We start from the raw sequence: 95,223 nt of genomic DNA, 5'->3' as shown, positions 1-95,223 counted from the left end.
ATCGCAGCCTGTTGATCTTCGCCTTTCGCCTGAGCCAGCAGAATATCACTGCCTGCCCCGCCATGAGGGCGCACAACAACCCAGCGCTTGCCACCCCCTTGGTCTTCATCCTGGATCAGTTCAAAACCCAGTTGATCCACGTAGAACGCAATACCTGCATCGTAAGAGGGAACAACAATTGCAATCAGGCCAAGGGATTGAATGGCGCGCATTGGGAAACCTTTCAGGAAAAGAGGCGCGCGAAGAAAACCGCGCTCATGGTCAGGCCGATCAAAATAATCACTGCGCGCATCAGTGCAACCGGCAAAATCTTTGCGATGCGTGCCCCGGCAAAACCGCCCGCAATTGCAGACACCCCCATGATCAGGGCGGCGGGCCAGCTGACAATACCCGCAATCGCAAATGTCGCGACTGAGATCGCAGAAATCACAAAGCTTAATGCGTTTTTCAGCCCATTCATGGCATTCAAATTGTCCCATCCCCAAAGCGCGAACAGCGCCAGCAGAACAATCCCAAGGCCTCCGTTAAAGTAGCCACCATAAAGCGATACAGTGAAAATCCCGGGCAGGCCCCACGCCGTCAGTTGCCATCCGGATCCCGCTAGAAAAGCTGAAATCTGCTTCTGGAATGCAAAAGCCAGGGTTGCGGCGAACAGAAGGAATGGCACCAACATCGAAAACACATCGTTTGACGACACAAGCAACAACAGACCGCCAGCCAGCCCCCCCACGAGGGATGCGATCGTCGCCCGGATTAACTTGGCACGCGGCAGGGCACGAATATCATCGCCAAAGCCCAGCGCGGCAGACAAATACCCCGGAAACACCGCAACGGCGCTGGTGGCATTGGCTGCCACGGGCGGAATGCCCGCAAACACCAATGCGGGAAACGTCAGAAACGTTCCGCCCCCGGCAATCGCGTTCATAACACCGGCCCCAAATCCCGCCAGGATGAATAGTAAAACCTCGCCCATTTCTGCATTCCCCTTTGCAAAGGCAGAAAGCACGTCTGTCGTGATATTGTCCACCCCGCGTGGACGTGCAACACTGTGCCTATGGAGAACGAAATCATCGACACCCCCACCGCGGAACTGACAACCGAAGTCCAGGGCTTTCTGGTTCAGCTACAGGTATTTATCGAAGGCCTGCTGCGCCCCTATCAACTGTGGCAAGTGGCAATTGCTGTTGGGATTTTCGCGACAGCCTGGTTGATCAACATGCTGGTTGGTCCTCGCATCCATGAATGGATGAGAGGCCTGGAAGGACGACCAAAATGGCAGTTGCGCTGGCTGTTGATCCTGCATCGCCGCATCCATCTGATCCTGTATATTCTAATGATTTGGATCGTAATCTGGTTCATGCGCGAGGTTCTGAATACTTTTCCTTCGCGCACTTATCTGCTGTCAATTATCGGCACAATCAGCGCGTCCTGGTTCGCCATCGCTCTTGCTGTTCAACTGATCCGCAACCAAACCCTGCGGCGCACTATTCGCATTTCCGGCTGGATCTGGGTCACGCTCTATTACTTTGGCTTTCTTGAAGCAACCAATGGCGTATTGGATAAAGCCGCCATTGAGTTCGGTGATTTCCGCCTCTCTCTGCTGGCTATTTTAAAGGCCGTTATTGTCACCGGGGTGCTGTTTTTCGGCGCACGCCTGATTTCCGGCACAACATCCAACCGCATCCGAGAAAACAAAGACATCTCGCCATCCATGCAGGTGCTGGCCGTGAAATTCATTCAGATGGTGCTGTATGGATCCGCATTTTTCATCGGACTAAAAGCAGTCGGATTTGATCTGACAGGTCTTGCGGTTTTGTCAGGTGCCATTGGTGTGGGTCTTGGCTTTGGTTTGCAAAAAGTCGTGTCGAACCTTGTGTCAGGCATCATCATTTTGTTGGATAAATCCATCAAGCCTGGCGATGTGATTTCTCTGGGCGACACCTTTGGCTGGATCGACAGCTTGGGTGCGCGCTATGTTTCCGTCGTCACCCGTGACGGGCGCGAATATCTGATCCCAAACGAAGATCTGATCACCGGTCAGGTGGTCAACTGGTCCCATTCCAACGATCTTGTGCGCCTCGATATTTTCTTTGGCACGTCTTATGGCTGCGATCCCCATGAAGTGCGCCGCATTGCCATTTCTGCCGCATCCTCTGTCGGGCGCGTGCTTTCGGCGAAGGCTCCGGTCTGTCACATCGTGGGCTTTGGCGACAGTTCAGTCGATTACATACTGCGGTTCTGGATCACCGATCCAACCGGCGGCCTGACCAATATTCGCGGCAATGTTTACCTGGCACTTTGGGATGCGTTTAAGGAAAACGGCATTGAACTGCCCTTCCCACAGCGCGAAGTGCGTATTCTGAAAGATGACATCAATGAGCACCCCCCGGTTATTGACTGACTATGACGCCTGCGATCTTGCAGAGATGCTGCAAAATCGTGACATCTCTGTACGCCAGGTGCTAGAAGCCTGCCTTGCCCGCATTGATGCAGTTAACCCATCCGTGAATGCCATCGTGTCGCTGCGCCCACGTGAAGATCTGCTGGCCGAGGCTGATAAAATGGACGCCTCAGGCCCAGCTCCAAATCAGCCTCTCTGGGGTTTGCCGATTGCGGTAAAGGATCTGGAAAACACAAAAGATCTACTTTCGACAAGTGGTTCGCCTTTGTTTGCTGATAACACCCCAGAAGATGACAGCCTGATGGTGTCACGCCTGCGCGCAGCGGGTGTTCTGATCATCGGCAAAACCAATGTGCCGGAATTTGGGTTGGGCAGTCACAGCTATAATCCGATCTTTGGTGTTACCCGTAATGCATACAATCAAAGCCGCAGCGCCGGGGGATCCAGTGGCGGTGCAGCCGTTGCCCTAGCCACCGGTATGCTGCCCATTGCGGATGGATCCGATATGATGGGAAGTCTGCGCAATCCGGCCGGCTGGAATAATGTCTATGGCTTTCGCCCCACCGCAGGCCTTGTGGCCAAAGATGCCGAAGGTGACGCCTGGTCGCAAAGCCTATCAACCAATGGCCCAATGGCCCGCAGCCCACGCGATATGGATCTAATGTTGCGCGTCATCGGGCAACCCGATCACCGTCAACCACTGGGGCAGCCCGCGTATAAAGGTTATGAAGACGTTAACCCCAAAAACATCTCTATTGGCTGGATCAGAGACTGGTCCGGGTATTATCCAATGGAAAAAGATGTGCTAAAAACCTGCGAAAACGCACTGGATATATTTCGCGATCTTGGCTGTACTATCATGGAATATACGCCAACAATCGCGCCTGAATCGCTTTGGGATGCTTGGAACATCCTGCGCAGCCACAGCGTCGCCTGCGCATCGGCGCCTCTCTGGCAAGATCCAGCGAAACGCGCCCTTCTGAAGGACGCCCACATCTGGGAAATTGAACAAGGTCTGTCTTACAGCGCGCGTGATATTCACCATGCGGGCATCATCCGGTCAGACTGGTTCCGAGAAGTCGCGGATCTTAACCTCACCACCCTTGCCCTGCCCAGCGCCCAGATGTTCCCATTTGATGCGGATATCTCATGGCCTAAAACCGTTGCCGGACAGGCAATGGATACTTATCACCGCTGGATGGAAATTGTGATTCCGGCCTCGCTGATCGGCCTGCCCGCCGTTTCTGTCCCTGCCGGGTTTTCCCCGCACAATCTACCTATGGGCCTACAGCTGATCGGCAAAGCCGGACAGGATGCACAGCTAATGGGGCTGGCACAGACATACCACGAAGCCACCCGATTTCCACAAAATCACCCGCCCCAGATCTGATAAAAACAACACACTTATGCGGATTGAGCTTTCACGCAGGCGGTGTTACGCTTAAGGGGAGCCCTGCGCCGGGCTTTTGCGGCGCGTTTTTCAGGAGGGAAGACCCTGTCTCAATCTAAAAGTGCGGCCGATAACGTAGTCGCGAATGACGCCACTGCTCAGCCGAAATCACTGCCCGAGGCAAACGCACCTTCAAGCGAAGTTCTGCTTGAGCGCATTCTTACCTCTCTTGACGAAGACAAAGCCGAAGACATCGTACAAATCGATCTGGCCGGTAAATCTGCGATCGCGGATTACATGGTTGTGTGTTCCGGCCGTTCCGCGCGTCAGGTAACCGCGCTTGCTGAAAAGCTTGCGGATCGCCTGAAGCAAGAATTTGGCCGTCTGTCACGCACCGAAGGCAAAGGATCTGGCGACTGGGTTTTGGTCGATACCGGCGATGTGATCGTGCATGTGTTCCGCCCAGAAGTTCGCGAATTCTATCAACTGGAAAAAATGTGGATGGATCCGACAGCTGGTCCCGACACCCCAGCCTGATCCATGCGCGTTCAGATTTCTGCCATTGGCCGGATGCGCCCCGGGCCGGAACGTGATCTTTTTGATGATTACAAAACCCGCTTTGATCGCACCGGTCGTGCCCATGGCCTTGGCCCGCTGACAGTCAGCGAAGCCGAGGACAAAAAGGGCGGCGGCATGGGGGCCGAAGCGGTTCTGTTAGAACGTGCCATTCCCAAAGGTGCCGTGATCTGCACCATGGATGAACGTGGGAAACTGTTGTCATCCCCTGATTTTGCGAACAAGCTTGCCAGTTGGCGCGACCAGGGCGCACAGGATCTATGTTTTGTCATTGGCGGTGCCGATGGCATTGATCCTGCTCTGCGTGCAAAGGCAGATTTTTCTATCAGCCTTGGTAAAATGGTCTGGCCTCATATGCTGGCCCGCGTGATGCTGTCTGAACAACTGTACCGCGCCGCATCAATTCTGGCCGGAAGTCCCTATCACCGCGTGTGAGTTGGTTGCATGCAGGTGCCACAGGCAATAGATATTGCATGAATAATACAGGAATATCTCATGTCCACTCCGAAACCTGTCGTCCTTTGTATTCTTGATGGCTGGGGGCTTTCCTCTGACACGTCTTCAAATGCGCCAGCACTTGCCCGTACACCGAATTTCGACCGGATGATGTCTGAATGTCCAAATGCAAAATTGCTGACACATGGCAATGATGCGGGGTTGCCAACGGGACAGATGGGCAATTCCGAAGTCGGACACACCAATATCGGCGCGGGTCGGGTTGTGGCGATGGACCTGGGTCAGATCGATCTTGCGATTGAAGATGGATCTTTCTTTGACAATGAAGCCCTGCAAGCTTTCATCACAAAACTGAAACAAACCGGCGGCACCGCGCATCTGATGGGTTTGGTATCTGATGGCGGGGTGCACGGGCATATCGATCACCTAAAAGCCGCAATCAAGGCCGTCACCGATGCGGGCGTGCCCGTGGCCTTTCATGCGGTAACCGACGGGCGTGACGTCGCGCCGAAATCCGCCCTAGGCTATATGGCGGATCTGTGTGGCAGCCTGCCAGAGGGGGCAAAAATTGCCACTGTCACCGGGCGCTATTACGCGATGGATCGCGACAATCGCTGGGAACGGGTTGCGGCCGCATATAATGCCATGATCCACGGCGAAGGTGACACCGCCGCAGACAGCGGATCCGTGATCTGTAAATCATATCAAGACGGTGTGACGGATGAATTTTTCCCAGCAACAGTCCTGAATGGGTATGAAGGCGCCAAAAGTGGTGACGGCTTTTTCTGTCTGAATTTCCGGTCAGATCGGGCACGTGAAATTCTGCGTGCCATCGGTGAACCCGCATTTGACGCCTTTGATACAGGCGCGCGCCCTGCTTTTGCGGCCCTTCTGGGGATGGTGGAATATTCGGATGGCCATAACACCTATATGACCACAGCTTTTCCAAAACGCGCCATCGTCAATACGTTGGGTGAATGGGTGTCTAAACAAGGGAAAACTCAGTTTCGACTGGCTGAAACCGAAAAATATCCCCATGTGACATTCTTTCTGAATGGCGGCGTGGAAACCCCATATGAAGGAGAAGACCGGTATATGCCCTCTTCTCCGAAAGTGGCGACCTATGATCTGAAACCCGAAATGAGTGCCGCAGAAGTGACAGAACATTTCGTTGGTGCAGTACACAAGGGATATGATCTGATTGTCACGAATTTCGCCAACCCCGATATGGTTGGACACACTGGCGATCTACATGCGGCAATCCAAGCCTGTGAAGCCGTAGATCAGGGACTTGGTCAGGTCATGCAAGCGCTGAAGGACACCGGTGGCATGATGATTGTAACCGCAGATCATGGCAATTGCGAAATGATGATCGACCCCAAAACAGGTGGGCCACATACCGCACATACGACAAACCCCGTGCCGGTCGTGCTGTTTAATGGCCCCCAAGGTGCAAAGCTGCGTGATGGCCGGCTGGCGGATCTTGCGCCCAGCCTGTTGTCGCTGATGCAGTTGGAAACGCCCGAAGAAATGACCGGCCAGAGCCTGATTTTCTGATGCGATTGGCTGGCCTCATATGCGCGGCTTTCTTGATTTCCCCAGCAGACCTGTTCGCGCAGTCTGATCCCGGCATCACAGCGCAGCGCGCGGCCCTGCAGCTTGATGCGGCGTCTACGTCTCTGGTTCAGGCGGAAAATGCATCTGATCGCGTATCCGCGCTGACCCAGACCGTCAACGCATATGAAGAAGGTCTGATTGCCCTGCGTCAGGGCATGCGGCAAGTGGCTATTCGCGAAACCGCCCTGCGCCAAATTTTTGATACCCGCAGCGCCGAGATTTCGCGTCTTCTGGCAGCGTTACAGACAATGGAACGCAGTCCAGCACCTCTTTTGATGCTGCATCCCTCTGGCCCTGGTGGCACAGCACGATCTTCCATGATGTTGGCAGAAGTCACCCCTGCCCTACAGGCAGAGGCCGAAGCCCTGCGCGCCCAACTGGAAGAACTTGCCCAATTGCAATCTATCCAAGCCGGCGCGGCAGAGGAATTGCGCGAAGGTCTTGCCGGCGCCCAGACCGCCCGTGCCCGCCTGTCCGAAGCACGGGCTGATCGCACTGATCTGCCCCTGCGTTTCAGCGCTGATCCCGTGATGATGCAAGTGCTTCTGAACAGCAGCGAAACGTTACGCGCTTTTGCCGAAGGTCTGTATCAACTGCCCGAAGGCCGCAACAGTGCCCGGGGATATGGCAATTTCGATGATCTTCTTGGTGCCCTGTCCCTGCCCGTAAACGCCACCATTCTGCGACGTTTTGATGAACCCGACGCAGCCGGTATTGAACGGCCAGGCATGGTGCTGGCGACATTGTCCGACGCCCTGGTCACTAGCCCCTTTGCAGCCACCATCCGTTACGCCGGCCCCCTGCTTGACTACGGGAATGTGATCATACTTGAACCGGATAACCAGTATCTGATGGTTCTGGCCGGGCTGGGAACCCTGTATAGTGAGGCAGGTGAAATTGTTCAGGCGGGAACTGCGCTTGGATTAATGCCAGGAACCCACGATTTCGGCGCTGTTTCGCCATTCTCAACAGATGGGACTGGCGCAGGCCGCAGTGAAACGCTTTATATAGAACTGAGACAGGGTGAAAACCCGACGGATCCATCGCCTTGGTTCAACGCCACCGGTGGAAATTAACACAGAAGTCCTCTGGTCCGTGTATACCGGGCTGGTGCAACACAGGATGAGATGATGAAAAAGTTTTTTTTGGCCGCGGCCGCTGGCACGTTTGCCGGGATTATTGCGACCACACAGATCACAGGGCCGCTTTTAGCCCAGGAAGCTGAACAACAAAGCAGCGTTTATCAACAGCTGGATCTGTTTGGTGACATCTTTGAACGCATCCGCAGCCAATATGTCGAAGATGTAGACGAAGCCGAACTGATCGAAGCCGCGATCAACGGCATGCTGACATCTCTTGATCCTCATTCAAGCTTTCTGCCGCCGGATGATTTCACCGACATGCGTGAACAGACACGCGGTGAATTCGGCGGTCTGGGCATTGAAGTCACCCAGGAAGAAGGGTTTGTAAAAGTTGTCTCGCCTATGGATGGCACCCCTGCGGATGTCGCGGGCATGGAAGCCGGCGATTTCATCACCCATGTGGATGGTGAAAGCCTGTTGGGCCTGACCCTGAATGAAGCTGTTGAACTGATGCGTGGCCCTGTGGGTTCCGAAATCATCATCACCGTTGTACGCGAAGGCGCTGACGAACCTTTTGATGTGTCCATCATCCGCGACACCATCAAACTGACCGCTGTTCGCACCCGCACCGAAGGCAGCACCGTTGTTTTGCGCGTCACCACTTTCAACGACCAGACGTTTGATAATCTGGCCAGTGGCCTTGCTGAATCTGTTGAAGAACTGGGCGGCATGGAAAACGTGAACGGCTTTGTTCTTGATCTGCGCAACAACCCAGGTGGCCTTCTGAACCAGGCGATTGCGGTCTCTGATGCCTTTCTCAACGCTGGGGAAATCGTGTCCACCCGTGGTCGCAGCCCGGAAGATGGCGAACGCTGGAATGCGCGTGACGGGGATCTGACCGAAGGGCTACCAATTGTTGTACTGATCAACGGTGGTTCTGCATCTGCGTCTGAAATTGTGGCCGGTGCGCTGCAAGATCATCGTCGCGCAATCGTTGTGGGCACCCGCAGCTTTGGTAAAGGATCTGTTCAGACCATCATGCCGCTGCGTGGCGACGGTGCGATGCGTCTGACGACAGCGCGCTATTACACGCCATCTGGCCGTTCCATTCAGGCCCTGGGCGTGTCACCAGATATCGTTGTAGAACAACCACGTCGTGATCCCGAGACCTCCGAATCTGAGGAAGAAACACAGGGATTCTCACGAACAGAAGCGGACCTGCGTGGCAGTCTCGACAATGATTCCATCACGGAAGATGAGCGCCGTTTGCTGGAAGAAGAACGCGCCAAAGTCGAAGAAGCGGCACAGCTGCGCGAAGACGATTTCCAGCTTGCCTATGCCATCGACCTGTTAACGGGCCTGCGCGCACTTGGCGGCACTGAATAAAACACTTACGGGCGGGGTTTTCCCCGCCCGCTTACAACAGGATCTACCATGACACCCGAAGAAATCACTGCCCTGCCATACCGTAACAATGCTGGTGTCGTCCTTGTAAACAAAGACGGTTTGATCTTTGCGGGCAAACGCATTGATAACCCCGGTAACGCTTGGCAGATGCCCCAGGGGGGCGTGGACAAAGGCGAAGATGTCGGCGAAGCGGCCTTGCGTGAACTGGAAGAAGAAACCGGCGTGTCGCGTGATCTGGTCACCGTCGAAGCTGAAACCGCAGACTGGCTGACCTATGATCTGCCCCATGATCTGGTGCCCAATATCTGGAAGGGTAAATACCGCGGTCAGAAACAACGCTGGTATGTCATGCGCTTTCACGGGCAAGATTCGGACATCGACATTGAAAAAGACCATCCGGAATTTTCTGAATGGCAGTGGATGACGCCATCCGATCTGATCAACAGCATCGTCCCTTTCAAGCGTGATATTTATGTCGCGATTTTCGGCGAATTTGACACACATCTGCGCGGATAGTCGCTGGAATTCCTCCGGTCATTTCGCAACATAGACCTGCCCCATCAGTTCCCTATTCTGGCCCAGTATCCTCCGGAGTCCAGAAAGTTGCCTTACCGATTTCTTCTGTCATGTGTCGTAACGGGTTCACTTATGTGTGCGCTTCCTGCGATGGCGTCTGATTGCCCCCCATCATCCGGGATGGAGCAATTTCTGACAGCAGACCGAATTTCAGAATTCACAGTCGTGTCGGGCGATCTGCATATCAGTTCACAATATCGCATTCCCCAGACCCGTTTCGGACGCTTTATCTGGTACAATTTTCGCCGTGAACGCGTGCGTTTGCAGACATGGCAAGGCCATCTGACCGGCAATGTCATGACAGCTGACGGACAGATGCAACCGTTTGATCAGGCGATCTCTTTTAACTTGATTTGTGATGATCACGGCAGCTGCGACACGGATCTCGAAGTGCGCCGCAAACATGTATCTGGCCAGATCATGTTTCTTCAGCGTGGTGAAAACGGCAGGTTCGAAGTCAACATAAGCACCTGCGCTGTGCCCACCTATGCTGCCAGCAACGACGCTGTATCACGTGTTCAACAATGCCTAAGCGCAGGCGGCTGCTGAACACGCCCTGCAGGGTTTCGCCCCGGAAGACCAGGACAAAACACCTACAATCAATGTTGTCAGCGATTGCGCAAGCGACGCAGTACGTCTTGTGACGCAAAGCCGTCCGGTGTCACGCCGATCGACGCCTGATAAGCCCGGATCGCCGCAATGGTGTTTGGCCCAATAATGCCGTCAGTTCCGTCTGTGTCAAAACCCGCACGGGTCAGACGGCGCTGCAACTGTTGTTTCTGACGGAAAGACAGCGGTTCATATCCACGCGGCCAAGTGGCCTGAATAGCAGGGCCGCCCGCCAGACGATCCGCCAGATGCCCAACACCAATCACATAGGCATCCGCTGCATTATAGCGTTCAATCACATGGAAATTGTCAAAGATCATGAATGCCGCCCCCTGCGCACCACCTGGCAACAGGATTGAAGCACGCCCATGGTTTGGCACGGTCTGCCCACGGGTATCACGCACCCCCAAGGCCGCCCATTGCTGCGGACTTTTCTTAACCCGTTCACTGGTTTGCGTATAATCAAATCCTTGTGGCAGGACGACTTCGACACCCCATGGCTGCCCAAATGTCCAGCCGTGACGCGCCAGATAAGACGCGGTCGAGGCCAGCGCATCCGTCGGATCGTCAGACCAAATATCGCGTTTACCGTCCCCGGTGAAGTCCTGGGCATATTCCAGATAAGACGTCGGGATAAACTGCGTATGCCCCATGGCACCAGCCCAGCTTCCGGTCATATCACGTGGGCGCACATCGCCGTTTTGCAGGATCTTCAAAGCCGCAATCAACTGCGCCTCAAAGAAACGTCCCCGACGCCCATCAAAAGACAAAGTCGCCAGTGCGGAAATCAACGGCGTACTGCCCCGCGTCGCACCATAGGCACTTTCCAACCCCCAGACAGCGGCGACAATTTCTTTCTCAACGCGGTAATGGGCCTCTACCCGATCCAATACGCGGGAATTCTGGCGCAAGGCGCGCTGGCCATTGCGAATACGTGGTTCAGACACCGCGCCATCTAGGTATTCCCAAATCTGCTTGGTAAATTCCGCTTGATTGCGGTCCCGCGCGATCACGTCATCCAGATAGCGCACATTGCGAAATGCCGCATCAAATGTGCGTTGGGAAATACCGGCGGCACGCGCCCGGCTTTCAAAATTACGGATCCAGCGATCCAGCCCGTTTGCGCTCACCTCGATTGGGGTCACTTCCTGGCTCATACTGTCTCCGCCTGCCGTCACATCTGTTGTCACACCACTCACGCCCGAGGCAAATGCCCCCTGCGCGGCCAGCGTTATACCTGCTACAAAACTTAAAATACGCACGTTGTTCACCTGATTACTGCCCTATTTTTTTCTGACAGATTAACCAGGACCAGAAGAAAGGGAAAGCGCCCGGCGATTCGGACACTGTTTCAGGCTATTTCTTGCGTTTCCGGATCACTTTCCGCGCAGTTTTACGGGCGGGGCTGGTGCCCGGTGTTTTTCGGCTTTTGGTCTTTGGTTTTTTACCCGACCGTTTTGACGAAAAGCTGCGGCTGCCCCGGCCACCGCGCCCCCGCGGCAGTTCTTTACCATTCACAGCCAACAGTTCGACCATCAGACCACCAGTCACGGGAACGGCTTCTGCCAGACGCACAGTCACGGGCAGACCGATACTCAGACGGAAACCGCTGTCTTCGCCAGTCAGGCTTTGATCATCCGCATCAAACCGGAAATATTCACGCCCCAGCGATGACACAGGCACAAGCCCATCGGCACCCGTTTCATTCAGACGCACAAAGGCACCGAACCGGGCAATGCCGGAAATCTTGCCTTCCAGCTCATTGCCTACACGTTCCGACAAAAACGCCGCAAGATAGCGGTCCGTCGTGTCACGTTCCGCCGTCATGGACCGGCGTTCCGTTTCGGAAATCTGTGTACCTGTCTCGCGGATCTGTTGTTCATCCTGTGGCGACAAGCCGTCAAATTTATCTGCGGCCCCCTCCCACTGATGGGCGGAAATCAATGCGCGATGCACAATCAGATCTGCGTAACGACGAATGGGGGATGTGAAATGCGCATAGGATCGCAGGGCCAGACCAAAATGCCCGAAATGATCCGGCGCATAAAAGGCCTGCGTCATACTACGCAGGGTCGACATGTTGATCAGTTCGGCATGATCTGTGTCACGCGCCTGATTAAGAAGGCGGTTGAGATGCGCCGTTTTCAGCACCTGCCCTTTTGCCAGCGTCAGACCTGACGCAACCGCAGTTTCACGTAAGCTTTCCAGTTTTTCCGGGCTCGGTTCTTCATGTACGCGCAAAAGTAGGGGTTGCTTGCGTGCGATCAGCTCTTCCGCAGCGGCGACATTTGCCAGCACCATAAATTCTTCGATCAGCTTATGGGCATCCAAACGTTCAGAAAACGCAACAGATTGCACCTTGCCGTCATCCCCCAGAACGATCTTACGTTCTGGCAGATCCAATTCCAACGGTTGTCGATCTTCACGTGCAATCAATGTCGCGCGCCACGCCGCATAAAGAGGCTCTAACACAGGGGAAAGAAGCGGTTCACACTTCTCGTTCACGATGCCATCCATCGCGGCCTGCACTTCTTGATAGTTCAACGACGCATGAGAATTCATCAGCCCCCGGGTGAAGCGATGGGAAATTTTCTGTCCCTTGGCGTCGATCTGCATCCGAACCGCAATACAGGCGCGATCCACCCCTTCGTGCAGGGAACATAAATCACCAGACAGGCGATCCGGCAACATCGGCACAACGCGATCCGGGAAATAGGTGGAATTCCCACGTTTGCGCGCCTCGTGATCCAGTTCAGATCCTGGCGTCACATAATGGGCCACATCGGCAATCGCGACCCAGACGATAAAGCCGCCGGGGTTTTTCGGATCATCATCCGCATGGGCAAAACAGGCGTCATCATGATCGCGCGCATCATGTGGGTCGATCGTCACCAGCGGCATGTCACGCAGATCTTCGCGCCCATCCAGTGGCGCGGGTTTTGCACTGTCAGCCTCAGAAACAACCTCATCCGGGAAAGCATCCGGGATGCCATGCTGATGGATCGCAATCAGGGATACGGCTTTGGGTGCTGTCGGATCACCAAGGCGATCAACGATACGCGCAGACGGCAGACCCATACGAGATTTCGGCCCCGCGCGTTCTGCTTCGACCAACTCGCCATCGCGAGCATCGCCGGTGGCACCAGCTGCAATTTTCCATTCCTTATCCGACCCTTTTTCAACCGGCAATAATCGCCCGCCTTCATGGGTTTTTCGGAATATGCCAAGGATTCGCTGTGGATTAGACCCTATTTGGCGAATTAACACACCGTTATAGGCATGGTCTTCATCCGCGACTTCCTGCAGACGCACAAGAATGGTCACACCTTTCGCCAGTGCTGGTGCGCCGGCTTTTTCCAACATCAGAACACGTGGTGCGGCCCCTTCGCCTTGCCACTCCACGGGATAAGCAAATAGATCCCCGTCACTATCAGGGCCCGCGACTTTCAGCACCGCAACAGGCGGCAGTTTGTCCGGGTTGCGATAGGTCTTTTTACGCTTTTGCAAATGACCTTCCGCTTCAAGTTCCTTCAGGATCCGTTTTAGATCAATTCGGGCCGCGCCTTTGATGCCAAAGGCACGCGAAATATCACGTTTGGAAGTCTGGGTCGGGTTGTCGGAAATCCAAGCAAGGATTTCCTCTTTGGAAGGTATACGCATTGTCATGCGCTTGCCCTATCACGCCTGCGTTGAATTGGCGAGAGCACGCAGATCCGCGACCGTGTCCACATCACGCAACATGGAAACCTGCGCAATCCGATGATCCGGCAAGGTTTGTATCGTGTCAGCCAAGGCATGTTCTGTAGACCAGCGCACACCGTCAAACAGACGGGGCGGCACCGGGCGCGTGCGTTTCAGGCCGATCAGCCAATACCCACCGTCATCGGCTGGACCAAACACCGCATCATGATCACCCAGCGCTTTGAAAGCCTCGGAAATACGCGCCCGATTGATGCCAGGAATATCCGCCCCAATCACACAGACAGGGCCTAGGGGAATGGTTCGAAATTGTCGCCCCATCCGGTCACCAAGATCGCCGCCGCCCTGAGAAACACGCGGCACATCAACGGGCCAGACGCGGCTTTGAAGGCCTTCATGATCCGGCGTGACCGCCAAGATCAGATCCCAACGCGGATCACGTAATCGGCGGATAAGGGCGGCTGATTGATGACGAAACCACCAAGCGGATCGTGTCAGCCCAATATCGCGCCCCAACCGAGTTTTCACACGCCCCGGATGCGGTTCTTTCAACATCACGACAAGGCGCGGACGCCAGGGTTTCACAGCATCAGTTCCATATCACGATGATCAATTCCCGCGTCATCATATACCGGGCCAAACGCGGTGAAACCAAGGCCTTCATAAAACGGAATTGCATGGCACTGAGACCCTAATACAGCCTTTTTGGCACTTTCCAGGGTTCGCAGGTGATCAACACAGGCTTTAATCAACGCAGCCCCAACACCGGCGCCGCGCCCGTCTGCCAGCACACAAACACGACCAATTTTACCTGCATCTGCCTTCAATAGAATACGTGCGCAGCCTATCGGAATCCCGTCTTTTTCCGCCAAAAAGTGCAACGCTTCGCCGTCTTTGCCGTCAACTTCTTCCGCCTCAGGCACCGCCTGTTCCTCAATGAACACTTTGCGGCGCAATTGGTGGCAGGTGGCGATATCGCCGGTTAGGCTGACAATCAGACTCATGCGAAATAATCCTTCAGAATGCGGGAATAGATGCCTTTCAGTTGGGTGATCTGTTCGACTTCAACCCTTTCATCGACTTGATGCATGGTTTTGCCCACCAGGCCAAATTCCACCACCGGGCAATGGGCGCGCATGAACCGCGCATCAGACGTGCCGCCAGACGTGGACAACACCGGATCTATACCCGTTTCATCTTTCACGGATTTCGCGACCAGATCAGACAACGCCCCTGGAGGCGTTATAAAAGATTCGCCCGTGACTTTGGTCGTCAATTCCAGTGTCACACCTGTGTCGGCTTCAACCACGGCTTTTTCACGTTCCAGCCAGGCGATGATCGCCCCTGATGTCTGCACGTCGGAAAAACGAATATCAATCGCGCAACGGCAATGCGCCGGGATCACGTTGCTGGCGTCATTGCCGGTTTCAATCGCAGTGACCACCAATGTCGTCGGATCAAAATGATCACTGCCCGCATCCAGCTGATGCGACGACAAGCGATCCACCAGACGCGCCATCGCTGGCAGCGGGTTCAACGCTCGGTGCGGATAAGCGGAATGGCCCTGTTTTCCACGGGCGGTGAAATGTGCCTTCAGCGAACCGCGCCGTCCGATTTTAATCATTTCACCCATCTTCTCTGGGCAAGTGGGTTCCCCCACCAGACAATCTGTCATGATCTCACTGTTGTCGCCCATCCATTTTAGGATTTCGGTCGTACCATGCAGCGCCGGCCCTTCTTCGTCGCCCGTGATGGTGATCACAACGGCGCCGTCGGGGGGCGTATCCTGCACAAAATCAATCGCTGCCGCTACAAAAGCCGCCACTCCGGATTTCATATCCGTCGCACCACGTCCCTGCATAATGCCGTCGACAACTTCACCGCTGAAGGGATCAAAGCTCCAGGCGTCTGCATCCCCCACCGGTACAACGTCCGTGTGGCCATTAAACCCAAAGGACCGATTCGCGCCTTTCGCGCCCCAACGGGCGAAAAGATTGCTGGTCTCTTCCACATCAATACGCGTGCATTCAAAGCCTGCCTCTGTCAGCATCTCTTCCAGCAGCACAAGCGCGCCGCCTTCTATAGGTGTGACTGAAGGGCATTTGATCAGATCACCAGTCAGTTTCACGGGATCAATGGGCAGAGGGGACATTGCAGTTTCCTTAATGCGCAGGTTTATCGTCAAAAAACGGGGTCATCTGGGCGACAACCACCGAATTTTCATCCAATGCACGTTGCATCAGTTCACGTTCTTCTTCGCTAATCTCATGCCCCAATTCGATGCGTTCTTCCAACGTGCCATAACCCGTTACATCTAGGGGAGCCATATCTGCTTGCTTCAAGATCGCCACGGTTTCACGCACGGCTTCGGCTTCATCGACACCAGACGCGTAACACATCAGCGCTGCACCGGATGCTTCATCAGGCAGGCCATCGCCGTCTTTGCGCCCCACTTCAACCAGCAAAGTATACGCCTGCTGAGGCTTCTTTTCTTTCTTGATCTTATCGCTCATCGTCTGCCCTTTGCGCATTGCGGGTGTCTCAATTTTTCTATGCCGAATTTCATTCATAATATCCAGTAAAACCGCATGAATACCTTTTGCAATTCTCTGGTGAGAAATGTTAACTGCATCTACCATTTTCAAAGGAATGAGCATGCAGACTCATCGTTTGTCAGGGCTGTTCTCCTGGCTGCTTTTCTTACGGAAACTGGTACTTAGTGTTTTGTTATGTGTAAGTTTTCCGGCAATCGCCCAGGAACAGCCTCTTTCTGCTGACAACAGCGGGGTGCTGCGTTTCGCAACTGTGGAACGCCCACCATTTGCGATGGATATCGCAAATGACCCCCGTGGGTTTTCCATAGACCTGATGCGTGACATCGCATCTGAAATGGACCTCCGCGTTGAATTCCTGCCCTATGACAGTTTCCGCGAAATGTTCGAGGCTGTGACCCGAGGCGAAATTGATGGCGCGATTGCCAATATTTCGATCACCTCGGCGCGGGAAGAGATCATGGATTTCTCTCAGCCAATTATCGCATCCGGCCTGCAGATCATGTTGCATGACGAAAAAACAGGCAGCCCAGTGCTGGAAGCAATTTTCAATCTCGACATTCTGTTTGCAATCCTTGCCGCCTTTGGTCTTCTTGCCCTGGGCGGGCTTGTCATGTGGTGCCTCGAACGCAAAAGCCAACCCTACTTCGACCGCCCCATGACAGAAGCCTTCTTTCCGTCTTTCTGGTGGGCACTAAATCTTGTCGTAAATGGCGGATTTGAAGAGCGCGTACCACAATCACGCCCAGGCCGTGTGTTTGCTGTGCTTCTCGTGGTTTCGTCCCTGTTTATCGTATCGGTCTTTGTCGCCCAGATCACTGCGGCCATTACTCTGGGGGCCATCACTGAAGAAATCAATTCTCTGTCCGACATCGAAGAACGCCGCGTTGCGACCACCGAAGGATCAACCGCGTCTGCTTTTCTTGCGAAACGGGAAATTCAGCATCTGACAACAAAGGATTACACGTCACTGATCACCGGATTTGAAAACCGTGAATTTGATGCCGTTTTCTTTGATCAGCCAATGCTGTCCTGGTATGTGCGCAACCAACCTCCTGGCACGGTGCGCCTGCTGGATCGCGTGTTCCATCCGGAAAACTATGGGATCGCCTTGTCCGAAAACAGCCCATTACGTGAATCCGTAAACCGGGCTTTGCTAAACCTGCGTGAAAACGGGCGATATGACACGATCTATACCAAATGGTTTGGCGTCCGCTAACAAAAACGCCGGACCAATTAACGGCCCGGCGCATTCTAATCAGTGTCTAATCTGCGGTTTAGTCACGCAAAAGTTCGTTGATAGACGTCTTGGAACGTGTCCGTGCATCCACGCGCTTCACGATCACCGCACAATATAGGTTCACGCCGTTTTTGGACGGCATGGAACCGGCCACAACCACGGAACCGGACGGTACTTCGCCATACATGACTTCGCCGGTTTCTCGATCAACGATCTTGGTGGACTGGCCGATAAACACGCCCATGCCCAAAACAGACCCTTCACGCACGATGCAGCCTTCAACAACTTCGGAACGCGCGCCAATAAAGCAGTTATCCTCAATAATGGTCGGGCCAGCTTGCATGGGTTCAAGAACGCCACCGATGCCAACGCCACCGGACAGGTGAACATTTTTGCCGATCTGCGCGCAAGACCCAACAGTTGCCCAAGTGTCAACCATGGAGCCTTCGCCAACATAGGCGCCGATGTTCACGAAAGATGGCATCAAAACAGCGCCAGGGGCGACAAAGGCAGATTTACGCACAACGCAGTTCGGAACAGCGCGGAAACCGGCCTCTTTCCATTCCGCATCACCCCAGCCTTTGAATTTGCTGTCAACTTTATCCCACCAACCAGCGCCTTGTGGGCCACCTTCGTGCTGTTCCATATCTTTGATACGGAACCCCAGCAGCACGGCTTTCTTCGCCCATTGGTTCACATGCCAGTTGCCGTCTTCACGGGGTTCAGCCACGCGCAGTTTGCCACTGTCCAGCGCGTTCAGCGTGTCTTCAATCGCATCGCGCATTTCACCAGTGGTGGCAGAATTGATAGTATCGCGTGCGTCCCACGCGGCCTCGATGGCGGTTTCAAGCTGGGCATTAGACATGGTTTCAGGCTCCCGGAAGATACAAAGTTGGCGCTTCTTACCCGAAGATACCCCCTGCGTCATCCTCAGTTTGCGACGCCAGCGAAAACAGGCGCGTCGCAATGTGTTGAAAACAGGTGACTGGTATTCAGTCTGATCTGCCTGTAGCTGTTGAATGAACCTATTTTACGTAAGGAAACGCGATTTATGAGTGATAAGACTCCAAAGCACCCGATGCGCTTTGCCCGTCAGGATGTGGAAAAAGCAAAAGAGATCCCCGACACACCACAGACACGTGCACCCGCTTATCGTCTGGCCTTTTCTGATGAAGATTTCATGTGTCAGCCCGCCCTGCGTCCGGTGCGTCTGCAACTGGAACTTCTGAAAACCGAAATGGCCATGGAAGAACACGGGATTGAAAGCACAATCGTGATGTTTGGTGGTGCCCGTATTCCTGAGCCTGCGAAAAAAGACACAGCCCGCACACAGACCCTTGCCGATCTGTCCGCGTTTTATGACGAAGCCCGCGAATTCGCCCGCCTGATGACCCTGCGCAGCATGGAAAGCAACGGGCGTGAAGATGTGGTTGTCACCGGTGGCGGCCCTGGCGTGATGGAAGCGGGCAACCGTGGTGCCGTTGATGCGGGTGGCGCATCCATCGGTCTGAACATCGTGCTGCCCCACGAACAGGCACCAAATGAATATGTGACGCCTGAGCTATGCTTTAACTTCCACTATTTCGCGATCCGCAAGATGCATTTCCTGATGCGCGCCAAAGCGGTCTGCGTGTTCCCCGGTGGCTTTGGCACGCTCGATGAGATGTTCGAAGCTCTGACCCTGATCCAGACCGGCCGTATGGATCGTGTGCCGTTCCTGCTGTTTGGTAAGGAGTTCTGGGAAAAGATCATCAACTGGGACGCCCTGTCAGACGCCGGCACAATTGCTGCGGAAGACTTGGACCTGTTCCAGTTCGTTGACAGCGCACAGGAAGCAATTGATGCAATTGACGCTTGGGGCGAAAACCACGCCCGTGATGCGCTGCCTGGTCGTTAAGCCCAGCCGTCGCAGCGGTCCCAGACCTCGCCGTTTGTGACATGAAACCGGCCATAGCCGCCCGCCGATGTCAGGCAGGCATGGCCGGGCAGAATACGGACCTGGCTGCCGATGGGCAGCCGGGCGAAATCATCGGCACTGTTCACATGCACCGTGCCATGTTCCTGATGCACGCCATCAATCCGCAGGTTCAGTGGTTCAAGCGTCTCCGGATCACACAGCAGCCCATACCCCGCATCCGGCATGTGATTTTGCGCACCGATATCTTTTGACATCGCCAGTGCGCCCGCATCCACCGTCAGCACACCAGCCTTACGGTTATGGCCAACAACCGTCGCCAGCACCGTGATCGCCAGATCATCTAGGCTGCACATATTGCGCCCCACCTGGCACAGATCCCAGACCATATAGATCCCGGCGCGCACCTCGGTGATGCCTTCAAGGCTATTGGCATGCAGCACTGTCGGCGTGGACCCTATCGAAACAACCTCAACCTTGATCCCAGCCGCCCGGACCCGTTCGGCGGCACGCACAGCGGCGTGCACCTCCCCTTCAGCGATCTGCTGCACGCGGGCAATCTGATCGGTGGAATAGGAATGGCCCGCGTGGCTCATGATGCCTTTAAAGCTTGGCCCCAAAACCCGCGCGATTTCGATGATCGCACCATCATCACAATCAATCCCACCACGATGTTCGCCACAGTCTACCTCGACCAGAACCGGACAAGACAACCCGCGATCCACAATTGCCTGGGCCATTTCGATGGAATCAACAGACAGAACAATTGTCTTGCCCGTTTCAGCCTGAATGCGTTCTACACGGGCAAATTTATTGGGCGTAATGCCAACCGCATAAAGAATGTCATCAAACCCGGCGCGGGCGAAATATTCGGCTTCCTGCAGCGTTGAAACGGTGACCGCACCCATCCGGCCACCAGTGGCGATCTTTGCCACTTCGGCAGATTTTGCAGTCTTCAGATGCGGGCGCAAAGTCACCCCCATATCCGCGCAACGTGCGATCATTTTCGCGGCATTAGATTTCAACCTGTCGACATCAAGGATCAGTGCAGGTGTCTCTAATACGGCGAAATTCATGGTTTACCCCTTCAGGCCGGTTTCCGCCGCGATCTGTTTGCGGCTTTTGCGGGCGCGTTCTGTTTCTGACTTCAGCTGACCACAGGCCGCCATAATATCTTCCCCACGCGGTTTACGCACGGGCGAAGCATAACCCGCCTGATAGATGATCTCAGAGAACGCGCGAATGCGATTGTTTGATGACCGCTCATAAGGCGAACCGGGCCATTCGTTAAACGGGATCAGGTTCACTTTTGCAGGGATGCCTTTGATCAGTTCCACCAGACGATGCGCATCTTCATCCGTATCATTCACGCCCTTCAGCATGACATATTCAAAGGTAATGCGTTCAGAGTTCGACGCTTTGGGATAACTGCGCAGCGCCTCAACCAGTTTTTCCAGCGGCCAACGTTTGTTGATCGGCACCAGAACATCACGGACTTCATCTGTCGTCGCGTGGAAGGAAATCGCAAGCAGGCAACCGATTTCTTCGGCAGTCCGGGCCATTTCGGGCACAACGCCGGATGTGGACAGGGTAATGCGGCGGCGCGACAGGGAAATCCCTTCGGGATCCATCGCGATCTTCATCGCGTCACGTACGTTTTCAAAGTTATACAGCGGTTCGCCCATGCCCATCAGAACGATATTGGACAGTTTGCGTTTTGCTTCATCATTTGGGTTACGGCCAGGTTCGGGCCATTCATCCAGATCATCACGCGCCACCATCACCTGACCGATGATTTCACCGGCTGACAGGTTGCGCACCAATTTTTGCGTGCCCGTATGACAGAAGGTACAGGTCAGCGTGCAGCCGACTTGCGAAGAAATACACAGCGTGCCGCGGTCCGTTTCGGGGATATAGACGATCTCTACTTCATGCCCACCCGCGATGCGCACTAGATATTTGCGTGTGCCATCTTCCGACACCTGACGTGTGATCACTTCGGGCACGCGAACTTCGAACTTTTCAGCCAGCATCGCACGAAACGGCTTGGCAAGGTTTGTCATCTCATCAAAAGACCGCACGCCCTTTTGATAGATCCATTGCCAGATCTGGCCAGTGCGCATCTTCGCCTGCTTTTCAGGTGTGCCCGCTTCGATCAGGGCTTCACGCATGGCGGCACGTGTCAGCCCGACCAGATTGATCAGGGCAGAAGGGGCCTCTTTACGGGGCACAGTCAGCATATCAGGCGTAACGGGTGCGGCAGGTTTTTGGTCAGACATCACGGGCTCCGATGAAACAAGGGTGCCTCATAACGCAAAAAAGGGGCAATGGAAAGTTGCCCCTTTGCATTCGAATTTTCAAAAGGATCAGCCGCCGCAGCGCGTTTCGGCCTCTTCCACAGCAGCCGTAAAGCCCAGCAGGGAAAATGTATCTTTGGTCACTGTTCCACGCCCGGACCGACCGGTCAGCAATGCTGTTGCACCACGTTTCATCGCTGTCACGATCTTGGCGTCATCACCAGGGCTGGCAGCCCAGGCATTTTCGCCGGATGTAAACAGTTCATACGTGTTCTCACCGATGGCGATCTGCACGGTGGATCCGCTTGCAAATGGATAACCGCCCGCAAAAGAAACCTGACCAGCCACACTGGAAGCGGGGTTCCAGGTCACGAACATCTGAATGCGTCCACGGCGCACGGCCTTTGGGCGTCCATCGGAATCAGTATTCACTGTATCTTCCGGCCCTGACACAGCCCAGCACTGGGTGGGGTCATCATCGATGAAGACGCTCCAGGCGGTTTGTACCGCGACGCGGTTTTCAGTTGTTTCCTGTGCCCACACGCCTGATGCGGTCAGCATGGCAAGGCAAATTGCACCAATAGATTTGCGAGAGAAAAGTGATTTCATGTCGTTACAGCCTCCAGCTGCGTTGCCTCTGGTGATGTCAGCGGACCCTTATTCCTGATCCTGCACATCATATTTACCCGATAGCTTTACACTAATCAAAAAATGCAGTTGTTTGAAACCCCAATTCCCGTCCATCCTGGCGAAAACCTGCGCAGCATTACCCGGAGAAACCCCATGACAGCACCCGCAACACTGACCGAGATCTGGCGTGGCGACATTCTTGAATCAATTCATACCGGACATGTGGTGATCTCAGATCACAAGGGACAGATCCTGGAAAGCTGGGGCAACCCCGATCATATTACTTATCCACGGTCATCCTGCAAAATGATCCAGGCGTTGCCACTGGTGGAAAGTGGTGCGGCTGATGCCTATGGCCTGACGCCCGAACATCTGGCCTTGGCTTGTGCATCCCATCAAGGGGCATTCATCCACACAGATCGTGTTGGCAAATGGCTGTCGGCCTTGGATCTGGGGGAAAGTGACCTGCGCTGCGGTCCACAGGAACCGAACGATCTTCCCGCCCGCAATGCCCTGATCAAGACCGATGATTCGCCCTGCCAATTTCACAACAACTGTTCCGGCAAACATTCCGGGTTTCTGACCTGGAACAAACATATGGGCCACGGCGCAGATTATCATGATCCGACCCACCCGCTGCAGATTGCCATTAAAGAAGCTTTTGAAGACACCACCGGCGAAACGTCTCCGGGTTATGGCATCGATGGCTGTTCTGCCCCAAATTACGCAACTTCTGTTGCTGGCCTGGCCCGCGCAATGGGGTTCTTTGCCGGCGCGTCCGAAAATGGATCCGCCCGTGAAAAAGCCGCCGTGCGACTGCGTCAGGCTATGGCGCTACACCCGGATCTGGTCGCGGGCGAAACCCGCGCCTGTACCGAACTGATGCGCGCAACGGATGGCAAAGTATCGATCAAGACCGGTGCGGACGGTGTGTTCATCGCAATTATCCCAGAAAAGAAAATCGGCGTAGCGCTGAAAATCTCTGACGGTGCGACCCGTGCATCCGAATGCACCGTCGCCGCAATTTTGGTGAAGCTGGGCGTGTTAGACCCGAACCACCCCGCCACAAAGAAACGTCTAAACGCCCCGATCCTGAACTGGAACAAGGTGAATTGCGGAACAATAAAAGCTGCAGATTCCCTGAAATAGGGTCTGTTATTTAACAAATTCTGACTTCTGATAGCCTTGGATATACAACAGGGCTGTCAGATCACCGTGATTGATGCGCACATCACATTCGGCCTGCACAGACGGTTTCGCATGGGCTGCAACACCAGTGCCCGCCAGATGCAGCATCCCAAGATCATTCGCACCATCACCAACAGCAATCACATCCTGCGGCGTCAGACCCAGGCGCGTGGTGATTTCATTGACGGCAGTGATCTTTGCTTCGCGGCCCAGAATTGGCATTCCGACTTGGCCGGTCAATGCGCCGCCGGTATGTAACAACGTGTTCGCACGGTTCTCATCAAAACCTAGTTTGTCCGATACAGCCGCTGTGAAATCCGTAAACCCACCAGACACAAGCGCAGCATAGCCGCCATTGGCCTTCATCGTTTGCACAAGCGCGCGGCCACCGGGCACAAGCGTAATTCGACTGGCTAAAACAGTGTCTATTACAGTGCTTTTCAGCCCCTTCAACAGCGCGACACGTTCTTGCAGAGCATCCTCAAAATCAATCTCGCCATTCATGGCGCGCGCCGTGATTTCCACCACCTGATCGCCAATCCCTGCCTCTGCCGCCAGTTCGTCAATGCATTCTTGGGCGATCATCGTACTGTCCATATCAGCCACCAACACGACTTTTTTGCGCCCTTCCGTGGCCTGAACCACCAGATCAACCGCGATATTCTGTAGGTCTTGCCAAACATCCCAGCGATTATCCGGCATGGCAGGAATATCAAATTCCGCAGCTTCCCCTGCGGACAGCCAACGCAGCTCGGATCCGCCCCAGGCACTTTGGACAGAGTTCGCCAGAACAGGTTCCAGCATTCCGGGTTTCGCGATCATTGTGGCTGTGAACATAGGGCACCTGTCGTGTTTGAATTATGTTTGGCCGCATAACGACAATTTTTTGCTTGCGCCAGAAAAAAACGCTGCTATGCCCAAAGGTGGGACACCCTTCCCCAACGAAGGGCTTATATCTGGAAGGATATCATGACTGATATTGCACACCCGGCCACGCGGCCGGCCAATCCGCGTTTTTCATCTGGCCCTTGTGCCAAACCCCCTACATGGAATCTTGATGTATTGCGTGACGCGCCACTGGGCCGTTCGCATCGCGCAGCCGTTGGCAAAGCCAAGCTGAAAGCCGCGATCGAAGAGACGCGCGAACTGCTGAACATCCCTGCAGATTACAAGATCGGCATTGTGCCTGCATCCGACACGGGCGCTGTCGAAATGGCCCTGTGGAACCTTCTGGGCGCACGTCCGGTTGAAATGTTGGCTTGGGAAAGCTTTGGTTCAGGCTGGATCACCGATGTTGTGAAACAGCTGAAGATCGACGCAACTGTCAAAACCGCCGACTATGGTCAGATCGTTGATCTGGCGTCCGTTGATTTCAACAATGACGTTGTTTTCACTTGGAACGGCACCACATCTGGCGTGCGCGTGCCAAATGGCGACTGGATCGCAGATGACCGCTCAGGTCTGACCATCTGTGATGCAACAAGCGCTGCATTCGCGATGGAACTGCCCTGGGATAAGTTGGATGTGACGACCTATTCTTGGCAGAAAGTTCTGGGCGGCGAAGCGGCACATGGCATGATCATCCTATCGCCTCGTGCGGTCGAACGCCTTGAAACCTATGCGCCAGCTTGGCCCCTCCCGAAAATTTTCCGCCTGACAAAAGCGGGGAAACTGATCGACGGGATCTTTACCGGTGCAACCATCAACACGCCATCTATGTTGTGTGTTGAGGACTATCTGTTCGCGCTTTCATGGGCGCGTTCCGTTGGTGGACTGAAAGGCTTGATCGCCCGTGCGGACACGAATTCAGCTGCAATAGACTCTTTTTGCGCAGCAAATGACTGGATCGAAAACCTGGCGGAAGATGCAGCAACGCAGTCCAACACATCGGTTTGCCTAAAGTTCACAGACGCACGCATCACCGACGGTGCCACCTTCGCAAAAGCTGTTGCAAAACGTCTTGAAGCCGAAGGTGTCGCCTTTGATATGGGCGCTTATCGTGATGCCCCCGCCGGTCTGCGGATCTGGTGTGGTGCCACGGTTGAAACCAGCGATATCGAGGCCCTTCTTCCCTGGATCAAATGGGCCTTTGAAGCCGAGATCGCGCCTCTCTGAAGCATGTCTGAGCGCGCCTTTATCCGGCGCCTCCTCCCTTATATTCTCATAAAGGACCAACACCATGGCCCCTAAAGTACTCGTCTCTGATAAACTTTCCGAAACCGCCGTGCAGATTTTCCGTGATCGTGGCATCGACGTTGATTTCATGCCTGACCTTGGCAAAGACAAGGACAAGCTTGCTGAACTTATTGGTAAATATGATGGCCTTGCGATCCGTTCCGCAACCAAAGTCACGCCAACCATCCTTGCTGCGGCTGAAAACCTCAAGGTTGTAGCCCGCGCTGGCATCGGCACCGATAACGTCGATAAAGATGCCGCATCGAAAAAAGGTGTGATCGTCATGAACACGCCTTTTGGCAACATGATCACCACAGCCGAACATGCGATTGCAATGATGTTCGCGGTTGCGCGCCAGATCCCAGAGGCGTCCGCCAGCACCCATGCCGGCAAATGGGAGAAATCCAAATTCATGGGGGTTGAGCTGACCGGCAAGACCCTTGGCGTCATCGGCGCGGGCAATATTGGTGGCATCGTATGTGACCGTGCGCGCGGATTGAAAATGAAAGTGGTGGCTTATGATCCCTTCCTTGGTGAAGAAAAAGCCAAACACATGGGCGTTGAAAAGGTCGAGTTGGATGAACTGCTGAAACGCGCTGATTTCATCACGCTTCACGTGCCGTTGACGGATCAGACCCGCAATGTTCTGTCCCGTGAAAATCTCGAAAAAACAAAAAAAGGCGTGCGCATCATCAACTGTGCCCGAGGCGGTTTGATTGACGAGACAGCCCTGGCCGAGATGTTGCAGTCTGGTCATGTGGCTGGTGCTGCTTTGGATGTCTTTGCGGAAGAACCTGCCAAAGAAAACGTGCTGTTCAATCTGCCAAACGTCGTCTGCACCCCGCATCTTGGCGCGGCCACATCTGAAGCACAAGAAAACGTCGCCCTGCAGGTCGCCGAACAAATGTCCGATTACTTGCTCACCGGAGCTGTGACCAACGCGCTGAACATGCCATCCGTCACTGCGGAAGAAGCCAAAGTCATGGGGCCGTGGTTGCAACTGTCTGGTCACCTTGGTGCTTTTGTTGGTCAGATGACCGATGAGCCGGTGAAAGCGATCAACATTCTGTACGACGGCAACGTCGCCGAGATGAATCTTGAAGCCCTGAACTGTGGCGTCATCGCGGGCATCATGAAGCGTGCCAACCCTGATGTGAATATGGTATCAGCGCCCGTGGTCGCAAAAGAACGCGGCATTCAAATTTCCACCACCAATCAGGCAAAATCCGGCGCCTTTGACGGCTATATCAAGGTAACGGTCGTGACCGATAAGCGTGAACGGTCCGTTGCAGGCACCGTGTTTAGTGATGGAAAACCGCGGTTTATCCAGATCAAAGGCATTCAGGTTGATGCCGAGATCGGGCGTCACATGCTGTACACCACCAATGAAGATGTTCCTGGTATCATCGGTACATTGGGCCAAACCATGGGGGAAAACGGCGTGAACATCGCGAACTTTACCCTTGGTCGTTCAGCAGTTGGCGGCGAGGCGATTGCATTGCTTTATATCGATCATAAGGTGGATGACGCCGTGATTGATAATCTCAACAAAACCGGCATGTTCCAAAGCATCAAACCGCTGGAATTTGACGTCGTATAAGGATTGGTCATGCGCCACTACGCGATTGGGGATGTGCACGGGCACCTCGACAAACTGCAATCAGCCATGGCGTTGATTGCAGCAGATCGTGCCCATATGGATGACCCCAAAGCACCGGTGGTGCAGATCGGCGACCTTGTTGATCGCGGTCCCGATTCTAAGGGCGTGATCGAATTTATGATTGAAGGCGTGATCCGGGGCGAACCCTGGGTCACGCTCCTTGGCAACCATGACCGCCAGATGTTGTGGTGGCTGGAAAATCCAAACCGGCACGATCCAAATATGAAACCGGATTATCACTGGCTACATGACAGGATCGGCGGGCGGGCAACACTTGCGTCTTATGGTGTAGATACCACGGTCCCGGTTTCTGAAATGCTGACCCAGGCCCGCGATGTAATCCCGGATGACCACATTGATTTCCTGAACGCGATGCCAAACTATTACCGCCATGGGGATGTGTTTTTCGCCCACGCCGGCGTCAGACCCGGCATTGCCCTTGATCAACAGATTGAAGATGACTTGATCTGGATCCGTGGTGATTTTCACAATGCTACAGACGATCATGGCGCGTTGGTCGTTCACGGGCATACGCCTGTTGATGCGGCAACCCACTATGGCAACCGGATCAACATCGATTCAGGTGCCGGTTGGGGAAATGACCTATCTACGATTGTAATCGAAGGGCGGGATGCCTGGCTGTTGACGGATTCTGGGCGTGTTGCCATACCACCGATGTGATTGCAGGTGCAAAATCGGAAAAACTTCGCCGATTTACAATTGGCATAAAGTATTCACGAATTATTGAGTGAACATTTCCAATTTTCAGAGTAACAAACTGAAACACCTTGCGCCCCACCGGTGCAATGTATACAATCGCATACAGCAAGCCTGACCGGCCCGCCAGAGACGATTCTGAGACCGGTATCGGGCTATTCCTGTTAATAACAGCGCCGGAAACATCATGAGCCTCTATACCGACTATCTGAGTGAGATCGAGACCCGTAAAACCCAAGGTCTGCATCCGAAACCAATCGAAGATGACGCGCTTGTCGCTGAGATGATCGAACAGATCAAAGACAGCGGCAATGAACACCGCGAAACGTCCTTGAACTTCTTCATCTATAACACCCTGCCAGGCACGACATCTGCTGCGGGTGTAAAAGCGGCGTTTCTGAAAGACATCATCCTGGGGGCCGTTGAGGTATCTGAGATCTCTGCCGAATTCGCGTTTGAACTGCTGTCCCACATGAAGGGCGGGCCTTCTGTGGCTGTTCTGCTGGACCTGGCCCTGGGTGATGATGCGGCGATCGCGGCGCAGGCGGCTGAGGTTCTGAAAACTCAGGTCTTCCTGTATGAAGCCGACACAGATCGTCTGGAAGAGGCTTACAAGGCTGGCAACATTGTCGCGAAAGAACTGCTGGAAAGCTACGCCAAGGCGGAATTCTTTACCAAGCTTCCAGAGCTGGAAGAAGAGATCAAAGTTGTGACCTATATCGCTGGTATTGGCGATATTTCCACTGACCTTCTGTCCCCCGGTGCCGAAGCACATTCCCGCGCCGACCGTGAACTTCATGGTCAATGCATGTGTTCCCCGGAACAGCAGAAAGAAATCCAAGCCCTGCAAGCCGCACACCCAGATGCACGCGTTATGCTGATTGCGGAAAAAGGCACCATGGGTGTGGGGTCCTCCCGCATGTCCGGCGTGAACAACGTGGCGCTCTGGACTGGTAAGAAGGCCAGCCCTTATGTGCCGTTCATCAACATCGCCCCTGTTGTTGCGGGCACCAACGGTATTTCCCCGATCTTCCTGACCACGGTTGGCGTGACCGGCGGTATCGGCATTGACCTTGATAACTGGGTGAAAAAGCTGGATGCAGACGGCAATGTTGTTGAGGATGAAGACGGCGAAGCGGTTCTGGAGCAAACCTATTCCGTTGAAACCGGCAAGGTTCTGACCATCAACACCAAAACCAAGACCCTGCAAGATGCAGATGGCACCGTTCTGAAAGACGTGTCCGCTGCTTTCACCCCGCAAAAGATGGAATTCATGAAAGCCGGCGGTTCTTACGCCGTGGTCTTTGGCAAAAAGCTGCAGACATTTGCGGCTGGCGCCCTTGGCCAGGAGCTGAAGTCTGCTTACGCACCATCCAAGGAAATCTCTGTCGAAGGTCAGGGCCTGACCGCGGTTGAGAAAATCTTTAACCGCAACGCGCTTGGCACCACGCCGGGCAAGACCCTGCACGCCGGCTCTGACGTGCGTGTGAAGGTGAATGTTGTCGGTTCCCAGGACACCACCGGCCCGATGACCGCGCAGGAACTGGAAGCCATGGCGGCAACCGTGATTTCCCCATCTGTTGACATTGGTTATCAGTCCGGCTGTCACACAGCATCTGTCTGGGACAAAAAAGCCCAGGACAACATTCCTAAACTTATGAAATTCATGAATGATTTCGGCCTGATCACCGCACGTGATCCAAAGGGCGAATATCATGCGATGACCGATGTTATCCATAAGGTTCTGAACGATATCACCATTGATGACCGCGCGATCATTGTGGGCGGCGACAGCCACACACGTATGTCCAAAGGCGTGGCTTTTGGCGCTGACTCAGGCACTGTTGCGCTGGCGCTGGCGACTGGCGAAGCTGCAATGCCGATCCCGGAATCTGTGAAAGTGACCTTCAAGGGCAAAATGGCCGATCACATGGATTTCCGTGATGTTGTGCATGCGACCCAGGCACAGATGCTGGATCAGCATGATGACAACGTCTTCCAGGGCCGCATCATTGAGGTTCACATCGGCACGCTTCTGGCGGATCAGGCCTTTACCTTCACCGACTGGACCGCAGAGATGAAAGCGAAAGCTTCTGTCTGTATCTCCAACGATGAAACGCTGATCGGCTCTCTAGAACTGGCAAAATCCCGCATTCAGATCATGATCGACAAAGGTATGGACAATGAGAAAGCTGTTCTTGCCAACCTGAACAAGCTGGCCGATGCGCGGATTGCGGAACTTAAATCCGGTGAAGTGCCCGCGCTGGTCCCGGATAAGGACGCAAAATATTTCGCAGAGGTTGTGGTTGATCTGGACCAGATCGTTGAACCTATGATCGCGGATCCTGACGTCAACAACGATGATGTGTCCAAGCGCTACACCCATGACACCATCCGCCCTGTGTCCTATTACGGTGGCGAAAAGAAGGTGGACCTGGGCTTTATTGGATCCTGCATGGTGCATAAAGGCGATATGAAAATCGTCGCGCAGATGCTGCGCAATATCGAAAAGCAGAACGGTACAGTTGAATTCAACGCGCCGCTTGTGGTGGCAGCCCCGACCTACAACATCATTGATGAGCTGAAGGAAGAAGGCGACTGGGATATTCTGCAGAAATATTCCGGCTTTGAATTTGATGACATGTTCCCAAAGGCCCAGGCCCGTACGGAATATGAAAACATCATGTATCTGGAACGTCCTGGCTGTAGCCTTTGCATGGGCAACCAGGAAAAAGCCGCCAAGGGTGACACGGTTCTGGCCACATCCACACGCCTGTTCCAGGGCCGCGTTGTTGCTGATACGGCTGACAAAAAGGGTGAATCCCTGCTGGCATCCACCCCTGTTGTCGTCCTGGCTGCAGTTCTAGGTCGCACACCAACCCTGGCAGAATACAAAGCTGCCGTGGAAGGCATCAATCTGACGAAGTTCGCACCACCGCTGCAAAAGCCGCTGGACGCGAAATCAGTTCACTTTTGATAAAAACAAACCCGGCCGCAGTTCACTCTGCGGCCGGGCCTTTCTTCAGGACGTCCTGAAACACGCATTTTCCACTGAAATCGTCCCTAGTCGTTGCGGATCATGCCCGTCAACGCACCCGCTGCCAAAGCAGTGATCACCCAGCCGGCCAGTTTTGCAAACCAGCGGATCCACCAACCGTGCCAACCCCAAGGGCTGCGCGATGTGGATGGGGCCCAAGCGCTCTCCTGACCCAGATTAATAATCGGCACCATCAAATCCGCGGCATAGGCGAAGGGATGGAATGTCTCATAATCTTGTCCGGCCTGTCCAGGGGCCGACCAGAAAGCCGCCGGATTATCCGCATGTGTTTCCGTCGCAGACACCCAGCCCGCAGACACCAACAAGGGCGCTGCATCAGGTGCCATATCGCCTGCATCCCAAGTTTTTCCAAAATACCAGCCCAAGAACAGGATCAGCAGGGTCGAGATAAACAAAGCCCGTGCCGGACGATAACCGTACCCGACTGTAAACCTCAAAACAGGCTCTGTTGCGACTGAAATCGCATATTTAAGCCATGACCCGCTGCCGTGCATTAACCTTCTGTTTTCCGCCCGCAGCAGTCGTTCTTTATGCATTAAGACCGTCTTTGCATCACTGCGATGACCAAGGGTCGACAGGATAGACGCCAGGTGTTCATAGGGTTGCGCAGAAAATGGCATGTCCTCTGGGCGTCGCGCCAGCCAGTCAAGCCGCGCATAAACTGATGTATCCGTGTGCCGCGAGAAATCCGAATATATGAAACCATCCAGACGCAATGGATACGACGCCCCCGGCCCCGCCGGTTCATCCCGCAGACGTGCCACCTGCGCCCCTGCAAGGTTCACAATACCGGAACTGATCTGATTGTCAGAAAGATAGAGGATCCCATGCACATGGGCACGCGCCAGCGACAGTGCGATGGCTGCCCCATGTTCTTCGGTTGCGCCAAAGACTGCATTACTTGTCTCATCCATGCGTGAAATTGACGTACGGGTAATAAATACATCATGGGTGACCCGGGCCGAAGACAGGAAAATTGCACCGTCGCAAAACAGGGCGGAATCAGTGTCTGAATAAGGGTAATTGCCCAAATATAGCGATCCGTCCACACGTAACCCTGGGGCAAAAATTGCATCTTGCCCCTGGCTTTCGATCCGAAGGCCGCAAAATTGCAGATCCCCTTCGATCCGCGCACCGGCAAGGGCGACCTCCCCCTCGACACGACTGTCCCCCCGCAAATAAAGCGACCCCGAAAACCGGGTGTTATCAGCCGAAATACCCGTCAAATGACACGCCGAGAAATGCACACCACGCAACTGCGCATTCACAAGGTTTAGATCATCTGAGAAATGGCAGCTGGAAAAGGTCAGATCAAAAGGCAGTGACGCCCCCTGCAAATCCAGCGCGCCCTTAACCCAGGCCCCGCGCAGACGGATTCCTTTGGCGTCCACCCTTGTGTCTGGATCTAATAGAACGGCGCGCAAAAACTCTGCCCGGATCAGGCAATCTTCCTCACTTTTTTCAGGTAATTCACCGCCCGCAAAAACCGTGCGTTCGGGATAGGAAAGCCCATCCAACAGGCGGGTTTCCGCAGGGGAGATCGGTTGAAATGTCTCAAAACTCATGGGCAGAGAATTACATCTCTGCCCATGAAGGTAAAGGAAATCTCGAAATAGGCAAATGCCGCTATTTAGAGCCTGTTTTTGCCAGTTCAATCGCCTCTGACAACACCTGATTTTCGCCAATGTGATTGGCAAGTACCAGGATCAGGCGCGCGTTCAGCGCCTGAGATTCAGCATCGTCCAAGCCATCATGGGCTTCGATCAATTGTGCATAAAACCCATCATAATCGGCGATATTGGCTTTGGTGTTCAGCATGTCTTATGCTCCTTTCGCGCGTTGGATCGCTGCAGAAATATCAGTGGCTGACGGTGCTGCCCAACGCGCCGCAATATGTTGATCCGGGCGGAACAAGACGGTCACCCCACCTGCATCCCCCATGTATCGTTCTTTTAGTTCCGGTGACGGGTTCGCGATATGGATCTGCTTCACGCCTTCGGGCACTTCAGGTGCCGCAAAACCTGCCGTCATCACGGCGAACTCTCCGCCAATTCGATCCAACAACCAACCCGCATCAGTCGGCGCATCCGCCGCAGAAGATCCCGGACGCGTCCGGGCGGGGAAAGACCCTGTTTCAGGGGAATTCAGTGGCGATTGGTCATGGATCGCCGGAACAGACAGTCGTCCAGAATTCACCAGAGGGCGGGCAAATTCATTGTTTTGCGCCAGATCCAACACTGCATCCCGAAAAATACGGGACATCCCCGATTTGGGTGTAATGAAATCGGTGGACCGACTGGAATTCAGAATGTTTTCATCCGCAGCTTCGACCCGTTCATCGTTGTAGGTATCAAGCAGGCTGTCCGGCGCGTCGCCGTTGATTACAGCGGCAAGCTTCCAACATAGATTATCCGTATCCTGCAGGCCAGAGTTCGCGCCACGCGCGCCAAACGGGCTAACTTGATGCGCGGCATCCCCCGCGAACAACACCCGGCCATGACGGAACCGATCCATACGGCGACACTGGAAGGTGTAAACTGACACCCATTCCAGCTGGAATTTCGTATCCTTGCCAAGCATCGCTTCAAGGCGCGGGATAACATTCGCCGGTCGCATTTCTTCTTCGCGGTCGATATCCCAGCCTAGCTGTAAATCAATACGCCAGACGTCATCCGGTTGCTTGTGCAGAAGCGCGGACTGACCTTTGTTAAAGGGGGGATCAAACCAAAACCAGCGTTCGGTTGGAAAGTCTGCCTCCATGATCACATCCGCGATCAAAAAATTGTCTTCAAACACCCGCCCACCAAAATCACACCCCAGCATTCGACGTGTCGGGGAACCAGCGCCATCGCAGGGGATCAGCCAATCTGCCTCAAGGTTATAGGGGCCTTCAACAGTGTCTATTTCAAGGGAAACATGGGTTTCATGCGTTCCGATGGCAGACACTTTATTGCCACCGCGCAATTCAATATCCGCGCCTTCGGCCTGTAATGCACGCACCCGATCAACCAGATATTCTTCAAGGTAATATTGTTGCAAGTTAATGAAAGCCGGGCGTTTGTGACCGGTTTCAGGCAGCAGATCAAACGCATAAGTTTCGTCTTCGCCGTTAAAGACCCGGCCTTTATTCCAAGTCACACCCTTTTTAACCAAACGATCGCCAATGCCCAGCCGATCGGAGATTTCCAACATGCGTTTGGAAAAACAGATAGCGCGGGATCCGTGAGAGACTTTGTCATTCTCATCCACCACAACCACGGGAATGCCATGCTGTGCCAGATCAATCGCGGCAGCAAGGCCAACAGGGCCAGCGCCAATAACAACAACCTTATGACGGACAGGCGTGATCGCATCCTGATCCGGGCTGCGTTCATATGGGTACAGTGGTTTCTCAAATATCTTTGTCATGTCTCTCTCCGGCGTGTCTTTTCGTTGCCTTGCAGGCGCCCATCAAATGAAACGCATCCGCAAGGCAACGAAGAGTGGCTTAGCTTTGCAGATCTGCCCACATGTCCAGATCGCGTTGCGCGGTCCAAATGCGAGGGGTGTCAATGCCGCGGGCTTCGTCAAATGCGCGGGCCACGTTAAAGGGCAAGCAGTGTTCATAAATCGCGTATTCTGCAAATTTAGGGTCACATTCGGCGCGCACCGCATCCCATGCTTCCTTTAGGGAACCACCACGCGCAGCAACTTTTGCAGCCGGGCGATAGGTGCTTTCCACAAAATCACGGGTGTTCTCGATCGCGGCTTCGACCATCTCACGACCGACCAGCGCATCTCCGCGACCAGGGGCAATACAGACCGGATCAAACGACGCAATGTTATCAAGTGTGTCGCCCCAATCGGCAAAGTGACCGTCACCACAATAACAAGCGGAATGGTATTCAACGATGTCACCCGTGAACATCACCTCAGCATCCGGCACCCAAACAACGGCGTCGCCAGCGGTATGTGCGCGGCCAAGCTGCATGATATCAACGCGGCGCTTGCCAAGATAAACGGTCATCATGCCGTCAAAAGTGGTGGTCGGCCAGGTCAGCCCAGGGATGCTTTCATGCCCCTGAAACAGACGTGGGAAACGTTGAAATTCGCTGTCCCAATCTTCCTGACCACGTTCAACAACCATGGAACGCGCATCTTCAGACATGATGATTTGTGGCGCGTTAAATTCAGACGCGCCCAACACGCGCACAGCGTGATAATGGGTTAGAACAAGATGTGAAATCGGCTTGTCAGTGATCTTGCGAACCTCTTCGATCACCTTACTTGCCAGACGTGGAGTTGCCTGTGCTTCGATGATCATGACGCTTTCATCACCGATGATAACGCCTGAATTAGGGTCTCCTTCGGCGGTAAACGCATAAAGCCCGTCACCGATTTCAGTGAAGCTGATGTTCTTGTCTTCCATGTCCCCTTGGGATGCGAATGCTTTTGCCATGGTATGGATTTCCTTATTTTACAACCGTTCGGTCATGTGATTGATTGACGCCATGATACAGAAAAAACATATTCCCCTGCTTCTCACCGCCCTTGTTGTTCTGGCCACCGCCGCCATCCTTTTGTGGATGGGGCGAGAGCCGATTTGTAAATGTGGCTCCGTTAAACTTTGGTGGGGTAAAACCTTCAGTTCTGAAGGATCCCAGCACCTGACCGACTGGTACACGCCCAGCCATCTGATCCACGGCTTTATCTTCTTTGGTTTCTTGTGGCTTGTCGCCCGCCGTATGCCCCTTGGCTGGCGTCTGCTGATTGCCACCCTGATTGAGGCCGCTTGGGAGATTTCCGAAAACACCACCGCCGTGATTGAACATTATCGCACGGTCACGATTTCGCTCGATTATTTCGGGGACAGTGTTGTCAATTCCATGGCGGATATTGGCGCGATGATCCTTGGGTTTTGGTTGGCAAAACGTCTGCCGATCTGGGCAAGCCTGCTGATCGTGATCGGATTCGAGGTTTTCACCATGTTCATGATCCGCGACGGTTTGGCGCTGAACGTGATGATGCTGACATATCCGCTTGAGGTCGTGAAAGACTGGCAGGCGGCGATTGCGCCGATCCAATAAGGTCATTTCGCCACCTCAAACGCAATAAATTCAAGCCGATTGCCAAAGGGATCTTCCGTAAAGAAACGGTCCCGCCCGGCAATCGGCGCATCTGATTTAATGACGTGGCCAGCAGCTTTGATCTTGGCCTCAACCGACGCAAGATCATCCACCACAAAACAAGGGTGTGCCTTTTTTGCAGCGCAAAACGCATCCTCCACGCCAAGGTGGATTTCCGTTCCGTCCAGTTGGAACCAGCACCCACCACGCCCCTGAAGGGACGCGGGTTTTTCGATCTCCACAAGACCCAACACACCATGCCAGAAGGCACGCGCACGGGCCTCTTCACCTTTCGGCATGGCAAGCTGGATATGGTCAATGCGAAGCTTCATGTGGGTCTATTCCTGCGGAAAACCTTTGATCGCAGGCAAGATTTTGCCTTCACAATCACCGAAACCGATCTGATAGCCATTGCCTTTGGCGGCCCCTTTCAGGGTCAGCGTGTCACCATCTTCGATGAATGTACGCGTCTCGCCGGTATCAAGCGTAAAGGGTTCACGACCGGCCCAGGACAGTTCCATCAAGGATCCGTATTCCGATTTATTTGGACCGGAAATCGTGCCGGATCCCAACAGATCCCCGCCATTCATCGGCACGCCACCAACGGCGTGGTGACACAGCTGCTGGGCTGCGGAATAATACATGCGGCTGTAGTTGGTCTGCGCCACGGTGGTCGCTTTGTCGGCACCTTCAGGCTGCATCGTGACCTCAAGCGCGATATCAAACAGGCCCGGTTTGCTTTCTTTCAGGTAAGGCAAAAGTTCCTTATCGCGGGCGGGCGTTTCCGTACGAAAAGGTTCTAACGCGGCGGAAGTCACAATCCAAGGGCTGATGGATGTGCCAAAAGCCTTGCCCTGAAATGGGCCAAGCGGCTGGTATTCCCAGCCCTGAATGTCACGCGCGGACCAATCGTTCAGCAAGACATAGCCAAAGATCATATCATCGGCCTGATCAACGGTGATCGGTTGGCCCATCTCGGAAGATGTACCAACAATCGCGCCCATCTCAAGTTCGATATCAAGACGTTTACATGGACCAAAAGACGGCATTTCCGCATCTGGCGCTTTGCTTTGACCCAGCGGGCGGTGAATATCGGTGCCGGACACCACAACGGACGACGCGCGGCCATTATATCCGATTGGAATATGCAGCCAGTTCGCAGGTAAATCAGGGGAGCCTCGCAGGATCGCACCCATGTTTTGCGCGTGTTGTTTACCCGCGTAGAAATCCGTGTATTCGGACACGACAAACGGCAGGTGCATTTCTGCATCAGAAATCGCCACAAAGGCACGGGCGCGCATGTCGGCGTCATCGCGCAGAACAGTATCGCCATCTGCAGATAGGATGTCGATCAGGCGGGCGCGCAGGGCGTCCCAGGTCTCGCGACCGGCCTCCATGACTTCGTTCCAAAAGGGCAGATCCAGCATCGCGTCGCCATCTTCATCAAGGGCAATCACGCCTTCTTCTTCCAGATAGGCCACATCAAGGATCATATCCCCAATGGCAACGCCGCAACGCGGGTCTTCGTCGCCAGTGGTAAACACGCCATACGGCAGGTTGTTCAGGGGAAAGGGACAATCAGCAGAATTGGCGCTTTCAACCCAAGATTTCATCAGTTCGGACATTCGCGTTTCCTTAGTAAGTTCTTAACCCGCGTCGGGCTGGTTTTCAGGGCGCGCCGCATCAAAGGCGGGCAGTGCCAAGCAGGCCTGTTCAATCTCTAGCAGACGCGCAAAGGGTTTCATATCGGTGCCCCAGCGATGGGCGTTATAAAGTTGCGCCACAAGACAGACGTCAGCAAGGCTAGGAACATCAGAAAAGGCATATTTAGTGTCTGTTTTGATCATGGATTGAAAGGCGGTGAAGCCTTCTGTCATCCAATGATTCATCCAGGTCACGACCTCGTCTTGACTGCGCCCCAGCGCCTTTAACTGCCCGCCAACACGCAGGTTATTCACCGGGTGAACATCCAAGGCGATGGCGTGCGCAGCCGCTTGCATCTTTGCGCGTTCAATCGGATCAGCGGGCAGCAAGACTGGTTCTGGATACACACGTTCAAGGTAGTCCAAAATCGCCAAGGATTGCGTTAGAACCGTACCATCATCCAACACCAGCGCAGGCACGCCCTTACCGGGATTGATCGCCTGATAATCTTGCGCGCGCTGTTCGCCCTTCACCAGGTCCACCGGCAGGGTTTCAAACGCGACACCTTTCATGTGCAACGCAATGCGCACACGAAAGGAGGTGGTCGAACGCCAATAACTGTAAAGCTTCATCACGTTTATTTTTTCCCAGGCGTGCCGTCGAATTTCTTCTCGATCTCGTCCCAGCAGCTCATGTAATCGTCCTGCAAAGGTGCCTCATTCGCGGCAAAGGCAGTGATATGCTGCGGGAAGCGGGTTTCGAACATGAACGACATAGTATTGTCGAGTTTTTCTGGCCCAAGCTCTGTGTTAGAGGCTTTTTCAAACGCATCATTGTCCGGGCCATGTGGGATCATCATGTTGTGAAGCGACACGCCACCCGGGATGAACCCCTGTGGTTTGGCATCATATTGACCGTAAATATTGCCCATCAATTCGGACATGATGTTCTTGTGGTACCAAGGCGGACGGAAGGTGTCTTCCATGACCATCCAACGTTCGCGGAACAGCACGAAATCAATGTTCGCGGTGCCTGGCTGCCCGGATGGCGCGGTCAAAACGGTAAAGATCGACGGATCGGGGTGATCAAATAGGATGGAACCCACGGGGCAGTATGTTTTCAGGTCATATTTCACAGGCGCATAGTTGCCATGCCAAGCCACAACATCCAGAGGGGATTGATTGATATGGGTTTTATGGAACTGACCACACCATTTGATGGTCACGGTAGACGGCACTTCGCGATCTTCCCAAGCGGCCACAGGTGATTTGAAATCACGACGGTTCGCCATGCAATTCGCCCCAATCGGGCCACGACCTGGCAGTTCAAATTTCTGCCCGTAGTTTTCACAAACAAAACCACGTGCAGGACCTTCAACCACCTCAACACGGTACAAAAGCCCACGCGGGATGATCGCGATTTCCTGTGGGGCCACGTCCAGAATGCCCAGTTCGGTGTAAAACCGCAGAACACCGTCTTGCGGCACGACCAAGATCTCAGAATCAGCCGAGAAGAAGTAATCATCTTCCATGGTTTCGGTCGCCAGATACACATGTGTCGCCATGCCAACTTGGGTGTTCACATCCCCCGCCGTGGTCATGGTGCGCATGCCTGTTACGAAGGTCAGTTTTTCATCAGAATGCGGCACAGGATCCCAACGGTACTGACCAAGCGAGATCACATCAGGATCCACATTTGGCGCGGACTTCCAATATGGCATGTCGATTTTTTCGTACCGCGCAGAATGCTTTACGGATGGTCGAATGCGATAACACCAGGTACGCTCGTTCTGGTGGCTGGGGGCGGTAAAGGCCGTGCCCGTCAACTGTTCACCATAGAGACCATAGTTACATTTCTGCGGGCTGTTCATACCTTGCGGCAATGCATCTGGCAGGGCCTCGGTTTCGAAATCATTGCCGAATCCAGGCATGTAACCTTCATGTGCGCCAGGCAGAGAAGGGGCAATATTCATACGGGTTTGCTGTGTCATCAGGGCCTCCCAACCACAGAATGCATTAATTGACTTGCCTCCTTCATATCGTTGCAAATGCAACGAAGTCAATATGAACCGACCACACGGTCGAAAATATGTGTTTTCAGGACAAGCCCAACGCCGATCTTACATCAGGCAACTGACTGCGACTGACCGGTAGCTCACGCCCGTCTGACAGACAGGCAACGTGCCCTGTTCCCTGGCGATGCAAACGTTGAATATGGGCCACGGCTGCCCAATGAGATCGGTGCAAACGCACACCAGGCAAGCTTTCCAATTTTTCCGCAGCATCCGACAGACGGCCATGGATCAGATCACTGCCCTGTGTCGTTGTCACATCAAGATAGTGATCCTGGATCGAGATCGAGATCACATCATTGCCGAGATCCGGCTTCAGTTGGTTTAGAAACTGCCTAATCCGCGCCTGATCGGGGGACACAATTACGGGGGGATCCATCTGTTCAGGTGGCACAGACACGGGTGTATGCACCATCGCGAAAGGCCGGAGATCAACCAAAGCAATCGCCGTGCTGATGACACATAGTTTGAAATACAACCGATGTATTGGCACATGCAGCAATGTGTCATGCCCCAGAAAGATCACACCCAGCGAAGACATTATCAACGTGCCAGGAACCGCACCAACGATTACCCAGATCAGCATGCGCATATACCAAGGCTGCTTCCAGATGAACGACACACGCAACGAAAACAGCGCCAGCAGGTTCATAACCAGACCCACACCAATCACCGCAGCAGCCCAATAGGCAAACCTTGGCAGCAAAGACAAGGATTCATAAGTTCCGAAAGGACCAGTTGTCGCCAACACAACAACAGAAAGCCCGGTCACAATAAGTTTGTGATCCCAGTTGATATTAAAGTCGGCAATCGAAAGGTTCCTAGACACAGCCCACCTGCTTTAGAATGTTATTCGCGTAAAATATCGCGTTACTCACGTAACACAACTCACACATTCAGCCAGGTTGCGATACTGCACTTTTAAGGGGAGAGCCGCCTTTCGGGGCAATACTTTTCATCAGCAAGACCTTTTTCTCAGCTCTCCCTGGTTTTCCTCTTTATTGGTTTTCGACCTGTTAGCTGTTATACTTGCCCTGAGATGCGGGGATATTCACCCACATCTGAAGAAGAGCAAAGAAAATAACAAGAATGTCTGAACCCATACCTCACTTTATCTTAGAAGACTTCCTGCCCTACCAGCTTGCTGTTGCATCAACCCGTGTTTCACGCCGGTTCGAAAAGGAATATCGCGAACGCTTTGGCCTGACGGTGCCGGACTGGCGTGTTCTGGCCCATCTCAGCGCATCTGGCACGGTGTCTGTGCGTGAAATTCACCAGCGTGTCGATATGGATAAATCGAAAATAAGCCGCGCCGCCAGCCGTCTGGAAGATCGCGGATTGATCCACAAACGCGCCCACCCTACAGATCGCCGCCTGCTGGAACTGACCTTGACCGATCAGGGGCGTAATATTGTGGCGCAAATCACCCCACTTGCGAATGCTTACCAAGCTGAACTGATGGCCGAACTGGGCGACAATGCACAGCAAATGAAACAACAGCTGGCCCTGCTGGCAAAACGATCATTGTAAGCACCGCCGCAGCGTTCCAAAGCACGTGACGAAGCGTAATACTTTTCACCTCGCCATCAGACCCTAGACAGGGGGCAACCACTTTCGGAGGATCCCCCAATGACAGATATCGTAATTCTTGACGGCGCACGTACAGCAATCGGCACATTTGGTGGCAGCCTTGCCGCACTGACCCCTACTGACCTTGGCACACATGTGGCCAAAGCTGCACTGGAACGTTCGGGCGTTGATGGCGCGCAAATCGGTCATGTGGTGTATGGCAATGTGATCAACACAGAACCCAAAGACATGTATCTGGCGCGCGTCTCGGCCATGGGGGCCGGCGTACCTGACAGTGTGCCCGCGATGAATGTGAACCGTTTGTGCGGATCAGGCGCACAGGCAATTGTATCTGCATATCAGTCCTTGATTCTAGGTGATGCCGAATTTGCCCTGGCCGGTGGTGCCGAAAGCATGTCGCGCGCCCCTTACATTATGCCGGCCGCCCGCTTTGGTCAGAAAATGGGGGATGTGACGTCTCTTGATATGATGCTTGGCACGCTGAACTGCCCCTTTGGCAGCGGTCATATGGGCATTACTGCAGAAAATGTTGCGGGGGAACACGACGTCACCCGTCTGGACATGGATACATTCGCCCTGTCCAGCCAGTCCCGCGCCCAGGCCGCAATCGAAGCAGGCCATTTCACCAGCCAGATCGCCCCAATTGATGTACGCGTAAAACGTGACATGGTGCCATTTGACACGGATGAACACCCGAAAGCCACATCAGCTGACGCCCTCGCAGGTCTGCGCCCAGCCTTCAAGAAAGACGGCATGGTGACTGCGGGCAATGCGTCCGGCATCAATGACGGTGCAGCAGCGATGGTTCTGGCAACGGCAGATGCTGCCGAACGCGCGGGCCTTAAACCAAAGGCGCGTATTCTTGGCTATGCCCACGCGGGGGTGCGCCCAGAAGTGATGGGCATTGGCCCAGTGCCCGCCGTTCAAAAACTGTTTGAAAAAACGGGTCTGACGGGTTCTGATTTTGACGTGATCGAAAGCAACGAAGCCTTCGCAGCCCAAGCGATTGCCGTGAACAAAGAACTGGGCCTTGATCCGGCAAAGGTAAACCCAAATGGCGGCGCAATTGCACTTGGCCACCCCGTCGGGGCAACCGGGGCGATCATCACCATCAAAGCGATGTACGAACTGGAACGTATCAACGGAAAACGCGCGCTGATCACCATGTGCATCGGCGGCGGTCAGGGCATCGCACTGGCGATTGAACGCCTGTAAATGGGCACTTCCCCAAACACCCATCTTGGGCGGTTGGGGCATGTTTTACAGAAAAATATGCGTTAATCCGGCATGTTTCAGTGTCGGATTAACAGCTTATTCACCCTGATCTGAGAGTTTGACCCGAATATCTGTCATTCCAGGAGACACAGGGTGAGCCTGTCAGAAAAGCTTGCACATGAACGCCGCGGTCGCCTTGCCGCCGAGCGTCTGCTTGAACTCAAGCAGGTAGAACTTTTTGACGCCAACAAACGCCTGGGGCAACACGCCCTGCAACTGTCCGATCAGATCATCGAAAAACGCGAAGAAGCCGAACATCTGCGCGAAGAGGCAGAACATCTAAAGGGTGAAAATCATCAGGTGCGATCAGACCTAGACACCGCTGAACAGCGCCTTTGGAATTCGATCCAAACCCTGCAGGATGGTTTCGCAGTGTTTGACAGCGCGCAAAGATTGATTACGGCGAATGACAATTTCATCCAGCTTTTTGACGGGCTGGAAGAAGCGCAGCCAGGCGCAAGTTACAGCCGTCTTGTGGAACTTCTGGCGGAAGAAGGCGCTATTGATATTGGCCAAAAGCACCCTTCAGAATGGCAGGCTGAAATGCTTGAACGCTGGCTTTTGTCCAGTCCACCCGACATTATCGTTAAATTGTGGAACCAGCGGTTTATCAAGGTCATTGACCGTCGCGCTGCGAATGGCGACACGGTAACCTTGGCCCATGATATCACCGCCACGATCCGATATGAACAGGAATTGAAAGAAGCCCGCGACAAATCCGAAGCCGCCAATCGGGCCAAATCATCTTTCCTTGCCAACATGAGCCATGAATTACGCACCCCTATGAATGGCGTCGTTGGTATGGCGGATCTGTTGCAGGAAGGCGAACTGGATGACGAACAACAGCTTTATGTGGATACAATTAAAAGCTCTGGCGAGGCCCTGATCGTTATCATCAATGATGTATTGGACTATTCCAAAGTCGAAGCCGGAAAGCTGCAACTTCACCCGGAACCCTTTGATCTATTCCAGACATTGGATGAAATCTGCACCCTTCTGCGCCCAACGGCAACCGACAAGGGCCTGAAATTGTCTCTGCAATGGGAAGATGATCTGCCACGACAATTCATCGCAGACCCCGGGCGCATCCGTCAGGTGATGATCAATCTTCTTGGCAATGCCATTAAGTTCACATTGGAAGGGCAGGTGATACTGCGGGTCGCAGGCGTTGAAACCGCGGATTCAGAACGTATGTTGCTGCGGATTGAAATCGAAGACACAGGCATCGGCATTCCACCTGACCAGCTTGACCATATTTTTGGTGAATTTAATCAGGCAGAAGACGAACACAGCCGAAGCTTTGATGGCACGGGTCTTGGTCTGGCCATCACCCGGGAACTGGTCCAGCTGATGGGCGGCGATGTCTGGGTTGATTCCATTGTCGGTAAAGGGTCATGTTTTGGTCTGAAACTTCCCCTGCCCTTTCTGCCCCCCGAACTCAGTAATAACAAAATTATCGCGGGCCTGCATAAAACAGAAGAATGTGCCCCTGGCAGTGACACTGCAATCCCCCCCGATCCCTTGCCATCATCCATCGAAAATACACCGGAACAGGTCGATCCTTTACCGGATGCAGAGCCCAAAATTGAAAACCCCACACCTGAACCCACCGTGCAATTGCCCCGAAAAATGCGCGTACTTGCGGCGGAAGACAATAAAACCAACCGACTGGTGTTCAGTAAAATGGTGAAAACTCTGAATATTGATCTGAAATTCGCTGAAAACGGGCTGGAAGCCGTGGCGTTTTGGCAAGATTTCAAGCCTGATCTGATGTTCATGGATATTTCCATGCCAAAGATGGACGGCAAACAGGCCACCGCAGAAATCCGACGTCTGGAAAACGAAACGGGGCAATCCCCTGTGCCAATCGTTGCCGTGACAGCCCACGCAATGGACGGCGATTCAGATTCCATCTTCGCCGCCGGTGTGACACACTATCTGACAAAACCCTTAAAAAAAGCCCTTATCATTGAACAGATACAGGACGCCGTCCCGGAAAACTGCGCATCTCTCGAAGAGGATGAAGCCCGTTAACCGATACTGATTTCAGCCAGAAATGCGGTCCCGAAACGGTCTGTCCGCAATTCATCCATGCCCGGAATACTTGCAAGCGCCGCGATGCTTCCTGGGCGACGCTCGGCGATCTGGCGCAGGGTGCTTTGGCTGCAGGAAACCGGTTTATCGATCCCATCTTCGCCGCGCTGCAGATCCAGATGTACCTGCGCCAACCGATCAAACAATTCACCAGAAGGTTTTCCCGCCATTGAACGGCGCACCGGGTGCATATCTGCAGGCTTTTCCCCGGCGATAACTTCTAAAAAGGCCGCGCCATAGCTTTCCAGTTTTTTCGCCCCTACGCCCGACACCTGCGCCATTTGATCCAGATTGGCCGGGCGTGTTTCTGCCATTTCAATCAGGGTTTTATCATTGAAAATGATATAGGCAGGCACATTCGCGGTTTCTGCCAAGGCACGGCGCTTAGCTTTCAATGCGGACAACAGTGGCGCGTCATCTTCACTGACCAGTGTTTTGACGGCCGGCCTACGGGAAGTCGATTTACGGATACTGTCTTTGCGCAATTCGATCGTGGTTTCGTCACGCAACAATGGACGTGCGGCTTCGGTCATGCGCAGCGCACCAAAACGTTCACGGTCAGGGCGCACCAGATCATGCCCCATCATCTGACGGAAAATCCCCTGCCATTGTTGGCGCGTGTATTCCTGCCCCACGCCAAATGTCGGCAATTTTTCATGTCCGTGATGTTCAATTTTATCCGTGGTTTTACCCAGCAGGATCTCGATCAGATGCCCGGATCCAAAATATTCACCAGTGCGCAAAATTGCAGATAACGCTTTGCGCACAGCGGTGGTGCCGTCAAAGGTTTCCGGAGGGGTTTGACACAAATCGCAGTTTCCGCAGGGTTCCGCATCTTCACCGAAATATCCCAACAGCTTTACCCGCCGACACGCCAGTGATTCCGCCAGCCCCAGCAACGCATTTAGACGCCCGTGATCTGCCATGCGCCGTTCAGCGGGGGCAAGACCTTCGTCAATCTGGGTGCGGCGAAAACGAATGTCATCAGATCCGTAAAGCGTCAGAGTTTCCGCCGGCGCACCGTCCCGCCCGCCACGCCCGATTTCCTGATAATATGCTTCGATAGATTTGGGCAGATCCGCATGGGCAACCCAACGCACATCAGGCTTATCCACGCCCATGCCAAAGGCCACAGTCGCCGCCACCACCAGACCATCTTCGCGCTGGAACCGATTTTCGACCAATCGACGGTCATCCGCTTCCATACCACCATGATAGTGACAAGCGACATGTCCCGCATCATTCAGGGCCTTCGCCAGGCTTTCAGTTTTGGCCCGTGTGCCGCAATACACAATGCCCGATTGCCCTTTGCGCGCCGCAGCAAATTCAAGGATCTGATTGCGCGGCTGATTTTTCGCACGAAAGGCCAAATGCAGATTGGGTCGGTCAAACCCATGCAAAAACGTTTTCGGGGCCTCGCCATCAAACAGACGCGTGACAATTTCAGCCCGGGTTTCTTCATCCGCCGTTGCCGTGAAGGCGGCCAAAGGTACGCCCAATTGTTTCCGCAGCTCGCCGATACGCAGATAATCCGGGCGAAAATCATGCCCCCACTGACTGACACAATGGGCTTCGTCCACCGCGATCATGGTGCAGTTCGAACGTTGCAGCATATTTTGCGTGGCACCTGACGCCAGGCGTTCCGGTGCAAGATACAATAGCTTTAAACGCCCATCACGCAGCGCATCAAACACGGCATCCGTTTCTTCGTCCGTATTCTGAGATGTCAGCGCACCCGCTTCAACCCCGGCTTCACGCAGAGCGCGCACCTGATCCCGCATCAAAGCAATCAGGGGGGAAATAACAACTGTTACGCCATCACGAAACAAGGCAGGCAGTTGAAAACACAACGATTTCCCGCCACCCGTTGGCATGATAGCCAAAGTATTTTCACCACTATAGACGGCCTCGGCCACCTCGGCCTGACCGGGGCGGAAATCCGAAAACCCGAAAACAGAAGAAAGATTATCGCGAAGTGCCTGCATTGCCTGTGGATTTATCCGTGTTTTGAACGGTTATCACACAGGCAGGATTCAGCAGCAAGCACCCTAGCCCAGACCGAATAGGGCCGGAAGAATGATGCTGCGCAATGCGATCAATCCGACAAACGCGACAAGAGGCGCCAGATCAAGCGGGCGCGTATCAGGCAACACCTGACGGATCGGGGCATAGACAGGTTCCAGCAGACGGTTCAAACCCGTCCACAACTGCCAAACCAGAGGTTGTTGTGTGTTCAGTACCTGAAAGCTGATCAGCCAGCTCATGATAATATGCGCAATCATGATCATATAGGCGACACCAAGGATCAGCTGCAGCAGTTGATAAATTACCATTTTGTCCGGCTCCTGTATTTTGTTCCCTACGCAGTTATGCAATCTGCGGACATCACGCAAGGTTATGCTGGTCTTTTCCGCATTTGACGTTAACGACACAGAAAAATTCACAAGGGGCACATTATGTATCCGATATTCCGCATGGCCAAAGAAATCGCGATAAACTGGCGCGCCAAGCCTCTTGGTTTCTTTGAAACGCATGTATCCCACCATGTCTGCTGGCCCTGGGATCTGGATTTCTGGCTTGAATTGAACAACGGCCGCACCCTGACCATGTTTGATCTCGGACGTGTGCCCCACTCTATGCGCATTGGCATCATTGGCCTTGTGCGTAAAAAGGGCTGGGGCATGGCCGTTGCGGGTGTGTCTGTGCGCTATCGCAAGCGGGTGCGCGCGTTTCACAAAGTTGAAATGCGTACGCGTCTGATCGGTTGGGACGATCGTTTCGTCTATATGGAACAAAGCCTGTGGCGGAAAGAACACTGCACCGGTCATATGTTGCTGCGTGCCGCTGTCACAGATAAATCCGGCATCGTCGCCCCACACCGTGTGCCCGAAGCCATGGGAATTACATTGGAAAGTCCGGCATTGCCGGATTGGGCGCAGGCCTGGATCGATGCAGATGCCCAGCGCCCCTGGCCTCCGGAACCAAATCCTTACGACGGCTAAGCTGCATTGAACCTTGCCTGATGTCTACATTCCCTGTCATACCGTCTGAAACAGGTATTAAAGGGGCATGGTTTGGCCGAGATTTCATTGCGCAAAAAAGTATGGGGCTGGTTCTTTTTTGACTGGGCCAGTCAACCCTACAACACCCTGCTTCTGACCTTCATTTTCGGCCCCTACATCAAATCTGTCGTGGGCGATGGCGCCGAAGCCCAGGCGCTCTGGGGTTGGTATGTAGGTATGGCCGGTCTGATTATCGCGCTGACGGCCCCAATCCTAGGCGCTATTGCGGATAATGCAGGCAATCGCGTGCGCTGGATCTGGTTGTTTTCCATGATGTATGTCGTCGGATCAGCTGGATTATGGATGGCGACACCTGAAAACATGAACATAACCCTTGTGATGATTTTCTTTGTGGTCGGCCTGATCGGGATGGAGTTTGCAACGATCTTTACAAATTCCATGCTGCCAGATCTTGGACCACGCGAAGAAGTCGGACGCATTTCAGGCAACGGTTGGGCCTTTGGTTATATTGGCGGTCTTGTCACCCTTGTCATTATGCTTTTGTGTTTCGCAGAACAGGGCAATGGCAAAACTCTGATCGGGATTGACCCTTTGTTTGGATTTGATGCCAGTCAACGCGAAGGCACACGATTTGTGGGTCCGCTGACATCCATTTGGTTCATTCTAGGTATGATCCCGTTTTTCTTGTGGGTGCGCGATCCGAAACAGTCCACTGTGTCTGTGTTTAAAGTCACCGATGCGATCAAATCCTTGGGCCAGACCCTGTCACACCTGCCCGCCCAGCGCAGCCTGATGGCCTATCTTGTATCATCTATGTTCTACCGTGATGCGTTGAACGGTATCTTCACCTTCGGCGGCCTTTACGCGGCTGGTGTCCTTGAATGGAGCGTCGTTGACACGGGCATCTTCGGAATTCTCGCTATTATCACAGGGGCCATTTTCGCATGGATCGGTGGACGTGCCGACGCAAAATTCGGACCTAAACCCGTGATAACCATCTGTGTTTTGACCCTGACCGTCGTTGCCGTCCTTGTGGTGTTTGTGAATCGCGAAGCAGTCTTTGGCATTCCTGTCGGCCCCGATTCCAGCTTGCCCGATGTCGCCTTCTATATTCTCGGCGGCACCATTGGCGCGGCAGGTGGCGCACTGCAATCTGCCAGCCGAACCATGATGGTGCGTCAGGCCAACCCAGATCGTATGACCGAAGCATTTGGTCTTTATGCTCTGGCAGGCAAAGCGACATCTTTCCTGGCTCCTTTCTTGATTTTCTTTGTCACTTCCGCCACGGGCAGCCAGGTCTTGGGCATTACTCCGCTTATTGCGCTTTTCCTGATTGGTCTGATCTTGTTGAAATGGGTTAAACCTGATGGTGAGCAGTATTCGTAACGAGGCTATTTTATGAAACATCTTATTGTTTCCGCATTTCTGGTGCTTGGCACCAGCCTGTCCGGAACCACCGCCACACAGGCCCAGAACACGCCGGCCAAACAGCTATTTGGTGCCCATGATGATGCGTCATCTCAGCGGGCAAGATCCCATGGATCTTACGCCAAAGGCTGCCTTGCCGGTGGGGAACAACTGGCTGAAACTGGTCCGACATGGCAGGCGATGCGTCTGTCCCGCAACCGCAACTGGGCCCATCCGCGCACCGTTGACTTTGTACAACGACTGTCCCGCGAAGCCCGCCGAATTGGTTGGAACGGTTTGTATATCGGTGACATGTCACAACCCCGTGGCGGCCCCATGTTATCCGGTCACCGGTCACATCAGATTGGCCTGGACATCGATGTCTGGATGCGCCCGGCAATGAACCTGAACCTTTCACGCAATCGCCGTGAAAACATCAGCTCGATTTCCATGCGCCGCGCAGGTGGCGCCTTTGTGAATGACAACTGGACACCGGAACACCACGCCATCATGCGTGCCGCAGCCCAGGATCCTGAAGTTGCCCGCATCTTTGTGTTTCCGGGCGCGAAAGTTCAAATGTGCAACGATGAAACCGGTGATCGTGCTTGGCTGCGTAAGATCCGGCCTTGGTATGGGCATCATTATCATTTCCATGTGCGCCTGCGCTGTCAGCGCGGATCACGCAATTGCGAAGATCAGGCCCCGCCGCCCGCCGGTGATGGCTGCGCCGATGCACAACGTTGGGTGAATGACATTCTTGATCCGCCGCCCCCACAGCCACGCGATCCAAACGCCCCAGCCCCACAGCCACGGCGCGAACTGACACTGACAGATCTGCCCCGACAATGTGCTGGCGTTTTAGAAGCACGCTAATCCTTGCTCTGCTGTCCCCCGCTGCGATGGTGGGGGATCAGCTACCGCCTGCACAGGCTGTTTTCCTGGACAACTATACCGTCGGCAATCATATTCCGGGCTTTGGCGGCTTGTCAGGCCTTGAGATCAGTGAAAACGGCAACAGTTTCTTTGCCCTAAGCGATCGTTCCATTTTGTTTGAAGGGCAGTTTGCCCGACAGAATGAGCACATCACCGATGTTATGGTCCGCGCGCCAATCCCGCTTTTACAGGAAGGCGGTACAGCATTTCATGGAAAGTCGGGTGACAGCGAAGGGCTTGCCCTGACAAACGATGGGCGAATTGTCATTTCGTTTGAAGGTATCCCCCGCCTGTCTGCCCTCCCACACCCCCGGTTGCCAAGCGCTGGGTTAAATCGGTTTGAACGCCCTGACGATTTTCAGAAGATGCCTGAAAACGCCGCATTGGAAGCCCTTGCCGTAGATAGCGCCGGAACATTTTATACCCTGCCCGAAGACACACGTGACGGCAGTGATTTTCCCGTCTGGCGTTTTCGCGATAACATATGGGATCAACCCTTTCTAATCCCGCGCGTCGGGGACTATCTACCTGTGGGCGCTGATTTTTCTTCTGATGGTGATCTATATCTTCTGGAACGTCGCCTGGCACTTACCGGGTTTGCCAGCCGCATCCGCCGTTTCCGCATCTCTGGCAATATGATATCTGACGGCGAAATCATTCTGGAAACTGCCCCCGGCCAACACGACAATCTGGAAGGCATCGCCCTCTGGCGAGACGATCAAGGGCACATCCGCATCACCATGGTGTCAGACAACAATTACTTTATCCTCCAGCGCACTGAATTTGTGGAATACATGATCCCTTGATTTATCTGCGAACCTCATGTTAAAGCGCGCCGTCCCGTATGAGATGGGGCCGAGTTCTCCGCTACCTTGATAAAACGGGATCAAATCATGACACGTCTTATTCCTGGCATCATTGCCATGGCCGCCATTGTGGTTGCCTCTAACATCCTGGTTCAGTTCCTGCTGCTTGACGGCCTGCTGACATGGGGTGCTTTCACCTATCCTTTCGCTTTCCTCGTCACTGACCTGATGAACCGCATCTATGGGGCCCCTGCTGCCCGCAAAGTCGTTCTGGTGGGTTTCATCACCGGGGTGATCTGTTCCCTGATTGGCAGCCAGATCATGTTGCAGGGTGATGGTTTCGAATTTGCCGCCGTGCCGTTGCGCGTTGCCGTTGCATCTGGCGTTGCGTTCTTCTGCGCACAGATGTTGGATGTTGCGATCTTTGATCGCCTGCGCGAAGGCAGCTGGTGGCGTGCGCCGCTGGCGTCAACCTTCATCGGATCCATCGTAGACACAGCGCTGTTTTTCACCATCGCGTTTTCTGCGTCCGTCACCTTCTTTGGTGAAAATGCCGATGCTGCGATCAACTGGGCCTGGGGTCCTGCGCCCTTCCTGATAAGCGGCCCTGAAGCGCCTCTCTGGGTGACTCTCGCGGTGGCTGACTGGCTGGTAAAGGTTACGATTGCGTTAATCGCACTGGTCCCATTCCGTCTTTTCATCACAAAACTTTCACCAAATGCTGCGTAAAAAGTTTTGACAAACACAAAATATGTGCCAACCTGATGGTGTGAATAACAACCAGAAAGGAGGTGCCAATGATTATTGGGAAACAGGAGCAGCTGGTGAAGGTTACGAGTGGGGGCATATTCTGCAGGCAAACCTGACGAATATAAACCTGGCTCCGGGCCTGACGGCCCTGCTTGCCACCTCCAATTCTCGAGAAGAGCCTCTGCGATATCCGCAGAGGCTCTTTCATTTCGCGGGCCTGCAACGTAGTTTGAACAAATGCGAATTACCGACGACATAACCCTTGCGGACTGGGAACTTTCAGAAAGCTTCACCCGGTCATCCGGCCCAGGCGGGCAGAACGTGAATAAAGTCTCTACGGCAGTTGAATTGCGCTTTGAAGCAGCGCGCAGTCCTAACCTGTCAGACCCAGTCAAGAACCGGCTGAAACGGCTGGCCGGCCGCCGCTGGACATTAGAAGGCGCCTTAATCCTGCGCGTGGAAGACACCCGCAGTCAGGCCCGCAACCGGGAAATCGCACGGGAACGGCTGACTGAGCTGATCAGACAAGCAACGATACGCCCAAAACGGCGCATCGCAACAAAACCCACGCTGGGATCAAAACGCCGCCGAATGGACGCGAAAACACGCCGGGGGTCCGTCAAGAACCTGCGCGGAAAGGTAAACCCAGATGACTGAGACACTAAACATCGCGCTAGAAAACAGCTATGCGGATGATCTCTCTGGATTTTCCGTGTCCTGGAACGGTGATATGGTTCCAGCCCCAGAAATTGTACTGTTCAACACAGATCTGGCTGAAAATCTTGGGCTAGAAACCCTGAACAGCCCCGCAGGTGCACAGATCCTAACCGGGGCGCAAGCGCTTCCCATGTCAAAACCTGTGGCGATGGCCTATGCCGGGCATCAGTTCGGGAACTTTTCGCCCAAACTTGGGGACGGGCGCGCCCTGTTGTTGGGGGAAATCGTAACAGATCAACAACGGTTCGATTTGCACCTAAAGGGATCTGGGAAAACACCGTTTTCCCGGGGCGGCGACGGAAAAGCCGTGATCGGCCCGGTCTTGCGTGAATATATTATGGGCGAGGCCATGCATGCTTTGGGCATTCCCACCACCCGCGCACTGGCAGCCTGCACCACAGGCGAACAGATCATGCGACAGCATGGGCGGGAACCTGGCGCAGTTCTGGCACGCATTGCCTCCAGCCATATCCGCGTCGGCAGTTTTCAGTTTTTCGCGGCGCGTCAAGAAACCGATCAGGTCAGACAGCTTGCCGATTATGCCATCGCCCGACATGATCCTGACCTAGCAGATCAGGACGATAAATACCTGCAGTTTCTGATCCGGGTGTCAGAACGTCAGGCAAAACTTCTGGCGCAATGGATGTCTGTTGGTTTCGTACATGGCGTTATGAACACCGACAATATGACGATTTCCGGGGAAACAATCGATTACGGTCCCTGCGCCTTTATGGATCGTTACGATCCGCAGACCCTGTTCAGTTCCATCGATCACGCGGGGCGATACGCCTATGGCCGCCAACCGGTTATGGCACAATGGAACCTTGCCCGTTTCGCCGAAAGCCTTTTGGATCTGATCGCCCCTGGTGCCCCCGATACGGCGGTTCAACTGGCGGGGGATGTCGTGAATAACTTCATGCCAATGCATCTGAAGATTTGGGAAAACTTGATGCGTGCCAAATGTGGTCTGACGGCCCCCGATCCGTCAGACAAATCGTTGCTGTCCGGATTGTTTCAGCTTCTGGATGGCGCCAATGTGGATTACACAAGCTTTTTCCGGGCTTTACCTAATCAGAAAACAGTTATCTCACTGTTCACAGATCCTGGCCCAATTACGCAATGGCACGCGAAATGGCAGGCCCGCATTCAGACCGAAGAACGGCCTGAAACCCAGATATTTGCAGACATGGATGCGATAAATCCACTCTATATTCCGCGCAATCACATGGTCGAAGCCGCGCTAAAACAGGCGACTGAAACCGGCGATACGACACAGGTTGAACGGTTGATCAGCGTACTATCGACCCCATTCACAGAACAGGCCGGTGCCGCAGAATACAGCCGCCCAGCAGATCAAAGCGCCGCGCCATACAAAACTTTCTGTGGCACTTGATGGTTTCAAAACACCGCAAAACCCAACTATTATTTCCCAATACGCAATTTTAGTGTTAATATTTACCTATTGATTAAAGTTTCTGGACACCGGGGCATGCATTGGGGATGCGCAGAAAATATTTCCATGGGCGACACAGGCACGTTCTGGCCCTCATCACGGCTTTTAACCTATTTCCGGGACTAACCCTGGCGGATCAAGTGTTTAGATTGCGGCCCCCGAAGGCCTGTCGCCGACAGAGTACGCAATCGAAGTTGGCACGTCTGATGTCACGTCATTCACCACATTAAAAAACGGCGTGCTCGAAATCTCTCTGGGTGGATCCTTCGCGCCGGGCAGCTACATTGTCACAATCTATCGAAAAATCGGTGCCCGTTATGATGTCGCGGAACTTCATGACATCACCCTGGACGACACCGGTGAAAACCCGGTCACGATTACAGCAGATGCCACACATGAGGCGGGTCTGCGCAACGTAAACGGACAGGAAGAATCCTGGGCCAGCAGCAGCGGGCAACTCGATTTTGGCAACGAGGACGAAACCTTAACAGGATACATCGGATATCTGGGCAGTTCGCGTGTATTTGATCGCGTAAACGGGCGCAGCGTCAACCTGACAGAATACGCTCTGAGCTTTCACAAGGCCCTGGGAAACACCCACGCCACAGGCACAATCGGACATCAATCCCTAGGCTGGGATCCTTTGCTGGTGGGCAGCGAATCCCGGCGCGGTGCATCATTGTCCTTTACAAATGACACTGCCGGATACGAAATTTCGGCGTTTGGCCTGCGTACTGAGGACGCACAGGGGTTTGAAAATATCACAGGCCTGTCTGACAATCAGGACCGTATGGGAGGCCTGCGTTTTGCATTTACGACCCCGGATAAGAACCTGACAATCTCTGCCCAGATCTATGACGGTAAGGGAACTGCCTTTGGCGGGATAGATACCGGGGCTGGACGTGGATTTTCACTTGGGCTTGAAGGCCATTCTTCAAACAAACGTTTACGATATGGAATATTTGGTGCCCAAAGCGATTGGGATGAAGATGAGTCAGGGGCGCTGTTCGAAGAAAAACGCGGCAGAGCCATTCACGCATACGCCGATTACGATATTTGGACAGAAGACACAGGTGCAGGGACGCTAACCGCCGGAATATTATACGAAGCCATCGACACAAATTATTTCAGCCTTGCCAATCAGGGGGCCGTTCCTGGTGAAAAATCTTTGCAGATAACAGCCGATTATTACAATGAACGGCTGTCCCTGAATTTCAGCGCGGCAACATATGAAACCAACTATCGCGGCTCAGAACGTCTTGCGACCGACCGGATCAACAGCCTGTCTCTCAGCGGCAGTTGGCAGCTTGCTCCAGGTGAACTCTTCACCGGCAAAAGCCTAAACTTCGGTGTTTCAACAGATTGGCAGAAACGCCTTTCAACACCCCCCGCCATTTTCGCACCACACCAGGATTTCAACAGCGTCAGCGCCAATATCGGGTTAAGCCTGAACAATGACATCAGTACTGCAGATATCAGTTATAGCTTTACCCAACTGGACGACAAAAGCGCATTAAATGAAGATGAAACAATTCACCTTCTGTCGCTTGGGTATTCACGGGAAGTCAGCGATGTGTTCAGCCTGTCCGGCAACTTCAACTATAGCAAAAACCAGTCCCCGTTCGGGGATTTTGACAGCAATGGCACACAGATCATCGCTGAATGGGCCCCCCGCGACAGTGAATGGGATCTGCGCCTAGATATGGGCCTGACACGCACCAATGATCCTGCAGATGATGACGGGCATTATGTCGAAATATCGGCTATTCGGCCCATAGGTAAAACCTCAGAACTGGAATTTTTCGGGATCTGGCGCAAAGGGTCAGAAGCATATGAAAGCGGAAATTTTCATGACACGGTTATTGGCGTCACCTTGCGCGCCTTTACCGGTGCCTTGCAATAGAGAGCTGACATGACACATTTATTTTCCTGGCACATCACACATTCCCTGGCCTCTCTTCGCAATGCGATGCTGACCGTGGCTCTGGCCATTCTACTCATATGTGGTGTCGGATCCTCTGCCCAGGCGCAGCTTTTCATCACCAATCTGACAGCCCAACCGAATAGCGCATCCGTGAACCCGACCGGCGCAACATCCATCGCCATTCGCTGGCGCATCGAAGTGTTCAGCACCACGCCGGGCAGCGGGGTTCTAACATCGCCCTTCGGGACAATCATACCGGGAGGCACCCTAGGCGGCGTGGTCAACAGATCCTTCAGCCACAGCGGCAGCGGGGCAGAAACCTTCACGGTCATGGAAAACCTGATGGTGAACCGAAGTGTTGCAGCACAAATTGCAGGCGCCGGAAACGGCTTTTTTTCCCGCGAATTTCAAGTTGCCGGTGCTTTTCCGGGCTCTCCCTTGCCTGCAACGGTAACCTTGACGCCTTCGCCCAGCGGACAGCTGAGCTTTCACAATATTGCGCTGCGCTTTGACACAGGCGGCCAGTTTGCACGCGTCGATGGCAGTGCCGCACTAAGTGCCCACCTAGACGTCGCAACAAACGGGCGCGGCATTTTTCGGGGACATTGGGAAATTTCAGGCCCTGGATCCGCCGGGGGCAGCTTTCGCCGCCTACCAGGCAGCCAAGTGGTCAAGATGCTAAGTGGCGCAGGCCGCACGCATTTCGAAAGCCCGGCACTTCCCACGGCACGGGCGGGAATATATCGGGTGCGCTTCCTTCAAAACGGGGTTTCTTCTGACGACGTGCAGACAATCACCTATTCTGTTGGCCCGGATCGCAGGCGCAATCACACATTGCAATTGTTAACGCCTTCGGTGAACGCCGGGGTCGACAGCACCACAGTTTTCCGTTGGGAAAACATCACAAATGCAACACGTTACCGGGTTGAGTTTTATACAAATGGCACGACCGACTTCACGTCACACCGCCAGATCGCAGCCCACGACAGCCCATCACCCACAGCGCAATTGCGCAGTTTCACCCTATCGCGGCTGCCTGGACATGGGCAGATCTGGTGGCGAGTGGTCGCCTTTGATGGTGATGGAAATGCAATTTCTGCGTCGCCTGGGCGCCGGTTGCAATAGGTCACGATTCGTCCTGCAGCCACCGCCCTTTTCGAATGACACCCAATTCTTCCAACTGCCGCCAACCCGTATATCTATGGGAATACTGCGCATCCCACAGCGTTGGGCCCTGAGTGATTGCATCATAGTAATCATCGTATCGGTCGCTGTATGTAAAATGTTCCTGACGTTGTTTTTCTTCCGATGATTTGGCAATCACCGTATCCGTAAATTTCGTATGCAGCAGCGCACCTGTTGGCAGGTCATTACGCAGATCAAAGCCACCATTCAGGTAACGCGGTAATGCAAGATGCGTTGAACTGACATAGGCATCCCCACGAGACCAGCGGATCAACGGCGTTTTGTTAAGGTGCGGCGCATGCTCAGGGGTATCGCTGAAAAATGCGCGCATCCGCGGGCCGCCTTGAATGGACATACTTCTGTATTTTGGCTTCCATTCCCAAGCATAATCTTCGGCCGAAAACCACGGCAAGGTCTCGATCGGGTTCTCTGTTCTGGCCTGTTCGCCGATCGCACCCTCAGGATGCATATCCAGCATAATCGCCGCAAAAAACCGTGTGTCATGACGATCAAGCCAGGCTGTTAGATCCCGCAAAGAACGCTGATCACATCCGGGATAGACCAGAAGTTCATCAGCATCCACGGTCAGACACCAGTGGCCGGTTGCAAATTTCATCTGTAAATATGTCAGCCAGTCCACCCCAAACCGCGAGGCTTTATAGCTATGATCTGTTGACCAAAGCGACACATCTTTCTGTGTTTTCAGAAGCTCAGCAGAACCATCATCACTGCCGTTGTCCACAAACAGAAAATGCGAAATACCAAGGCACCGATAATGATCCAGAAAATGAGGCAGGCGTTCGATTTCATTTCTGACAGTCGACACCGCAAGAATGTCATCGGAACGGATCTGACCAGTACGATCCTGAATTATCTGCAATTCATTGCGTTTGCGCCAAGCCCGCAACAACAGCCGCCGACGGCGCAAGCGCAGCTTATATGCGTATGCCAGATCCCTAATGAAAGAAAACTGGCCATATGTGGTTGGATGGTTCAATAATCACGCCTGCTGATGGTGCAGCAAGGTTATCTTTTCACCGCCTTGTAGGAAACCCAAAATCAGCGGTCGTAATGGCCGTTTTGGTGCCAGCGCCAGGCATCTCGGATCATTTCGGACAGATTCGAACGCTGGGGCTTCCAACCCAGTTCAGCAATTGCACGCTGACTGCCTGAAACCAGCTTTGTACAATCCCCCGGGCGACGATCCCCCGTAGTGAACGGCACCGTCTGATTTGTCACCGACTGGCTATGATCGATAACTTCGCGCACGGAATAGCCAGACCCCGTACCCAGATTAAAGGCACGGCTGCCCTTACCATCTTCCAGCCATTTCAGCCCCAGAACATGAGCATCAACCAAATCCATCACATGTACGTAATCGCGAATACAAGTTCCATCAGGCGTGTCATAATCCGTGCCAAACACGGTCAGCGCATCTCGTTTTCCGCTGATTGCGTCCAGCATCAATGGAATAAGATGTGTTTCAGGCTGATGGAATTCCCCCACCTCACCTTCAGGGTCAGCACCGGCAACATTGAAGTAACGGAAAATGACGCTGTTCATGCCATGGCTTTGGCCAAAATTCGCAAGAATATCTTCGATCGCGCGCTTTGAGGCACCATAGGCATTGATCGGATGCTGCGCACAATCTTCATTCAGAACAACATTGTCCTGATCGCCATATGTCGCGCAGGTGGATGAAAACACGAAGTTCTTACACCCATATTTCGCAGCTGTTTCAATCAGGTTAAGTGATCCCAATACATTATTTTGCCAGTATTTCCCCGGCTCATGCATGCTTTCCCCCACCTGGCTAAGCGCTGCAAAATGCATCACGCCAATAGGGTTATATTCCTCAAATGCGGCGGCCACACTGGCGGCATCACAAAGATCACCTTCAAACAACGGCCCGTATTTCACGGCGTCCCGCCATCCGGTAACAAAATTATCAAATGTAACAGGCTGATAGCCCGCATTTTTCAACACTTTACAGGCGTGGGAACCAATATAGCCTGCCCCCCCGGTTACCAAAATGTTCTGCACGTTTATGTCCTGTTACTGCGCTGCCTGACGCAGCATCGTCATTTCATTCAGGAATTCAGAAAACTCATCCTGAAGGTCCGGCCGTGACAAGCCAAATGCAACGGTCGCTTGCAAAAAGCCGGCTTTAGATCCGCAATCAAAACGCTGACCGCGGAAACGGTAACCGAACACATCGTGACCGTTTTGAATTTCTTGAGCAATTGCATCGGTCAGCTGGATTTCACCGCCAGCGCCACGTTTAATATTGCTCAGGTTCTGAAGCACACGTGGTGCCAGAATATAGCGACCAATGACAGCCAGATTAGATGGCGCATCTTCTGCAGCAGGCTTTTCAACCATGCCCTTTACAGACACTTTTTCACCGTGATCTTCTTTAATATCAAGAACACCGTAAGATGATGTTTTATCCTGCGGCACTTCCATGGCTGCAACCATAGAACCACCTGTTTCTTCATAGGCTTCAATCATTTGCTGAAGACATGGCTTTTCAGCAGCAATCACATCGTCCGGCAGAATAACCGCAAAGGGTTCATTGGCGATCAGGCGACGCGCACACCATACAGCATGCCCAAGGCCCAATGCCTGATGCTGTCGGATATAGGCGATAGCACCGCTTTCCATGTTCGTCGATTTCAGCGCATCCAGCAGGTCATTCTTGCCCTTCTGGCGCAGAGACGCCTCAAGCTCGGGCGCGTGATCAAAATAGTCTTCCAGAGCACTTTTGCCCCGGGATGTCACAAAAATGAATTCTTTGATGCCGGCAGCACGCGCCTCATCAATCGCATATTGGATCAGAGGTCGATCAACCAGAGTCATAATTTCTTTAGGAATGGCTTTGGTCGCAGGAAGAAATCGGGTTCCCAGACCGGCAACGGGAAAGACAGCTTTGGTAACTTTACGCCGCATTGGGCTTAACTCCTGAACAAAATACGCGATTGCAGCTCTTTTTCATAACGAATATTCCTGTTTCGCTGCACAGACAACCCGTCTGTACCGATTTTGGATTTACCGTGTATACGCGACAAAAGTGAAACAAATCCTTATTGCTTCACGGAATTATGAACGGCCTCAGAAAAGTCGCAATTGAAGCTCTTTATCAACCAGCGCCTTCATTTTTCAAAACTGACTCAATTAATTGTAAATCTTCAGGATTATTCAGTTCCCAAAAGTGCTTGCCGCGTGCGTCAACTTCAACGCAGGTCACTTTTTCGCCGTTTTCTATAAAGCGTAACTGCTCCAGCCCTTCGGTTTTTTCCAGTACACCTTCGGGCCAAGATAGATATTTTTGCAACGCTTTCGGACGAAATGCATAAACGCCAACGTGGTGAAACACGGGTGCCGTGGCGTCAATCCCAGCGTCACCTCCGTATGGTAGCACCTCTTTTGAGAAATAGATTGCGTGGCCTTGATTTGTCATCAGCGCCGTTGTTCCACCAACGCGGCCCTGCGTGCGGTCATGACGAAATGCGGCAAGCGCGTCTTCGGATGTGCGCAACACAGGTGTTGCCATCAGATCTTTCGGCTTTGCCTGCAATGCTGCAATCAGATCTTCGACGAACCAAGGTGGGGTCAGTGGGGCATCGCCCTGAAAGTTCACCACGATATCATAATCATTGGCCTTATCGCCCAAGGCAGCCAAAGCAGACGCTGTGCGTTCTGTACCGTTGCGATTGCTTTCCGGTGTCATGACCACTTCTGCACCAAATGCTTCAGCGGCAGCAGAAATGCGTTCATCATCCGTTGCCACGACAACCCGATCCACACCCTTTACAGATGAGGCAGCTTCCCAACTCCGCTGGATCAGGGTTTTCTTCGTACCATCGGCCCCTTCTATCTCAACAAGAGGCTTACCTGGATAACGCGTGGATGCATAGCGAGCGGGAATAACAACGAGGACAGGCATTTATGGTTTCTCCAGCTTCACACCGGGGGCCGTGGCGATAAAGAATGGGTTTGCATAGCCTTCTTTGCCATAGATCAGTGGCGTATGATCATCAAAACGCACAACCAGCCCACCAGCACCGGTTACAACAGCATGGCCCGCAGCTGTATCCCATTCCATGGTCCGGCCCACGCGTGGGTAAAGATCGGCTTCGCCCGTCGCAACAAGGCAGAACTTCAATGAAGATCCCGCACTCTTGCTGTCAGCGACTTGATATTTGCCAATATAATCTTCTGTTGCCTGATCTCTGTGCGATTTAGAGGCAACAATCAACAGGGCAGAATTGTCTGGTTCCGACACCGAAATAGGCTGTGTCTCTCCAGCGGCATCCAGATCGAAATCACCTTTTTCCTCCACACTCTGACCGTCAGCCGTAGTGTAAAAGAGACGCCCCTTTGCAGGTGCATAAACAACACCGCGGGTTGGCACCCCATCTTCAACCAACGCAATATTGACGGTGAAATCACCGCGACGGTGAATGAATTCTTTGGTGCCATCCAGCGGATCAACAATCAGAAATGTCTTTCCCTGAAGCGTGTGACTGTCCGCCTGTTCTTCGGTCACCAGCATCACATCCGGGAACGCCGCGCGCAGCCCTGCGGAAATCAATGCATCCGCAGCTTCGTCGGCAACAGTCACCGGGCTTTCATCTGATTTCAGCTTCACGTCAAAATCGGGGCCGTTGTAGATTTCCATGATGCGCGCGCCGCCTTCCAGCGCCAAACGGCGGATGACGGGGATCAGTTCTTCATAATTCATCAGGGATACTCTCCTGCGGGGCCGTGGCCAGCCTATTGCGGTCATAATCGTAAAAGATTTTGTTCCTTATGGGCAGAAGTCACCAAAACAGCAAGTTTCCGCTGGAAAATTCATAGTAACTTTTCCGAACAGATGGCAGATTTGCAAAGCAATCCACCGCCTCACCCGCTTCTGCTGGAGATTATGCCTGGCTTCCTATATGGGTAGAACGACAAAAGACGGGGCAAACTGTGAACGAACATGTGAATATCCTGGTGATCGGGGCCGGATCAATTGGCAAACGCCACCACAATAACATTCTGGAACTAGGCGGAAAAAGCCAGATTATGTCCTGGCGCGACGGTGGATTGGATCGCGCAACCGAACTGATCAAAAGCGGCACTTTCAACGGTGCAGTCATCGCAACCGCGACCGACATCCGCCTGGAACTGGTTCAGCTATGCGCCACATATGATTTGCCGATGTATATCGAAAAACCTGTCGCCTTTGATCCGGATGAGCTGGCCAAAATCTATGCCATTCCAAAGGCATTGCAGGAACGATCCATCATCGGTTTCATGATGCGTTACCACCCTGCCTTGCAGGCCCTCGCACAACAGGATCTGTCCCAAACCTATGGGTTTAATCTGGAAATCGGCCATGATGTGAACCAATGGCGCGAAAACTGGGTGTTTTCAGAAAGCTACGCTGCCCGCCCCAATGGTGGTGGTGTATTGCTGGATCTCTGCCATGAAATCGACATGGCGCATTGCCTGTTTCCGCAGGCCCTGAACGTGGATGTCGCAAGCTTGGGCCATGACGATTATCCAAATGTTGATTTCGCCTCACGCATTACACTGCACGGTGAAAACTGCCCTTCTGGCACCGTCACAATGGATTATCTCTCCCCCGTCAGCACCCGCAAAATTGCGCTGCGTGGCATGGATGCGTTGCATGATTTCAACCTTGGTGCGCAAGACTATCGTATTTCCCGCGCGGGGGGCATTGAAACCCTTGATCTGCCACTGGAACGCAATGAAATGTTCCACGGGATCATGCGCGACTTCCTAGCGTTGGTGCAGGGCAAGGCCCCATCCGACAACCCGCTTCTGCCACGTATGGACAAGGTCTATGACAGTTGCGATCTGATCGCGCGCGCCTGGCAAGCACGAAAATTCCACAATAAAATCACAGGATTTGTCTCATGATCATTGGCCATATTGGCGCGCGTAAGGGCAGCAAAGGCGTGCCCGGTAAAAACTTCCGCGATCTCTGCGGCAAGCCCCTGATGGATTGGTCCTTGGATCAGCTGTTTGAAAGCCACCGTGTGGATGCAGTTGTTTTTTCCACCGATTGCCCGGACATGTACGCCCATGCGGTGAAGAAGGGTGCGCTGGAAATTGGCCTGCGCCCCGCCCATCTGGCCAATGACACCGCTGGGAAGTGGAATGTTTGGCAGCACGCCCTAGAAGAAGCCGAAAAGATAACCGGCACCGCAAGCGCATTTCTTGATCTGGATTGTACATCGCCCCTGCGCATTGCCGAAGACATCGACAAGGCGTTGGATCTGTTTTTCGCGGAAAAGCCAGACATGGTCATGTCCTGTTGTGATGCACGTAAGAACCCCTATTTCAACCTTGTTGAGCCGGATGAAAGTGGTGCTTTGCATGTGTCAAAGCCCCTGCCCGGCGGCGTCGTTGCCCGCCAACAGGCCCCCATCGTCTATGAACATGCGGCGTCAACCTATGTGGTTGATCCCGCCTATTTGAAACGCGCCGAGGCCCTATTTGAGGGCCGGGTGATCCCCTATGTTATGCCCGCTTCGCGGTGCCTTGATATCGACGAAGAGTTTGATTTTCGTCTTGTGAAACTTCTGATGCAGGAGCAGCTTAATGGATAAGCAACTGAGTGATAAAACAATTTTTCTGACCGGTGCCGGTGGCGTGTTGGGCAGCACATATATTCGTCGCATGTTGGCGGGCGGTGCCACAATCGTCGCAAGCGACCTGCCCGGCCACCGCGCCGATGCGCTGAAGGAAGAACACGGGGACAATCCCGCGTTCAATTTCTTTGAACTGGATGTGTCCAGCGAGGAACAAGTCACCGAAATCTTCAAGCAGGTACAAGGCGCGGGCCTGAATCCGAATGTGGTTCTGAACAACGCCGCCATCACTGGTGAAATGCTGATGGGCGCGGGCAAAAGCTTTCCTGATTTTGCCAATACCACGGTGGATGATTGGGAAAAAACCCTGCGCACCAACCTGACCGGTGCCTTCATGGTTGCCCGCCAAATGGATCGCGATATTGTCGGAAAATACCCATCCACCCTGATCAACGTCGCCTCTATGTATGCGCTGAACGGGCCCCACCACGAAATTTACGACGGCATGCCGTTTAAGAATTTCTCAGCCTATTCAACGACAAAGGCAGGCGTGCACGGCCTGACATTGTGGCTGGCTGGATATTGGGCACCGCGCAAAGCGACCGTTAACACAATTTCCCCAGGCGCAGTTTTCAACGGCCATTCCGAGGAATTCCAGAAACGCGTCAGCAATCTGATCATGGCGGGTCGTATGGCTGAGCCAGATGAAATCGCCGATGCGATGCTGTTCCTTTGTTCGTCACAATCCGCCTATATGACCGGTCAAATGATCAATGTTGATGGTGGTTTCAGCGGCTGGTAACAGCGCTTAGCAATTCAGGCAGCGCGTCGATTGTCCGGCGCGTCGCCCCGGCATGGGCGGCATAGAATACATCTATGTCGCCTTTTATTTCGCCCAATGCGTTCGGACCAAGGGCGCGGATCAAGTCGTCATCGGTCTGCAAATGCTGCACAACACCCGCCTCAATCGCTTCGAACGCCGGGTATTCGATTGTCCATATTTCAGGCCCGACCAGAACGGGTTTGCGTACGGCCAGCGGTTCAATCACATTATGCGCGCCCTTCGGGTGAAAACCGCCACCAACAATCACCTGATCCGCCAGTGACAGGTAAAAATACATTTCCCCCATACTGTCACCCAACAACACATCACACCCGGCCAAATCAGCAGTCAAATCAAGGGCATCCCCCAGAACATCACTGCGCTTCATCACATTCAGACCCGCGGCAGAAAGCAACGCGCCGGTTTCATCAAAGCGTTCCGGCGCGCGGGGCACATAAATGAACAAAGGCGGTGTTTTCCCGGCCTTCAACCACGCCGCACGTGCGGTTTTAATCCCAGCGATATAGGTCTCATCTTCGCCCAAAACCACACTCGCCAGCGTCACCACCGGACGTAACAGATTGGGCTTTATGACCGCCGCCGCCTGTAACAGGTGTGGCGCAATGGGTTGATCGAAACGCAACTCTCCCGTCACAGCGATATTTGTGGCACCAAGGCTACGAAACCTGTCCGCCTGCAAATCCGATTTCGCCAACACACCGGCAAACCCACCCACCAATTCCGCGCGCATTCTGCCCTGATCACGCTCAAAACTTTTGGTTGGATATTGCCCATTACAGATGAACAAGGGCACCCCGTGTTTATGACAAGACGCTATCATACGCGGCCAGTATTCGACCTCCATCACCAGGCCATATTTCGGGCGGAAAGATTGAAAAAACTTGCGAAAACACCAGTCAAATTCAAACGGCACCCAAATGATCGACATCTGATTATTTGCAATGGCTTCCGGAAATTGTTTACGCGCCTCACGTCGTCCCGCAGGGGTAAAGTTTGTGATCACGATTTTTTCGCCACGCTCCAACAGAGCCGAAATTAACGGCACAGCAGAACGGAATTCTCCCAGAGACACAGCATGCACCCAGACGCCATTGGTCACGGGTTTGTCTATATACGCCCCAAAACGTTCATTCAGGAATTCGCGATACATCCCGTCTTTGCGCCCGCGCCAGAACAGATACAGCATAGCAAAAGGAAACAACGCAACCCAAAGCAACGTGTAAAATCGCAAGAACCAACGCATGCGGGGGCTGGGAAAACTGTGAACACTCATGATTTCAACATTCCCGTCAATTCATCCGCAAGATCATACACCGTGCGTCCCATCTTGTCCGCCACCACGCGCGCACGCGGGGGCATATCCAGTGTCGCGTCATCGATTAAAGCCGCAAACAAACCGTCGGTATCAGACGTTTCCAGCGCCGCATTTTCTGCATGTAACGCTTTCATATCAGGGATAAAGTTCGCCATATTCGGCCCATGCAGAATAGCACAATCCAGTTGCGCAGCCTCCCAAGGGTTATGACCGCCAATGTCACCAAAACTACCGCCAATCAACGCGCGACGGGCAAGGCGATACCACAAACCCAGCTCTCCGAATGTATCAGAAACAAACACCTGAGTATGAACAGAAGGTAAATGCGTTTCGCCGCGAAATGCCAGCGTCATCCCATTCTTCGCAGCCCCGGCACGCAAAGTGTCCATCTCAGATGGATTGCGTGGGGCGACGATCAAAAGGGCATCAGGCTGCACGTCTAACAGACGTTTATGCGCCTCAAGGGCCATGGTTTCATCTGCTGGATGCGTTGATGTCGCGGCCCAAATCATCCGCCCCTGGGTGGACTCCTGCAGCGTTTGCAGATCCCCTGCATCCGCAGCCAGTGGCGCACATCCAGCCTTCAGCGTTGGGTGGGTTTTCACATCCAATGCACCCAATTTCGCTAGGCGATCCGCCGTTTGAGGATCTTGCCCCGCAACATAAGAAAAGCGTTGGTACACACTTTGATATAACCGTTTGAACCGGCTCCGGCTTTCAAAGGCGTCTGATGTCAGGCGGCCATTGATCAAGGCCAGAGGAATGCCCTGTTTGTGGATTTCAAACACATGATTTGGCCAGATCTCCTGTTCTGACCAGATGCTTAAATCGGGTTGCCAGTGATCCAGAAACGCACGGATATATCGCGGATGATCAAGCGGCAAAAATTGATGCACCGTGTTGGCTGGCGCATTTTTTTCAAACACTTTCGACGACGCAAGCGTGCCACTTGTGACCAGAAAATTCAGATCAGCATCGCGGGCATGCAAGGCGTCGATCAGACCACGCAAAGCCAGAACTTCGCCCAGGCCGACCGCATGCAGCCAGATCAACCTGCCAGCCGGGCGGGGCAATGTGGCCTGCCCTAGCTTTTCAATCCAGCGACTGTCGTGTTCTTTTCCCTTTGCGATGCGTTTTCGCAGATGGCGCCTGGCAATCAGCGGGATAAGGCCCGTCAGGGTTCGGTATGCACGATAGCTTAAGGGCGTCTCAAACCGCATCCACGAACTCTTTTTGCAAGCCACTCTGCCAAAATTCAGGGTTTTGCAGCGTGGTTACAAAGCGTTCTGTGGCGTTGCCTTCCCCAAAAGCTGTGTGGGGTTCATACCGCTTACCCCATTGATTTGTCAGAAACGCACGGATCGCAATTTCATCTGTGGCCGCTGCATTATGCACCGACGGCGCCTGGGCGCGATTGGTCTGACGGCTGCCGACATCAAGGGACGGCACACCAAGGAACGGCACTTCGCGCACACCGGCAGAACTGTTGCCAACCATGACAGATGCATTTTTCATCAGTTCAGAAAAATGAGCGAACCGCATAGATGGAATGGCACGAAACTGATCAGATGGCAGGGCGTTAATGATGTCAAAAATCGCCTCGGACCCGGGGTCATTATTGGGCAGGATCAGCACAAAGTTTTTACCGGATGCCTGCAACTGACCATACAGCGCCTGGGCTTGCGCGCCCATTTGATCTGCCTCGGATGTCACGGGATGAAAAACGCAGATACCATAGTCATCAAAACCAATGTCATACCGTGCTTTCACCTCTTCCAGCGTCACACCGGATGGTTTTGAATGAAAGTCCAACTCAGGTGAGCCAATGACATAAATGCTGTCCGAAGGTTCACCCAACGCCTGAACGCGCTTGCCGGCATTTTCGGAACTGACAAAGTGATAATTCGCCAATTTAGAATTACAGTGGCGAAATATTTCATCAATCGTACCAGACACTTCGCCGCCTTCAATATGTGCACAGCGCACATAATTGGTGGCACAGACCAAGGCACAGGCAAGGGCTTCGACACGGTCGCCATGCACGATCACCAGATCTGGTTTCTGCTCTGCGACAAAATCAGAGAACCCCAAAACGGTCTTCGCAAGGATCGTATCCTGTGGGTCACCCGCACGTTGGTTCATGAATTCGTAACTGACGATACCCGGGGTTTTCTGAACCTCAAGTTTGGTCAGGCCATAGCGTTCCATCAGATGCATGCCCGTGACGAAAAAGGACACATCAAACCCCGCATCCCGCGCGGCAGAGGCCAAGGGTTCAAGCTTGCCAAAATCGGCACGTGTGCCCGTTACGAAAAGAAGGCTTTGCATCTGTGTCTTTCTGTCTGCCCTGCGGTGATCCCCTGTGTATCGCGGATCACCGGTTTTGACCATATCTGCAAGGACGATCCCGCGGGGATCTGCAGATTAATCCAGATCAGACCATTTCAGCTGCTGATTATGGGTCACTGCAACCTTCAACGTCTTGCCAACAACTTTGTCGAAATCATAGCCCGCAATATCGCCAGAACCAGGACGACGCGCCCAGATGTCGGCTTCGGAAATCACGTGACCTGCGGGCATGTCTTTATCCGCAACAACACTTGCGCGGGCGAAACGATAAACATCTTCTTCAGGGCCTGTGCGTTTCTTTTCATTGTGCAGGGCGGTGTGAATTTCTTTGGAACGATCAATCAGAAATTTCAGTTCTGCAGGATCCATGGAACAGGAAATATCCGGGCCCTTGCGATAACGGCTGTCGGTGTAATGGCGTTCCAGAATGGTCGCACCCAGCGCCACAGATGCCAGCGCCATTGTCGGCCCGATCGAATGATCAGAGAACCCGACAGTCGCATTAGGGAACGCGTTTTTCAGATCGGTCACCCCCTGCAGGGATACGATTTCGGCTGGGCTTGGGTATAGATTGGTACATTCCAAAAGCGCATATTCAACGCCTGCCTCTTCCAAAATTTCAACGGATGCCCGCATGGTTTCAATGGTTTGCATGCCCGTGGACAGAATAATTGGCTTGCCGAAACGTGCGATGTGACGGATCAAAGGCAGATTGTCAGCCTCACCAGATCCGATCTTAAAGCCAGGCACATCAATTTCATTCAGGAAATCAGCAGCGGCACGCGAAAACGGGGTTGAGATATAAATCATCCCCAGGCTTTCAGTGTAATTTTTCAGCTCAATCTCGTCTTCCAGTGACAGGGCGCAACGCTTCATCACTTCCCAGATGGATACATCGGCATTCGGCGGGAAGATCTGCTGGGCCTCGGGTGTCATTTCATCTTCCACAATGTGGGTCTGATGTTTGACACATTCGCAGCCCGCATCACGCGCCATGCGTACCATGTCTTTCGCGACACTTAGGTCGCCTTCGTGATTGATCCCGATTTCCGCGATAACAAGAGGGGGATGTTCAGGGCCGATTTCACGATGTGCAAGTTTCATGGGATCTCTTTTATAGATGTGCGTTGTCTATGGGTTACAACTGTGGCCGTAATTGTCAAGAAACCGGTCATCATTGTAAAGACTCAGGCACATTTCCCCGATCCAGCACAAAGCTGAATTATCCGGTATCAGCCGGGACAGGTTTCTAATATAGTTCTGGAAAACACCCATGATCCATCCGTAATTCACAGGAACTGCACCATGTCTACTGCGCTTGAACAGCTTCGCTCAATGACCACTGTTGTGGCTGACACCGGCGATATTGCCGCGATTGAACGCCTTAACCCAATTGACGCCACCACAAACCCTTCCCTGATCCTGAAGGCTGCCACCATGCCGGAATATGCGGATCTGGTGAAGGCCGCGATTGGCCGTGTAGACCGTGCTGATAAATCTGACGCACAGATCGTCGAAGACGCAATTGACCAGATCGCGGTTGGCTTTGGTCAACAGATCGTGGCGCTGGTGCCTGGCCGTGTATCCATCGAAGTGGACGCACGCCTGTCTTACGACACAGATGCAACCATCGCCAAAGCCCGCCGAATTGTGGCGCTGTTTGATGCTGCAGGCGTTGATAAATCCCGTCTGCTGATCAAGATCGCAGCAACCTGGGAAGGCATCCGCGCAGCAGAAGTTCTGGAAAAAGACGGCATCAACTGTAACCTGACATTGATCTTCGGTTTCGCCCAGGCCCGCGCCTGTGCCGAAGCAGGTGCTTTCCTGATCTCACCGTTTGTAGGCCGTATCTTGGATTGGTTCAAGAAAACCAACCCGGGCACAGAATACACCGCCGAAACCGATCCGGGTGTTGTATCCGTGACCAGCATTTACAACTGGTTCAAAACCCACGGCTATCCAACCGTTGTGATGGGCGCAAGTTTCCGCAACACCGGTGAAATCAAATCCCTTGCGGGCTGCGACCGTCTGACCATCAGCCCAGCACTGCTCGACGAACTGGCAGCAGACACTGGCGACCTGCCCCGCATGCTGGAAGACAAAGGCGCAACGGCCGACCGTCCTGCAGCCCTGACCGAAGCAGCTTTCCGTTGGGATATGAACGAAGACGCCATGGCAACCGAAAAATTGGCTGAAGGCATCCGTGGTTTTGCCCGCGACAGCGAAAAGCTTGAAAAGATCATCGCAGACATGATCTGATTTCACGATGTTTTAAACTTTGGAAAGCCGGGGCACATACCCCGGCTTTTATGTTTTATAAGGGGGCATGAATGGATGCGTGCCCCTGGACCAACCCAGAAAAACGGCATCTACATCGGTTGGCGCGGTGCCTTCAAGCGCGCGTCCGAGCGTGTTCAGCGCGGGTTGCATTAGATTTTGATACTCTGGTTTTTGCCTGTTCAGTGTTTCTGAAATCCCAGAGAATACATCGCGTTGCTGCGCCGGTGAAAGTTCCGAAAGGAATGCAATCATCTGACGCCAAGCGAAGGCACAGTTTTTGGTGGTCTGAAGGGCGGCCCGCCAGTTGCTTTTGGGCGTCTGATGGGCATGACATATCCAGTTGAAACAATCCTGGGCCATTTGTGCGAAGTCCAGGTCATGTAAGTTCAGAACGGTGAAGATCTGGGCCAAGTTATGTGATGTAAGAATTTGCTGCTGTTCGATCAGCAGGCCATTTGAGGCAACCGACCAGTTAAATCTGTCACGGACGTTCGCACGCTGAAAACAGCGATCGGTGAAAGACCCGGGCATGCCTGGCGTATTCAAACGATAATAGCAGTCGTATAGCTTGCCGGAATAGTAAGTCCGGCTGATCAGTGCGGCTTTGCTATAGTTATCGGAAAAACGCCCCATAAATATATCGGCTGCGATTTCACGCGTGAACGGGATATTTATGCCTGCAAGCTCTGCCAGGCCAGACATCTCGGTGATCAGTGCATTGGGAAAAATCACATGTGGGAAATGTGTCAGCGTTAGGCGCACCAGTTCACTTAGGGCCAGGCGCGCGATTTCCCGGCTGTCGGCATCATGGGCCTGCTGATCCATCAGGGCCTGGCCCCATGGAACCTCGCGCAACTTGACCTGTCCCTCTAGGTTCAAAAGCAAAAGAGAGCGCCGTTTGTTGAACGCTTTGTAGAGGCTGGTGAACACATGGCGCATAGCCTGGCTGTCGAAGCCTGAGGCATGAAACCCGGCGGTCATCTGAGGCAGAACACGGGCGAGTTCTTCCGGAGAAGATATGGCACCATCTTCAAGCAACTCATTGACTGGGGCCATGCGGGCTTTTTGCAACTTCCTTGTAAAGCTGGCGGGCAAGGGACTGCCTTCGATTGCGCCGTTGCGGGCCTCCGTTATGGAAATCGCGCGGCTTACAGCGACAACATCCGCGATTCCCCGATCCGCAGGCAGTTCTGCAAGACGGTTGATAAGGATTTTTGCAGTTACGTCAAATCGCAGTTCAACATCTTGTTTTATCTGTTTTTCCCGCCAGATTTTGCGCAGCTTCTGTGGGCCGTATTTCGCATTGCGTCGCGCAAGGATAATCTGAACATCCTTTTCGATATGTGCGGGCAGCAAACCGTCTGCCAGCAAAAGCGTCAGTGCCGCGCGACATCGTTGAAACGGGCTGTTGCGCCGGGTCCAGCGGCGTGCAGCAGCCTTGCCTGCAGCTTTTTCATATCGGGCGTTCCAGCGCAGCGCGTTTACCTGCCAATGTGGCGTGTCGCGTTCTTCTAGCAAGTCGGCTAGATCATCATAGAGCGGGATCCAAATCGTCAAACTGTTATGCTGTTGGCGAACTTGCTCTGAAGGTTCTTTCTGTCGAAGGGATCGCCGCAATTGACCGACGTTGCGGGTAAATACGCCATCAGGGCAATTGTGGTCAGAGGCTTTAGGATAAAATCGCAGCCGATCAAAGAACGGTGTGATGTCGTTTAGGATCGTGTTTGCCGCGTCCGGCGCTGTTTCCATCAGCAGTGCAACGGTAAGCAGCGCGTGTTCTTCAGGCGTTGCGGCAATGAACTTGCCGCTTTCGGCGAGATTGCGAAGGTGGGCAATCCCATCATCGCTTAGATGCCAAGCGTTCAAGACTTGGCGCAGATCAGATATCCCAACATATGGCAGAGAAAGATGCTCTGCCAAGGCGATTTCATGGGGCAAAAGATCGCCACCAGCAAGGTAGGCTGTGGTGGAAAAACCGCCGCGGATGATTTCAGGCGTTGCCCAAACAGGCATGCCTGCAACCGCCTGCCGGCGCCCCACAGTTAGATCACCAGCCTGCATGGCCGCGAGAACCTCGCGCCATTGGTGCGCCTTGCTGGCCTGACCGGTCTCTAAAGACTGCAAAAGGTTGAAAAAAGCGTACTTCTGACCAGGCTGTTCCGACATCATTTACTCTTAAATATGGTCCGAGGGCGGGATTTGCACCCGCGCTCTCCGGGTCTAGAGCCCGGCGCTTTGCTGCTAAGCTACCTCGGAATAGGGTCAATCCTGACGAATTCTATGAACTGTGCCCTAGCTTCTAAAAGAGGACAAGCCGTTGTTCTGGCGTTAGCGGAAAGCAGCCGGGATTATCAAAGAATTCAAGTAATTCTTTCAGAAAGGCCGGGCGGGAAATCATCCGGCTTTTTGCGTATGGTGAAAGTGACTGAAGGAGAAACAGAACATGTCAGGCAAATATTTCGCACCCACTGGCGGGCATCCGGCGCAAACGGAGGTCATGACGGATCGTGCCGTGTTTAAAACGGCTTATGCTGTGATCCCCAAAGGGGTGATGCGTGATATCGTGACGTCTGTCTTTCCGCATTGGAATGAGACGCGCGCTTGGATCATCGCGCGGCCTCTGTCTGGCTTTGCGGAAACCTTTTCCCATTACATTATGGAAGTTGCACCGGGCGGCGGCAGTCACACACCAGAACCAGATGCAGAGGCCGAGGGCGTATTGTTCGTCGTATCGGGCAGTGCGGAACTGACTCTTGATGGGCAAAACCATACCCTGGGTGAAGGGGGCTATGCCTTTATCGCCCCAGGCGCAGAGTGGAGCCTGCAAAACACCAGCGACAAGAATGTAACTTTTCATTGGATCAGAAAAGCTTACGAGGTTGCAGCAGGCGTAGATGCACCCGAAAGCTTTGTCACCAATGAAACTGAAATGGCACCTTCTGTAATGCCTGACACCAATGGTGCCTGGTCCACAACACGCTTTGTGGACCAGGCAGACCTGCGCCATGACATGCATGTCACCATCGTGAACTTCGAAGCGGGCGGCAGCATTCCCTTTGCTGAAACCCATGTGATGGAACATGGATTATACGTGCTGGAAGGCAAAGCCGTTTACCGGCTGAATGACGATTGGGTTGAAGTCGAAGCAGGTGACTACATGTGGTTGCGCGCCTTCTGTCCGCAGGCTTGCGTTGCAGCCGGACCGGGGCGTTTTCGTTACCTTCTCTATAAAGACGTCAATCGCCATCCAAAGCTGAAACTTTAAAAACCTCAAACCCTATGATGGTCAAAGCTTAAAGTTTCCCACGCCCACTGGCATCAAAAAACAAAATAGCGGCGCGTGCGACAGCGGCCGCTATACTTACGGTCTAATTCATCCAGACAAGCCGTGCCATCTATCTGTTTGACACACTCAGATAGATCCGGTCATCTGGAAGTGCCCTGAACATGACAGGAATTGTAGATGTCTGAGATTGTATCGAACACCTGAAAATCCCCAACGGGATTTTTAATTGCGAAATCCGGATTTTCCGGATGCTTTCGCGTGGTTTGATCTAAACAACAGGTTCATCATGGATATCTCAAAAGAAATATGGCGCGTTTTCAACGTGCTGGCGCAAGGTGGCGACATCCATCAAAAACACACTCCGAACGGTCATCTTGTCGGAACACATTCCATCCACCATAATACTGATGTTTTCCCAGGGCTTACTCAGGGAGTTTTTGTAAATCTCAGGCACGGGCCGTTGTTCGAAACGCGTTGTTCGACCCAAACCAAATGCCGGAAAATGGGTACAGCACTGTCGCGACACGGTCAGATTTCTCTGCCCGAGGGAGGGTAACGATGTTTATACGACCAGAGGAGCCGGCCGATTATCAGGCCATTGATGCGGTAACACATGCGGCCTTTGCGACGGTGTCTTACGGCAGTGAACATGACGGAAAGATCACGGGCTTGTTGCGCAAGGCAGGCGCACTCACCCTGTCCCTTGTCGCATTGGAACGTGGCGAGATTATAGGTCATGTTGCTTTTTCGCCCGTAAAAATTGCGGCGATGGATCTAGGATGGTTCTGCCTTGGGCCGGTCTCTGTGCGTCCTGACCATCACGGACAGGGTGTTGGTGGGGCGTTGATCCGAAACGGGCTGCACCGCCTGAAGGCCCAAGGGGCGAAAGGCTGTGTTTTGCTTGGAAACCCAAAGTATTACGGACGCTTTGATTTTGCGATCACATCCGATTTGCGTCTTGCCGGGGAAACCAGCCCATATCTGCAGGCGATCCGGTTTTCCGGTGATATGCCCCAGGGCGACGTCATGTTTCATCCGGCCTTTGACCCATAAAGAAAGCGGCCCCCCGTTGTTTTCGGGGGGCCGCTTAGAACGCCTTACATTAGGCAATATTTCAGATGTTTTCGTAGATCGCGATGATTTTGTTGATCGCGGCTTCTGGTGTCATCTCTTCGCTTTCGCCGGTTTTACGGCTGGTGACTTCGACCACACCGTTTTTCAGCCCACGCGGACCAACCGTGATGCGCCATGGCAGACCAATCAGATCCATTGTCGCGAATTTACCACCCGCACGTTCTTTGCGATCATCATACAGCGGCTCCAGGCCGGCTTTCGTCAGCTGCGCGTATAGATCCTCACAGGCCGCATCAGCTTCGTCATCGCCCTGTTTCAGGTTAACGATGCCACAGTGGAATGGCGTTACGCCTTCAGGCCAAATGATACCTTTGTCGTCATGGGATGCTTCGATGATCGCGCCCAGCAGACGGGACACGCCAATGCCGTGAGACCCCATATGCACTTCGACCTGCTTCTGGTTTTCATCAACCACAGTCGCCTTCATGCTTTCGGAATATTTGGTACCGAAATAGAAGATCTGACCAACTTCGATCCCGCGTGCCACACGACGCCGATCTTCGGGCAGTTCGTTGAACAGGGCTTCATCATGGGTTTCGTCGGTGCGGGCATATTTGGAAGTGAATTCTTCCAGCACGCCCTGACATTGTTCCACACTGTCGTAATCGATTTCGCGATCACCAAAGCTTAGATCGGTCACGGCGCTGTCATAGAACACCTCAGATTCGCCAGTTTCCGCCAGCACTAGGAATTCATGGGTATAGTCGCCGCCAATCGGGCCGCCATCGGCGCGCATCGGAATCGCCTGCAGGCCCATACGCTCATAGGAACGCAGATAGCTGACCAGATGACGGTTATAGGCGTGTAATGCGTCTTCTTTTGTCAGATCAAAGTTGTAGCCGTCTTTCATATAGAATTCGCGGCCCCGCATCACGCCAAAGCGCGGGCGGCGTTCATCGCGGAATTTCCACTGGATATGATACAGGGTCAGCGGCAAATCTTTGTAGCTGTTCACATGGCTGCGGAAGATATCTGTAATCAGTTCTTCGTTGGTCGGACCAAACAGCATATCGCGGTCATGACGGTCTTTGATGCGCAGCATTTCTTCGCCATAGTCGTCATAACGACCAGATTCACGCCAAAGATCCGCAGACTGAATGGTTGGCATCAGCATCGGAATGTGACCCGCGCGGATCTGTTCTTCGTGCACGATGTTTTCGATTTTCTTCAGAACTTTGAAGCCCATCGGCAGCCAGGAGTAGATCCCTGCGCTGGATTGCTTGATCATCCCGGCCCGCAGCATGTAGCGGTGGCTGACAATCGCGGCTTCGGCCGGGTTTTCTTTGAGAACGGGCAGGAAATAACGGCTGAGGCGCATGGTCTCTCTCTGTCTTATAAGGTTTCCACTGCTCTAAGCCATTGCGGGGACACGGGCAAGAGAGAGCATTGCATTGCCCGTCACGACCTGATTGATAAGTGATACCTATATTCAGTTTCAGGTGTTTTCAGATGTTTCGATATGCCGTCTTTATCTTTTGCCTCACAACCTCCGGCATCTTCGCCTGTGAAGACCCGGCCCGGGCTTTTGCCCGGCATCCGGTTCCAGTGCAGGACAGAGAAGCCTATCTGCGCATGATAGACGAATGCATCGCGCAGTTTTTGTCAGAGATCCCGGCCGACAGACACACCCTAGTCTTAAATCACTTCCTTTCTTTCGCAGTTCGCGGAGGGGATGTCAGCACCACGAAGGCCCTGATTGCACAGGGTGCGGATTTATCCACCTTGCATGACTTGCCTGACCTTTTGCTGTTTTCCATTTCCGACGGTCATGAAGACATGGTGTCATTCCTTCTTGATCTCGGCGCATCACCGAATGGCACAAGGGGAAACCAGCCCTTACTCATGGCTGTTGCACGCGGGCATGCCGGTGTCGCACAGATCCTTCTGGAAGCCGGAGCAACAACACAAATTCCGGATACGTCATCTGCCAAAATATCACTGACAGAAATGGCATTTTCCGCCGTGGGAAAGTCAGCCGCAGATGTTTTGGAGGTACTGTTTGAATTTGGCGAAGATCCGGCAGCCCATATGTCTAATGGACGACCGCTTATCCACTTCGCCGCCCGCCACGGGGATTTTCACGCGGTAAATACCCTTCTTGAAGCTGGCGTATCTGTGAACACGGAAGATCAAGATGGATTGTCCCCGCTCGAAGCTGCGGCCGACAGCGAATATGGGATCAGCGCATTGCCTGCGTTAATAAAAGCCGGGCCTTCGCGCTTGGGTGAAGCCGTTTCCCGGGCCCGTTTCACCCCTTTGAATGCTGCCTATCTCGCGGCTTTCGCCAACCCGACACAGCAGCAGGATGTGCTTGATCGCGCCCTTGTTGAATTTATACAACGGCGTAGATCACGCGCGCATTTCCTGCTGGATGCTGGGGCCGATCCCAATGCATTTTCCGGCGAAGACAACGTGTTCAACGCTTTGCTTTGCGCACCTGAATTTGGCCACGTCCTGCTGGATCAGGGCGCTGACCCGGATCTTGCCCGTATAAATGGCCAACCACCGGGTTGGATTGAAGATTGCCTTGCTTACAATGAAGACACCGCAATCTATTATGTTCGAAGGCTAGGGTTTCTCGACGAATAGGGAATTGCCTGGCAGCGGCCTACAGCACATCCAGTGAAACTTTGACCCGGTTCATCACCACAGAGGTTTTGAAACGGCTGACATTGGATTCATCAAAGAAATGATCCTGGGTGAATTTTTCATATTCACGGATGTCGCGGACCAGCAGGATCATAATAAAATCAGCCTCACCCGTTGTATAATAACATTGCTGAACACAGGGGGCTTCGCGCATTTTTCGCCGGAATGCATCCAGCTGGGCGTGGCTCTCTTTTTCCAGAATAACTTCGGCGATAATTGTCATGTCACGGCCAAGCTTTTCAGGGGACAACACCGCAATATCTTTTTCGATCACGCCAGTTTCACGCAGTTTTTTTCAACCGCTTCTGAACCGCAGGCGCCGATAGGCCAACCTGTTGACTGATGGCATCCGCCGTCAGCCGCGCATCGTTTTGCATCAGCTTCAGAATATCATGATCTTTTTCGTCCATTTTCCGATATTCATCAAAAATCCACCCACAAACAAGGCCAATCAGAACGAAAGATCCGAAAATACATTCCCATCGTCATCTCTGATATCTAAAATTATGACTGAACACTTTGATATATACAGGGGGCTAACATGACTGAGACACTGGATCTGACAAAGTTGCGGCATCGGTTTCACCGCCAGCCCGAACTGGGATTTCAAGAAATTCGGACCAAACGTCTGGTTGCAGAAACCCTGCAGTCCCTGGGTATCGAAACACATGAAGGCATCGGGGTGGTCGGTGTTCTGCGCATGGGCACAAGCAACCGCGCCATTGGTTTGCGCGCGGATATGGATGCGTTGCCTATTACGGAAACCTCCTCTCATGATTATATATCAGAGACCCCCGGCGTGATGCACGCCTGTGGGCACGACGGGCATATGACAATGCTTTTGGGGGCGGCGGAACGCCTGTCTCAGGGCGGTGACTTTGACGGCACCGTGGTGTTTTTCTTTCAACCAAACGAAGAACACGGCCTGGGCGCAAAGGCAATGATTGACGACGGCGTGCTGGATCAGTTTCCCGTTGATGAAATCTACGCAATTCACAATCTGCCGGGCGCACCCGCAGGTCAGGTGTCCAGTCGGGAAGGCGTGATCTGCAGCAGCGAAAGCCTGTTTGAAATCGCGATTCAGGGTCAGGGCGGACATGCATCCATGCCACAGGTGGGTGTTGACACGATAACGGTTGGCTCTGAACTGGTGCTTGCTCTGCAGACGATCGTGTCGCGCAAGCTGCAACCGGGGGCCGGTGCGGTGGTTTCGGTGACGGAATTTCAGACAGACGGCCAGCGTAATGTTCTGCCCGGGCATACCCTTCTGAAAGGGGATGTGCGCGCACGTACGCCTGAGGACCGCATCGAAATCGAAAGATTTATGCGCCAGATCACGGATGGTATCGCCCGAACCCATGCTGTTGATATCGACGTGTCTTTCAAGACCGAATTCATTGAAACGATCAATGCTGCGGAACCTTGTGAGACAGTCTATCGTGCAGCAGACAAAGCCGGCCTGGACGTTATCCGCAATCGCACCCCAATGAGTTTCTCTGAAGATTTCGCACATTTCGCAGCCCGGGTGCCCGCCTGTTTCCTATTGCTGGGCAATGGCACAGATGATGCACACGGCAAGCCCCTGCATGCGGCTGACTACGACTTTAATGACGCGCTGTTACCCATTGGGGCTGACTTTTGGTCCCAACTTGTGCGCGACCGCCTTCCCCTCCGAAAGGACACCTGAGACATGGACATTTTCCGCAACGCTAAACTGCAACACACCACGGCCCAGCGTAAAACGGGTGACGCTGCCAGCACTGTCATTTCGCCTGATGATTTTGCACATGCCTGTGACGAAATTTCCCAATGGGAAGGCTACGCACCCACCCCGTTGGTGCCCCTGCCCGGTCTGGCGCAAAGAATTGATGTGGGGCAAATCCATTACAAAGATGAAGGTCCGCGTTTTGGTCTTGGCAGTTTTAAGGCGCTTGGTGGTTCATACGCCGCCCTGCGTATTTTGCAGCGTGAACTGACTGCAAAGCTGGGGCGTGATGTATCTGCCGAAGATATTCGCAACGGCGTATATGCAAAAGACGTCTCAGAGATCACACTTGTTTCCGCAACGGATGGCAATCACGGGCGTTCACTTGCCTGGGGATGTCAACGTTTTGGTGCGCCCTGCCGTATCTATATTCATGCCGAGGTCAGCGAAGGCCGGGCACAGGCGATGCGTGACCTGGGCGCGGATGTTGTCCGGATCAAAGGCGATTATGACGAATCCGTTTTACTTGCCAAATCAGAAGCCACAGAACACGGCTGGTTTGTGGTCTCCGACACATCCTGGACCGGCTATTCAGAACCGCCCCGCGATGTGATGGCGGGCTATGGCATGATGACCCGCGAGATCTGCCAGACCCTGGCCCAAGCCCCCACCCATGTGTTTCTGCAAGGCGGCGTCGGCGGGCTTGCCGCTTCGGTCGCGGCCGGGTTGCGGCAGCATTACGCAGAAGCTTCCCCACAGGTGGTAATCGTCGAACCAGATCTGGCGGCCTGCCTGTTTGACAGCGCCCGCAACGGCAAAGCCACGAATTTCGCCATCAAAGAAGAAACGATCATGGCGGGCCTGTCCTGCGGTGAACCATCCGGAATGGCATGGGAAATACTGGCAGAAGAAGCATCCGATTTCCTGACAATCCCCGACACAATTATTCCACCCGTGATCCGCATGTTGGCACGATGCGAATGCAACGACCCGATGATCGAAGCCGGCGAAAGCGCAGTCGCAGGCCTGGCCGCCGTGATTGCAGCCAGCCTTGAACCGGCACTCAGGGAAAAACTGAACCTGGATCAGAACGCCCGTATTCTTCTGATTGGCTCAGAAGGTGTGACGGACCCTGCCATTTTCAACGAAATCATGTCTGAAACCGCGCAGGACCGCTTGTAATCGTCAGGTCAGGCATTCCGGCAGACGCCCCGCGGGCGGGGTGTTGCGGGAACGGCCTGATGTGACTTTTCCGTCAATGATCGTCATGCCGACACCCGGCAAGTTGCCCAATTGTACGGATTCTAGGATGTTTTTACCGGGGGCATGTTGGGCCTGATCCATCAGGACAAAATCGGCGCATTTGCCAACGTCGATAATACCAGTGTCCAGCTCGCGCTGGCGCGATGTGTTGCCATTGGCAAAGCAAAAAGCGATCTCAGCCGGGACATTCCCAAGCGCTGACAACATCGCCACCATCCGCATAATCCCCAGTGGCTGCACACCTGACCCGGCGGGCCCATCGGTACCCAGAATGATCCGATCCATTTGTTTAAGTTCACGTGCCGTGTTCAACGTCAAAAGAGCAGCACGTTCATTGCCATTATGTACGATTTCAAGGCCAGCCGTGCAGCTTTCACACAGACACATGATCTGATCATCCGGCAGGGCAGAGTGGCCCCCGTTGATGTGACCGATCACATCAGTTCCGGTTTCCAACACCATATCCGCATCAATCAGACCTGAGCCGGGAATGGATGGCCCGCCCGTGTGGATCGTGGATTGAATGCCGTATTTGCGCGCCCAATCCACCATCTGTTTCGCGGTTTTTCCGTCCTTCACTGTGCCCAGGCCAACTTCGCCCAACAGCTTGACGCCCGCATCAGCCATATCTTTGAAATCCTGTTCGACCATCCCATGTTCAATAACCGGCGCGCCAGCGTGCACTTTCATACCAGAGGGGCGAAAATTATCGTACCAACGCTGTGCGGCAATCGCCATGGCCTTCAGCCCCACAATGTCTTTCGGGCGGCCCGGCATATGGACTTCTCCGGCGGAAATCAACGTGGTGACACCGCCGTGCAATGTCGAATCAATCCAGTTCAACTGGCTTTGACGCGGCGTGTAATCCCCGACAACCGGGTGGATATGGCTGTCGATCAAGCCAGGGGCCAAGGTCACCCCATGGGCATCCACAACCGTGTCGGCACCTTCGCAATCCAGATCCTTTTCATAGCCCCACTCAGAAATCTTGCCATCAACAGCAATTAAACAATCGGCCTCGTAAATCGGGGCTTCCATTTTGCCTGACAGCATCAAGCCAATGTTTTTGATAACAAGTTTGCCTTTGGTGGTGTTTTCTTTGGTGGGGCCGGCCATGTGATCTCTCCCTAAAAGTTGTTAGCATGCTAACATGAATTTTAAATCGCACAAGCGCGATGTCATTCTTGCAAATGGCCCGCACACAGTTGCAAGATAACCCGGGAGACAAAATATGCGGCACACAACAATCGCGGCCCTCACAGGCCTTTTGGCCTTATGGCCAAGCATAGCCCAGGCACATGTGTCGGAAGGCGCGCTTGTTCTATTGATGCCCACTGGCTTCTACACGGCGGCGGGTGTCAGCGCGGTTGTTCTGTCCGTCATGGTCGCAGCACTGTTGCCCCGGTCCGGCGTCGCATCACTATTCGCAACCATCCGTCTGCGCGTCACTTCCAGATTGTACATGCCACTGTCTTTTGCCGGTTTTTTCATTTTTATCGGCGTAGTGCTGGCGGGTATGTTTGGGGAACAGCATCCTCTTGAAAACCTGATGCCGCTGTATATCTGGACGTTTCTGTGGCTCATCATGCCTGCATTGCAGGTCATGTTCGGAAATATCTGGCACGGGCTAAACCCCTGGGCCTTTGTCACGCAGTTTCTGAAAAAACCAAGCCCCGAAACGGCAAAGCCCTGCTGGCCCGCCTTGTTCTGCTTTCTGGCGATTTATCTTTTTGCCATGGTCGATATTGCCCCGGATGCGCCCAAACGCCTGGTCATGATCGCAGGTCTCTACTGGCTGTTTCACATGGGGATGATCCTTTGGAAAGGCCCCAGCTGGTTACAGCGCGGCGAAGGGTTCACTGTGATGTTTGCTCTGCTCGCACGCCTTTCCCCTTTCAGCGGGGGCCGTTTCGGCATGCCCGGGCATAGCCTTCATCAGGCCGAAATCCCCGCCCTCTCCCTGGCGATCTTTACCATCGCGATGCTGGCTGCAGGCAGCTATGACGGTATTAATGAAACCTTCTGGTGGCTGGCACAAATTGGGGTCAATCCGCTGGCCTTCCCAGGCCGTTCGCAGGTGGTCATCCCCATGATCCTGGGCTTTGTTCTGGCCCAGATCACGCTTTTGCTTAGCTTTGCGATGTGCTGCTGGTTGGGGTGGCGCATAGCGGCAAAGCCAGAAGGGTTTCAAAATTTTTTCACGCTGATGGCCCTGGCCCTTTTGCCAATTGCTGCCGGATATCACATCGCCCATTATCTGACGGCGTTCCTAGTAAATGGGCAGTATCTTTTGATTGCCCTCCAGGAGATTTTCCATTTCGCCCATGACAGCGATCATGCAGAACCCTTTATTACAACGGGGTTTTTCAACCGCCCCGCTTCGGTGGCGACAATCTATACCGTTCAGGCCAGCGCGATTGTTATCGGGCATATTCTTGCTATTTTGCTATCTCACAGCTTTGCCTTGCGTCTGTCAGGCACACGGGCCCAGGCACTAAAAAGCCAACTGCCCCTGATCATCTTTATGATAGCTTATACGTTTCTTGGGCTCTGGCTTCTGGCCAGCCCGCGCGGGGTGTAGCTGCATTTTTGAATAAAACAGTAGACAGATCGTTTGCATACATACAAACTAACGCTCAATCAACGGACACAGAAGCCAGAAACATATTCCAGCTTACGGGGGGATTACACGATGACTTCCACAAAGAAAACAACGATTTCACGGCGCAGCACATTGGGCCTACTTGGGGGGGCAGCCCTTGCACCCGCAGTTCTGCCCGGCCTGTCCGGTTTTGCCCAGGCGCAAAGCTCCGCGCCGATAAAGATTGGCTTCCAGCTGCATCGCACCGGAATTGGCGCCGCTTATGGCCGTTGGTATGAACGCACATCCAATGCCGCCGTCGCCCGGATCAACGACATGGGGGGCATCAATGGCCGCCCGGTGGAATTGGTGATCGAAGACGATGGCACCGACCCAAAGCGCGGCGCAGAAGTGGTCGAAAAATTTGCCACACAGCATGAATGTGACATTGGGTTTGGCACGCTGTTTTCCCATGTGGTTTACGGTTCTGCCCCCCGTGCGGGCGAATTGAAACTGCCGTATTTCGTGTGTTCCGAAGGCCATCACGTGGCATCCGGCGCGCTGAACCGATATGTCATGCAGCCCGGCATTACGGATGTGAAAAGCCAAGTTCAGGCCATGGCGCCATTTGTGGCGAATAATCTGGGCAAGAAAGTCACCATGATCTTCCCTGACTTTGCGTTCGGCCATGATCACCGCGATTTCTTCTCGGCCGCGATTGAAGCCCAGGGCGGCGAAGTCGTCGCGAAAATCGCAATCCCACCGACAGAGACCAGCTTTACCAAATACTTCCCGCAGATCCCGCGTGAAACCGAGGTGATCTATCACGTGATGGTCGGCCCTGCGGTGCTGACATTTGTGAAAGAAATGGGCGAATTCTTTGGCCCGTCCCGCCCGGAAATCTTCGGGTTCATCGACAGCCTTGAGGCGGTCGATCTGTCCTCCCCTGGCCTCGAATTCCTAGAAGGCACCTATTTCTGGGAAGGCAATCCGCGTTACGCCCAGGCGGATCAATCGGACCATGACAAAGCCTACCGCGCGGCCATCGGCATCGATGACAACGGCGCAAGCCTTGCGGACAGCGCCGATGTGTCGACCTATGCGCATATGTTCTCTTGCTGGGAAACGCTGAACGTCATCAAACGTGGCATGGAAACCGCCGGGTATCAGGGGCCAGCAGATCGCGTAAAACTGATCGAAGCGATCGAAGATATGACCGACATGGCCCATTCCGACGATCACCCACAGGGGGCGAAAATCTTCAATGGCAAGACCCACCAGGTCTTTGGTCATCAGTATATTTCACAGGTCGAAGAAGGCCGCCTGAACGTCAAACACACCACCGCAATTGAAGACGGCTTTTATGAAGATGAAGTCGACTACACCACTCAAAGCTTCTGATGCTTTTCCGCAGGCCCGGCATCTCGGGCCTGCATCTTTCCCGGATAATCTGAGAACACGATGGAATTTGGTCCTCATCTGATGCTGGCTGCGCTCGAAGGTGCGATTACGGCGGCGGTTTTGGCGCTGACGGCAGTTGGCCTGTCTCTGACCTTTGGCGTCATGCGCGTGGTCAACGTGGCGCATGGCGAATTTTTCATGCTGGGCGCGGTGGCGGCTTGGTTTATTTCGACCGCTGTCGGCGGGCATCCCGCACTGGGCTTTATCGCCGCTGCGATATTGGCCCCCCTGATCATTGGCTTACTAGCGGCCAGTGCCGACTGGCTGGTGTTAAAACGCCTGGATTATGACCCGGAACGCACGATTGTGGCCACCATTGGGCTGCTTTATATCATCCAACAGGGCGCATTGATTGGCTTTGGCCCAAACGCGCAACCGGTTGAACCGCCCTTTAGTCATCGCATTGCTTTGCCATGGTTCGAATGGACAGAGGCCGGGTTTGAAATGTATTACCCTTGGGGGTTGTCCACCAATTCCTACAAGCTTTTCATTATCTTCGCCGCCGCCATGCTGTTGCTTGGTCTCTGGATGATCATGACACGCACAAAGGTGGGCCTTGTGATGCGTGCGACGCAGCAAGACCGTGATATGGCCACAGCTTTTGGCATACCTGTGGAACGGATCTATGCGCTGACTTTCGGCATGGGCGCAGCCCTTGCGGCCCTTGGCGCAGTTCTGATCGTGCCGGTGCAGCAGGCCTATTACCTGATGGGCCATGACCCGCTTTTGCTGTCGTTTATCGTTGTGATCATCGGTGGTCTGGGCAGCCTGCGCGGCACGATTGTCGCGGCCCTTCTAATCGGGATGAGTGACGGGATCATCTCGGTCTTCTTCTCGCCCACGCTGGCAAAGATCATCGCAACGCTCCTGGTCGCCATGGTTCTGGTCTTCCGCCCGCAGGGCTTGTTTGGGAAGGGGACGCATTGATGTCAGACGTTTCACGCATCCACCTTTTGCACGCCGCGATGATCGCTGCTCTGGTGATCTGTTGGTTTGTTCTGCCGGTCTATCATGCGGGCAATCTGGCGCGGATCATGGTCTTTGCGATTTATGCCATGGGCTATAATCTACTGTTTGGTTACACCGGCCTTCTGTCGCTTGGACACGCATTGTTCTTTGGTGCAGGCATGTACGGGCTTGGCCTTGCCATGCATCTGGGCGGGGTATCCGCCGGACCGGGTATTCTGGCTGGACTGATCACAGCACTGGTTGTCTCAGCCGTTGTGGGATTCCTTGCCCTGCGCACATCCGGTGTCGCATTCATGATCGTCACGCTCATGTTCGCCCAAGCCGGGTATCTGACGGTGCTATTGTTTGGCACCTACACCCGTGGCGACGAGGGCTTCGTCCTGCCCCAGGCCACACGCGCCCTGATGGGCATTGATCTGTCCGACGCGCAGAACCGCTATTTCGCCGCCCTCATCTTGTTTGCGATCGTGCTGTTCTTCATCGGTTGGCTTGTACGCACGCCTTTTGGGCGTTGTCTTGTTGCGATCCGTGAGAACGAAGAACGCGCCCGTATGTTGGGCTATGACATCACCCGGCACAAACTGATCGCAGTGATCCTGTCCGGCACGATCTCGGGCCTGTCCGGCGCGGCGTATTGCCTGTTGTTTGGATCCGCCCAGGCCGCATTCGCCGCAGTGCCCTATTCTATTTTCCCACTGCTCTATGTTCTGTTGGGTGGCATGGGCACAACGATCGGTCCCTTTGTCGGCACGCTATTTATGTTCTACCTGATTGACTGGTCCGGCGGAAATATGATGGTCGCGGGCTTTGTCTTGGTGGCGCTTGCCCTGTTTGCTCCCGCAGGGATTTTGGGCGAAGTGCGCCGGAGGTTCATCACATGGCTGCCATGAATATCCTTGAAACCAAAGGCTTGACCAAAACCTATGGCGGGCTGAATGCAAATTACAACATTGATTTCACCTTACCGCGCGGTGAAATCCACGCGTTGATTGGGCCGAATGGGGCGGGCAAATCTACCTTTGTCGGCATGCTGTCTGGCCGCATTCCCGCCACGCGCGGCAAAGTCTGGTTTGATGGGGCCGAAGTCACCCGCCTCCCCGCCCATAAACGCATCAGCCTTGGCATTGCCTATACATTCCAAATCACATCGATCTTTGGCAAACTGCCGGTGCGTGAAAACGTGGCGCTTGCAGTACGGCGTGTCCTTGGGCGTGATCGGGCTGCGGTGCAGGCAAAAGTGAATGGCGTGCTGGAACGTGTCGGCATGACCGATCAGGCGGATCAGCTGGCCGGGGATCTGTCATACGGGCACCAACGCGTGCTTGAAATCGCCATGGGGCTTGCCCAAAACCCAGAACTTTTCATTCTTGACGAACCCACACAAGGCCTGGCCCTGCCCGAGGTAGAAGCCTTCAAAGACCTTGTGCGTGATCTGCGCGGGGAAACCACCATTCTGCTGATCGAACACAATATGAACGTGGTGATGGAAGTGTCCGACAGCCTGACTGTCCTGAACAACGGCGAAGTTCTGGCCCGAGGCACCCCAGATGAGATCCGCGCAAATGCCGATGTTCAGGCTGCATATCTGGGGGGCGCATAATGTTGGAAATCAATTCCGTTTCCGCCCATTATGGTAAGGTGCAGGTGCTGTATGACCTGTCTGTCACCGCCCAAGCGGGTGAGATCACCTGCATTCTGGGCCGCAATGGTGCAGGCAAAACAACATTGATGCGCGCGATCATGGGGATCGTTCCGGTAACCGGTGGCGACATTGCCTTAAACGGTGAAAACGTCAGCGCCAGGCCGCCACATGATACCCCCCGCCAAGGCATCGCGCTTGTGCCGCAGGGGCGGCGCCTGTTTCCGGAACTGTCTGTCGCAGAAAACATCGAAGTTGGCTTGATGGCGCGCAATTTCAAAGGCAGCAAACGCCGCGAGATGCGTGAAAAAGTGCTGGATCTCTTCCCCCGACTGCGCGAACGCCTAAAACAACAGGCGGGCACATTGTCAGGTGGCGAACAGCAAATGTTAGCCACCGCCCGGGCCCTGGCGATTGATCCGCAGGTTTTGCTTTTGGATGAACCAGGCGAAGGGTTGCAGCCCTCTGTCGTTGCGCAAATTCAGGATGTGATCGTCAGCATGCGCGATCAGGGGCTTGCCGTTGTTTTGGTGGAACAGCGGGTCGATGCGATCCTGACATTGGCGGACAAAGCTGTGTTTGTTGAAAATGGGCGCAATCTGGAAACGCTCAGCCGGGCAGATTTGCAGGCAGATCCCGAAGTGATCCGCCGCAATCTTGGTGTCTGAACCTATTCAGCGTGTACGTCGCAATTCCTCTGACAGGGTGATGGGGCTTGTCTGACCGGACAGGCGCGCACGATATACGATCATGCTTTCCATCACGCGCATCACATAGTTCCGGGTTTCACGGAATGGAATATGTTCAATCCAGTCAACAGGATCGGTGCGTTCACGACGCGGATCACCATAGCGTTCCATCCAGCGGATCGGGCGGGACGGCCCGGCATTATACCCAGCAGCAACAAGGGGATACGCTGTGCCAAATTCCTCAACCAGCCCCGCCAGGTAGGTTGATCCAAGGCGGGCGTTATATTCTGGATCCGATGTCAGCCCCTGAAGATTATAACGAATGCCCAGTTCACCTGACACCTGCTGCGCGGTACGTGGCATCAGTTGCATCAAGCCACGGGCACCTGCACCGGAAATCACCACCGGATCAAATTCGCTTTCACGCCGGGCAATGGACAAGGCCAGTTCAGGCACCACAGGCAAACGCCCCTCAATCAGCGGATGCAACGGGTAATACGCCGCATGCAAGGTCAACCCACGAGACGCCGCACGCTTGCCGATCATCACCGCCAAATGGGGTTCTTTCAGCGCGACAGCAAGATTGCCAAGCTGACCAATTTCGGCCCGGGGCAGGGTTTCTGTCAGATGGGTCAGGAAACGTTCAGACAGGGATAGATCCCCGGCCTGATGCAACAGAAAGCCAGCTTGAAAAACAGTGCTTTTCAGAAATGGGGCATTGCGCCAGTTTTCAAATTCCTCGCCCCCGGTCAGGCGTTCATCCATCGAAACACCAACACGTTCTGCCGCCAGCTGACCATAAAAGCTGGTCTGGAACTGCGCGCCCGCACGATAGAATTCCGCGGCACGGGCATCATTGCCCAACGCTTCCTGCGCCCGGCCCTGCCAATACCCCGCCCGACCAAGGCTGATGGGGGTAAAGACAGCGTCCTTAAAGCGGGCGAAATGACGGGCCGCAGTTTCGGCATCGTTCAACTTACGCAACGCAATATAGCCCGCAAGCCATTCCAGATCAGCAAAGTTGCTGCCGGATGTCATGCCATGGGTCGCGGCCAGACGATACGCTGCACGGTTTTTCCCGTCGCGCATCAACTGACGCGCAATCGCACGTTGCCAGTGTCCCCAACGATTGGCTTCACCAGTGCCAACACGACTGCCTGCCTGTGAAATGGCCAGTTCCGCAGCACTGTCATAACGACCTTTGCGCGCACGCCAAGTGAACCGTTCCCAGGCAAGGCCCGGATCGTTCTGCAAACTGGAAGGCACGGCTTCGATCAGCCCATCAACACCATCTTCATCCCGACGCAGCCCCATACGCGCACGCGCCAGTGCTTGCCAACCCGCCGATGCCAGCGGCATCATTTTGGCGATTTCTTCCCGATCCGCACGCCACAGAAAATGATCCAAACGTGCATTGTGATGGCTTTCCAGAAGACCTGCGTAACGACCAAGGTAGATCTCGCGGTCTTCATCTTCTTCGACTGGAAGGGATTGCCAGGCGCGTACGATCTGCGCACGCGCATCATTTGGATTGCCGGTTTCCCGCAAGGCACGGGCGTAATACAGCGCACCATGGCCGGTTTGCGGTTTCTGTTCCTCGAAATAGGCAACCACCTGACGCAGTGGCGTATTTTCATCAATGCTGGCTTCGCCCCGGCGACGCAGCAGTTTCAAACCAGGCCAATCGCCACGACGTGCCAGAAAATCACGGTATTCGGAAAAAGAGCCTTCCGGCGCACGCAGGCGCAACCATTGCACAACATCACGCCCGACTTCGCCAGAGGCACGGGCGGCAGATTGCGCGGCGGGCCAGTTTTCCGTTTTCACCGCTTCCAACGCACGCGCCAAGGCAGAAGCGTCCTGACGCGATTGGGCCTGCGCAGGAGACAGGGTCAGAATCGCCACAAAGCACAACGCCAAGATGAATTGAAAAGCTGTCCGCACCACTACATTCCTCATTTTGCGCAGAATCACGCTGTTTTGGGCGCAAATCTAACTGATCTCCCCCTTCCAACAAGTCACAATCCCGGATAGAGAGACGCGGCGGCACTGATCCGCCGCGAGAATGACATTTATGGCGAACAATCGCCCGCAACACAAAGGAAGCGTATCATGTTTACTGGCTCTCTGCCCGCATTGGTTACGCCGTTGAAAGACGGCCAGGTGGATTTTGTTGCGCTTAAGAAACTTGTGGAATGGCATATTGCTGAGGGGTCCGACGGTCTTGTGCCTGTCGGGACAACCGGTGAAAGCCCAACCCTGACCCATGAAGAACATGAGGCCGTGATTGAGGCTGTTGTTGAAGTTGTGGCCGGACGTATCCCCGTGATCGCCGGTGCCGGCAGCAATAACACCGTTGAAACCGTGCGTTTCCTGCAGCACGCGGAACGTGTGGGTGCGACGGCTGGTCTGGTGGTGACGCCGTATTATAACAAGCCAACCCAACGCGGCCTTTACGCACATTTCAAAGCGGCCCATGACGCCTGCGATCTGCCGATTGTGATTTACAACATCCCGGGCCGTTCCGTTGTTGATATGACACCGGAAACCATGGGTGAACTGGCAAAGCTGCCGCGCATTGTCGCTGTGAAAGACGCAACCGGCGATATCGCCCGCGTCAGCCAACAGCGTGCAAGCTGTGGTGCAGATTTCATTCAGCTGTCCGGTGAAGATGCCTCTGCGCTAGGGTTTAACGCCCATGGTGGTGTTGGTTGTATTTCCGTGACAGCGAATGTTGCACCGCGTCTTTGCGCGGAATTCCAAGCAGCGACGCTGGCGGGGGATTACGCGAAGGCACTGGAATACCAAGACAAACTGATGCCCCTGCATGAGGCGATCTTTATTGAACCTGGCCTGACCGGTGCAAAATATGGTTTGTCAAAACTTGACCTCTGTTCAGAAGAGGTGCGTTCCCCGCTGACAGGGCTTTTGGATGACACCAAAGCGCAGATCGATGCTGCCATGCGTCATGCAGGCCTGATCAACTGACCAAAATGGGGGCTCTGCCCCCAAACCCCCGGAGTATTTCGGGCAAGATGAAAAGGTGTCGCGCAAGCGCGCAATGCGCCGCACCTTTACACCTGTCGCCAGAGCGCATAGATCATCCCTATGGCTAAGAAACCCAAGACCGCAGAAGAAAAAAACTACAAAGTGATCGCTGAGAACCGGCGCGCACGCTATGACTATGCCATCGAGGATGACATTGAATGCGGCGTCGTGCTTGAAGGATCTGAAGTGAAATCCATGCGGGTGGGTCAAACCAATATTGCCGAAAGCTATGCTGCGGTTGAGGATGGTGAACTTTGGCTCGTGAACAGTTATGTTGCGCCTTACAAGCAGGCGGTGATGTTTGGTCATGAAGAGAAGCGACGTCGCAAATTGATGGTGTCGCGCAAAGAACTGTCACGGCTTTGGCAGGCGACGTCTCGTAAGGGCATGACGCTTGTGCCGCTGGTGATGTATTTCAACCATGTAGGCCGCGTGAAGATTAAGATCGGCGTCGCCAAAGGTAAGAAAAACCACGACAAACGCGCAACCGAGGCCAAGCGCGATTGGGGCCGTCAGAAACAGCGGTTGCTGAAAGAAGGGTAACCTTCCCCCGGTTTCTATGCAAAGCCATGACATATCCACAGTTATTGGGATCCATCGTTCTGCGTATCGGTCAGTTTTTGTTCGAACGAGCCGCTTCGGCGCCAGCTGCGAACCCCTCGTTATATGCCTGATCACATACCCTGCGCCAGCTTTCACGATCCAGAGTACCTTTCAGTGCAGAAACAACCGCGCCGAAGGTTTTTAATTCAGTCGAGCGTGGATTATCGGGCAGCACCTTGAGATACTCCGCGTTCATCCCGGACCTCCACATTTGTATCTGATCATCCGAGGGTATGTTGCCTTCAAACTCAAGGTAAATTTCTCGACGGTCAGCATCTTCGAAATACAGACGAAGACCATTGTCATACGGGAAAACATAATACCCCAAAAATGTAACGACAGCCCCTTTTTGCAGCAAACCTGACCGATTGGGATGGATTCTCTTGATCACCTCATAACGTTGACCATAAACAAGCCAACTCTCATCAGTTTTACCTTTGTCGCGGTAATTGTGGCGATTCAAACAATCAATACGGTTCCCATGTGTCAGTGTTGTCGTGACCGGATTCTCGGGAACATCGAATTTAAGCACCAACGCGTTAATTTCTTCTCGGGTAGAAATACTGTAGTCATAATTTTCTAACAACCCTTTACTCAAAGGAGGCTTGCTGGCAGAACCCCCTACGCGTTTTTGTTTTCTCCCCTCAGACAGATTTCTTTTTATGTTTCCAAAGCCCCAAGATATCAACGATGCTGTCAAAATAAGCAGTTTTTGGATCAAAAATCGCGCAGCTAGAAAAGCTAGGCTAAACCCAATGACGAGCAAAATAACCGTATTCGTAAATCAGCCTCTAAACACTCAGAAACAACTCTGAGAGTTGAACACAAGCACTGCCAATAAGACAAGCCTCTCACGGTCAACCATTTATCTGCATTCAGTTCGAATTTACACCATGGCATTCCCTGGCTGTGGGAAAACTATTGTCCTTTTCCCCTGATCTTCTGGCCTCCACTTCAATATTTAGGATGCACAACCGGTAAAACATCGGGGCGTGGGTGATCAGTCAGGGAATGGTCTTGATCATCTGCTGTATAAAAGCGGTAAGGGGTATAACATGTTTGGAACGATTGTCAGTCTTGTTGCAGGTGCAATCGGTGGTAACGTCGCAGGTGGCGCACTGAAGGATCTGAACCAAGGGACGCTTATCAATTCAATCGCGGGCATCGCCGGCGGTGGGCTTGGTGGCACAATCCTGAGCATGGTGGGTGCAGGTGGACTTGCCGATGCGGCAGCCGGCGGTGGCTTGGACATTGGTGCAATTGTTGGTCAACTCGCTTCTGGTGGTGTTGGCGGTGGTGTTGTTCTGGCCATTGTTGCGGTCGTACGTAAAGCCCTCGCGAAGTAAAGAGTGCTCTGTTGAGTAAGGTGCAATGAGACGCAGAGGTTTCCGGCCTCTGCGTCTTTTTGTGTCTGAGACCTGTTAATTTTCGTGTTTTTCTTGCGCCCCCGTTTGCATCGGAGTAGGCAGGGAATTAAGCGCCCAAAGCGGGCGTATGTGATGATGCGGGGGTAAAAATGACAGCAGATGATCCGAAAACACTGGTTTCCACTGACTGGCTGGCGAAGCATATAAAAGACCCGGATCTGCGGATCATTGATGCAAGCTGGTATATGCCGGCCGAAGAACGCAATCCCCGCACCGAATACGAAGGTTGTCATATTCCCGGGGCGCGTTTTTTTGACATTGATGCGATTTCCGATCCACGTTCGGAACTGCCACATATGGCCCCACCGGTGGAATTATTCATGTCCCGCATGCGCGCCATGGGCGTGGGTGACGGACATCAGGTTGTTGTCTATGATGGCTCTGGCCTCTTCTCTGCCGCGCGTGTGTGGTGGTTGTTCCGCCTAATGGGCAAAATGGATATTGCGGTTCTCGATGGCGGACTGCCAAAATGGATTGCAGAGGGCCGCCCCACCGAAGACCTGCCCCCAATTGTGCGCGACCGCCATATGACCGTACAGCGCCAAGCCCATATGATCAAAGATGTGACCCAGGTCGCCGCGGCGTCTAAACTGCGGGATTACACCATTATTGATGCGCGCGCTGCGGGCCGTTTCTCGGGGCTGGAACCAGAACCGCGGGAAGGTCTGCGATCTGGCCGTATTCCGAATTCAAAGAATGTTCCGTTCGCCACCGTGCTGAACGATGACAAAACCATGAAATCCCCCACAGATCTGCGGGCTGTATTTGAAGCAGCGGGTGCCGACCTTGGCAAGCCCGTGATCACCAGCTGTGGATCTGGTGTCACCGCCGCCGTTCTGTGCCTTGCGCTGGAACGGATGGGGAAAAAAGATCATGCGCTCTATGATGGCTCCTGGGCCGAATGGGGCATGTATTCAGACCTGAAAGTGGAAAGCGACGCATAAGATGCTGACGAACCTGAAAGACCAGCCCGCCGATAAAATCCTCGCCCTGATGGCGATGTACCGCGAAGACCCGCGCACAGATAAGATCGATCTGGGCGTTGGTGTTTACAAGGACGCCAGCGGCAACACCCCCGTCATGCGGGCGGTGAAGGCTGCGGAAAAGAAGATCTGGGAAGAACAGGACAGCAAGGCATATACAGGTCTTGCCGGCGATCCGGCGTATGGCGATGCGATGGTATCTCTGGTTCTGGGATCCGCCGTTTCCCGTGACAATGTTGCAGCGGTTGCGACACCTGGCGGCACTGGCGCGATCCGCCAGGGACTTGAGCTGATCAAAATGGCGGCACCAGATGCCACTGTTTGGCTTTCTGCCCCGACCTGGCCAAACCATCCGTCAATCATCAAATATCTGGGCATGCCAATGTCCGAATACCGGTATCTGAATGATGACACCCCAACCGTGAATTTCGACGGCATGATGGAAGATCTTCAGGGCGCAAAAGCCGGTGATGTCATTCTGCTGCATGGCTGCTGTCACAATCCGACCGGCGCAAACCTAACACTGGCACAATGGGCCGAAGTAATTGCATTGATGCAAGAAAAAGACCTGACGCCATTCGTTGACATCGCCTATCAAGGTTTTGGTGACGGTCTGGAAGATGACGCGGCTGCCGTGCGCATGGTGGCGTCCGAAATGCCCGAAACCATTATCGCGGCCAGCTGTTCCAAGAACTTCGGGATCTACCGTGAACGCACGGGCCTTCTGATGGCAGTTGCGCAGGATGAAAGCCTAAAGGCACGCAGCCAAGCGAACCTCGCCTTCCTGAATCGTCAGAACTATTCTTTCCCACCTGATCACGGTGCACGCATCGTCAGCACCATCCTGAACGATGACGCGCTGAAAGCCGACTGGATGGCCGAACTGGAAGAAACACGTCTTGGCATGCTGGAACTGCGCAAGCAGCTAGCAGCCGAACTGAAACGTCTGTCCAATTCAGATCGCTTTGGGTTTCTTGCGGAACATCGCGGTATGTTTTCTCGTTTGGGTGCTACACCTGAACAAGTTGAAAAACTGCGGGTGGAACATGGGATCTACATGGTGGGCGACAGCCGCCTGAACATCGCCGGTCTGAACGCCAACACCGTTCCGATCCTTGCGCAGGCGATTGTCGACGTCGGCGTCTGATTTTCAGGCATTCCCAAGCAAGAA

The 95,223-nt window shown here is 53.8% G+C and carries 90 protein-coding genes; 50 read left to right on the top strand and 40 right to left on the bottom strand.

All coding sequences use genetic code 11. The features are described from left to right. Together ACPGUT_RS03320 and ACPGUT_RS03315 are read right to left on the bottom strand one after the other, a co-directional pair. The coding region (locus tag ACPGUT_RS03320; protein ID WP_423988822.1) for a VOC family protein at positions 1 to 212 on the bottom strand (212 nt) is incomplete at its 3' end. Positions 213 to 223: 11 nt separating this feature from the next. Continuing rightward, positions 224 to 973, bottom strand: coding sequence for a sulfite exporter TauE/SafE family protein (locus ACPGUT_RS03315; protein WP_423988821.1), 750 nt, complete (start codon positions 971 to 973; stop codon positions 224 to 226). 81 nt (positions 974 to 1,054) lie between these two features. On the opposite strand from ACPGUT_RS03315, the gene ACPGUT_RS03310 reads away from it, so the two are divergent. From ACPGUT_RS03310 to ACPGUT_RS03270, 9 genes are all read left to right on the top strand, one after another. After that, positions 1,055 to 2,401: a mechanosensitive ion channel family protein gene (locus tag ACPGUT_RS03310; RefSeq protein WP_423988828.1), complete on the top strand. Its 1,347-nt coding sequence runs from the start codon at positions 1,055 to 1,057 to the stop codon at positions 2,399 to 2,401. Then, complete coding sequence (locus tag ACPGUT_RS03305; protein ID WP_423988820.1) at positions 2,376 to 3,791, top strand: amidase; 1,416 nt, start codon at positions 2,376 to 2,378, stop codon at positions 3,789 to 3,791. Before ACPGUT_RS03310 ends, ACPGUT_RS03305 begins: the two co-directional genes overlap by 26 nt. A gap of 171 nt (positions 3,792 to 3,962) precedes the next feature. Beyond that, a complete protein-coding gene (gene rsfS, locus ACPGUT_RS03300) occupies positions 3,963 to 4,328 on the top strand; it encodes a ribosome silencing factor (RefSeq protein ID WP_423988827.1) in 366 nt (121 codons plus the stop codon). Positions 4,329 to 4,331: 3 nt separating this feature from the next. Further along, a complete protein-coding gene (gene rlmH, locus ACPGUT_RS03295; RefSeq protein WP_423988819.1) occupies positions 4,332 to 4,802 on the top strand; it encodes a 23S rRNA (pseudouridine(1915)-N(3))-methyltransferase RlmH in 471 nt (156 codons plus the stop codon). A 60-nt stretch (positions 4,803 to 4,862) separates the two neighbouring features. After that, entirely contained in the window at positions 4,863 to 6,380 is a 1,518-nt protein-coding gene (gpmI, locus tag ACPGUT_RS03290) for a 2,3-bisphosphoglycerate-independent phosphoglycerate mutase (RefSeq protein WP_423988818.1), read from the top strand. A gap of 32 nt (positions 6,381 to 6,412) precedes the next feature. Beyond that, positions 6,413 to 7,516, top strand: a complete 1,104-nt coding sequence (locus ACPGUT_RS03285; RefSeq protein WP_423988817.1) for a murein hydrolase activator EnvC family protein — start codon at positions 6,413 to 6,415, stop codon at positions 7,514 to 7,516. Positions 7,517 to 7,570: 54 nt separating this feature from the next. Continuing rightward, positions 7,571 to 8,908 (top strand): S41 family peptidase, encoded by a 1,338-nt coding sequence (locus ACPGUT_RS03280; protein WP_423988816.1) that lies wholly within the window; start codon positions 7,571 to 7,573, stop codon positions 8,906 to 8,908. Between the two features lie 48 nt (positions 8,909 to 8,956). Then, complete coding sequence (locus ACPGUT_RS03275) at positions 8,957 to 9,445, top strand: RNA pyrophosphohydrolase (RefSeq protein WP_423988815.1); 489 nt, start codon at positions 8,957 to 8,959, stop codon at positions 9,443 to 9,445. Between the two features lie 132 nt (positions 9,446 to 9,577). After that, positions 9,578 to 10,054 (top strand): hypothetical protein, encoded by a 477-nt coding sequence (locus tag ACPGUT_RS03270; RefSeq protein WP_423988814.1) that lies wholly within the window; start codon positions 9,578 to 9,580, stop codon positions 10,052 to 10,054. A 59-nt stretch (positions 10,055 to 10,113) separates the two neighbouring features. On the opposite strand, the gene ACPGUT_RS03265 is transcribed toward ACPGUT_RS03270, so the two are convergent. The 6 genes from ACPGUT_RS03265 to ACPGUT_RS03240 all read right to left on the bottom strand — a co-directional run bounded on the left by ACPGUT_RS03265 (position 10,114) and on the right by ACPGUT_RS03240 (position 16,326). Further along, positions 10,114 to 11,370, bottom strand: a complete 1,257-nt coding sequence (locus ACPGUT_RS03265) for a lytic murein transglycosylase (protein ID WP_423988826.1) — start codon at positions 11,368 to 11,370, stop codon at positions 10,114 to 10,116. Positions 11,371 to 11,470: 100 nt separating this feature from the next. Further along, the gene (gene rnr, locus ACPGUT_RS03260; RefSeq protein ID WP_423988813.1) at positions 11,471 to 13,780 is read right to left on the bottom strand and encodes a ribonuclease R; all 2,310 of its coding nucleotides are present in this window, start codon (positions 13,778 to 13,780) and stop codon (positions 11,471 to 11,473) included. 12 nt (positions 13,781 to 13,792) lie between these two features. Continuing rightward, positions 13,793 to 14,368, bottom strand: a complete 576-nt coding sequence (locus tag ACPGUT_RS03255; protein WP_423988825.1) for a TIGR04282 family arsenosugar biosynthesis glycosyltransferase — start codon at positions 14,366 to 14,368, stop codon at positions 13,793 to 13,795. Positions 14,369 to 14,394: 26 nt separating this feature from the next. After that, on the bottom strand, positions 14,395 to 14,817 hold the full coding sequence (locus ACPGUT_RS03250) for a GNAT family N-acetyltransferase (protein WP_423988812.1): 423 nt from the start codon (positions 14,815 to 14,817) through the stop codon (positions 14,395 to 14,397). Further along, a complete protein-coding gene (gene dapE / locus ACPGUT_RS03245) occupies positions 14,814 to 15,956 on the bottom strand; it encodes a succinyl-diaminopimelate desuccinylase (protein WP_423988824.1) in 1,143 nt (380 codons plus the stop codon). Before dapE ends, ACPGUT_RS03250 begins: the two co-directional genes overlap by 4 nt. Before the next feature lie 19 nt (positions 15,957 to 15,975). Beyond that, complete coding sequence (locus ACPGUT_RS03240; protein WP_423988811.1) at positions 15,976 to 16,326, bottom strand: hypothetical protein; 351 nt, start codon at positions 16,324 to 16,326, stop codon at positions 15,976 to 15,978. 142 nt (positions 16,327 to 16,468) lie between these two features. Here ACPGUT_RS03240 and ACPGUT_RS03235 point away from each other — a divergent pair, with 142 nt between their 5' ends. Then, positions 16,469 to 17,584, top strand: coding sequence for a transporter substrate-binding domain-containing protein (locus tag ACPGUT_RS03235; RefSeq protein WP_423988810.1), 1,116 nt, complete (start codon positions 16,469 to 16,471; stop codon positions 17,582 to 17,584). A 58-nt stretch (positions 17,585 to 17,642) separates the two neighbouring features. Here ACPGUT_RS03235 and dapD read toward each other — a convergent pair whose 3' ends face one another. Continuing rightward, positions 17,643 to 18,470, bottom strand: coding sequence for a 2,3,4,5-tetrahydropyridine-2,6-dicarboxylate N-succinyltransferase (gene dapD, locus ACPGUT_RS03230; RefSeq protein ID WP_423988809.1), 828 nt, complete (start codon positions 18,468 to 18,470; stop codon positions 17,643 to 17,645). Positions 18,471 to 18,656: 186 nt separating this feature from the next. Between dapD and ACPGUT_RS03225 the strand changes: the two genes are divergently transcribed. Next, positions 18,657 to 19,502, top strand: a complete 846-nt coding sequence (locus ACPGUT_RS03225; protein ID WP_423988808.1) for a TIGR00730 family Rossman fold protein — start codon at positions 18,657 to 18,659, stop codon at positions 19,500 to 19,502. Here the strand turns inward: ACPGUT_RS03225 and ACPGUT_RS03220 are convergent. The 3 genes from ACPGUT_RS03220 to ACPGUT_RS03210 form a co-directional block, all read right to left on the bottom strand. Then, a complete protein-coding gene (locus ACPGUT_RS03220; RefSeq protein WP_423988807.1) occupies positions 19,499 to 20,596 on the bottom strand; it encodes an alanine racemase in 1,098 nt (365 codons plus the stop codon). The two genes, ACPGUT_RS03225 and ACPGUT_RS03220, sit on opposite strands and share 4 nt — an antisense overlap. A 3-nt stretch (positions 20,597 to 20,599) precedes the next feature. Continuing rightward, positions 20,600 to 21,799 (bottom strand): 23S rRNA (adenine(2503)-C(2))-methyltransferase RlmN, encoded by a 1,200-nt coding sequence (rlmN, locus tag ACPGUT_RS03215; RefSeq protein WP_423988806.1) that lies wholly within the window; start codon positions 21,797 to 21,799, stop codon positions 20,600 to 20,602. An 87-nt stretch (positions 21,800 to 21,886) separates the two neighbouring features. Beyond that, entirely contained in the window at positions 21,887 to 22,426 is a 540-nt protein-coding gene (locus tag ACPGUT_RS03210; RefSeq protein WP_423988805.1) for an invasion associated locus B family protein, read from the bottom strand. A gap of 174 nt (positions 22,427 to 22,600) precedes the next feature. Here ACPGUT_RS03210 and ACPGUT_RS03205 point away from each other — a divergent pair, with 174 nt between their 5' ends. After that, a complete protein-coding gene (locus ACPGUT_RS03205; RefSeq protein WP_423988804.1) occupies positions 22,601 to 23,596 on the top strand; it encodes an asparaginase in 996 nt (331 codons plus the stop codon). A 6-nt stretch (positions 23,597 to 23,602) separates the two neighbouring features. Here ACPGUT_RS03205 and serB read toward each other — a convergent pair whose 3' ends face one another. Then, positions 23,603 to 24,472 carry a phosphoserine phosphatase SerB gene (serB, locus tag ACPGUT_RS03200; RefSeq protein WP_423988803.1) on the bottom strand — a complete coding sequence of 290 codons (870 nt, stop codon included), beginning with the start codon at positions 24,470 to 24,472 and terminating at the stop codon, positions 23,603 to 23,605. 132 nt (positions 24,473 to 24,604) lie between these two features. Here serB and ACPGUT_RS03195 point away from each other — a divergent pair, with 132 nt between their 5' ends. The 4 genes from ACPGUT_RS03195 to ACPGUT_RS03180 all read left to right on the top strand — a co-directional run bounded on the left by ACPGUT_RS03195 (position 24,605) and on the right by ACPGUT_RS03180 (position 31,164). Next, a complete protein-coding gene (locus ACPGUT_RS03195; protein WP_423988802.1) occupies positions 24,605 to 25,750 on the top strand; it encodes a phosphoserine transaminase in 1,146 nt (381 codons plus the stop codon). A gap of 64 nt (positions 25,751 to 25,814) precedes the next feature. Then, positions 25,815 to 27,410, top strand: a complete 1,596-nt coding sequence (gene serA, locus ACPGUT_RS03190; RefSeq protein WP_423988801.1) for a phosphoglycerate dehydrogenase — start codon at positions 25,815 to 25,817, stop codon at positions 27,408 to 27,410. Positions 27,411 to 27,419: 9 nt separating this feature from the next. Continuing rightward, on the top strand, positions 27,420 to 28,151 hold the full coding sequence (locus tag ACPGUT_RS03185; RefSeq protein ID WP_423988800.1) for a metallophosphoesterase: 732 nt from the start codon (positions 27,420 to 27,422) through the stop codon (positions 28,149 to 28,151). A gap of 223 nt (positions 28,152 to 28,374) precedes the next feature. Further along, positions 28,375 to 31,164, top strand: coding sequence for a bifunctional aconitate hydratase 2/2-methylisocitrate dehydratase (locus ACPGUT_RS03180; RefSeq protein WP_423988799.1), 2,790 nt, complete (start codon positions 28,375 to 28,377; stop codon positions 31,162 to 31,164). Between the two features lie 86 nt (positions 31,165 to 31,250). Here ACPGUT_RS03180 and ACPGUT_RS03175 read toward each other — a convergent pair whose 3' ends face one another. The 4 genes from ACPGUT_RS03175 to ACPGUT_RS03160 all read right to left on the bottom strand — a co-directional run bounded on the left by ACPGUT_RS03175 (position 31,251) and on the right by ACPGUT_RS03160 (position 35,683). Then, entirely contained in the window at positions 31,251 to 32,810 is a 1,560-nt protein-coding gene (locus ACPGUT_RS03175) for a hypothetical protein (protein ID WP_423988798.1), read from the bottom strand. 61 nt (positions 32,811 to 32,871) lie between these two features. Beyond that, a complete protein-coding gene (locus ACPGUT_RS03170; RefSeq protein ID WP_423988797.1) occupies positions 32,872 to 33,063 on the bottom strand; it encodes a DUF2783 domain-containing protein in 192 nt (63 codons plus the stop codon). 3 nt (positions 33,064 to 33,066) lie between these two features. Beyond that, the gene (locus tag ACPGUT_RS03165; protein ID WP_423988796.1) at positions 33,067 to 34,653 is read right to left on the bottom strand and encodes an FAD-dependent oxidoreductase; all 1,587 of its coding nucleotides are present in this window, start codon (positions 34,651 to 34,653) and stop codon (positions 33,067 to 33,069) included. A 79-nt stretch (positions 34,654 to 34,732) separates the two neighbouring features. Beyond that, entirely contained in the window at positions 34,733 to 35,683 is a 951-nt protein-coding gene (locus ACPGUT_RS03160) for an MBL fold metallo-hydrolase (protein ID WP_423988795.1), read from the bottom strand. Positions 35,684 to 35,735: 52 nt separating this feature from the next. Between ACPGUT_RS03160 and ACPGUT_RS03155 the strand changes: the two genes are divergently transcribed. Further along, complete coding sequence (locus ACPGUT_RS03155; protein WP_423988794.1) at positions 35,736 to 36,311, top strand: DUF2585 domain-containing protein; 576 nt, start codon at positions 35,736 to 35,738, stop codon at positions 36,309 to 36,311. Positions 36,312 to 36,313: 2 nt separating this feature from the next. On the opposite strand, the gene ACPGUT_RS03150 is transcribed toward ACPGUT_RS03155, so the two are convergent. The 5 genes from ACPGUT_RS03150 to ACPGUT_RS03130 all read right to left on the bottom strand — a co-directional run bounded on the left by ACPGUT_RS03150 (position 36,314) and on the right by ACPGUT_RS03130 (position 40,894). Then, positions 36,314 to 36,682 carry a VOC family protein gene (locus ACPGUT_RS03150; protein ID WP_423988793.1) on the bottom strand — a complete coding sequence of 123 codons (369 nt, stop codon included), beginning with the start codon at positions 36,680 to 36,682 and terminating at the stop codon, positions 36,314 to 36,316. Positions 36,683 to 36,688: 6 nt separating this feature from the next. Further along, positions 36,689 to 37,975, bottom strand: a complete 1,287-nt coding sequence (gene fahA, locus ACPGUT_RS03145; protein WP_423988792.1) for a fumarylacetoacetase — start codon at positions 37,973 to 37,975, stop codon at positions 36,689 to 36,691. A 21-nt stretch (positions 37,976 to 37,996) separates the two neighbouring features. Further along, complete coding sequence (maiA, locus tag ACPGUT_RS03140) at positions 37,997 to 38,626, bottom strand: maleylacetoacetate isomerase (RefSeq protein ID WP_423988791.1); 630 nt, start codon at positions 38,624 to 38,626, stop codon at positions 37,997 to 37,999. Positions 38,627 to 38,631: 5 nt separating this feature from the next. Further along, positions 38,632 to 39,984, bottom strand: coding sequence for a homogentisate 1,2-dioxygenase (gene hmgA / locus ACPGUT_RS03135; protein ID WP_423988790.1), 1,353 nt, complete (start codon positions 39,982 to 39,984; stop codon positions 38,632 to 38,634). A 106-nt stretch (positions 39,985 to 40,090) separates the two neighbouring features. Continuing rightward, positions 40,091 to 40,894, bottom strand: a complete 804-nt coding sequence (locus ACPGUT_RS03130; RefSeq protein ID WP_423988789.1) for a LytTR family DNA-binding domain-containing protein — start codon at positions 40,892 to 40,894, stop codon at positions 40,091 to 40,093. A 260-nt stretch (positions 40,895 to 41,154) separates the two neighbouring features. Between ACPGUT_RS03130 and ACPGUT_RS03125 the strand changes: the two genes are divergently transcribed. The 3 genes from ACPGUT_RS03125 to ACPGUT_RS03115 all read left to right on the top strand — a co-directional run bounded on the left by ACPGUT_RS03125 (position 41,155) and on the right by ACPGUT_RS03115 (position 44,964). Then, positions 41,155 to 41,595, top strand: coding sequence for a MarR family winged helix-turn-helix transcriptional regulator (locus tag ACPGUT_RS03125; protein WP_423988788.1), 441 nt, complete (start codon positions 41,155 to 41,157; stop codon positions 41,593 to 41,595). 99 nt (positions 41,596 to 41,694) lie between these two features. Further along, complete coding sequence (locus ACPGUT_RS03120; RefSeq protein ID WP_423988787.1) at positions 41,695 to 42,870, top strand: acetyl-CoA C-acyltransferase family protein; 1,176 nt, start codon at positions 41,695 to 41,697, stop codon at positions 42,868 to 42,870. A gap of 153 nt (positions 42,871 to 43,023) precedes the next feature. Further along, positions 43,024 to 44,964, top strand: a complete 1,941-nt coding sequence (locus tag ACPGUT_RS03115) for an ATP-binding protein (protein ID WP_423988786.1) — start codon at positions 43,024 to 43,026, stop codon at positions 44,962 to 44,964. Here ACPGUT_RS03115 and recQ read toward each other — a convergent pair. Together recQ and ACPGUT_RS03105 are read right to left on the bottom strand one after the other, a co-directional pair. Continuing rightward, positions 44,961 to 47,009, bottom strand: a complete 2,049-nt coding sequence (gene recQ, locus ACPGUT_RS03110) for a DNA helicase RecQ (protein ID WP_423988785.1) — start codon at positions 47,007 to 47,009, stop codon at positions 44,961 to 44,963. The genes ACPGUT_RS03115 and recQ overlap by 4 nt on opposite strands. A gap of 63 nt (positions 47,010 to 47,072) precedes the next feature. Continuing rightward, on the bottom strand, positions 47,073 to 47,357 hold the full coding sequence (locus ACPGUT_RS03105) for a YggT family protein (protein ID WP_423988784.1): 285 nt from the start codon (positions 47,355 to 47,357) through the stop codon (positions 47,073 to 47,075). A 123-nt stretch (positions 47,358 to 47,480) separates the two neighbouring features. Here ACPGUT_RS03105 and ACPGUT_RS03100 point away from each other — a divergent pair, with 123 nt between their 5' ends. The 9 genes from ACPGUT_RS03100 (at position 47,481) to ACPGUT_RS03060 (ending at position 57,162) form a co-directional block, all read left to right on the top strand. Next, the gene (locus ACPGUT_RS03100) at positions 47,481 to 48,026 is read left to right on the top strand and encodes an acyl-CoA thioesterase (RefSeq protein ID WP_423988783.1); all 546 of its coding nucleotides are present in this window, start codon (positions 47,481 to 47,483) and stop codon (positions 48,024 to 48,026) included. Positions 48,027 to 48,098: 72 nt separating this feature from the next. After that, the gene (locus ACPGUT_RS03095; protein ID WP_423988782.1) at positions 48,099 to 49,433 is read left to right on the top strand and encodes an MFS transporter; all 1,335 of its coding nucleotides are present in this window, start codon (positions 48,099 to 48,101) and stop codon (positions 49,431 to 49,433) included. A 12-nt stretch (positions 49,434 to 49,445) separates the two neighbouring features. Next, positions 49,446 to 50,327: a penicillin-insensitive murein endopeptidase gene (gene mepA / locus ACPGUT_RS03090; RefSeq protein WP_423988781.1), complete on the top strand. Its 882-nt coding sequence runs from the start codon at positions 49,446 to 49,448 to the stop codon at positions 50,325 to 50,327. After that, entirely contained in the window at positions 50,300 to 51,193 is an 894-nt protein-coding gene (locus ACPGUT_RS03085; protein WP_423988780.1) for an esterase-like activity of phytase family protein, read from the top strand. Before mepA ends, ACPGUT_RS03085 begins: the two co-directional genes overlap by 28 nt. A gap of 87 nt (positions 51,194 to 51,280) precedes the next feature. Further along, a complete protein-coding gene (locus tag ACPGUT_RS03080) occupies positions 51,281 to 51,922 on the top strand; it encodes a queuosine precursor transporter (RefSeq protein ID WP_423988779.1) in 642 nt (213 codons plus the stop codon). 258 nt (positions 51,923 to 52,180) lie between these two features. Then, complete coding sequence (gene arfB, locus ACPGUT_RS03075) at positions 52,181 to 52,600, top strand: alternative ribosome rescue aminoacyl-tRNA hydrolase ArfB (protein ID WP_423988778.1); 420 nt, start codon at positions 52,181 to 52,183, stop codon at positions 52,598 to 52,600. Beyond that, on the top strand, positions 52,593 to 54,053 hold the full coding sequence (locus tag ACPGUT_RS03070; RefSeq protein WP_423988777.1) for a protein adenylyltransferase SelO: 1,461 nt from the start codon (positions 52,593 to 52,595) through the stop codon (positions 54,051 to 54,053). The genes arfB and ACPGUT_RS03070 overlap by 8 nt, the downstream gene beginning before the upstream one ends. Before the next feature lie 298 nt (positions 54,054 to 54,351). Continuing rightward, positions 54,352 to 56,016, top strand: coding sequence for a hypothetical protein (locus ACPGUT_RS03065; RefSeq protein WP_423988776.1), 1,665 nt, complete (start codon positions 54,352 to 54,354; stop codon positions 56,014 to 56,016). Between the two features lie 9 nt (positions 56,017 to 56,025). After that, on the top strand, positions 56,026 to 57,162 hold the full coding sequence (locus ACPGUT_RS03060; RefSeq protein ID WP_423988775.1) for a hypothetical protein: 1,137 nt from the start codon (positions 56,026 to 56,028) through the stop codon (positions 57,160 to 57,162). A gap of 1 nt (position 57,163) precedes the next feature. On the opposite strand, the gene ACPGUT_RS03055 is transcribed toward ACPGUT_RS03060, so the two are convergent. From ACPGUT_RS03055 to cysQ, 5 genes are all read right to left on the bottom strand, one after another. Continuing rightward, complete coding sequence (locus tag ACPGUT_RS03055; protein ID WP_423988774.1) at positions 57,164 to 58,219, bottom strand: glycosyltransferase family 2 protein; 1,056 nt, start codon at positions 58,217 to 58,219, stop codon at positions 57,164 to 57,166. Between the two features lie 62 nt (positions 58,220 to 58,281). Beyond that, the gene (gene galE / locus ACPGUT_RS03050) at positions 58,282 to 59,265 is read right to left on the bottom strand and encodes a UDP-glucose 4-epimerase GalE (protein ID WP_423988773.1); all 984 of its coding nucleotides are present in this window, start codon (positions 59,263 to 59,265) and stop codon (positions 58,282 to 58,284) included. Between the two features lie 12 nt (positions 59,266 to 59,277). Continuing rightward, entirely contained in the window at positions 59,278 to 60,171 is an 894-nt protein-coding gene (gene galU, locus ACPGUT_RS03045; RefSeq protein ID WP_423988772.1) for a UTP--glucose-1-phosphate uridylyltransferase GalU, read from the bottom strand. Positions 60,172 to 60,361: 190 nt separating this feature from the next. Next, positions 60,362 to 61,168 carry a 3-deoxy-manno-octulosonate cytidylyltransferase gene (locus ACPGUT_RS03040; protein WP_423988771.1) on the bottom strand — a complete coding sequence of 269 codons (807 nt, stop codon included), beginning with the start codon at positions 61,166 to 61,168 and terminating at the stop codon, positions 60,362 to 60,364. Beyond that, the gene (gene cysQ, locus ACPGUT_RS03035) at positions 61,169 to 61,966 is read right to left on the bottom strand and encodes a 3'(2'),5'-bisphosphate nucleotidase CysQ (RefSeq protein ID WP_423988770.1); all 798 of its coding nucleotides are present in this window, start codon (positions 61,964 to 61,966) and stop codon (positions 61,169 to 61,171) included. A 230-nt stretch (positions 61,967 to 62,196) separates the two neighbouring features. On the opposite strand from cysQ, the gene ACPGUT_RS03030 reads away from it, so the two are divergent. The 3 genes from ACPGUT_RS03030 to ACPGUT_RS03020 are packed head-to-tail and all read left to right on the top strand — an operon-like array spanning position 62,197 to position 64,629. Further along, positions 62,197 to 63,153, top strand: a complete 957-nt coding sequence (locus ACPGUT_RS03030; protein WP_423988769.1) for a Gfo/Idh/MocA family protein — start codon at positions 62,197 to 62,199, stop codon at positions 63,151 to 63,153. Continuing rightward, positions 63,150 to 63,845 carry a cytidylyltransferase domain-containing protein gene (locus ACPGUT_RS03025; protein ID WP_423988768.1) on the top strand — a complete coding sequence of 232 codons (696 nt, stop codon included), beginning with the start codon at positions 63,150 to 63,152 and terminating at the stop codon, positions 63,843 to 63,845. The genes ACPGUT_RS03030 and ACPGUT_RS03025 overlap by 4 nt, the downstream gene beginning before the upstream one ends. Beyond that, positions 63,838 to 64,629: an SDR family oxidoreductase gene (locus ACPGUT_RS03020; RefSeq protein ID WP_423988767.1), complete on the top strand. Its 792-nt coding sequence runs from the start codon at positions 63,838 to 63,840 to the stop codon at positions 64,627 to 64,629. Before ACPGUT_RS03025 ends, ACPGUT_RS03020 begins: the two co-directional genes overlap by 8 nt. Here the strand turns inward: ACPGUT_RS03020 and ACPGUT_RS03015 are convergent. From ACPGUT_RS03015 to ACPGUT_RS03000, 4 genes are all read right to left on the bottom strand, one after another. Continuing rightward, on the bottom strand, positions 64,616 to 65,944 hold the full coding sequence (locus ACPGUT_RS03015) for a 3-deoxy-D-manno-octulosonic acid transferase (protein WP_423988766.1): 1,329 nt from the start codon (positions 65,942 to 65,944) through the stop codon (positions 64,616 to 64,618). The two genes, ACPGUT_RS03020 and ACPGUT_RS03015, sit on opposite strands and share 14 nt — an antisense overlap. Then, a complete protein-coding gene (locus ACPGUT_RS03010; RefSeq protein WP_423988765.1) occupies positions 65,941 to 67,206 on the bottom strand; it encodes a 3-deoxy-D-manno-octulosonic acid transferase in 1,266 nt (421 codons plus the stop codon). The genes ACPGUT_RS03015 and ACPGUT_RS03010 overlap by 4 nt, the downstream gene beginning before the upstream one ends. After that, entirely contained in the window at positions 67,196 to 68,314 is a 1,119-nt protein-coding gene (neuC, locus tag ACPGUT_RS03005) for a UDP-N-acetylglucosamine 2-epimerase (protein ID WP_423988764.1), read from the bottom strand. The genes ACPGUT_RS03010 and neuC overlap by 11 nt, the downstream gene beginning before the upstream one ends. Before the next feature lie 96 nt (positions 68,315 to 68,410). Continuing rightward, positions 68,411 to 69,439, bottom strand: a complete 1,029-nt coding sequence (locus tag ACPGUT_RS03000; RefSeq protein ID WP_423988763.1) for an N-acetylneuraminate synthase family protein — start codon at positions 69,437 to 69,439, stop codon at positions 68,411 to 68,413. A gap of 201 nt (positions 69,440 to 69,640) precedes the next feature. On the opposite strand from ACPGUT_RS03000, the gene tal reads away from it, so the two are divergent. Beyond that, positions 69,641 to 70,594 carry a transaldolase gene (gene tal / locus ACPGUT_RS02995; RefSeq protein WP_423988762.1) on the top strand — a complete coding sequence of 318 codons (954 nt, stop codon included), beginning with the start codon at positions 69,641 to 69,643 and terminating at the stop codon, positions 70,592 to 70,594. 48 nt (positions 70,595 to 70,642) lie between these two features. Here tal and ACPGUT_RS02990 read toward each other — a convergent pair whose 3' ends face one another. Beyond that, entirely contained in the window at positions 70,643 to 72,781 is a 2,139-nt protein-coding gene (locus tag ACPGUT_RS02990) for a hypothetical protein (protein WP_423988761.1), read from the bottom strand. Between the two features lie 277 nt (positions 72,782 to 73,058). Between ACPGUT_RS02990 and ACPGUT_RS02985 the strand changes: the two genes are divergently transcribed. From ACPGUT_RS02985 to ACPGUT_RS02975, 3 genes are all read left to right on the top strand, one after another. After that, complete coding sequence (locus ACPGUT_RS02985) at positions 73,059 to 73,880, top strand: bifunctional allantoicase/(S)-ureidoglycine aminohydrolase (protein ID WP_423988760.1); 822 nt, start codon at positions 73,059 to 73,061, stop codon at positions 73,878 to 73,880. Between the two features lie 307 nt (positions 73,881 to 74,187). After that, a complete protein-coding gene (locus ACPGUT_RS02980) occupies positions 74,188 to 74,457 on the top strand; it encodes a YjhX family toxin (protein WP_423988759.1) in 270 nt (89 codons plus the stop codon). A 2-nt stretch (positions 74,458 to 74,459) separates the two neighbouring features. Beyond that, a complete protein-coding gene (locus ACPGUT_RS02975; protein WP_423988758.1) occupies positions 74,460 to 74,954 on the top strand; it encodes a GNAT family N-acetyltransferase in 495 nt (164 codons plus the stop codon). 61 nt (positions 74,955 to 75,015) lie between these two features. On the opposite strand, the gene proS is transcribed toward ACPGUT_RS02975, so the two are convergent. Further along, on the bottom strand, positions 75,016 to 76,353 hold the full coding sequence (gene proS / locus ACPGUT_RS02970; protein WP_423988757.1) for a proline--tRNA ligase: 1,338 nt from the start codon (positions 76,351 to 76,353) through the stop codon (positions 75,016 to 75,018). A gap of 131 nt (positions 76,354 to 76,484) precedes the next feature. Here proS and ACPGUT_RS02965 point away from each other — a divergent pair, with 131 nt between their 5' ends. After that, the gene (locus ACPGUT_RS02965) at positions 76,485 to 77,624 is read left to right on the top strand and encodes an ankyrin repeat domain-containing protein (RefSeq protein ID WP_423988756.1); all 1,140 of its coding nucleotides are present in this window, start codon (positions 76,485 to 76,487) and stop codon (positions 77,622 to 77,624) included. Positions 77,625 to 77,643: 19 nt separating this feature from the next. Here ACPGUT_RS02965 and ACPGUT_RS02960 read toward each other — a convergent pair whose 3' ends face one another. Both ACPGUT_RS02960 and ACPGUT_RS02955 read right to left on the bottom strand, forming a co-directional pair. Continuing rightward, positions 77,644 to 77,958 carry an Lrp/AsnC family transcriptional regulator gene (locus tag ACPGUT_RS02960; protein ID WP_423988755.1) on the bottom strand — a complete coding sequence of 105 codons (315 nt, stop codon included), beginning with the start codon at positions 77,956 to 77,958 and terminating at the stop codon, positions 77,644 to 77,646. A 7-nt stretch (positions 77,959 to 77,965) separates the two neighbouring features. Beyond that, positions 77,966 to 78,094, bottom strand: a complete 129-nt coding sequence (locus ACPGUT_RS02955) for an Lrp/AsnC family transcriptional regulator (RefSeq protein WP_423988754.1) — start codon at positions 78,092 to 78,094, stop codon at positions 77,966 to 77,968. A gap of 131 nt (positions 78,095 to 78,225) precedes the next feature. On the opposite strand from ACPGUT_RS02955, the gene ACPGUT_RS02950 reads away from it, so the two are divergent. Both ACPGUT_RS02950 and ACPGUT_RS02945 read left to right on the top strand, forming a co-directional pair. After that, positions 78,226 to 79,371 (top strand): amidohydrolase, encoded by a 1,146-nt coding sequence (locus ACPGUT_RS02950; protein WP_423988753.1) that lies wholly within the window; start codon positions 78,226 to 78,228, stop codon positions 79,369 to 79,371. 3 nt (positions 79,372 to 79,374) lie between these two features. After that, on the top strand, positions 79,375 to 80,571 hold the full coding sequence (locus tag ACPGUT_RS02945; protein ID WP_423988752.1) for a diaminopropionate ammonia-lyase: 1,197 nt from the start codon (positions 79,375 to 79,377) through the stop codon (positions 80,569 to 80,571). A 3-nt stretch (positions 80,572 to 80,574) separates the two neighbouring features. Here the strand turns inward: ACPGUT_RS02945 and ACPGUT_RS02940 are convergent, their stop codons facing one another. Continuing rightward, on the bottom strand, positions 80,575 to 81,768 hold the full coding sequence (locus ACPGUT_RS02940) for an amidohydrolase family protein (protein ID WP_423988751.1): 1,194 nt from the start codon (positions 81,766 to 81,768) through the stop codon (positions 80,575 to 80,577). Between the two features lie 115 nt (positions 81,769 to 81,883). On the opposite strand from ACPGUT_RS02940, the gene ACPGUT_RS02935 reads away from it, so the two are divergent. The 6 genes from ACPGUT_RS02935 (at position 81,884) to ACPGUT_RS02910 (ending at position 87,970) form a co-directional block, all read left to right on the top strand. Beyond that, positions 81,884 to 83,233: a hypothetical protein gene (locus tag ACPGUT_RS02935; protein ID WP_423988750.1), complete on the top strand. Its 1,350-nt coding sequence runs from the start codon at positions 81,884 to 81,886 to the stop codon at positions 83,231 to 83,233. A 111-nt stretch (positions 83,234 to 83,344) separates the two neighbouring features. Beyond that, entirely contained in the window at positions 83,345 to 84,634 is a 1,290-nt protein-coding gene (locus ACPGUT_RS02930) for an ABC transporter substrate-binding protein (RefSeq protein WP_423988749.1), read from the top strand. A gap of 60 nt (positions 84,635 to 84,694) precedes the next feature. Further along, the gene (locus ACPGUT_RS02925; RefSeq protein WP_423988748.1) at positions 84,695 to 85,621 is read left to right on the top strand and encodes a branched-chain amino acid ABC transporter permease; all 927 of its coding nucleotides are present in this window, start codon (positions 84,695 to 84,697) and stop codon (positions 85,619 to 85,621) included. Beyond that, positions 85,621 to 86,553 carry a branched-chain amino acid ABC transporter permease gene (locus tag ACPGUT_RS02920; protein WP_423988747.1) on the top strand — a complete coding sequence of 311 codons (933 nt, stop codon included), beginning with the start codon at positions 85,621 to 85,623 and terminating at the stop codon, positions 86,551 to 86,553. Before ACPGUT_RS02925 ends, ACPGUT_RS02920 begins: the two co-directional genes overlap by 1 nt. Beyond that, complete coding sequence (locus tag ACPGUT_RS02915; RefSeq protein ID WP_423988823.1) at positions 86,550 to 87,263, top strand: ABC transporter ATP-binding protein; 714 nt, start codon at positions 86,550 to 86,552, stop codon at positions 87,261 to 87,263. Before ACPGUT_RS02920 ends, ACPGUT_RS02915 begins: the two co-directional genes overlap by 4 nt. Next, positions 87,263 to 87,970, top strand: coding sequence for an ABC transporter ATP-binding protein (locus tag ACPGUT_RS02910; RefSeq protein ID WP_423988746.1), 708 nt, complete (start codon positions 87,263 to 87,265; stop codon positions 87,968 to 87,970). The genes ACPGUT_RS02915 and ACPGUT_RS02910 overlap by 1 nt, the downstream gene beginning before the upstream one ends. A gap of 6 nt (positions 87,971 to 87,976) precedes the next feature. On the opposite strand, the gene ACPGUT_RS02905 is transcribed toward ACPGUT_RS02910, so the two are convergent. Then, positions 87,977 to 89,935, bottom strand: coding sequence for a lytic transglycosylase domain-containing protein (locus tag ACPGUT_RS02905; RefSeq protein ID WP_423988745.1), 1,959 nt, complete (start codon positions 89,933 to 89,935; stop codon positions 87,977 to 87,979). A 168-nt stretch (positions 89,936 to 90,103) separates the two neighbouring features. On the opposite strand from ACPGUT_RS02905, the gene dapA reads away from it, so the two are divergent. Together dapA and smpB are read left to right on the top strand one after the other, a co-directional pair. Next, a complete protein-coding gene (gene dapA, locus ACPGUT_RS02900) occupies positions 90,104 to 90,979 on the top strand; it encodes a 4-hydroxy-tetrahydrodipicolinate synthase (protein WP_423988744.1) in 876 nt (291 codons plus the stop codon). A 120-nt stretch (positions 90,980 to 91,099) separates the two neighbouring features. Then, positions 91,100 to 91,582, top strand: coding sequence for an SsrA-binding protein SmpB (gene smpB, locus ACPGUT_RS02895; RefSeq protein ID WP_423988743.1), 483 nt, complete (start codon positions 91,100 to 91,102; stop codon positions 91,580 to 91,582). 70 nt (positions 91,583 to 91,652) lie between these two features. Here smpB and ACPGUT_RS02890 read toward each other — a convergent pair whose 3' ends face one another. Next, a complete protein-coding gene (locus ACPGUT_RS02890) occupies positions 91,653 to 92,363 on the bottom strand; it encodes a hypothetical protein (protein ID WP_423988742.1) in 711 nt (236 codons plus the stop codon). Between the two features lie 334 nt (positions 92,364 to 92,697). On the opposite strand from ACPGUT_RS02890, the gene ACPGUT_RS02885 reads away from it, so the two are divergent. The 3 genes from ACPGUT_RS02885 (at position 92,698) to ACPGUT_RS02875 (ending at position 95,199) form a co-directional block, all read left to right on the top strand. Then, on the top strand, positions 92,698 to 92,988 hold the full coding sequence (locus tag ACPGUT_RS02885) for a hypothetical protein (RefSeq protein ID WP_423988741.1): 291 nt from the start codon (positions 92,698 to 92,700) through the stop codon (positions 92,986 to 92,988). A 170-nt stretch (positions 92,989 to 93,158) separates the two neighbouring features. Next, on the top strand, positions 93,159 to 94,013 hold the full coding sequence (gene sseA / locus ACPGUT_RS02880; RefSeq protein ID WP_423988740.1) for a 3-mercaptopyruvate sulfurtransferase: 855 nt from the start codon (positions 93,159 to 93,161) through the stop codon (positions 94,011 to 94,013). Position 94,014: 1 nt separating this feature from the next. Continuing rightward, on the top strand, positions 94,015 to 95,199 hold the full coding sequence (locus ACPGUT_RS02875; protein WP_423988739.1) for an aromatic amino acid transaminase: 1,185 nt from the start codon (positions 94,015 to 94,017) through the stop codon (positions 95,197 to 95,199). The last annotated feature ends 24 nt before the right edge of the window (positions 95,200 to 95,223 follow it).

Source organism: Halocynthiibacter sp., from assembly GCF_049608145.1.
Lineage (GTDB): Bacteria > Pseudomonadota > Alphaproteobacteria > Rhodobacterales > Rhodobacteraceae > Halocynthiibacter.
This window is presented reverse-complemented; position numbering and strand designations above follow the sequence as displayed.

Excerpts from the sequence above, each read along its gene's own strand:
- fahA (WP_423988792.1), bottom strand. The coding sequence starts at position 37,975 with ATGTCCGAACTGATGAAATCTTGGGTTGAAAGCGCCAATTCTGCTGAT.
- ACPGUT_RS03305 (WP_423988820.1), top strand. The coding sequence starts at position 2,376 with ATGAGCACCCCCCGGTTATTGACTGACTATGACGCCTGCGATCTTGCA.
- dapD (WP_423988809.1), bottom strand. The coding sequence starts at position 18,470 with ATGTCTAATGCCCAGCTTGAAACCGCCATCGAGGCCGCGTGGGACGCA.
- ACPGUT_RS03310 (WP_423988828.1), top strand. The coding sequence starts at position 1,055 with ATGGAGAACGAAATCATCGACACCCCCACCGCGGAACTGACAACCGAA.
- ACPGUT_RS03235 (WP_423988810.1), top strand. The coding sequence starts at position 16,469 with ATGCAGACTCATCGTTTGTCAGGGCTGTTCTCCTGGCTGCTTTTCTTA.
- ACPGUT_RS03270 (WP_423988814.1), top strand. The coding sequence starts at position 9,578 with ATGTGTGCGCTTCCTGCGATGGCGTCTGATTGCCCCCCATCATCCGGG.
- ACPGUT_RS03080 (WP_423988779.1), top strand. The coding sequence starts at position 51,281 with ATGACACGTCTTATTCCTGGCATCATTGCCATGGCCGCCATTGTGGTT.
- ACPGUT_RS03210 (WP_423988805.1), bottom strand. The coding sequence starts at position 22,426 with ATGAAATCACTTTTCTCTCGCAAATCTATTGGTGCAATTTGCCTTGCC.
- ACPGUT_RS03040 (WP_423988771.1), bottom strand. The coding sequence starts at position 61,168 with ATGCCTGTCCTCGTTGTTATTCCCGCTCGCTATGCATCCACGCGTTAT.
- ACPGUT_RS02875 (WP_423988739.1), top strand. The coding sequence starts at position 94,015 with ATGCTGACGAACCTGAAAGACCAGCCCGCCGATAAAATCCTCGCCCTG.
- ACPGUT_RS03100 (WP_423988783.1), top strand. The coding sequence starts at position 47,481 with ATGTATCCGATATTCCGCATGGCCAAAGAAATCGCGATAAACTGGCGC.
- ACPGUT_RS03225 (WP_423988808.1), top strand. The coding sequence starts at position 18,657 with ATGAGTGATAAGACTCCAAAGCACCCGATGCGCTTTGCCCGTCAGGAT.
- ACPGUT_RS03250 (WP_423988812.1), bottom strand. The coding sequence starts at position 14,817 with ATGAGTCTGATTGTCAGCCTAACCGGCGATATCGCCACCTGCCACCAA.
- proS (WP_423988757.1), bottom strand. The coding sequence starts at position 76,353 with ATGCGCCTCAGCCGTTATTTCCTGCCCGTTCTCAAAGAAAACCCGGCC.
- ACPGUT_RS02975 (WP_423988758.1), top strand. The coding sequence starts at position 74,460 with ATGTTTATACGACCAGAGGAGCCGGCCGATTATCAGGCCATTGATGCG.
- ACPGUT_RS02990 (WP_423988761.1), bottom strand. The coding sequence starts at position 72,781 with ATGTCGGAACAGCCTGGTCAGAAGTACGCTTTTTTCAACCTTTTGCAG.
- ACPGUT_RS03255 (WP_423988825.1), bottom strand. The coding sequence starts at position 14,368 with ATGTTGAAAGAACCGCATCCGGGGCGTGTGAAAACTCGGTTGGGGCGC.
- ACPGUT_RS02965 (WP_423988756.1), top strand. The coding sequence starts at position 76,485 with ATGTTTCGATATGCCGTCTTTATCTTTTGCCTCACAACCTCCGGCATC.
- arfB (WP_423988778.1), top strand. The coding sequence starts at position 52,181 with ATGCGAATTACCGACGACATAACCCTTGCGGACTGGGAACTTTCAGAA.
- ACPGUT_RS02930 (WP_423988749.1), top strand. The coding sequence starts at position 83,345 with ATGACTTCCACAAAGAAAACAACGATTTCACGGCGCAGCACATTGGGC.
- ACPGUT_RS03155 (WP_423988794.1), top strand. The coding sequence starts at position 35,736 with ATGATACAGAAAAAACATATTCCCCTGCTTCTCACCGCCCTTGTTGTT.
- rlmH (WP_423988819.1), top strand. The coding sequence starts at position 4,332 with ATGCGCGTTCAGATTTCTGCCATTGGCCGGATGCGCCCCGGGCCGGAA.
- serA (WP_423988801.1), top strand. The coding sequence starts at position 25,815 with ATGGCCCCTAAAGTACTCGTCTCTGATAAACTTTCCGAAACCGCCGTG.
- ACPGUT_RS02940 (WP_423988751.1), bottom strand. The coding sequence starts at position 81,768 with ATGGCCGGCCCCACCAAAGAAAACACCACCAAAGGCAAACTTGTTATC.
- ACPGUT_RS03195 (WP_423988802.1), top strand. The coding sequence starts at position 24,605 with ATGACTGATATTGCACACCCGGCCACGCGGCCGGCCAATCCGCGTTTT.
- ACPGUT_RS03165 (WP_423988796.1), bottom strand. The coding sequence starts at position 34,653 with ATGACAAAGATATTTGAGAAACCACTGTACCCATATGAACGCAGCCCG.
- ACPGUT_RS03150 (WP_423988793.1), bottom strand. The coding sequence starts at position 36,682 with ATGAAGCTTCGCATTGACCATATCCAGCTTGCCATGCCGAAAGGTGAA.
- ACPGUT_RS02950 (WP_423988753.1), top strand. The coding sequence starts at position 78,226 with ATGACTGAGACACTGGATCTGACAAAGTTGCGGCATCGGTTTCACCGC.
- ACPGUT_RS03085 (WP_423988780.1), top strand. The coding sequence starts at position 50,300 with ATGTGCTGGCGTTTTAGAAGCACGCTAATCCTTGCTCTGCTGTCCCCC.
- mepA (WP_423988781.1), top strand. The coding sequence starts at position 49,446 with ATGAAACATCTTATTGTTTCCGCATTTCTGGTGCTTGGCACCAGCCTG.
- ACPGUT_RS03015 (WP_423988766.1), bottom strand. The coding sequence starts at position 65,944 with ATGAGTGTTCACAGTTTTCCCAGCCCCCGCATGCGTTGGTTCTTGCGA.
- ACPGUT_RS02920 (WP_423988747.1), top strand. The coding sequence starts at position 85,621 with ATGTCAGACGTTTCACGCATCCACCTTTTGCACGCCGCGATGATCGCT.
- ACPGUT_RS03000 (WP_423988763.1), bottom strand. The coding sequence starts at position 69,439 with ATGAAACTTGCACATCGTGAAATCGGCCCTGAACATCCCCCTCTTGTT.
- ACPGUT_RS03010 (WP_423988765.1), bottom strand. The coding sequence starts at position 67,206 with ATGCGGTTTGAGACGCCCTTAAGCTATCGTGCATACCGAACCCTGACG.
- sseA (WP_423988740.1), top strand. The coding sequence starts at position 93,159 with ATGACAGCAGATGATCCGAAAACACTGGTTTCCACTGACTGGCTGGCG.
- ACPGUT_RS02925 (WP_423988748.1), top strand. The coding sequence starts at position 84,695 with ATGGAATTTGGTCCTCATCTGATGCTGGCTGCGCTCGAAGGTGCGATT.
- galU (WP_423988772.1), bottom strand. The coding sequence starts at position 60,171 with ATGCGGCGTAAAGTTACCAAAGCTGTCTTTCCCGTTGCCGGTCTGGGA.
- ACPGUT_RS03220 (WP_423988807.1), bottom strand. The coding sequence starts at position 20,596 with ATGAATTTCGCCGTATTAGAGACACCTGCACTGATCCTTGATGTCGAC.
- ACPGUT_RS03120 (WP_423988787.1), top strand. The coding sequence starts at position 41,695 with ATGACAGATATCGTAATTCTTGACGGCGCACGTACAGCAATCGGCACA.
- ACPGUT_RS03105 (WP_423988784.1), bottom strand. The coding sequence starts at position 47,357 with ATGGTAATTTATCAACTGCTGCAGCTGATCCTTGGTGTCGCCTATATG.
- ACPGUT_RS02955 (WP_423988754.1), bottom strand. The coding sequence starts at position 78,094 with ATGGACGAAAAAGATCATGATATTCTGAAGCTGATGCAAAACGATGCG.
- ACPGUT_RS02885 (WP_423988741.1), top strand. The coding sequence starts at position 92,698 with ATGTTTGGAACGATTGTCAGTCTTGTTGCAGGTGCAATCGGTGGTAAC.
- ACPGUT_RS03060 (WP_423988775.1), top strand. The coding sequence starts at position 56,026 with ATGACACATTTATTTTCCTGGCACATCACACATTCCCTGGCCTCTCTT.
- ACPGUT_RS03280 (WP_423988816.1), top strand. The coding sequence starts at position 7,571 with ATGAAAAAGTTTTTTTTGGCCGCGGCCGCTGGCACGTTTGCCGGGATT.
- ACPGUT_RS03170 (WP_423988797.1), bottom strand. The coding sequence starts at position 33,063 with ATGCTGAACACCAAAGCCAATATCGCCGATTATGATGGGTTTTATGCA.
- ACPGUT_RS03070 (WP_423988777.1), top strand. The coding sequence starts at position 52,593 with ATGACTGAGACACTAAACATCGCGCTAGAAAACAGCTATGCGGATGAT.
- ACPGUT_RS03275 (WP_423988815.1), top strand. The coding sequence starts at position 8,957 with ATGACACCCGAAGAAATCACTGCCCTGCCATACCGTAACAATGCTGGT.
- dapA (WP_423988744.1), top strand. The coding sequence starts at position 90,104 with ATGTTTACTGGCTCTCTGCCCGCATTGGTTACGCCGTTGAAAGACGGC.
- ACPGUT_RS03240 (WP_423988811.1), bottom strand. The coding sequence starts at position 16,326 with ATGAGCGATAAGATCAAGAAAGAAAAGAAGCCTCAGCAGGCGTATACT.
- smpB (WP_423988743.1), top strand. The coding sequence starts at position 91,100 with ATGGCTAAGAAACCCAAGACCGCAGAAGAAAAAAACTACAAAGTGATC.
- ACPGUT_RS03175 (WP_423988798.1), bottom strand. The coding sequence starts at position 32,810 with ATGAGTTTTGAGACATTTCAACCGATCTCCCCTGCGGAAACCCGCCTG.
- ACPGUT_RS03205 (WP_423988804.1), top strand. The coding sequence starts at position 22,601 with ATGACAGCACCCGCAACACTGACCGAGATCTGGCGTGGCGACATTCTT.
- gpmI (WP_423988818.1), top strand. The coding sequence starts at position 4,863 with ATGTCCACTCCGAAACCTGTCGTCCTTTGTATTCTTGATGGCTGGGGG.
- ACPGUT_RS03125 (WP_423988788.1), top strand. The coding sequence starts at position 41,155 with ATGTCTGAACCCATACCTCACTTTATCTTAGAAGACTTCCTGCCCTAC.
- hmgA (WP_423988790.1), bottom strand. The coding sequence starts at position 39,984 with ATGACACAGCAAACCCGTATGAATATTGCCCCTTCTCTGCCTGGCGCA.
- ACPGUT_RS03185 (WP_423988800.1), top strand. The coding sequence starts at position 27,420 with ATGCGCCACTACGCGATTGGGGATGTGCACGGGCACCTCGACAAACTG.
- maiA (WP_423988791.1), bottom strand. The coding sequence starts at position 38,626 with ATGAAGCTTTACAGTTATTGGCGTTCGACCACCTCCTTTCGTGTGCGC.
- ACPGUT_RS03025 (WP_423988768.1), top strand. The coding sequence starts at position 63,150 with ATGATCATTGGCCATATTGGCGCGCGTAAGGGCAGCAAAGGCGTGCCC.
- ACPGUT_RS02945 (WP_423988752.1), top strand. The coding sequence starts at position 79,375 with ATGGACATTTTCCGCAACGCTAAACTGCAACACACCACGGCCCAGCGT.
- recQ (WP_423988785.1), bottom strand. The coding sequence starts at position 47,009 with ATGCAGGCACTTCGCGATAATCTTTCTTCTGTTTTCGGGTTTTCGGAT.
- ACPGUT_RS03315 (WP_423988821.1), bottom strand. The coding sequence starts at position 973 with ATGGGCGAGGTTTTACTATTCATCCTGGCGGGATTTGGGGCCGGTGTT.
- ACPGUT_RS03180 (WP_423988799.1), top strand. The coding sequence starts at position 28,375 with ATGAGCCTCTATACCGACTATCTGAGTGAGATCGAGACCCGTAAAACC.
- ACPGUT_RS02915 (WP_423988823.1), top strand. The coding sequence starts at position 86,550 with ATGAATATCCTTGAAACCAAAGGCTTGACCAAAACCTATGGCGGGCTG.
- ACPGUT_RS03160 (WP_423988795.1), bottom strand. The coding sequence starts at position 35,683 with ATGGCAAAAGCATTCGCATCCCAAGGGGACATGGAAGACAAGAACATC.
- ACPGUT_RS02985 (WP_423988760.1), top strand. The coding sequence starts at position 73,059 with ATGTCAGGCAAATATTTCGCACCCACTGGCGGGCATCCGGCGCAAACG.
- ACPGUT_RS03020 (WP_423988767.1), top strand. The coding sequence starts at position 63,838 with ATGGATAAGCAACTGAGTGATAAAACAATTTTTCTGACCGGTGCCGGT.
- rnr (WP_423988813.1), bottom strand. The coding sequence starts at position 13,780 with ATGACAATGCGTATACCTTCCAAAGAGGAAATCCTTGCTTGGATTTCC.
- cysQ (WP_423988770.1), bottom strand. The coding sequence starts at position 61,966 with ATGAATTATGAAGAACTGATCCCCGTCATCCGCCGTTTGGCGCTGGAA.
- serB (WP_423988803.1), bottom strand. The coding sequence starts at position 24,472 with ATGTTCACAGCCACAATGATCGCGAAACCCGGAATGCTGGAACCTGTT.
- ACPGUT_RS02980 (WP_423988759.1), top strand. The coding sequence starts at position 74,188 with ATGGATATCTCAAAAGAAATATGGCGCGTTTTCAACGTGCTGGCGCAA.
- ACPGUT_RS02910 (WP_423988746.1), top strand. The coding sequence starts at position 87,263 with ATGTTGGAAATCAATTCCGTTTCCGCCCATTATGGTAAGGTGCAGGTG.
- neuC (WP_423988764.1), bottom strand. The coding sequence starts at position 68,314 with ATGCAAAGCCTTCTTTTCGTAACGGGCACACGTGCCGATTTTGGCAAG.
- ACPGUT_RS02935 (WP_423988750.1), top strand. The coding sequence starts at position 81,884 with ATGCGGCACACAACAATCGCGGCCCTCACAGGCCTTTTGGCCTTATGG.
- tal (WP_423988762.1), top strand. The coding sequence starts at position 69,641 with ATGTCTACTGCGCTTGAACAGCTTCGCTCAATGACCACTGTTGTGGCT.
- rlmN (WP_423988806.1), bottom strand. The coding sequence starts at position 21,799 with ATGTCTGACCAAAAACCTGCCGCACCCGTTACGCCTGATATGCTGACT.